At 35.6% G+C, this 86,960-nt stretch carries 90 protein-coding genes, 4 pseudogenes and 1 riboswitch; of the genes and pseudogenes, 39 read left to right on the top strand and 55 right to left on the bottom strand.

Going from position 1 to position 86,960, the window contains the following annotated elements:
• Positions 1-371, bottom strand: a 371-nt coding sequence (locus AC1RNS_RS18270) for an IS110 family transposase (protein WP_492994720.1), incomplete at its 3' end; no start/stop codon positions are given.
• A gap of 213 nt (positions 372-584) precedes the next feature.
• Between AC1RNS_RS18270 and pdxR (AC1RNS_RS18265) the strand changes: the two genes are divergently transcribed.
• Together pdxR (AC1RNS_RS18265) and AC1RNS_RS18260 are read left to right on the top strand one after the other, a co-directional pair.
• Positions 585-1,985, top strand: a complete 1,401-nt coding sequence (gene pdxR, locus AC1RNS_RS18265; protein WP_492994719.1) for a MocR-like pyridoxine biosynthesis transcription factor PdxR — start codon at positions 585-587, stop codon at positions 1,983-1,985.
• A gap of 1,310 nt (positions 1,986-3,295) precedes the next feature.
• Positions 3,296-3,787, top strand: coding sequence for an SRPBCC family protein (locus AC1RNS_RS18260; RefSeq protein ID WP_492994717.1), 492 nt, complete (start codon positions 3,296-3,298; stop codon positions 3,785-3,787).
• Between the two features lie 239 nt (positions 3,788-4,026).
• On the opposite strand, the gene AC1RNS_RS18255 is transcribed toward AC1RNS_RS18260, so the two are convergent.
• The 3 genes from AC1RNS_RS18255 to AC1RNS_RS18245 all read right to left on the bottom strand — a co-directional run bounded on the left by AC1RNS_RS18255 (position 4,027) and on the right by AC1RNS_RS18245 (position 7,242).
• A complete protein-coding gene (locus tag AC1RNS_RS18255; protein ID WP_492994716.1) occupies positions 4,027-4,845 on the bottom strand; it encodes a hypothetical protein in 819 nt (272 codons plus the stop codon).
• Positions 4,846-4,911: 66 nt separating this feature from the next.
• Positions 4,912-6,543 carry a ribosomal protection-like ABC-F family protein gene (gene abc-f, locus AC1RNS_RS18250; RefSeq protein WP_492994715.1) on the bottom strand — a complete coding sequence of 544 codons (1,632 nt, stop codon included), beginning with the start codon at positions 6,541-6,543 and terminating at the stop codon, positions 4,912-4,914.
• A 345-nt stretch (positions 6,544-6,888) separates the two neighbouring features.
• A complete protein-coding gene (locus AC1RNS_RS18245) occupies positions 6,889-7,242 on the bottom strand; it encodes a hypothetical protein (RefSeq protein ID WP_492994714.1) in 354 nt (117 codons plus the stop codon).
• Positions 7,243-7,609: 367 nt separating this feature from the next.
• Here AC1RNS_RS18245 and AC1RNS_RS18240 point away from each other — a divergent pair, with 367 nt between their 5' ends.
• The gene (locus AC1RNS_RS18240) at positions 7,610-7,768 is read left to right on the top strand and encodes a hypothetical protein (protein WP_492994712.1); all 159 of its coding nucleotides are present in this window, start codon (positions 7,610-7,612) and stop codon (positions 7,766-7,768) included.
• A 33-nt stretch (positions 7,769-7,801) separates the two neighbouring features.
• Positions 7,802-8,662, top strand: a complete 861-nt coding sequence (locus AC1RNS_RS18235) for an endo alpha-1,4 polygalactosaminidase (protein ID WP_492994710.1) — start codon at positions 7,802-7,804, stop codon at positions 8,660-8,662.
• A gap of 24 nt (positions 8,663-8,686) precedes the next feature.
• On the opposite strand, the gene AC1RNS_RS18230 is transcribed toward AC1RNS_RS18235, so the two are convergent.
• The gene (locus AC1RNS_RS18230) at positions 8,687-9,202 is read right to left on the bottom strand and encodes a DNA-deoxyinosine glycosylase (RefSeq protein WP_492994709.1); all 516 of its coding nucleotides are present in this window, start codon (positions 9,200-9,202) and stop codon (positions 8,687-8,689) included.
• 18 nt (positions 9,203-9,220) lie between these two features.
• A complete protein-coding gene (locus AC1RNS_RS18225) occupies positions 9,221-10,015 on the bottom strand; it encodes a DUF2268 domain-containing putative Zn-dependent protease (RefSeq protein WP_492994707.1) in 795 nt (264 codons plus the stop codon).
• A gap of 109 nt (positions 10,016-10,124) precedes the next feature.
• On the opposite strand from AC1RNS_RS18225, the gene AC1RNS_RS18220 reads away from it, so the two are divergent.
• Complete coding sequence (locus AC1RNS_RS18220) at positions 10,125-10,385, top strand: hypothetical protein (protein ID WP_492994706.1); 261 nt, start codon at positions 10,125-10,127, stop codon at positions 10,383-10,385.
• A 60-nt stretch (positions 10,386-10,445) separates the two neighbouring features.
• Here AC1RNS_RS18220 and AC1RNS_RS18215 read toward each other — a convergent pair whose 3' ends face one another.
• From AC1RNS_RS18215 to AC1RNS_RS18205, 3 genes are all read right to left on the bottom strand, one after another.
• Positions 10,446-11,183, bottom strand: a complete 738-nt coding sequence (locus AC1RNS_RS18215) for a polysaccharide deacetylase family protein (protein WP_492445840.1) — start codon at positions 11,181-11,183, stop codon at positions 10,446-10,448.
• A gap of 245 nt (positions 11,184-11,428) precedes the next feature.
• The gene (locus tag AC1RNS_RS18210) at positions 11,429-12,301 is read right to left on the bottom strand and encodes an RNA polymerase sigma-70 factor (RefSeq protein WP_492994704.1); all 873 of its coding nucleotides are present in this window, start codon (positions 12,299-12,301) and stop codon (positions 11,429-11,431) included.
• Between the two features lie 14 nt (positions 12,302-12,315).
• Positions 12,316-13,497 (bottom strand): NAD(P)/FAD-dependent oxidoreductase, encoded by a 1,182-nt coding sequence (locus AC1RNS_RS18205; RefSeq protein ID WP_492994702.1) that lies wholly within the window; start codon positions 13,495-13,497, stop codon positions 12,316-12,318.
• 176 nt (positions 13,498-13,673) lie between these two features.
• On the opposite strand from AC1RNS_RS18205, the gene AC1RNS_RS18200 reads away from it, so the two are divergent.
• From AC1RNS_RS18200 to AC1RNS_RS18190, 3 genes are all read left to right on the top strand, one after another.
• The gene (locus AC1RNS_RS18200) at positions 13,674-13,976 is read left to right on the top strand and encodes a YunC family protein (RefSeq protein ID WP_492994701.1); all 303 of its coding nucleotides are present in this window, start codon (positions 13,674-13,676) and stop codon (positions 13,974-13,976) included.
• Between the two features lie 273 nt (positions 13,977-14,249).
• The gene (locus tag AC1RNS_RS18195) at positions 14,250-14,873 is read left to right on the top strand and encodes a DUF2238 domain-containing protein (protein WP_492994699.1); all 624 of its coding nucleotides are present in this window, start codon (positions 14,250-14,252) and stop codon (positions 14,871-14,873) included.
• A gap of 43 nt (positions 14,874-14,916) precedes the next feature.
• Entirely contained in the window at positions 14,917-15,567 is a 651-nt protein-coding gene (locus AC1RNS_RS18190; RefSeq protein ID WP_492994698.1) for an SIMPL domain-containing protein, read from the top strand.
• Between the two features lie 51 nt (positions 15,568-15,618).
• On the opposite strand, the gene AC1RNS_RS18185 is transcribed toward AC1RNS_RS18190, so the two are convergent.
• Together AC1RNS_RS18185 and AC1RNS_RS18180 are read right to left on the bottom strand one after the other, a co-directional pair.
• Complete coding sequence (locus tag AC1RNS_RS18185; RefSeq protein WP_492994696.1) at positions 15,619-16,266, bottom strand: uridine kinase family protein; 648 nt, start codon at positions 16,264-16,266, stop codon at positions 15,619-15,621.
• A complete protein-coding gene (locus AC1RNS_RS18180; protein WP_492994694.1) occupies positions 16,259-16,816 on the bottom strand; it encodes a histidine phosphatase family protein in 558 nt (185 codons plus the stop codon). Before AC1RNS_RS18180 ends, AC1RNS_RS18185 begins: the two co-directional genes overlap by 8 nt.
• A gap of 290 nt (positions 16,817-17,106) precedes the next feature.
• On the opposite strand from AC1RNS_RS18180, the gene AC1RNS_RS18175 reads away from it, so the two are divergent.
• Complete coding sequence (locus AC1RNS_RS18175) at positions 17,107-17,883, top strand: hydralysin-2 (RefSeq protein ID WP_492994693.1); 777 nt, start codon at positions 17,107-17,109, stop codon at positions 17,881-17,883.
• A 79-nt stretch (positions 17,884-17,962) separates the two neighbouring features.
• Here the strand turns inward: AC1RNS_RS18175 and AC1RNS_RS18170 are convergent, their stop codons facing one another.
• Genes AC1RNS_RS18170 through AC1RNS_RS18160 form a run of 3 tightly spaced genes read right to left on the bottom strand, consistent with a single transcriptional unit; the run spans position 17,963 to position 20,466 of the window.
• The gene (locus tag AC1RNS_RS18170) at positions 17,963-18,823 is read right to left on the bottom strand and encodes a DUF4097 family beta strand repeat-containing protein (protein WP_492994692.1); all 861 of its coding nucleotides are present in this window, start codon (positions 18,821-18,823) and stop codon (positions 17,963-17,965) included.
• Between the two features lie 28 nt (positions 18,824-18,851).
• Positions 18,852-19,550 (bottom strand): ABC transporter permease, encoded by a 699-nt coding sequence (locus tag AC1RNS_RS18165; RefSeq protein WP_492994690.1) that lies wholly within the window; start codon positions 19,548-19,550, stop codon positions 18,852-18,854.
• Positions 19,543-20,466 (bottom strand): ABC transporter ATP-binding protein, encoded by a 924-nt coding sequence (locus tag AC1RNS_RS18160; RefSeq protein WP_492994688.1) that lies wholly within the window; start codon positions 20,464-20,466, stop codon positions 19,543-19,545. The genes AC1RNS_RS18165 and AC1RNS_RS18160 overlap by 8 nt, the downstream gene beginning before the upstream one ends.
• 158 nt (positions 20,467-20,624) lie before the next feature.
• Here AC1RNS_RS18160 and AC1RNS_RS18155 point away from each other — a divergent pair, with 158 nt between their 5' ends.
• Together AC1RNS_RS18155 and AC1RNS_RS18150 are read left to right on the top strand one after the other, a co-directional pair.
• Positions 20,625-21,347 carry a response regulator transcription factor gene (locus tag AC1RNS_RS18155; RefSeq protein ID WP_492994687.1) on the top strand — a complete coding sequence of 241 codons (723 nt, stop codon included), beginning with the start codon at positions 20,625-20,627 and terminating at the stop codon, positions 21,345-21,347.
• On the top strand, positions 21,338-22,429 hold the full coding sequence (locus AC1RNS_RS18150) for a sensor histidine kinase (protein WP_492994686.1): 1,092 nt from the start codon (positions 21,338-21,340) through the stop codon (positions 22,427-22,429). The genes AC1RNS_RS18155 and AC1RNS_RS18150 overlap by 10 nt, the downstream gene beginning before the upstream one ends.
• Positions 22,430-22,484: 55 nt before the next feature.
• Here AC1RNS_RS18150 and AC1RNS_RS18145 read toward each other — a convergent pair whose 3' ends face one another.
• The gene (locus tag AC1RNS_RS18145; protein WP_492994684.1) at positions 22,485-23,396 is read right to left on the bottom strand and encodes a DMT family transporter; all 912 of its coding nucleotides are present in this window, start codon (positions 23,394-23,396) and stop codon (positions 22,485-22,487) included.
• 146 nt (positions 23,397-23,542) lie between these two features.
• Here AC1RNS_RS18145 and AC1RNS_RS18140 point away from each other — a divergent pair, with 146 nt between their 5' ends.
• Together AC1RNS_RS18140 and AC1RNS_RS18135 are read left to right on the top strand one after the other, a co-directional pair.
• Positions 23,543-24,880 (top strand): aminotransferase-like domain-containing protein, encoded by a 1,338-nt coding sequence (locus AC1RNS_RS18140; RefSeq protein WP_492994682.1) that lies wholly within the window; start codon positions 23,543-23,545, stop codon positions 24,878-24,880.
• 79 nt (positions 24,881-24,959) lie between these two features.
• Complete coding sequence (locus AC1RNS_RS18135; RefSeq protein ID WP_492994680.1) at positions 24,960-25,202, top strand: group-specific protein; 243 nt, start codon at positions 24,960-24,962, stop codon at positions 25,200-25,202.
• A 63-nt stretch (positions 25,203-25,265) separates the two neighbouring features.
• Here the strand turns inward: AC1RNS_RS18135 and AC1RNS_RS18130 are convergent, their stop codons facing one another.
• From AC1RNS_RS18130 to AC1RNS_RS18095, 8 genes are all read right to left on the bottom strand, one after another.
• Positions 25,266-25,424 carry a DUF1540 domain-containing protein gene (locus AC1RNS_RS18130; protein ID WP_283869956.1) on the bottom strand — a complete coding sequence of 53 codons (159 nt, stop codon included), beginning with the start codon at positions 25,422-25,424 and terminating at the stop codon, positions 25,266-25,268.
• Positions 25,425-25,520: 96 nt separating this feature from the next.
• Entirely contained in the window at positions 25,521-26,786 is a 1,266-nt protein-coding gene (locus tag AC1RNS_RS18125) for an erythromycin esterase family protein (RefSeq protein ID WP_492994679.1), read from the bottom strand.
• A gap of 31 nt (positions 26,787-26,817) precedes the next feature.
• Positions 26,818-27,555: an ABC transporter permease gene (locus AC1RNS_RS18120; protein ID WP_492445862.1), complete on the bottom strand. Its 738-nt coding sequence runs from the start codon at positions 27,553-27,555 to the stop codon at positions 26,818-26,820.
• Entirely contained in the window at positions 27,556-28,266 is a 711-nt protein-coding gene (locus AC1RNS_RS18115) for an ABC transporter permease (protein WP_492994676.1), read from the bottom strand.
• Positions 28,263-29,174 carry an ABC transporter ATP-binding protein gene (locus AC1RNS_RS18110; RefSeq protein WP_492994675.1) on the bottom strand — a complete coding sequence of 304 codons (912 nt, stop codon included), beginning with the start codon at positions 29,172-29,174 and terminating at the stop codon, positions 28,263-28,265. The genes AC1RNS_RS18115 and AC1RNS_RS18110 overlap by 4 nt, the downstream gene beginning before the upstream one ends.
• A gap of 146 nt (positions 29,175-29,320) precedes the next feature.
• Positions 29,321-30,706 carry a sensor histidine kinase gene (locus AC1RNS_RS18105; RefSeq protein ID WP_492994673.1) on the bottom strand — a complete coding sequence of 462 codons (1,386 nt, stop codon included), beginning with the start codon at positions 30,704-30,706 and terminating at the stop codon, positions 29,321-29,323.
• Positions 30,703-31,371, bottom strand: coding sequence for a response regulator transcription factor (locus tag AC1RNS_RS18100; RefSeq protein WP_492994671.1), 669 nt, complete (start codon positions 31,369-31,371; stop codon positions 30,703-30,705). The genes AC1RNS_RS18105 and AC1RNS_RS18100 overlap by 4 nt, the downstream gene beginning before the upstream one ends.
• Before the next feature lie 207 nt (positions 31,372-31,578).
• Entirely contained in the window at positions 31,579-32,019 is a 441-nt protein-coding gene (locus AC1RNS_RS18095) for a VOC family protein (protein WP_492994669.1), read from the bottom strand.
• 404 nt (positions 32,020-32,423) lie between these two features.
• Here AC1RNS_RS18095 and AC1RNS_RS18090 point away from each other — a divergent pair, with 404 nt between their 5' ends.
• Positions 32,424-33,269: an aldo/keto reductase gene (locus tag AC1RNS_RS18090; RefSeq protein ID WP_492994667.1), complete on the top strand. Its 846-nt coding sequence runs from the start codon at positions 32,424-32,426 to the stop codon at positions 33,267-33,269.
• Positions 33,270-33,324: 55 nt separating this feature from the next.
• On the opposite strand, the gene AC1RNS_RS18085 is transcribed toward AC1RNS_RS18090, so the two are convergent.
• Complete coding sequence (locus tag AC1RNS_RS18085) at positions 33,325-33,708, bottom strand: winged helix-turn-helix transcriptional regulator (protein ID WP_492994666.1); 384 nt, start codon at positions 33,706-33,708, stop codon at positions 33,325-33,327.
• A gap of 107 nt (positions 33,709-33,815) precedes the next feature.
• On the opposite strand from AC1RNS_RS18085, the gene AC1RNS_RS18080 reads away from it, so the two are divergent.
• The 4 genes from AC1RNS_RS18080 (at position 33,816) to AC1RNS_RS18065 (ending at position 38,840) form a co-directional block, all read left to right on the top strand.
• Positions 33,816-35,000: an MFS transporter gene (locus tag AC1RNS_RS18080; RefSeq protein WP_492994664.1), complete on the top strand. Its 1,185-nt coding sequence runs from the start codon at positions 33,816-33,818 to the stop codon at positions 34,998-35,000.
• Positions 35,001-35,156: 156 nt separating this feature from the next.
• Positions 35,157-36,122, top strand: coding sequence for an ABC transporter substrate-binding protein (locus AC1RNS_RS18075; RefSeq protein ID WP_492994662.1), 966 nt, complete (start codon positions 35,157-35,159; stop codon positions 36,120-36,122).
• A gap of 70 nt (positions 36,123-36,192) precedes the next feature.
• Complete coding sequence (locus AC1RNS_RS18070; protein WP_492994661.1) at positions 36,193-37,767, top strand: helix-turn-helix domain-containing protein; 1,575 nt, start codon at positions 36,193-36,195, stop codon at positions 37,765-37,767.
• A 662-nt stretch (positions 37,768-38,429) separates the two neighbouring features.
• Positions 38,430-38,840, top strand: coding sequence for a YuzC family spore coat inner layer protein (locus AC1RNS_RS18065; RefSeq protein ID WP_492994659.1), 411 nt, complete (start codon positions 38,430-38,432; stop codon positions 38,838-38,840).
• Positions 38,841-39,360: 520 nt separating this feature from the next.
• Here the strand turns inward: AC1RNS_RS18065 and AC1RNS_RS18060 are convergent.
• Entirely contained in the window at positions 39,361-40,209 is an 849-nt protein-coding gene (locus tag AC1RNS_RS18060; RefSeq protein ID WP_492994657.1) for an NAD-dependent epimerase/dehydratase family protein, read from the bottom strand.
• Between the two features lie 107 nt (positions 40,210-40,316).
• Between AC1RNS_RS18060 and AC1RNS_RS18055 the strand changes: the two genes are divergently transcribed.
• Both AC1RNS_RS18055 and AC1RNS_RS18050 read left to right on the top strand, forming a co-directional pair.
• The gene (locus tag AC1RNS_RS18055) at positions 40,317-41,660 is read left to right on the top strand and encodes an aminotransferase-like domain-containing protein (RefSeq protein WP_492994656.1); all 1,344 of its coding nucleotides are present in this window, start codon (positions 40,317-40,319) and stop codon (positions 41,658-41,660) included.
• Between the two features lie 102 nt (positions 41,661-41,762).
• A riboswitch (SAM riboswitch) is annotated at positions 41,763-41,867 on the top strand.
• Between the two features lie 127 nt (positions 41,868-41,994).
• Positions 41,995-42,732 carry a cyclase family protein gene (locus tag AC1RNS_RS18050; RefSeq protein WP_492994654.1) on the top strand — a complete coding sequence of 246 codons (738 nt, stop codon included), beginning with the start codon at positions 41,995-41,997 and terminating at the stop codon, positions 42,730-42,732.
• 40 nt (positions 42,733-42,772) lie between these two features.
• On the opposite strand, the gene AC1RNS_RS18045 is transcribed toward AC1RNS_RS18050, so the two are convergent.
• Complete coding sequence (locus tag AC1RNS_RS18045; protein WP_492994652.1) at positions 42,773-43,363, bottom strand: DedA family protein; 591 nt, start codon at positions 43,361-43,363, stop codon at positions 42,773-42,775.
• 154 nt (positions 43,364-43,517) lie between these two features.
• Positions 43,518-44,291 (bottom strand): Cof-type HAD-IIB family hydrolase, encoded by a 774-nt coding sequence (locus tag AC1RNS_RS18040; protein WP_492994725.1) that lies wholly within the window; start codon positions 44,289-44,291, stop codon positions 43,518-43,520.
• Between the two features lie 345 nt (positions 44,292-44,636).
• On the opposite strand from AC1RNS_RS18040, the gene AC1RNS_RS18035 reads away from it, so the two are divergent.
• The 3 genes from AC1RNS_RS18035 (at position 44,637) to AC1RNS_RS18025 (ending at position 47,319) form a co-directional block, all read left to right on the top strand.
• Complete coding sequence (locus tag AC1RNS_RS18035; protein WP_492994651.1) at positions 44,637-45,332, top strand: DUF2225 domain-containing protein; 696 nt, start codon at positions 44,637-44,639, stop codon at positions 45,330-45,332.
• 22 nt (positions 45,333-45,354) lie between these two features.
• Positions 45,355-45,708, top strand: coding sequence for a hypothetical protein (locus AC1RNS_RS18030; protein WP_492994649.1), 354 nt, complete (start codon positions 45,355-45,357; stop codon positions 45,706-45,708).
• 186 nt (positions 45,709-45,894) lie between these two features.
• Positions 45,895-47,319 (top strand): erythromycin esterase family protein, encoded by a 1,425-nt coding sequence (locus tag AC1RNS_RS18025; RefSeq protein ID WP_492994647.1) that lies wholly within the window; start codon positions 45,895-45,897, stop codon positions 47,317-47,319.
• A 42-nt stretch (positions 47,320-47,361) separates the two neighbouring features.
• On the opposite strand, the gene AC1RNS_RS18020 is transcribed toward AC1RNS_RS18025, so the two are convergent.
• Positions 47,362-48,036 (bottom strand): DUF4272 domain-containing protein, encoded by a 675-nt coding sequence (locus AC1RNS_RS18020; protein WP_492994645.1) that lies wholly within the window; start codon positions 48,034-48,036, stop codon positions 47,362-47,364.
• Positions 48,037-48,168: 132 nt separating this feature from the next.
• Here AC1RNS_RS18020 and AC1RNS_RS18015 point away from each other — a divergent pair.
• Positions 48,169-48,954: pseudogene (locus tag AC1RNS_RS18015) on the top strand (alpha/beta hydrolase family protein); the annotation flags it as partial.
• Between the two features lie 49 nt (positions 48,955-49,003).
• On the opposite strand, the gene AC1RNS_RS18010 reads toward AC1RNS_RS18015, so the two are convergent.
• Entirely contained in the window at positions 49,004-49,834 is an 831-nt protein-coding gene (locus AC1RNS_RS18010; RefSeq protein ID WP_492994644.1) for a MerR family transcriptional regulator, read from the bottom strand.
• Between the two features lie 85 nt (positions 49,835-49,919).
• Here AC1RNS_RS18010 and AC1RNS_RS18005 point away from each other — a divergent pair, with 85 nt between their 5' ends.
• Positions 49,920-50,387, top strand: coding sequence for a GNAT family N-acetyltransferase (locus AC1RNS_RS18005; protein ID WP_492994642.1), 468 nt, complete (start codon positions 49,920-49,922; stop codon positions 50,385-50,387).
• Positions 50,374-51,729 carry an MATE family efflux transporter gene (locus AC1RNS_RS18000; protein WP_492994640.1) on the top strand — a complete coding sequence of 452 codons (1,356 nt, stop codon included), beginning with the start codon at positions 50,374-50,376 and terminating at the stop codon, positions 51,727-51,729. The genes AC1RNS_RS18005 and AC1RNS_RS18000 overlap by 14 nt, the downstream gene beginning before the upstream one ends.
• A 55-nt stretch (positions 51,730-51,784) precedes the next feature.
• Here the strand turns inward: AC1RNS_RS18000 and AC1RNS_RS17995 are convergent, their stop codons facing one another.
• From AC1RNS_RS17995 to AC1RNS_RS17980, 4 genes are all read right to left on the bottom strand, one after another.
• The gene (locus tag AC1RNS_RS17995; protein ID WP_492994639.1) at positions 51,785-51,985 is read right to left on the bottom strand and encodes an excalibur calcium-binding domain-containing protein; all 201 of its coding nucleotides are present in this window, start codon (positions 51,983-51,985) and stop codon (positions 51,785-51,787) included.
• Positions 51,986-52,103: 118 nt separating this feature from the next.
• Entirely contained in the window at positions 52,104-53,315 is a 1,212-nt protein-coding gene (locus AC1RNS_RS17990) for an MDR family MFS transporter (protein WP_492994637.1), read from the bottom strand.
• A gap of 27 nt (positions 53,316-53,342) precedes the next feature.
• On the bottom strand, positions 53,343-54,011 hold the full coding sequence (locus AC1RNS_RS17985; protein ID WP_492994635.1) for a GntR family transcriptional regulator: 669 nt from the start codon (positions 54,009-54,011) through the stop codon (positions 53,343-53,345).
• A 154-nt stretch (positions 54,012-54,165) separates the two neighbouring features.
• Positions 54,166-55,218 (bottom strand): AI-2E family transporter, encoded by a 1,053-nt coding sequence (locus tag AC1RNS_RS17980; protein ID WP_492994633.1) that lies wholly within the window; start codon positions 55,216-55,218, stop codon positions 54,166-54,168.
• Positions 55,219-55,671: 453 nt separating this feature from the next.
• Between AC1RNS_RS17980 and AC1RNS_RS17975 the strand changes: the two genes are divergently transcribed.
• A complete protein-coding gene (locus AC1RNS_RS17975) occupies positions 55,672-56,061 on the top strand; it encodes a RidA family protein (protein ID WP_492994631.1) in 390 nt (129 codons plus the stop codon).
• Positions 56,062-56,261: 200 nt separating this feature from the next.
• On the opposite strand, the gene AC1RNS_RS17970 is transcribed toward AC1RNS_RS17975, so the two are convergent.
• From AC1RNS_RS17970 to AC1RNS_RS17955, 4 genes are all read right to left on the bottom strand, one after another.
• On the bottom strand, positions 56,262-57,644 hold the full coding sequence (locus tag AC1RNS_RS17970; protein ID WP_492994629.1) for an amino acid permease: 1,383 nt from the start codon (positions 57,642-57,644) through the stop codon (positions 56,262-56,264).
• 275 nt (positions 57,645-57,919) lie between these two features.
• Entirely contained in the window at positions 57,920-59,185 is a 1,266-nt protein-coding gene (locus AC1RNS_RS17965; protein ID WP_492994627.1) for a DUF4179 domain-containing protein, read from the bottom strand.
• On the bottom strand, positions 59,169-59,699 hold the full coding sequence (locus AC1RNS_RS17960) for a sigma-70 family RNA polymerase sigma factor (RefSeq protein ID WP_492994625.1): 531 nt from the start codon (positions 59,697-59,699) through the stop codon (positions 59,169-59,171). Before AC1RNS_RS17960 ends, AC1RNS_RS17965 begins: the two co-directional genes overlap by 17 nt.
• Before the next feature lie 172 nt (positions 59,700-59,871).
• Entirely contained in the window at positions 59,872-60,453 is a 582-nt protein-coding gene (locus tag AC1RNS_RS17955) for a TetR/AcrR family transcriptional regulator (RefSeq protein WP_492994624.1), read from the bottom strand.
• A gap of 237 nt (positions 60,454-60,690) precedes the next feature.
• On the opposite strand from AC1RNS_RS17955, the gene AC1RNS_RS17950 reads away from it, so the two are divergent.
• The 3 genes from AC1RNS_RS17950 to AC1RNS_RS17940 all read left to right on the top strand — a co-directional run bounded on the left by AC1RNS_RS17950 (position 60,691) and on the right by AC1RNS_RS17940 (position 64,328).
• Entirely contained in the window at positions 60,691-61,950 is a 1,260-nt protein-coding gene (locus tag AC1RNS_RS17950; RefSeq protein WP_492994623.1) for an MFS transporter, read from the top strand.
• Positions 61,951-62,050: 100 nt separating this feature from the next.
• Complete coding sequence (locus AC1RNS_RS17945) at positions 62,051-63,118, top strand: LLM class flavin-dependent oxidoreductase (protein ID WP_492994622.1); 1,068 nt, start codon at positions 62,051-62,053, stop codon at positions 63,116-63,118.
• Positions 63,119-63,719: 601 nt separating this feature from the next.
• Complete coding sequence (locus tag AC1RNS_RS17940) at positions 63,720-64,328, top strand: cell surface protein (protein ID WP_492994620.1); 609 nt, start codon at positions 63,720-63,722, stop codon at positions 64,326-64,328.
• Between the two features lie 194 nt (positions 64,329-64,522).
• Here AC1RNS_RS17940 and AC1RNS_RS17935 read toward each other — a convergent pair whose 3' ends face one another.
• The 3 genes from AC1RNS_RS17935 to AC1RNS_RS17925 all read right to left on the bottom strand — a co-directional run bounded on the left by AC1RNS_RS17935 (position 64,523) and on the right by AC1RNS_RS17925 (position 66,756).
• The gene (locus AC1RNS_RS17935) at positions 64,523-65,131 is read right to left on the bottom strand and encodes a flavin reductase family protein (RefSeq protein ID WP_492994619.1); all 609 of its coding nucleotides are present in this window, start codon (positions 65,129-65,131) and stop codon (positions 64,523-64,525) included.
• A 15-nt stretch (positions 65,132-65,146) separates the two neighbouring features.
• Complete coding sequence (locus AC1RNS_RS17930; protein ID WP_492994618.1) at positions 65,147-66,085, bottom strand: ring-cleaving dioxygenase; 939 nt, start codon at positions 66,083-66,085, stop codon at positions 65,147-65,149.
• A 77-nt stretch (positions 66,086-66,162) separates the two neighbouring features.
• The gene (locus tag AC1RNS_RS17925) at positions 66,163-66,756 is read right to left on the bottom strand and encodes an NADPH-dependent FMN reductase (protein WP_492994616.1); all 594 of its coding nucleotides are present in this window, start codon (positions 66,754-66,756) and stop codon (positions 66,163-66,165) included.
• Between the two features lie 547 nt (positions 66,757-67,303).
• Here AC1RNS_RS17925 and AC1RNS_RS17920 point away from each other — a divergent pair.
• Positions 67,304-67,519, top strand: a pseudogene (locus tag AC1RNS_RS17920) (IS1595 family transposase); the annotation flags it as partial.
• Positions 67,520-67,590: 71 nt separating this feature from the next.
• Here the strand turns inward: AC1RNS_RS17920 and AC1RNS_RS17915 are convergent.
• The 4 genes and pseudogenes from AC1RNS_RS17915 to AC1RNS_RS17900 form a co-directional block, all read right to left on the bottom strand.
• The gene (locus AC1RNS_RS17915; RefSeq protein ID WP_162832712.1) at positions 67,591-67,746 is read right to left on the bottom strand and encodes a hypothetical protein; all 156 of its coding nucleotides are present in this window, start codon (positions 67,744-67,746) and stop codon (positions 67,591-67,593) included.
• Between the two features lie 458 nt (positions 67,747-68,204).
• Entirely contained in the window at positions 68,205-68,429 is a 225-nt protein-coding gene (locus tag AC1RNS_RS17910) for a hypothetical protein (protein ID WP_492994614.1), read from the bottom strand.
• A pseudogene (locus AC1RNS_RS17905) lies at positions 68,392-68,565 on the bottom strand (YunG family protein); the annotation flags it as partial. The gene AC1RNS_RS17910 and the pseudogene AC1RNS_RS17905, both read right to left, overlap by 38 nt.
• A gap of 142 nt (positions 68,566-68,707) precedes the next feature.
• On the bottom strand, positions 68,708-69,256 hold the full coding sequence (locus AC1RNS_RS17900) for a cupin domain-containing protein (protein ID WP_492994613.1): 549 nt from the start codon (positions 69,254-69,256) through the stop codon (positions 68,708-68,710).
• Between the two features lie 166 nt (positions 69,257-69,422).
• Between AC1RNS_RS17900 and AC1RNS_RS17895 the strand changes: the two genes are divergently transcribed.
• A complete protein-coding gene (locus AC1RNS_RS17895; protein WP_492994723.1) occupies positions 69,423-69,593 on the top strand; it encodes an SMI1/KNR4 family protein in 171 nt (56 codons plus the stop codon).
• A gap of 370 nt (positions 69,594-69,963) precedes the next feature.
• Here AC1RNS_RS17895 and AC1RNS_RS17890 read toward each other — a convergent pair whose 3' ends face one another.
• The gene (locus AC1RNS_RS17890; protein WP_492994612.1) at positions 69,964-70,101 is read right to left on the bottom strand and encodes a hypothetical protein; all 138 of its coding nucleotides are present in this window, start codon (positions 70,099-70,101) and stop codon (positions 69,964-69,966) included.
• A gap of 375 nt (positions 70,102-70,476) precedes the next feature.
• Complete coding sequence (locus tag AC1RNS_RS17885; protein ID WP_492994610.1) at positions 70,477-70,920, bottom strand: SRPBCC family protein; 444 nt, start codon at positions 70,918-70,920, stop codon at positions 70,477-70,479.
• A gap of 191 nt (positions 70,921-71,111) precedes the next feature.
• Here AC1RNS_RS17885 and AC1RNS_RS17880 point away from each other — a divergent pair, with 191 nt between their 5' ends.
• A complete protein-coding gene (locus AC1RNS_RS17880) occupies positions 71,112-71,951 on the top strand; it encodes a YitT family protein (RefSeq protein WP_492994609.1) in 840 nt (279 codons plus the stop codon).
• Between the two features lie 78 nt (positions 71,952-72,029).
• Here the strand turns inward: AC1RNS_RS17880 and AC1RNS_RS17875 are convergent, their stop codons facing one another.
• The 3 genes from AC1RNS_RS17875 to AC1RNS_RS17865 form a co-directional block, all read right to left on the bottom strand.
• On the bottom strand, positions 72,030-72,932 hold the full coding sequence (locus tag AC1RNS_RS17875; protein ID WP_492994607.1) for a D-alanine--D-alanine ligase: 903 nt from the start codon (positions 72,930-72,932) through the stop codon (positions 72,030-72,032).
• 3 nt (positions 72,933-72,935) lie between these two features.
• Positions 72,936-74,387 carry a MocR-like pyridoxine biosynthesis transcription factor PdxR gene (gene pdxR, locus AC1RNS_RS17870; RefSeq protein WP_492994606.1) on the bottom strand — a complete coding sequence of 484 codons (1,452 nt, stop codon included), beginning with the start codon at positions 74,385-74,387 and terminating at the stop codon, positions 72,936-72,938.
• A gap of 147 nt (positions 74,388-74,534) precedes the next feature.
• Positions 74,535-74,666, bottom strand: coding sequence for a hypothetical protein (locus AC1RNS_RS17865; protein ID WP_492994604.1), 132 nt, complete (start codon positions 74,664-74,666; stop codon positions 74,535-74,537).
• 130 nt (positions 74,667-74,796) lie between these two features.
• Here AC1RNS_RS17865 and AC1RNS_RS17860 point away from each other — a divergent pair, with 130 nt between their 5' ends.
• Complete coding sequence (locus AC1RNS_RS17860) at positions 74,797-75,576, top strand: ABC transporter ATP-binding protein (protein WP_492994602.1); 780 nt, start codon at positions 74,797-74,799, stop codon at positions 75,574-75,576.
• Positions 75,576-77,195 (top strand): hypothetical protein, encoded by a 1,620-nt coding sequence (locus AC1RNS_RS17855; protein ID WP_492994601.1) that lies wholly within the window; start codon positions 75,576-75,578, stop codon positions 77,193-77,195. The genes AC1RNS_RS17860 and AC1RNS_RS17855 overlap by 1 nt, the downstream gene beginning before the upstream one ends.
• Positions 77,196-77,234: 39 nt before the next feature.
• Here the strand turns inward: AC1RNS_RS17855 and AC1RNS_RS17850 are convergent, their stop codons facing one another.
• The 6 genes from AC1RNS_RS17850 to AC1RNS_RS17825 all read right to left on the bottom strand — a co-directional run bounded on the left by AC1RNS_RS17850 (position 77,235) and on the right by AC1RNS_RS17825 (position 82,126).
• On the bottom strand, positions 77,235-77,849 hold the full coding sequence (locus AC1RNS_RS17850) for an ABC-2 transporter permease (protein ID WP_492994599.1): 615 nt from the start codon (positions 77,847-77,849) through the stop codon (positions 77,235-77,237).
• A gap of 104 nt (positions 77,850-77,953) precedes the next feature.
• The gene (locus AC1RNS_RS17845; protein WP_492994597.1) at positions 77,954-78,331 is read right to left on the bottom strand and encodes a GntR family transcriptional regulator; all 378 of its coding nucleotides are present in this window, start codon (positions 78,329-78,331) and stop codon (positions 77,954-77,956) included.
• 269 nt (positions 78,332-78,600) lie between these two features.
• A complete protein-coding gene (locus AC1RNS_RS17840; RefSeq protein WP_492994595.1) occupies positions 78,601-79,215 on the bottom strand; it encodes an ABC-2 transporter permease in 615 nt (204 codons plus the stop codon).
• 4 nt (positions 79,216-79,219) lie between these two features.
• Positions 79,220-80,077 carry an ABC transporter ATP-binding protein gene (locus AC1RNS_RS17835; protein ID WP_492994593.1) on the bottom strand — a complete coding sequence of 286 codons (858 nt, stop codon included), beginning with the start codon at positions 80,075-80,077 and terminating at the stop codon, positions 79,220-79,222.
• Between the two features lie 359 nt (positions 80,078-80,436).
• Positions 80,437-81,402, bottom strand: a complete 966-nt coding sequence (locus AC1RNS_RS17830) for an alpha/beta hydrolase (protein WP_492994591.1) — start codon at positions 81,400-81,402, stop codon at positions 80,437-80,439.
• Between the two features lie 220 nt (positions 81,403-81,622).
• Positions 81,623-82,126: a GNAT family N-acetyltransferase gene (locus AC1RNS_RS17825; protein WP_492994589.1), complete on the bottom strand. Its 504-nt coding sequence runs from the start codon at positions 82,124-82,126 to the stop codon at positions 81,623-81,625.
• A 168-nt stretch (positions 82,127-82,294) separates the two neighbouring features.
• Here AC1RNS_RS17825 and AC1RNS_RS17820 point away from each other — a divergent pair, with 168 nt between their 5' ends.
• From AC1RNS_RS17820 to AC1RNS_RS17805, 4 genes and pseudogenes are all read left to right on the top strand, one after another.
• Entirely contained in the window at positions 82,295-82,645 is a 351-nt protein-coding gene (locus AC1RNS_RS17820) for a hypothetical protein (RefSeq protein ID WP_492994588.1), read from the top strand.
• A 414-nt stretch (positions 82,646-83,059) separates the two neighbouring features.
• On the top strand, positions 83,060-84,724 hold the full coding sequence (locus tag AC1RNS_RS17815; RefSeq protein WP_492994586.1) for a methyl-accepting chemotaxis protein: 1,665 nt from the start codon (positions 83,060-83,062) through the stop codon (positions 84,722-84,724).
• A gap of 374 nt (positions 84,725-85,098) precedes the next feature.
• Positions 85,099-85,995 (top strand): annotated as a pseudogene (locus tag AC1RNS_RS17810) (IS4 family transposase); the annotation flags it as partial.
• On the top strand, positions 85,920-86,381 hold the full coding sequence (locus AC1RNS_RS17805; protein ID WP_492994721.1) for a transposase: 462 nt from the start codon (positions 85,920-85,922) through the stop codon (positions 86,379-86,381). The pseudogene AC1RNS_RS17810 and the gene AC1RNS_RS17805, both read left to right, overlap by 76 nt.
• The last annotated feature ends 579 nt before the right edge of the window (positions 86,382-86,960 follow it).

Raw genomic sequence — 86,960 nt, 5'->3', positions numbered from 1 at the left:
GCATCCTTTTGGTCATTCTTTGTTTGAAGATTGTCATCTAGCTCTTTGGAACGATTGACATGATGAGGATTCACCATGATAAATGGAATTCCATGTGCTTGAAGATAGGCAGCGAGATTCATCCAGTAGTGACCTGTGGGCTCGAAACCGACAAGAATTTCACTTTTTTCATGGGTAGCACGTAAAGCCAGTAATCTTTCATAAAAAGCATCGAAACCTTCTCTTGTTTGCGAGAAAGGGAACGATTTATGGAGCACGCGTCCTCTTTCATCAACCGCGCATGCATAATGTGTACGCTTGGCAATATCGATACCGATGACGAGTGTTTTTTCAGAGACTTGATTAATCTTTTGGTTCCTATTAGAATTCATAAAAGGAGTCCTCCTGTGTGATAGTGGGTCAATGGCTGTTGACACTCATGCATCATACAAGAGGGCTTTTCTGATTTCAAGCCCCTGAAAATCCTTCTAACAGGAATGCTCCTTATTGCTATTTGTCTGTACTTTAACATGGTAAAATTGGTAGTTGTAGAACCACTTTGTAGAAATTTTTAAGGTACCAATTTCAAGAGGAGGCGAAATATATTGTTATGGATACCAATTGACCGTTCTTCAGCTATACCTTTAAATCGGCAAGTCTATCAGCAAATTCGTGAAAACATTTTAAGTGGCGAACTGCAAGCAGGCGTAAGGCTTGCATCAACACGTGAGCTTTCTTCTGAGCTACACGTTTCAAGAAATGTCATATTGGAGGCCTATGATCAACTTTTAGCTGAAGGTTTTTTATTTGCACAGAGAGGTTCGGGTACATTTGTTGCAGAGGGCGCCTCTTTAACAAAAGCAGATACCCCACAAGAAATACAGGAAGTTGATCATAAACATGCAAAGAATGATATCATTAATTTTCGCTCAGGAATCCCAGCACTAGACCTCTTCCCTCGCAAAACCTGGGCAAAGCTCTCACATCAGCTATGGAGTGATAGCGAATCAACGGATTTGGGCTATGATTTACCTGAGGGTCGTCTAGAATTAAGACAAACATTGGCTCACTACTTGAAAAGAACGAGGGGAGTACAATGTCATCCAGAGCAAATTATCATAACATCTGGTGCTACACAAGCAATGACGTTAGTTTCCAGATTACTTTTATCGCCCAATGATATAGCCATAATGGAAGATCCCATTACGAATGATATTCAAACAATCTTTACATCCTCTGGTGCTACGATTTATCCCATTCCTGTTGATGAGGATGGAATGAAAACTACTTTATTGCCAGAAAACATAGAGCCAAAATTTATATTTCTCACACCCTCACACCAATTTCCGTTAGGTGGTGCATTACCAATACAGCGCAGAATTCAACTAGTCCAATATGCAAGAAAATATCATTGTTACTTGATTGAGGATGATTATGATAGTGAATTTCGCTATGAGGGCTTGCCTGTAAGCTCCTTACAAGGATTAGATCCAGAGCATGTACTTTATATTGGTTCCTTTAGTAAGATTCTCTCTCCAGCACTACGCATCGGATATATCGTTTTGCCGACACATCTTATTGAAAAATGCAGGCAGGTGAAATGGTTTACAGATTTACATACGCCCTCTTTAGAACAACTTACTCTGGCACGTTTTATAAGCGAAGGCTACTTGGAACGCCATATTGCAAAGATGAAGAAATTTTATAAAAGGCAACGTAACTTTCTTATACAATGTTTACATACAGCTTTTTCTACTAACATAAAAATACTTGGTTACTCTACAGGTATGCATTTGGTTGCCGAATTTAAGGACATTCATTTTTCTCAAGAGATATTGTTAAAAATCGAACAATTTGGAGTTAAAGTATACCCAGTGGAGGATCATACCATTGTAAAGGGAAACTATTATAATCGAATAATTATTGGCTATGGACATTTGAAGCAGGAAGAAATTGAAGAGGGTGTGGAAAGACTTTTGCGAGCACTGAATTCAACAGTAAAATAAAGCAAACATCTTTTATCAAAAAAACTTTCTAAATTTGATTGGCATCGAATTTAGAAAGTTTCTATATATTTTTACTGAATGTATTAATGACTAACATTCCACATACATTTTCACCAACCTTGCTCTTTATCCGAAAAGGTTATTAGATAAGGTAACACAAAATAATAGAAGGATGTAAAAAACCCAACAGCAAATAATAGAACAAGAAAAAGATGTAGATCAAATAATGTATGGAGCGACATTGAACAAAGAGGAAACAAATAAATGATTATTTTATTTTGGTTATCTCTAGGATTGGCATAAATTAATTTATTGCAGAAATCACATTTTTCTCGAAATGGAATGAAGGACTTTTGAAAAATTTGCTTCCTTGACATATCATTTCTACAATGAGGACACTTACTCCATCGCCTATCTCTCATACTATACGTTTCCCAAAGTATCATACATGTAATAAATAAAATGGTAAAGCAGGTTTGTACAAACCATAACGTATGCCAAAATAAAATTGCACCCATCCATAACGAACCAAGGCCAGCTAACAATAATAATGTTGACATAATCGGCCTGTTCAAAAATATAATCCATTTTCGCAATCGTTCATTTTCCTGCCATCGAGTCACAACGCGTATATTCTGTTTAAAAATATAATAAGTCATGAAGACTAGGATGCTATTCACAATGCTCCATATGATTACTGACAGCGGTAAATGAATTTCGTTCGCAGTTGTATACCTTATACTAAGAATAATCATAAAGATCGATAGTACAATAATAGTTAGTAAAACAATTACGACGTATAAATATGAACCCTTCATCCTTTCCTCTTTTTTATCCAACACTATTTTTTGAGTATCTTGTATATGAATATGCTCTTCTTTCCCCTTAATTTTTGAGATTGCACGTCACCTCCTGATAATTTTTTAAAATATCCTTATTTCTTGATTTTATGACAAAGATTTCCTTCAATTATTCAAGAAATTAATATCCATTACTACCCTGTTTTCATTATGGTGGAATTCGTATTAGTCGCTTTGCTTTCATGTTGGCTCACATTTCAGAACAATATAAAGAGCAGCCTCTTCTATATTTTACATATTTTGATTGGGAATTGTAAGGATGTAGCATTCATTATAATACACGTGTTAGAAAAAGAAATATTGAACTAAATGAAAAATAGCATTTAACAACCTTTTGATCCTTAATTTTGAGTTTATTAAAAATATCCTTTATATTTTATGATAAGTTTTAGTTTCTTTGTTCAAAAAGAAGAACTCAGCGTTAAATTAAAGAAATAAGGAGGTTACCTTATGCTTGTTACAATTCATAAACAACAAAATCATTACATCGTCAAGTTCAGCCGCTCATTACCATATCCAACGGAGACGGTTTGGGCTGTTTTAACGGAAAATGACAAGCTTCAAAAATGGATGAGTAACTTAGAAGTCATCAATCTACAGAAAAATGGTAAAATCCATTTTAATATGAATGATGGCACAGATGTCTTTTTAGAAATCCGTATAACAGACTATGCAGCAAAAGAAGTGCTTGAATTTGATTGGGGCAATGATAAGGTCAGATTTGAGCTATCCCCTACAGACAACGGTTCCGTACTCCTACTAGCAGAATCAATTGAAGAATTAACAGACCATACTCCTAAAGATTTAGCTGGTTGGCATATATGCTTGGATCTGCTGTCAGACTTATTAAATAGAACGATACATGAGAATTTTCCAATGGAAGAATGGCAAAAACAGTTTACAGAATATAAGCAGCTTGTAGCGGAAGTAGAAAAGATTTAAGCGGAGTGTTAACACAGCGGCAGCAACATGATGTTTTTTGTGCGAAAGCGTAGTGTTAACGTAGCGGCAGCAACATGATTTTGGTCACTCAGGCGTTTTCACAGGAAGTGAAGTTCTTAGCCTGAGTTCCGCTATTTCAGCGGGCATTTGTACGCTGAACTATAGAGATGGAAGTATTCTCTGAAGCAAGATAAAATTACCCTCCTAGAGCCCTATTCTCTGCTCTAGGAGGGTTTTAATTAGTGGTAAAATGCTGTTGCTATTTCAAGTGTTTTTAGTGGATCTTTTATGGAATCAAGTGTATAGACAAGGGCTTCATCCTGCCAAACAATTAAATTTCCTGTTTCATAAACATCTAAATGGGCAGAACCGTTTTGCTTTGGCACTGGAAGCATATGCGTTTCTAAAAATTGTACTGCCTGCTTTGCAAGCTTTACACCTGCTTCTGGATTGTCTGTTCGTGTATGAGTCGCTATTGCCCATCTCCCCTCATTCCAGCCAGTCCATAACGATCCAACGCCAGCATCCTGATAGCCTTTAATTTTATAGCCAAGATCGACCTCCTGACCACCACTCTTGCTAAAATTCTCAAAGGAAATCTGCTCATTGGCTTCTTTTGTACTTCCATATTGTTTCACAGTAAGTCGGGCAAGCACTGTCGCAGATTCTGGATTTTTAAGCTTAATATCATTAATAGGTAAATACTGTTCACTTTCATAAAAAATAATTTCAACTTGTTGATTCTCAGCCTTAGTCGTTGCCGTTAGGAAAGCACCTTCTGGAACAGGGAGCTTTGCTGGCAGATAAATAGGAAGCTTTGTTTTTAGCTGTTCCTTTATATTCTTTAAAGCTTCAGTCTGTGTAATGGATGCTACTGTGTTTTCGTTATTGTCATTCGTTTCAGGCTTTTCATTCTGTTTTTCAGGTGCCTGTTGATTTTCATTTTCCTGTGATGGAAGATCTTTTTCCGGTTGCGTGTTATTTTTTTCATCACTGTCAGAGCAGGCGCTGATGATAGTGAAACTAAATAGCATTAGAGCAAAAAGTAGTTTTTTCATGACATTGCCTCCTATTTTAAATGCTTTATTATTGTATTTTTCCCTGCTCGTTATCGGCTTAAACGTTTATTTTAGTTCATTAATTCGCTTCGTTAGCTCATTAAACTTTTGATCTAGCCAAGCATAATCCCTATCCTTGGTTGGTAAAAAACTCAGCTTCCCTAATATCTCTTGTCTTTCTGTTTCAAGCGTTAAACGCAGTGTCTCTTTAGCATTAACTGTTGAGAGAGAATTATCGCTCCATTTTTTCTCGATACGATGATGGTGTATCTCCCACACACTATCCGTCACCTTCTCAAGAAAATATCGATCATGTGATACTACAAGTAATGTACCCTTATATTGGGCAAGCGTTGTCTCCAGCTGTTCACGTGACGGTAAATCAAGATGATTTGTTGGCTCATCCAAAATTAGAACGTTTTTATCTTCTAAAATATACACCATCAGTTTACATTTCACCCGCTCCCCCATACTCATCTTTCCTATTGGAGATGTCCAATGGGCTGATGTAAACCCTAAATGCTTCATGAGATTTCTTACCTTACCGCGCTCTTCAAAGGTATCTTTATAAAAGAATTGCTCTGGTGTCTGCTCAAGTGGCAAATCAAATACCTCTTGTGTTAAATAGCCAATATTTGCTGCAGAAGATATCCAAATCTCCCCCTCAGCCTTCAACTGACCTAAAAGTATTTTTAATAATGTCGTTTTTCCACTGCCATTGGTTCCCGTTATAGCAATTTTATCACCAAATTTAGCAGTCAAATTGACATCCTGAAACAGCAGCCGTTCTTCAAAATGCATCTTTAAACGCTTTATCTCTAGCATTCTCTTGCCTACTCGTTGATTTGTTCCTAAGGTAAAACGTATTTCATCTTCAGGAGCAACTGCTTCAATCTTATTCTTTGCTAACTCCTTCTCTAACCTTTTTTTCTTTGACTTAATCTGTGCATCCATTCGCTTTGCTTTGACACGGTGATACTCCTTAAATCCCTCCTTCTTTGTAGATTGCGCATGTGCCTTTTGAGACCAGGATGTTAAAGCTTGCATTTGGTCTTCTATTCGTTCAATTTGTTTTTGCTGCTTTTCATATGCTCGCTGCTGAGTTAATTTGCGATGCTCTTTAGCCTCCATATAGCTTGAATAATTACCACTATGCTCAATAAGTTTTCCCTCTTCCAATGACCAAATTTTCGTTGCAATCTCATCTAAAAAATACCGATCATGGGAAACTACAATGATTGTGCCAGTATAATTTTTTACTTGCTCTATCAATATAGCCATGCTCTGCGCATCCAAATGATTTGTTGGTTCATCAAGCAAGAGTACCTGGGCGTTTTTGGAAAAGCCTTCTGCAAGCCGCATCTTCAGCTTTTCTCCACCACTTAATGTAGAGAAGGGTACATTGGGAACCAGCCATTTCGCCAGTAAATCAGCCTCATTCGTTGTAACCTCCGTCAAATCAAAATAAGCTAGTTCTTGCTCTACATAGACAACTTTTACAGAATATAGCCAGCGTAGTTGTCCTGTAGAGGGCTCTAATAAACCTGAGATCAATTGTAATAATGTGGATTTACCAGCACCATTTCTTCCGATGATGCCTATTACCTCACCTTGTTTTACGGCACCTGAAACATTGTCAAAAATCATTGTGTCGTTAATTTCATATCGTACATCCTGTAATTGCAGAATTTCCTTCATACGTATCCATTCCTCTCAATTTAGAGGGACAAAAAAATCCCTCCAATTATTTTGGAAGGATTAGTCGCAACAATATCATGCACAAATAAGCTATTAAACAGCTAACTTTGTGTCCATTACTAAAAATGCAAGGTTTCCTGAACATAGGAAAGCACAACGAAGCATCAACATTATTGACACAAACTGTAGTGATGGAAAATGGGCAGACTAATCCTATTTTTGAGTCATTGAAAAAACTTTTTCATGTACAAAAATTAAGATTAGTTATTCATTAGCCCCCCATCGTCCCTTCATTTTTCGTTACAATCATTGTAACATCATTTTTACAAAAGCCAAATATTTATACTACCTAAAACATTCAAAGGAACGTATGCTATTTCTAGTAATGGTACGGAAGCGCCAGCCATAGCGATTGCTCCATCTAAAACCAGCTACAAATTCCCGCCCTACCGCAGTTGGGAAAAACCAAAAGCTTCTTCCATTATTCATCCAAATAAACGTATTTCTAAATAGACAGGATCGGATACCACTTGAGCCTACTTGCCATGCTGGAATAGGTGGTGAAAAGCTTGGTGGTGTGCTCATTGGCATTTGACCTGCTGGCGGTGGTCCAAAATTAGGTGGTCCAAACGACGATTCAAAATTAGGTTCATTCCAACCTGGGCGTCGGAAGTTCTCTCCATATGGATTATAATACAATACAAACTCCCCCCTTTTACTTAAGTCAGTATATGAAAAAGGGCGAATAACTGTTGCACTATTGCCTAGAGGATACATTTTATCTTCATTCAGCAAATGTTTATTGTATCGAAAGCATAGCGGCAGATACAGAAGACTCCCCCCTCTACAGGTGGTGAGATGAATGCGGTTTTGTTTCCTTTTCAGTGGGTGTTCAAACACCTACTGAAATAGCGGAACTCAGTCTAAGAACGCCACGTCCTGTGGCAACGACTGAGTGACCAACATCATGTTGCTGCCGCTACGTTAGCACTACGCTTTCGCACAAAAAAACATCTGTTGGCCCAAAGCCTCCGGCGGATGTCACGGATTTTCATAGGAATGAATTGTGAAGGCACAATTCATTCCGGACGCATTGTTTATCTGTGCGAAAGCGAAGCGACAGCAACAAATGTTTTCTGTAGCGAAAGCAAAGCGGCAGCTACAATTACGCCAAGGCGAAATTGATACTCAATCTCCTAACAACCAACTAACGAATCTTGTATAATAAAAGGTAGTTTTTTCAAGGAAAGGGGAACTTATGCGAAAATTTGCTTTTATTATCACTACGATTCTATTATCCTTGGGCATTTGCATCTACTTTTTTGCGGCTAATCATGCAGCTGAATCTACCAGTATTTCTGAAAGACTAGCAGCAGTGAAGGATTACAAATATTATTTAGATAAAGGTAACAAATCCATTGGTAAAGAAATGGCTAAAGTTGACTTAGTCATAGTGGAGCCTATTGAAATGCAACAACGCTATATTGATCAGGCTAAAAGAAATGGGACATTAGTGTATGGTTATATAAATGCTATGGAAGCAGACAAATGGAATTCAGAGCTATATAATCAATTACTGGAAGAGGATTTTTATAGGGATGACCATGGAGAAAAAATGTATTTCTCAGAGTGGGATTCGTATTTAGTCGATATGACCTCTGAGCATTTTCAAGAGCTCCTGCTAAAGGAAATTAAAAAGCAAATTGTACAAAAAGAACTAGATGGTGTTTTTTTAGATACGGTTGGCAATATCAATTCCTTCTTACCTGAAAAAGAACAGCAAGTACAAAATGAAGCAATGTTATCCTTCATTAAAAAGATAAAGCAACAATATGATGGATTATCCGTTGCGCAAAATTGGGGTTTTCAAACGCTGGCTGATTATACAGCTCCATATGTCGATTTTATTATGTGGGAAGACTTTACATTTGAAGTTGTTGGGAAAGATGAATGGTCATTGGATATGATGAAGCAATTAGTCGAAATCCGAGAAAAGTTCGGCACACAGGTTATGACGATTGGATTTAGTGATGAAAAGAAAAGTCGAGCATTGGCTGAAAAATATGATTTTAAATTCTTTTTTAGTCCAGCAGGCTCTTACTACAATACATGGCAGTAAAATAACCTCCGACAATGGAGGTTATTATATGTTAGGTAAATAGGAGCTCATTACTTGCCAATCCTTGAGCTTATCCTCAAAAGATTTAATATTTTTACCAGGTATAGGGCTAGTTGAGGGCATTTTTTGATACGCACGATCACCTAAAACTACAAAACCAATATGCTTTTTAAAAACATCATAAGCCTTTGTTCCATTAAAAAGTACTAACTCAATATTAGGATAGTGCTCAAAAAGCCTTTGAAAATTATTCGGTTTTTCATTGCGAATGGCTGCATCTAAGCTTCCTTTACGTTCGCATGATGCTATTGTATCCCAAAGACCAATATGATTGCTCTTTAACAATTGTAATCTTTGTTCATAGACATCTGGAATTGCTATCTCTAATACTTCCCCAATAATCGACCAAAAGTGATTGCGTGGGTTACCATAATATTGCTGCTTCTCTAATGATTGTTTACCAGGCATTGAGCCAACAATTAGCACCTTCGTTGACAAGTCAATAACAGGCGGTAATACATTTTTTAGTTCATCTGACACGTCAATCACTCCTTTTTTTTATTGTAACGGAAAATCAGAACCAATAAGAATCTCTTTCGAATCTTTTAAATGAAGTTTGCCTGATGAATGATTTTTTATATATGTCCTTACAATTTCATAGCCAATACAATATCCAATCCATTGAGGTAGCTTTCCACCATACAAAAATTCCGCATGATGTGCTAATCCTTGACTATCCATCTGAGACAAAAAATACTTTTTCCATATTTCCAGCATCTTTTCCATCGAGTAATACTTCAACCATGGGGCTAACCATTCATCTCCATAAATTTCTTCTACTGCACATTCTGCCAAACCTTCTAAAATTAAAGAATCCAACAAGCTCACTTCGTTTAAAGATTTATTTAAATAATACAGACGACAAACATGATTGTATTCATGTGCAAATAATGCACGAAGTTCCTGTTTTTTAAGTTCCCCAACAAATAAAAAAATGGCATTAGGATAGGCTGCGCCATTTTTATTGGTCATTGTTTGTTCCAATGTTATAGGAAATATATAGATGGGTATATTGGGACCATTCCATTTTTCTTTTAAGTAGTTAAATTCTTCTTGCACAACTAGCCAAACATTTTGACCTTCTAACTTTTGAATAGCTATGTTTTCATGCGGCAAATATAGCCCCTGCTGCTGTAATTCAAATTGTATTTCTTCCAGATTTCCATTATTAAAGATCCTTATTAGACGATTACATATGATAGAGCGCTGTAATTCATAAAGATTCCGCTTAGGCATAGTCTTTTGAATCTCTATAATTTCATGTATCCACTCATTTGTTGGTATAACTGACATCCCCTCACACCTCCAACTATAGCTTATGTGTCCAATAGACAATCGGCTAATGATGGGTAAAGGCGACAGCATATATTAGTTTGTAAGGAAGCTGAAAGGAGGGATAATTGTGAATCCAGCTGATACTTATAATCTTTGCTGTCAATATCAAGGTAAACGTGTAAAAATTACAGAATCATGTGGAAAAGTACATTATGGAGAAATAACTAGGGTGGATAGAAGACAGGTATGGATTCTTCCTGATAGACGATTTGGTGGTTATGGTTTAGGTTTCTGGGGTTGGAGTTTTAGAGGAGCAGCAGCCTTCGGTGTTGGCATCGCATTTGGAACAATTGTTGGGATTGCACTTGCACCACTACTATTTTGGTAATTTAATTATATAGAAGAGAAATAAGCCATATCAAACAATTGTTGAAATGGCTTATTTCTATTATTGCACTTGCTCTTTTTGCTGTTTGCTTTCTATCAGCTCGGATATCGTGACAAATGTATAACCCTGCTTTTTCAGCACTGGCAATATTTCCTCCAGCGCTTTAATGGTTTGACTGCGATCGCCGCCTCCATCATGGAATAAAATAACATCACCGGGCTTTGATCCCTTCAGCACCTTTTGTGTAATTTTCTTTACACCTGGCTGCTTCCAATCCTGAGTATCCTGATGCCAAGACCACATAACAACTTTGTATCCATCCTTAACAGCGGCATTAATCATTGAATCATTATAGTTACCACCTACAGGACGGAATAAAGCCGGGGAAAATCCAGTTATGCTATAAATTATTTCCTTTGTCTGACGCAGTTCCTTCTGCAATTCAGCTACAGAAACTTTAAACGGATGTGAAAACGTATGATTGGCTAACTCATGTCCTTCAGAATAAGATCGTAAAACAACCTCTGGATATTTTTCTGCATTTTTTCCAATAATAAAAAAGGTAGCCTTTGCATCATACTTTGCCAATAAATCTAAAATAGCTGCTGTATACTTAGGATGTGGTCCATCGTCAAAGGTGAGGGCAATTATTTTGTCTTCTGTATTGATATCCCACACAACTTCCCCTGTCTCCTCATAGTAGGGACGACCTTTATCCGCATACGTTATGAGCTCTGTAGAACATACCGATATGATAAAAAAACAAATGCTTAAAATCATTACATATTTACGCGTCATAGCATCACCTCCCAAGTCACATTCACATTACTCCGTCAACTTACTATTTACGAATTACAATGAATTATACTTGAGAAGGATTGGCGGTTTTCCCCTTTAATTATTACTATAATCTTCTTTTAATCGCTGTTAGAATTATTATTAATCATCCTAATTTAAGTTTGTTTAACAAAAAAAGTAGACAATACTAATAAACTAATTAATTCAAGTATGAAAAAAGTTGATTCTTTTCTAAATTATTTCCCTTAAATGTATTTTATCTTGTCAGGATTCACCATATAATAGATGGCTTCAATTTGTCCATGTGCTATTTTAAATCCTATAATAGCCTGAATACTGTTATTTAATTTTAAGACTAAGCCAGCTGCTCCATTGATATTCATCATATCGAATTGATAATTACTATCCTCAAATTTACGGGTTAGAGCAAATAATAAACGAGAAACCCTTTCACGACCGTAAATAGGATGTAGTGCAGCTGTAGCTTTTCCTCCCCCATCAGCATAATAAATAACATCCTCCTTTAAAATATGAACAAGCTGCTCCATCTTCCCTTGCTGAAAAGCAGCAACAAAATCCGAAACTGTTTTTTCTATTTCTAACTTGTTTGAAACAACACAGTTTTTATTCGCTAATTCTGGCAGCCTTCTTTTAATTCTACTTAAAATTTTCCTGCAATTTATCTCATTTTTTTGTACAATATCAGCTACTGTCGAATAATCATATTCGAATACTTCACGCAAAATAAAAATAGCTCTTTCAATTGGATTTAACTCCTCAAACAACATCATAATTGCCAATGAAATACTAGTATCTTGTAGAATACTAAACAATGGATCTTCTTCATGCATTGCTAATGGTTCTGGAAGCCAAGTTCCCGTATATAGTTCTCTCTTCTTCCTTGAAGATTTTAATAAATCCAAGCAACGATTAGTCACCATTTTGCAAAGCAAGGCTTTCATATTGTCCGTATTTTTGACTTCCATTTTTCCAAGCTGAGTAAATACATCCTGTACAATGTCTTCAGCATCTGATGCACTACCAGTCATGCGATAGGCAATTGAAAATAACAGTGATTTATGCTCTTTATAAAGTACACTAATTTGCCCATTGTCCATAATTCACCCCGAATTTATTTGTGAAGACTAGCTAAATCCCATGTATAATTTCTTATTCTAGCCCCTAATTTTCCAGTGACCGTGAAATCAAGTCCCCATTTTTGAGTCCACATAAAACCACTATTTGGTCCTAAGCTAATACAGAAAAACTTTACAGGATAGGATTCATGCAATATCACTAATGGTACTCCATTAATGGCAGCCTTTAATATTTTACTTAATCTTGTTGCTTGTGGAATGGCTTCTTTACAGGTCATACCATCAGGCTGATTATTTTTATGGTCTACTATGAGAGCACAATCACCGATGGAATAGATATGAGGTTCATTTTTCACCTGATAGGAATGATTTACAATAATTTTATGTTGTTCAGTTAAAGGTAAATCCAATTTTTGAATTACCGGATTTGCCTCAACTCCAGGATTAAAAATACAAGTTTCTACAGCATAGTTTTGACCATCTGAGGTAAACAATTGACCATCTTTCCAATAGGATACCCTTGTTTTATGTTTGACCGTTACACCATGTTTATTTAGTTGATTGATTAGCTTTTCGCTTACTTTTGCTGGCGCATCTGGCAAAAGACGATCCTTTGTATCAAATAGGAGGACCTCTACTGAACTCGATTGAACTCCTACTTCCTCCAATTTTTCCTTAGACCATACGGCAATTTCAGCGGCAGTTTCAATACCTGCGATTCCACCACCTACAACAGCTATCTTAAATAAACGTTGATCTTGCTCAGATTTCCCTAATGCCTGAAATGATTTCATACCTGCTACTAAATCTTCTTTAATCTTTAAGGCGCTGTGTCCATCTTTCAAGGTAATCCCACCAATTTCTTCAGGAATCGATCGAATAATACTGCCAAATGCTAACACAAGATAATCATATGAGACATTGATAGTTTTTTCATTCTCCACCTTAATTATTAGTTGCTGTTTGTGCTTATTTAATGTTAATGCTTCTCCTCGAATAAATTCTATTCCATCCTGACAATACTCACTAAATGGCACTTTCAAATTAATATCCCTAATCGCAGCACGAACAAGTAAGACCTTTTTAAAATGATAACTATTTTTATCAATTAAAAGAACTCTTACTGATTTTCCGATTTGACCTTGGAATTCTTTTTTTAGCCCCTCTAGCAAATTTATTCCTGCGTAACCTCCACCAATAATAACTATGTTCTTCATCATAACTCCTCCTTTTCCCTTAAAACGATTACATCGCCTCCGTTGTGACATCATTTTCAACATTTCTTATCATTGATGAAATAAAATACACTATGACCTAATCGTATTTTTTATTGAAAATGTCGAACACCTTCTTAGCTCCTGCCATATGTATATAGAGAAAAGGAGTGATTTTGATGGTGACAATAGAGCCTATAATGATTAAGGGGCATTTTTTCACTGCGGTGGTTGTTCAATTACCCAAAACAACACTACTGACGGTTTCAAATAATACGGGCTATATTATGTGCGGGGCATTGGATGTCGGTTTGTTAAATGACCGCCTAGCTGATCGAAAAATTATTGCTGGGCGAGCTGTTGGTGTAAAAACAATCGATGAATTATTGACTGCTCCCCTAGAATCCGTGACCTATGAGGCACAACAGTTGGGCATTACTGAAGGAATGTCTGGTGTTGAAGCTTTATTAAAAATGATCTAAAGCTTTCATTTAAACCCCAGCGTAATTGCGTCCAGATTTTTTTGAACTCGCTTGAAAAGCTCTTCTTTAAAATCCGTAACAGGCGTTTGTATAATCGCCACCAAAAGAAGTGGAAGTATTCTGACGCTGCGCTGTCGCACAGTAAAGATCTTCTGAATCAAAATAAGCAAAGCGTCAGTGCATAGCTCAACTAGACGCTTTTTTTAACTGATGTCATATTTTTGTATAACATAGCCACGCCTTCCCTATACTTTAGGCAAAGGAGTGTGCATGATGAATAAAGATAGGAAAATACATGTCATCTTATTATTTATAGTAATGATTATTTTTCTGTGGTCTGTAATAAAGCCAGCTTCCTATTTGGATTGGCTAGCAGAGGTAAGTCCTGCCGTTGTAGCAATTATCTTTGTTACTGTCATCTATAATAAATTCCGCTTTACAACTTTTTCTTATTGTATTATCGCTTTATTATCCATTTTAACGTTTATTGGTGGTCACTATACCTATTCAGAGGTCCCTCTTTTTAATTGGATTAAAGAAGAATTCCATTTACAGCGAAATAACTATGATCGCTTTGGTCATTTCTTTAAAGGTTTAATGGCGATCGTTATAAGGGAAATATTAATAAGAAAGACACCATTAACAAAAGGGGCTTGGTTATCAGGCATTACATTTAGTATTATGCTTGCTATTGCAGCTACCTATGAAATCATTGAATGGTTAAGTACAAAAATCTCCAAAGGTAGTAAAGGATCGAAGGATTTCGTTGGAATGCAAGGCGATCGCTGGGATGCACAATGGGACATGTTTTTAGCCCTTATTGGAACACTTTTAACATTGCTGCTCTTTACCAAATTACATGATAAATTATTAAAAAACATGAAAAATAAAGAATAGCAGGCAGCATAGTTAGTATGAGCCTTTAGAAAGGTGGTTTTCGATGTATTATTCAACTAGTAGGCAGCATGTTCCTTATGCACAGCGTGTCATCATTGTGAATGGTCATGGAAGAGTAATGGCAAAGGCAAGCTATGCACAGCTTCAAGTTGAAGTAAATACGCGAGGGAAAAATGTACAGGAAGCACAGAAGGAAAATGCGATAATAATGAATCGTGTCATGCAATCTCTGTTAACACTTCAAATCCCAAGAGAACATATTCAAACAACAGGCTACACGATTTCTCCTCTTTATGATTTTGAGAATGGTAAACAAATTTTTAATGGCTACGAAGTAACCAATGCCATAACAGTAAAGGTGACTGACACAAATCAGGTTGGTGCCGTTATTGACACAGCTGTACAAAATGGTGCAAATCGTATTTCCTCCATTCAATTTAACATAGCCGATGCGGATGCCTATTACCAGCAAGCACTTACTTTAGCTCTCCATAATGCCCAACTGAAAGCTAAAACAATTGCAGAAGCGATGCATTTACCTTTACAGCTCCAGCCAATTGAAATTGTTGAGGAACATGAAGGTAGCCCCGTCCTCTATAAATCCATGGCGATGTCCGATTCAACAATAGCTACACCGATTGAACAGGGGCAAATGGCGATTAATGCAACTGTTCGAGTGAAATTTCTATATTAATGACAAGAGCTTTCTGCCTTTTTGAATTGCAGAAAGCTCCTTAAAAACAATTTAAAAATCAAATGTATTTTTCTCTAGGCAAACTATATCATCCGACGTTTTAACGATAATATCAAAATGCTGACTATATGAATGCATAAACACTTCATATTGAATACGTCGTTCCTTATGAGACTTCCTTATATAATCAATATTTGTTCCCCTTTCAAGTACATCTCGACCTGATCTTCTCATTAATTCCGTATCACCATCTGTATAAAAATAAATTTTCAAATCAAATAATTCCGGACTAATAAATGCCACACTCATTCCCTCTACAATCGTTACTTTTGCTTTTGAAGAAATTAGCTCGCTTTTCATATAATGTGTATCTATGGTCAACAAAGCTAGACCTTCTCTAACCATTTGAATATCTCTTTCCAAGGAAGGCAAATGATGCGCCGCTGGATGACAAGCCGTCATTTTAAAGTGACGATGCTCATTTTGATACGTATAGTTGATAATTGTTTGCATACGTATTTCCGAACTAACAATATAATGGTCTGTATTGATATAATTCGTTTCATCTTGATTTAGGAGATGTATAAGCCTATTGGCAAACGTAGTTTTTCCTGCTGCACCATGTCCAGAGATACCGATAACGATTGATTTATCTTCCTTTTTGACCCAAGTAACAATTTCTTGTATTAACCTATCCATTTTTCTCCTCTCGTGTCCATATATGTTCTAGTGTAACTGCATTTTCCTTAACAGTTAGCTGATAGACATCTGGATTACTTAGATTTTTCCAAAATTGAAAATCTACATCCCTTTGATAATGTTTTAATAGTAAGGTAATAATGTTTCCATGACTAACAATAATTGTATGATCAGCCTCATATCGAAAAATCTCCTCGACAACATTAACAATACGTCTCATTGCCTCTTCACTCGATTCTCCACCCTCAAATCTTATAGCCATATCTATAAAGGTTGCTTGTAGCCTTTCATACCAATCTGTTAAATTTCTAGTGCTTAAAATCCGTTCTGAAAGGCGTTCATCGACTTCAATATCGATATTTTTCCTTGCACTAAGCGGCTCTATCGTTTGAATTGCGCGTAAAAAGGGACTTGCAATAATTCGCTTGATTTCTTTGTCAGCGAAAAAATCAGCTAAAACTTCTGCTTGATGAAAACCTTTTTCTGTTAAATGAGCATCTGATGATTGCCCTTGGGCTTCACAATGCCTGATTACATAGATATGTTTCACAATCCAAACCTCCTAGAGAAAATATGGAAAACCTTCATCCATATAACTTATCATAGTTTCCAATTTTCTAGAGGATCTTTGTTACAAATTTTATACACCAAATAATGGTAAGTCTTATTCATAAGCTCCCCAATCATTTTGTCTATTTATGTAAAAATAATACTATTTTTGTAAAACATAAAGACAAATATGGTTAATTAAGGTAATATACTTGTGGGTTATAGAACGCATATATGAATTTAATACACATAAATGTGTTTATATAACAACACAAATTAGGAGGTAACATAATGACAATTCAAGAAAAATTATCATTTACAGATTTACCTGCACTAAATTCAAGCCCTGAGAGTGTAAGACAAGCTTTCACAAATAAGTTTGGTACAAAACCTGATGGCATCTCTGTCAACAGTGAAACTTATTTTAATGCTGTTAAACCTGCGATCACTGAACAATATGGACACCCTTGTTATAAAAGACTAGGTGACTTTAATTATACGAAAGGCGATGGCAAGCCACCTACGTCTGCGATCGTTGGGAGCAATGTAGCAGTAAATTATGGAGATGAAGAAGCTACGATGACCTTAGAGGTTCAAGGAAGCTGGCAAAGTGAGCAATCTTGGTCATCTGAAAGTACGACTGGTCTAACGATATCCTCCAAATTTACAATTGAAGGATTCTTTGAATCAGGAATGGAGTTTTCCGTCAGTACTACTGTTGGGGAATCAAAAACGGAGTCAGAATCAAGGACAGCGACTGCAAGTGTACAAGTGACTGTTCCTCCTAGAAGTAAAAAGAAAGTTACAATGGTTGGAACATTGAAAAAAGAATCGATGGACTTCCGTGCACCTATTTCTGTTGATGGTATGTTTGGGGCAAACTTCCCTAAACGAGTACAAGACCATTATTTCTGGTTCCTTGGTGCAAGCAGTGTATTGAATCAAACAACAGGAGAAATCACTGGTACTATTAAAAATACAGCTGTCTTTGATGTTCATACGGAAATTGGCAAAACAGAGCCATTGAGTGCAGAAGAGCTAAGCAAACTTGCTGTATTAGCTAAGTAACCCTAAATCATAGCTTGTAAAAAACGAATTAAGTTTTTTACAAGCTTTTTTAATGATCCACAACCTCTCAATTGCCAGATTAATTTATAGAAATAACACCTTCCTTGCTAATAGCCCTCACTCGATTTGATGCTTCTCCAATTTTCCACTTTGTTGAATCTCCTTTTACTTTTTTAAAGTCCTTTAAATTAATTGTAATATCGGATGATTCACTTTTAGCTATAAGCTCTAAAGATTGTGGAGCCTTTGAATAGGACAACGTAATATCTCCAGAGCCAGATTCAATAAATAACGCTTTTTCTTCATTCATTTCGTTTAATACTATTTCACCGCTCGTTGAGGTAATGTTCATCTGTGGACTAGAGACATTTGTAATGTAGCTATCGCCATTTGCAGCAGCTATTGTTAATTCCTTAAAAGCACTATCTGTAATCTTTAATTCACCATCCTGTGATGTAATCTTACCTCTTTCAGCTGATAATCCCTTAATGATAATAGTTCCTGAATTATTTAAAATTGAAATCTCTTGGGCCATAATAGTATTTATTCTTATATCTCCATAATTACTATTTAATTCAATTTTACGCAGTGTATTAGTTGGAATTGAAATCTGGATAGTACCCTTTCCTCCAATGTTAATATTTTTTAAAATACCATCATCAGTATCGAATTGATGGATGCTTATTTTATTGCCATCTTTTTTGATGTCCACTGGAGCATTTTGCTTCTTTTGCTGTTTACCATCAACAGCAATCGATAATTTTTTAGATGTAGTACCCACTAATTCTACATTCCAAGACTCATTATTTATTTCTAATACTTCAATTTGCTTTGCATCAAAGGATTGCTGGTTAGTATAGTCTTGTTGTCCACTTACCTTTAAAGCTACTACAAGAGCTATTGGAATGATTACTAATGAGGCGATAATTCCCTTTTTCACTTGGTTCCCTCTTTTCTGATGATAGAGTTTAAGTTAAATCCACTTTATCGACCTTTCGATAAGATAGATAGCCAATTAAAAATCCTAATCCACACAATAGAATTGGCACAGCCATAATTTGATATAGACTAGATGATGTCGTTCCATCAGAAACAGATGCATTAATGACAAATCCAATGAGTACAGCTGAAGTAATGGTAGAAGCGATAGATTTTTTTCGCATACCAAAGTACAAAGGTATTAAACTTACGCCAGCAGTCATAAAAGCACTCATAAAAGTAGATGGTATTGTTGCAATCATATCTTGTATGTCCGCAGGTTGTTGAAGCAAACTCATCGTCGGATTCAGAAAATAAATCAGTAAATTAATCACGAAAGTAGCACTAAGAATACTGGCAAAGCAGAAACCAAAAACGAGAGACAGCTTGGCAAGTATAATTTTTTTTCTTTTCAATGGATACGTAAACAATAATTGAACAGTCTTGTTTTTATATTCATCTATCACCAAGCGGGATAGGATTACACTTGAAAAAATAATAAATACAATTCGTATTAAAATATTTGTTAAGGACATAAATTCCGTATAGTTTAAAAACTCCCCTTCTCCTTCTCCGCCTAGAGCCATCAGAGCAACAGCTACAAAAATGCTGATAATACAAATTAATAAACCCTTTATATAACCAGACATACGATTCTTTTTCCATTCAAGTCTTAGTAATTTAAGCATGTGGATGCCCTCCATTAATTAATTGTAAGAAGTACTCTTCTAAATGGTGTTGTTGCTTGTCAAGACTATTGACAACTATACCGCTGAGAATAAGCTCTTTATTAATGTGAGATTGCGAAATATTTTGCTCAAAAATCCGAATACAATGCTCATTAACCACTTCATACTTTCGAATACCAAGCTTATTCTCAAGAACTTCAATTGCTCCCTTGAAATCATCTATTTGAATTTCAAGATAAGCCATGGTTTCTTTACGAATGTCCTTCATTTTAACTTCCTTTAATAATTTTCCATCATGAAGGATGCCAATAGTATCTGCTATCGTTTCAATTTCTGACACGATATGACTTGAAATTAAAATGGTGATACCGTACTTTTCTTTTAGTTGTATTAAAAGCTCTCGTATATCTTTAATGCCAATAGGATCAAGACCATTGATGGGTTCATCTAAAATAAGAATTTCAGGTTTTGTCACAATGGCTCGAGCAATTCCTAATCTTTGCTTCATTCCCAATGAAAATTCATGTATCTTTTTATTTTCTACACTATTCAGACCCACGATTCTTAGCGCTTCTTTTACAGCCCCCTTGTCATTAACGCCACTATATTCGCAGTGAAGCTCTAAATTTTCCTTTGCTGTCAGTCTTTCATAGAATTCCGGGTACTCAATAATGCTCCCTATTTTCTTCAAGTATTGATAAGAGGTTGTAGAGATTGGTGTATTAAAAATCTTTATTGCACCTGAGGTTGGCTTTACTAGGTTTAAAATCATTTTCATAACCGTTGTTTTCCCAGCACCATTCGGACCTAAAAAACCATAAATCTCTCCTTTTTTAATGTTCATATTGACATTCGAGACAGTTTCCGCTCCCTTATAGCTCTTACATAATTGATGTATTTGAATAACGGTTTCCATATTTCTTTCTCCTTACTGTTTTAGGATTCATTACACTAAGCTTAATAAGTGAAAGTAAAATCAAAGTAAAACCAACGGAAAATAACAGTAATTTTTTTACTAAAGAAAGGATATACAACTTAGAAGCTGTTATGATGAAATTGAAATGAGGGATACAAATGGAAGGTGTAAAAATCTTAACAGTAGATGATGAAATCGGCATTTTAAAACTTTTGGACATTACGTTAAGGAAAGAAAATTTTTCTAATATTGATACAGCCTCCACTGGTAAAGATACATTGCAGCTTATAAAGAACAATCATTACGATATTATTTTGCTCGATATTATGCTACCAGATATCAGTGGCTTTGAGCTTTGTACCGCTATCCGTAATCATACAAATACCCCTATTATTTTTGTTAGTGCTCGCTCCACAGATTTTGATAAATTAACTGGGCTAGGATTAGGCGGTGATGATTATATAACAAAGCCCTTTAATCCTTTAGAAGTGGTCGCTCGAATAAAGGCCATCCTTAGACGTCAAAAAATGTATGAAAATGCACAGCAACAACTAGAGGCAAAATTTGATTTTGGTTATTTTACACTTAACCCAGAGACTGCCACACTAATGGTTAATAATTTGCCTGTAGAATGTACCGCTAAGGAGCTTGAGCTACTACAATTCTTTTGTAAAAATCCTAATCGTATTTTTACGACCTCCCAGCTTTATGAACTTGTCTGGGGCAATGATGTATATGGGGAGGAAAAGACTGTAACCATTCATATTTCAAAGCTGCGGAAAAAGCTCGGAGATGATACGAGAAAACCAAGAATTATTGTGAATTTAAGGGGGATAGGCTATAAGTTTATCCCTCCAAAAGAGGAAGCCCTATGCGAATAAATACACGTTTTACAATACATCTTGCATTGGGTATTATGCTGTGGATGCTAGTAAGTGGGATCTGTATTCTAATAGGCATCGAAGGAATACTACCGCTCTTTAAGGAAAACGCTAGTGAGGAGTATGAAAATTTATGGGTACTATGGATTTTTGGATTTAGTACTGTCTCCTGTATAGCAGTATTTGGATGGTACTTTGGTGGTCCTCTTGGCTTTATCATGACTTGGATTCAGCAATTATTTGAGGAAAAGTATACACAGCCCAATGGACTTACTAAAATCTATAACCGTAAAGGAAAGCTTCATATGCGTTATCTACTCTATCAGGAAGTCCTTCAGCATCTACAATCCTTATCAGGCAAATTAAAAGCTGCAGAGTCAGAGCGAGAAGAAGTGGAAAAAGCAAAGCAAGAATGGATTGCAGGTATTTCACACGATTTAAAAACACCATTAACCTATATTACTGGCTACTCTACGCTATTATTAAACGATCAATACGAATGGTCTAAGGAGGAAGCACGTTCCTTTATTCAAGAAATTGCAGATAAAGGAGCGCATATGGAGGAACTGATCCAAGACTTAAGTCTCTTCATTCAACTTAATCATCCAAATCAATTACCATTACACAAAACAAATCAGGATATTGTGGAATTTACCAGAAGAGTGGTTGCTACTATAAGTAATAATCCACAGGCAAACGACTATATTTTGCATTTTCAAACAGATACACCCGCTATACAGGCTGAAATTGATGCTAAATTCATGCAAAGGATTCTACAAAATGTTCTTATGAATTCTATTATCCACAATCCTCCTAACACAAATATTTATACACATATTTTTGATCACCCTGAATATGTAGATATCCACATTGTGGATAACGGTGTAGGTATGCCTCCACAAATGGTCGAAAATATTTTTCAACAATATTATCGTGGAACGACAACCGAATCTTCCTCTGAAGGCACTGGGCTTGGCATGGCAATCGTTCATAAGCTCGTCCAAGCACATAATGGAACTATTGCTATAGAAAGTCGGCCCTCAGCAGGAACAACCTTTCAAATTACCTTACCTAAAAAATAATAAGTCCACCTCTTGTCTGCGAAAAGCATTGAAGAGGTGGGAGTATATCATCTTGTCAGGGAGCCCCCCTCCTATTCCCAAAATAATTGGTTCCGATAACACCAACAACAATGCTGACTCCACCAATTAAATGGTAAAGATGAAAAGCTTCCTTTAAAAAAATAACGCCAGCAAGTATGGTAATGAATGTCGCTAAATTACTAAAAACGCTCATTTTAGAGGCTTCCAATATTGATAAGGCATAATTTGATAAATAGGATGTCACAAGTGAAGATAAAATACCTAAATAAAAAATGGCAATAACAAAATCACCATGTATAAAAGGCTTGAAAAATTGAGGAAGTGTTTGATTGACTACATGATTTCCTATTGCTACTCCATTGAAAATAACAAACCCACAAAATGTCATCATATAAGTTAGTGTTATTAAAGAGTATTGCCTTGTTAGCTTTCTTGCAAAAACGTTATAAAACGATACTGCCAATGCCGAAAGTAAAATTAATCCACTACCAATTATATTGCCTGCGCTTGCGCCCCCATTGCTCATATAAAGCATAAAGATTACACCAGCCACTGAAAGACCAATAAATAAAAGCTGCAGATGTGAAGACTTTTCCTTTAAAAGCACACTTGCAAGAATTAATGTAAAAACAGGAATTGTTGCTTGAATAATGCCTGCCTCTGAGGAAGATATTTTAACAAGTCCGAGTACTTGAAACGTAAAAAATGCAAGTGGATACAATATTGCTAGTGGTAAAATCCTCATTATATCCTGCTTACCTATTTTGACACGATTTTTTGTAAAGCTCATAAAAATCACAATACTGATAAAAGCGATGGAAAAACGATGCGCTAGTGTATCTATTGGATTTGCTACTGTTAAAGCCACTTTTACAAACATAAATGACAATCCAATAATAAGTGAATAGCTGATAGCCGCTAAATAGGCTTTTCTTTGTGCTGTCATAGTGATTACTCCTTTTTTCATATGTCCGATTAAACAGAGCATTTCTCTCTTAATAATCGTAGTAAAGCTATCGTAATAAAAAGTGCAGGCTTATATGATATAAAAAATACCCATCTGTACCGATACAGATGAGTAGGAGGTAGTTTATGCTTAAATATGAGATTATCTATTCCAAACTATTGAATCAAATACAGTTGGGGGCTCTACAGGTTGGTGCAAAGCTTCCTTCTATTCGTCAGTTATCTCAGGAATTTTCCTGTAGCAAGAGTACTATTTTGACAGCACTAAGAAAACTAGAAAATCAACATTTGATTTATGCTCAACCGAAAAGTGGATATTATGTTGTAGATCATCAACTCCCCTCTACTCCTAATAAGAGCAATGAAATAGATTTTGCCACATCATCGCCTAGCTGGCATGCATTTCCATATAAAGATTTTCAGCATTGCATCAATAAAGCTATTGATACCTACCAGGCAGATTTATTTCGATATGGCACACCAAAGGGATTACCTTCGTTAATTAGAGAAACTCAAAAATTGTTAGAAACTTATCAAGTATTTACAAAGCAAGAGAATATCTTTATTACATCTGGTGTTCAGCAATCTCTTTTCTTGTTAAGTGTTATGCCATTTCCTACTAATCGGACAACCATTCTAGTTGAACAGCCTAGCTACCATTTATATATGGATTATCTAAAAACATATAAACTTCCAGTCATCGGCATTAATAGGACTTCTAAGGGAATAGACCTTCAGGAATTAGAAATTATTTTTAGTAATCAGGATATAAAGTTCTTTTATACAATGCCAAGATTACACAATCCTCTAGGTACCTCCTTTTGTAAGAAGGAAAAGGACGACATTCGTAAGCTCGCCACTAAGTACGGTGTTTATATTGTTGAGGATGATTATTTGGCAGACTTTGACCTCAACACAAAATCTGATCCATTATTCACAGATGATATGGAGGAGCATGTAATTTATTTAAAAAGTTTTTCCAAAATCATGTTTCCAGGCTTACGAATTGGACTTGCTGTTTTACCGAATGCACTTATAGATAGTTTTCAGCGTCATAAAAATACCACTGATATAGATAGTTCTATGATTTCACAGGCTGCTTTAGAGCTATATCTAAAAAGTGGAATGTTTGAACGTTACCAAAAGGCGGTTAGTGAGGCGTATATCCAACGTGCCAATACACTGCAACAATCTATTACAAAATATTTACCTGATTTTCAAGCATCCACAGAAATTTGCATGCATAGTCATATTACATTACCAAGGGAAATCAATATCAATAGGCTTATTCAGCATTTACAGCTAGAAGAAATCTATTTAGACACCATTGATCGCAATTACTTAAATGGATTTTACCGCGATCGTATTTTAAAGCTCAATGTTTCCAATGTAGAGGACTACAAAATTGAAAAGGGGATTCAAGAAATCGCTCATGCCCTCAACCATTCACAAAATCACTTTTAATGAAGTAACGAATCATTCATGAAAATTCAAATCGAGGCATATATATAGACATCATAAACTAGTCTATAAGGAGGATTCCATGCAATCTGAAAAAATACGACTTAGGAAGGTTCAACAACTTGCTTATGAAATCATGGATGAGATGAACAAAGGCAAGGAGCTTACACAGTTGGAGATTTTAATTCCTATTATTGATAATTTATCTCGAGCAATAGGGGATTTAACAGATTTATATGGAAAATATTCATTAGATTATGTAGAAGAAAAGGTGAAAAATGCGCATGCACTTTTATTTCAAAAGGAAAAGGTAGATGCCTATTAAAAAGCAAATCGGATAAGAAGGGCAGAAAAGGGTAACCATATAATATGATTACCCTTTCAACCATTAATGCGTTTCAGGTTCAAATGTCTTACAATCTGTTTCTTCGCTATTTGAAGCTTGTTGTCCCTTCTGGCTGACAACGTAAATTTTTTCTGCTGTACATTTATTCCCAGAATCCCAAAATGTGCAGTTATTGACTTCACATAGAATTTCTTGTGCCATCGTCTCACACCTCCTCTTTGTTATCTTTAACAAATTAGAGATAAACAATACGCTGTTACACAAAGTCACGTTCTATTCGCAGGTTGCTAACATGTTCTAATCAATTATTTTTGTTGGTGTTGCTTCTTGTACAATGATTATGCCATCATATGCATCAACAGGTGTCATTTTTATTGTATAGAGCATTTGAGTAAGCTTGTACCATGGGCGAAAATCATCTCCTATATTCCCCATTCTTTGTGCTTCAGAAAGGATGTTTGAAAGCTCCTTAGATTTATTAGCATGTTCAAAATCTACATAGAAAATGTTGTCTTGGACATCACTAAAAGCATCCACTAAAGCATTATGATGCTCAATTGTGTAATTTTTCCTTTCACCAGACCCAGCATTTTGTGCCTGAAATGTATTTTTTACAAAGTCAGTCCCAATCGCAAAATAATCGTCCTGGTACATTTCGTCTAAATATTGTCCCATTGATTTATATCCTGCTGTATTTGCAGAAGTTTTCTCTATATGCCCATTATGAGCAGACATTAGTATTTTACTATGACCTTGAACCGCTTCAAAATCAACAATCCACTGTAAGTTGTCAGCTAGATATTTATCACGGAGATTCATATAATCACTGTCATTTAAAAATAATTGCGTGCGCTGCTTCATGATTTGTACATATTGTGCAGCAAATATATACGCTTCTTTGGATGATGTTTTTATATAAGTATCTTTGTTACTTTGCAAATCCTTGATGATGGCGTCTATATTTTCATCAAGCTCTTTTAGCTGACTATTTGTTAAATCTCTCATTGTCTTATTTGTCACATCTTCAAGCTGTGCCTTATATTGTACAGCCACTTCACTATTAACTTTTTCATAATAATCCAACAACCCTTTTTTACTATAATCATAGCGCTGCATATCATTACCATAAAAATAGACTTTATCGTTTTCATCGGCTGTCATATTATAATCGTGCATCCACTGCACAAACTCAATCATTTGATCAGTTTTATAAATACCATAATCAAGAGCTTTAACAGCATCCTCAGCAGTACCCGTACCAGTTAAAATAAATTGGTTAATTTGCTGAGCTCCTCCAAAATCTCCTTCTAAAACAAAGACACGAACATTTTCATTTTTAACTAAAGCCTGAAATAAATCTTTCTTTAATGATTGAAATTCAACGTTCCCATGAGTGGCTTCTCCAAAACCAATTACTTTCACATTATCTGGAATATCTATATCTTCTATAGCAGAAGTATATGTGGAAGCATCTTTAATAGGTTCTCCCTTTCCGCAGCCCGATAATGCTAGCAAAAGAAAAAATACTGCAATGAATAAAAAGCTTCTTTTAACAAATATCATATATAAAAATCTCCCTTATTTTATAGAAGGTTTATACAGCCTTTCGTTGAAAATATAAATAACCTCCAAGGAAGAACAGTAAGAACCCTCCGCCTACAACCGTTATTAATTGCTCCCAAGGTACAAAGAATATATCATCTGTACTACCGCCTACATACATCATAGCGAATGGCTGTGCCCAAGGATAATAAGGTCCAATAGTCTTAGAATTAATGGCTAATATAGAAGGTAATGTACAAATAACATTGACTGCAAAGGGTGCAGCAAAGCTCTTAAACATAATGGACATCCATAATTGTAGTGCTACTAATGGAAGCGTTGCTACCCACCCACCAAAAATGCTTTTCCACACAATCTCCATTGGAAAAGGGTCCACATAGCCTTCTATCATACCTACTGCAATCATAGAACATAAATATAATAATTGCATCGCCATCACCAGAAGCATTATTAAAACGTACTTAGCTAAAAATACTTTTCCTCTTGTCACTGGTAATGCTAAAAGCTGTTTCCAACCACCAGATTGATGCTCATACCTACAAATAATGCCCGCAAAAACCCCTGTAATTAACGGCAAAAATAATAATGCATACGTTAAATTCATTGAAAATAAGGGGATATACCAATTATTTATAGGAAGGCCTTCCATATCAGATTCTAAATTCGATGTTAATCCAATAAAAAGTCCAATGATGGGCCCAGCTAAAATAATTGGTACCATTTTTGACTTTCGCAGTTTAAACCATTCAGCGCTCACTATTGACCACATTTACTTAACATCCCTTCTAGCGAAATCTATCATTCCGACAATATATAGCAAAACACCTATGCCTATTCCAAGTATGACATTCATAAGGGGCTTATCCCATTCATTCATTAAAGATGGCCATTTCCAAATCATCCAATCAGGTAATATATATGCGGAATAGGTAAAAATCACGCCAAAGATACCAATTGTGATAGGAATCCCCTGATTATGAAAAACACTTGCAATCCAAAGCTGAAGTGCTAAGATCGGCAATGCAGCAAAATATGGATAAAATCCAAATTTCATAATCTCTGAATATGGGATGCTATCGCCTAGATCTAGAAATAACCCATAGGCTAATGTCAATAACGTTAAAAGTGTGGAAGACAACAGCAATAATATGGCTAGGACAGAGAATTTAGATAAATATACCGTAAATTTAGAGACTGGCAGTGCGATTAATTGTTTCCATGCATTCGTTTCATTTTCAATGCTCGCCATAAATGACGTTAAAATAGCAATGCCTAGCACAATCGCAAGTGGTGTAAATGAATGGATATTTAATAAATAGAAACCCCAGTCATCCTCGCTTTGCGCTAATAAAAAATCCTTCCTCACACCGTAATTCACCATTTGTAAGGCAACAACACCAATTGGCCCTAAAGCTGTTAAAAACCATAATCCCTTGCGTTTAATTTTCAAAAAATCAGCAGTTAATAGTTTCCCTATCATATCAATTGCTCTCCTGTTGTCATTTGTAGGAATATATCCTCTAATGAACGCTTTTCTTCCTCTACCCGATAAACCAAAATGCCTTCTTGTACAAGAATTTGTACAATATGTGCTACTTTTTCATCTGAGCATTCATCTAATGAAATGAGCCCTTCCTTATGTTCTGCCTTTATGCCATGAGCTACTAATGAACGCCAGCCCTTTTCAGCGTCACTCACCTTAATAAATACCTTTGGCTGAGCAGATTTACGCATTGCTTCAATGGAATCTTGAAAGATCATTTTTCCCTTTGAGACGATGCCTACTTGTGTAGCCATTTGATCGATTTCTGATAATAAATGACTTGAAATAATAATCGTCATTCCATATTCAGAAGGTAGTCGCTTTATTAGGTTTCGGATTTCGATAATACCAGATGGATCAAGACCATTCGTTGGCTCATCTAAAATTAATAATTCAGGATTATGTAGTAGTGAAGCAGCAATACCAAGCCGTTGCTTCATACCTAGTGAAAAGCCCTTTACCTTTTTATTGGCGGCATCCTTTAATCGAACGATTTCTAATACTTCATCAATACGTGATTTCGGTACACCTAAAATCTTTCTTAAAGCCTCTAAATTTTCATAGGCTGTTAAATGGGGATAATAGGAGGGGTTCTCTACTAATGAACCGACCTTTGCCAAGATATTCATTCGATCCCTCGTTACATCCTTTTGAAAGATTTTAATTGTCCCTGAAGATGGCTTCATCAGCCCAAGAAGCATACGTATAGTCGTTGTTTTACCGGCTCCATTCGGACCTAAAAATCCGTATATTTCTCCTTTACGAATTTTTAAATTTATATTAGATACAGCCTGCTCTTTTCCAAAATTTTTTGATAAATTTTCTGTTTGTACGATATATTCCATTGTTCTCACCTCTTTAATTATCATAAATTTTGAAGTTTAAAAGCAGGTATGGACCAAGTTTAAATTTTGTTTAAAAAAGTCAAAAAAAATCTGCGGACTATTAAGCTGAAGTCTCGCAGATTTATTTCTAATTTTTAGTTGCTACTCTATTTCACTTTATAGCGCTTTATCTTGATTTCTGTACCAGATTCACTTGAGCGTATATCCCAATCTAAGGCCATGCCTTTTACCATAATATCAACGATAGATAGACCAATACCAGCACCTTTGGCATTAGATTCATTTTTCATGCCATTTCCGCAATCCCTAATGATAAATGCATCATAGTGCTCTGTTGACTCTGTTTTAACGCCAATATATTTTCCGCTGTTAGCATGGCGTAAAACATTTTGAAATAAATTATCGAAAATACGTCCAAGCCAAATTGGATCAATCTGCCATTCATTATTCTCAAACGAATGCAGCTCAATATCAATGTCAAAGCCTTCCTTTTCAAATACAGGATACCACGTAGACATTTGCTCACGAACAAATCGTAAGACATTGATTTCCTTCACTTCATATTTATATTTACTTGCCATCAGCAATGTATAAGACATTAGATTTTCTATTAAAGCATCGATGCTTATGATTGATGTGTCCATTGCCTTAATTGCCTGCCGTCCTTCTTCTGTGAGTTCTTCTTTACTAAGCGAATAGGATTGCGCTCTAATTTTTGTTAAAGGGGTACGCAGATCATGTGAAAGATTAGCAATCAGTTCTCGTCGTAGCTGCTCCTCCTTCAGCTCACGATTTTTGCTGTCCCTAAGTTCACAGACCATTTTGTTAAAGCTTTGCTGGAGCTGGCCGATCTCATCCATCTTTTTTGCATCTATCTCAACAGGTAGCCCATCAACATCACGAATCTCCATTGCTTCCTGTAGATGTAATAGGCGCTTTCGAATACCTTTGAAAAATAAAAAGGAGACTACAATGAAAAATAAAATAATCGCAATGACTCCGACAAATAAAAAAGTTCCATATGTTTCATAAACATGTTTAAGTGGTGGAGTGAATACATCTCTAGGAATCTCAAAAACAATAAATCCATTTGATTCATCCTCACCTAAAAAGGCAATAACGGTAAATGGATCTCCTCCATAGCGTTCTTTAATGAACTTTGTAGTAAAAGCAGGTGTCCATTTTGATGGTAGTTGTTCCATTACATTTAATGTGGAGAGCAATGTACCATCCTCACCTACCCAAAACATCGATGCTTCAGGATATCGCTCCTGCCATTTTTCAAAGTGTTGAGAAACTACCTCATCTGTAAAGTTTTTTATACTTTTAGCTTCAGTATGCCATTTTTCCTCCACTTCGCTTGTAATTTCAGCTTTCGTTACTATATCCCCATGTTCTTTTTTAGCAATCTCTAACACAAATACAGCTAAGATGAAATAAGCTATTTGAACAATAGAAATGGCTAGTAAAATAATCAGCATATACTTAGCTAATAGGGATCGTAGAAATTTAAACGGACGAAAAATTTTCATTGCTTCACCCTATAGCCAATGCCTCGAATCGTTTCAATAATTGTTGGCTTCGCTGGATTTATTTCTATTTTTTCTCTTAAGTAGCGGATATGCACCATTAATGTTTTATCGCCCTCTATATAGCTTTCACCCCACACACCTTCATAGAGCTGCTCCTTTGTTAGGATTTGATTTAAATGGCGAATAAAATATTGAAATAAATAGAATTGCTTGCCTGTTAATTGAATTTCCTCATCTGTCTCTGAATGAATGATTCGCATTTCTTTTGTAAAAATTTTAAGATGTTGAAGCTCCAGTACATCGTCATTCTTTTGATATCTTCTTAACAATACTTCCACACGTGCAACAAGCTCATCAGGATGAAATGGCTTTGTTAAATAATCGTCAGCAAAGTTCAGCCCCTCTATTTTATCCTCTACGGCAGTACGTGCTGAAAGCATTAAAATGGGAATTTCCTTATTTTCTCGCTTAATTCTTTTACCAATTGAAAAGCCATCTAACCCTGGTAGCATAACATCTAATATCGCGATATCCTTAAACGCTATATGCTTGTCGACCTCTTCACCTGATTCCAGCCACGTTACCTCATAGCCTCTCTCCATTAAATCCTTCGTGACCCATTGACCAATCTCTTTTTCATCTTCTATGTACAGTATATGAAACAAGGTTCATCCTCCCTATCTATCGGAAAAGTTATTGTAAAGAACCATATTTTGCATTATACATTTATCCTTAAATTAAAGACACTATAATTAACAAAAATCGGAATTAGCCCAAATAGTAGTCTCTAAAAATCTTTAAGGACTTACCAGAAAACATAACAAAAAGATAGCAGACTAGATATTCTAGCTTGCTACCTCTGTATCAGAACATTATTGAATGATCAGCATATCATTTTCGTCAAACTGCCACATATCACCAAAGGCCACTTCCCAATAGTAGCCGTTTGGATCTTGGAAGTAGCCACTATAGCCACCCCAAAATACGGTTTCTGGTTCTTTTACAATCTTTGCCCCAGCCCTTTTAGCCAATTCAAATATTTGATCAACCTCTTCTTTTGATTTGCCATTATAAGCAAGAGTAATGCCTCCAAAGCCATGGCTGATTTCTGGTGGATTGGCTTCATTGATATCTTTGACCAAACGTTCAATTGGAAATAGCGATATTTTTGTTCCTCCATTATTAAAGAACATAACATCGGGATTCGTGTCCTCCCCATATACTACAACTTCAAAACCAAGCCCCTCTCGGTAAAAGTTTAGTGACTCTACCATATCCTTAACACCCAATGTGATTAAATTTAAACGATTCATCTTCCAATCCCCTTTATAAAGTATTACTACTTAAATTCTCCTTCCAGCAAGAAAGTTCCTTTTATTACTGAAAGAAAGTAAATAGTTTACTTTAGCCCAAATGCTATTTGAGTAGCACTTAGCGCTCCATATTATTCTAACCAAGCTTCATTCATTCGTTAACGGATAAAAGCTTTCTAAATGCCCTTTGTTATTGTCATGACTTTTTGAAGTTCCCTTCTAACCTGTTAATTTTGATCTGGAATTGTATATATCAAAAATTATATTTTTCACCCCAACCATTGTCAGCTCACAAAAGTTACCTTAACGTTTCTATGAAACAAAAATGTGCGTACTTTTTTTTACCTTGATGGCGCACCATAATAAAGAAGCAATAAGCAATCAAAACACTTGGAGGAATCACAATGATTAATCATTTACAAGATACAATCACATTAAATAACGGTTTACAAATGCCTGGTATGGGTTTAGGTGTTTTTCAAGTAGCCGATGAGGCTACTGCTGAGATGGTTAAAAACGCTATTGAAGTTGGCTATCGCAGCATCGATACTGCCGCTATTTACGGCAATGAAGCAGGCGTAGGGGAAGGTATTAAACAAGCGTTAGCATCCACTGGTTTACGTCGTGAAGATCTGTTTATTACATCAAAAGTATGGAATGACGGATTAAGCTATGATGAAACTATTGCAGCTTATAAAGAGAGCCTACAAAAATTAGGATTAGATTATTTAGATCTTTACCTTATTCATTGGCCAGGTAAAGATAAGTTTGCTGAATCTTGGAAAGCTCTTGAAGACCTATACGAACAAGGCAAGATCAAAGCAATTGGCGTATGTAACTTCACTGTGGCACACTTAGAAAACTTATTATCATTTGCTCGTATTAAACCTGTTGTGAATCAAGTGGAGTTCCACCCACGTTTACAACAAGTGGAGCTTCGTACATTCTGTGACAAGCATCAAATTCAACTTGAAGCATGGGCACCTTTAATGCAAGGCGGACTTCTTCAAGATGAAACTATTTCAAAAATTGCAACAAAATATGGAAAATCGAATTCTCAAGTTATTTTACGCTGGGATGTACAAAATGGCGTGATCACTATTCCAAAATCTGTGCGTAGAGAACGCATGATGCAAAACGCCGATATCTTTGACTTTAATTTAACAGATGAAGAAATGGCTATCATCAATGCGATGAATCTTGAACAACGTGTTGGACCAAATCCAGATGAATATGACTTTGCTCTATAAGCATTAAAAAGGAAAAAGAGACTGTCTTGTGTTTGACAGTCTCTTTCTCCCCTCATTAAGATGTTTGCTGCATCGCTATATCGTCATCACGTTGTTTTAAAATGACATCTTCACCTTTATCCTGTAATACTTCAACATGTTTTTCACCCCAAGTGCAAAGCATGTTCAGAATAGGTTCCATTCCCTGTCCATAGGGTGTTAATGAATATTCAACCTTTGGTGGCACTTGATTAAAGACCTTGCGATTGATTAATCCAGCTTGCTCTAACTCTCTTAATTGACTTGTAAGCATTTTTTGTGAAATCCCTGGAATCAATCGTCGAAACTCATTTGTTCGAATTTTACCGTGGTGGTTTAAATGACAAAGAATAACTGGTTTCCATTTACCACCAATGACTTCAAGTGTAGCTTCAACACCAATATTATAAATTTTTTGCATTGTAACCTCCCGTAATATTCAAAAGTAACTAAAAGTACTCTACACAACTTTTAGGTGTATGAATATTACTACACATGATAAAAAAAATCAAAGGAGATATTAGTAAAATGTCACAATCAAAAAAACCAAATGCAAAATTGACATTGCTAGCACTTGCAATCAGTGCATTTGGTATAGGGTCCACAGAATTTATCAGCGTTGGACTTTTACCATTAATTACAGATGATTTTGGTATATCTTTAAGCACAGCCGGTTTAACCGTTTCTATATACGCACTCGGTGTAACTGTTGGGGCTCCATTATTAACAGCCTTAACATCTCGTCTCAGTCGAAAAACAGTTTTATTGCTTGTTATGACCATTTTTATAGTTGGTAACTTAACTGCAGCTATAGCACCTAACTTCTCTATCTTGATAATAGGTCGTATTATTTCAGCATTAGCACATGGTGTATTTATATCCATCGCTTCTGTTATAGCAGCCGATGTAGTTGAACCAAATAAACGAGCAAGTGCTATTGCCTTTATGTTTACAGGCTTAACATTAGCTACTGTGACAGGTGTCCCTCTTGGTACGTTTATTGGACAAGTAACAGACTGGCGTATGTCGTTCATCTTCATCGTCATTATTGGGATTATCGGTTTAATTAGTAATGCATTGTTAGTACCTAGCCAATTATCAAATGGGAATCCAATCTCTTTACGTGATATCGGCAAAGTATTAGGCAATATTCGCATGTTATTAATCCTTTTCATTACAGCAATTGGATATGGTGGTGCCTTTGTTGTTTACACATATGTTTCTCCTATTTTAGAGCAATATATGGGTTACTCGCCACATGCAGTCGTTATTATTCTAGTTATCTATGGTATCGCTGTAGCTATTGGTAATACACTAGGCGGCCATTTCGCTAATCAAAATCCGCTTCGTTCCATCTTTATTATTTTTGTGGGACTTGCCTTAGCTTTACTTGGCATTGGTTTTACTCTTGAATCACCAATTATGGGATTAATCATGGTACTGACAATGGGACTATTTATGTTCATGAATGTCCCAGGATTACAGCTTTATGCGGTTCTGCTTTCTGAAAAATATGTGCCATCAGCTATTTCAATGGCCTCAGCATTGAATATTTCTGCTTTTAATATCGGTATATTTTTAGGCTCATATATTGGAGGCTTTATTATTCGACATCAATCGTTAGCGCATACGCCCTTGTATGGATTCCTAATGGTTATGCTTGCAGCGGTTGTTACACTTTTATGGCTACTTTTAGATAACAAAAAGCAATAATCCCTGTACTTCATTTTGTATAAGAAAGAAGTAGAGAATATGTATTGTTTGTTGAAAAGATGTGTCCTATAATTTAGTAGAATTAATCGAGAATGATTATCATTATAAATTACGATTAAATCTACACCTTTATTAAAATTATAGGAGTGAATAGCAATGCATAAGGTTCGACACTTTTCGTTAGCATTATTTGGTTTAATTATGCTGACGTTTGTATTAGGAGCTTGTAATTCGAAGGAGGAGCCAAAGGAGAAAGCTGATGTTGCTAAAGAGGATCAATCAACAGTGGAAACACGGACTGTAGAAGATGAATTTGGGGAGGTAGAGATTCCTGCAAAGCCCCAGCGAGTAGCTGCCATTTACTTGGAGGATTATCTAACAGCCTTAGAGGTAAAGCCCGTTGTCCAATGGTATCACCCAGCTTGGGGGAAACAGGATTATCTAAAACTGGATGCACCAGAATTTGATATTACAGGAAGCATGGAGGCTTTATTGCAAGCCAAGCCAGATTTAATCATAGTAGACGGCGCGGCTGATAAAGCAAAATACGAGGAGTATTCTAAAATTGCGCCTACCTATCGCTTAAAAGAGGAAATCCTTGCAGATCCACAAGCAATTGTTAAAGCTATTGCTGATGTCTTGAACATTCCTGATAAGGCAGATGAGATTGTTAATAATTATCAGCAACGTATTACAACTTTAAAGGCAGAGTTGGATAAGTCAGTTGGGGATGAAACAGTTGCTGTTGTCCGTTTAAATATAGCCGATAAAACACTAGCATTATTTGGCGTTAAAAATCGATACTCTGGCTATATATACACTGAGGCAGGACTTACTCCTCACCCACTAGCTCGTGATATGACGGAATTTCATGAGGTACTTTCAGAAGAAGCTATACCAAAATTAGATGCTGATCATATTATTCTTTTCCCTTCTAATGGAACATGGGAATCTGAAGAAAACCAGGATGCAATTAAATGGTTAGATAGTACGCTCTGGAAAACAGTCCCTGCAGTAAAAAATGGCAACGTGTATATTGCTGACCGAACATATTGGCAATCTGGAGCTATTACTGCCAACCTGTTAAAATACGATGATCTTGAAAAATGGTTCGTAAAATAATTTTAAAGAAAGCTCTTTTAGGGCTTTCTTTGCGTTGTTTAAAAACATTCTTAAGGAAAGGTAGAAAGATATGAGCAGTTTATCGCAAATATTTCAATTACAAGAAATTTCATATTCTATTCCACCAGCAATGTGGCAATTACATCATAGTAATCATTATATGCTTGTTGTGGTTATTAGCGGCTCTGGAAAGCTGAGTTGTAATCAGGAAACCATCCATCTTACTGAAGAAAAGTGTGTGCTCATTCCTCCTAATCAAAAAATAGATGTTCACAATAACACTGAGAATCTGTGCTTTTATCAATTAACATTTAAAATCATCCAATTGCAAGAAAGTCAGACGGGTTGCTTTCCTATTTTTACACGCTTTCAAGAACTGCACTGCCATCCTTTTTCTCAGTGTAATAATCTGTTAGAAAACATTTATCGATACCGTCTAGCAATGGATGAGCTATCATTATTTGAGCAGCATATACGCTTCCAAGAATTTATGCTATTCATTTTGTATCAAAATGTACCTAATCAACAGCAGAAAAATGACCGTCAGTCTGTTGAGCAATCCATTAAACATTTACAAAAGCATTATGAATGTGATTGGACTGTGGAGCGTTTGGCAGAATTAGCGGCTGTCCCACGCTGGAATTATTCTCGTATATTTAAGGATATTACTGGTCAAATCCCACTAAACTTTTTAAACAATGTACGTATTGAGAAAGCCAAGCAATTACTAGTAACAACGAATGACCGTATTTTTGAGATCAGCCAAACGGTTGGATTCAACAATGAGTATTATTTTAACCGCCGCTTTAAAGAGCGTGTTGGCATCTCTCCTGGACAATATCGTCGTAGCCAAAATAATAACCCTCGTATATTCGCACCGTTTTTAGAGGACTTTTTAGTGGCATTAGGGATTACACCTATTGCCCAATTTAGCCATTCAAAATGGGGCAAGCAGGATTATCTAGGGCTACAAGAAATACCTGATATTGATATTGAAAACGGACAGATGGATCAGCTTTTTTATTATAAACCAACTTTAATTATGCTAGATGAGGGGATAGAGCGCTGGGAAGCTTGTCATCAATTAAATCAATTGGCCCCCACTTATCAACTATCTCACCCAGGTGAGGATTGGCGTACTACATTGTTCCAAATAGCTGATTTAACAGGTAGAACGGCTATTATGAAAGATGTCATTAAGCAGTATGAGGAAAAAGTGCAGATGGCAAAAAAAATGCTTCAAAAATCAGTATATGGACATAGCGTAGCCTTTCTTCGTATCTCTGCAATCGGCATTAGCCTTTATGCAGGACCCGAATGCGGCTATACGGGACCCATTCTATATCGTGATCTCGGCTTAACACCCCATCAGTCTGTATGGAATATTCCACCTCATACACGAAAAAAACATCTAACATTTGATCAGCTTATTCACTTAGATGCCGATCATTTATTCATTACCTTCGACAAGCAACATTCAATTTTTGAAGGAGAGGAACGAGTATTGTTAAAATCCACTACCTGGAACAATCTCTCAGCAGTAAAAAACAACTGTGTCTATGAAGTTGATTTCTTAACATGGATGAACTACGGCATTCTCTCCCATAACAAAAAAATAGATGATGTTTTACGTGTTCTCGGATAAAAATTTGTGAAAGGAAGGCTTATCGTGCGAAGCCTTCTTTTTTGATCAGCTAGGGGGTTCCACTTTGATCAGGTTTCATTCCTTTCTGATCGGCTTGGACTCCTTTTTGATCAGGTCTCCTCCATTTTTGATCGGCTTGGACTTCTCTTTGATCAGGTCTCCTCCGTTTTTGATCGGCTTGGACTCCTCTTTGATCAGGTTTCCTCCGCTTTTGATCGGCTTGGATTCTTTTTTGATCAGGTCTCCTCCGCTTTTGATCGGCTTGGACTCTTTTTTGATCAGGTCTCCTCCGCTTTTGATCGGCTTGGACTCTTTTTTGATCAGGTCTCCTCCGCTTTTGATCAGCTTGGACTCTTTTTTGATCAGGTCTCCTCCGCTTTTGATCAGCTAGGACCCTTTTCCGATCAGGTCTCCTCCGCTTTTGATCGGCTTGGACCCTTTTCCGATCAGGTTTCTTCACTTTTGATCAGCTTGGACTTCTCTTTGATCGAGTTCCATTATTTTCAGTTGACTTAGTTACCTCTTCGCTCACCCAATGTCTTGTTCTGCTCCATTTGATAATGCCCTAGATATGACATTCCTTGATATTTAGTAGCAGTGAACACCTAAAGTCTTTGCTACACATAAGATATGGTATCAGCTAGTGGATAGGAGGAATTAAGTTGTATTACAACCCTTATCCGTATTTTGTCTATCCTACCTATTATCCAACATTGACAATAGTAAATCATCCTGCTCATCACCAAACATCTAGATATTTAGCTATGCCAACGAACCCGACAAATACCAATCCCTTTCCCGCTGTCAATACAAATAAGTTAAAGATTTCCGCCAAGCGAGTAAAGGGAATTATGCAGCAAGTTCAGCTACTTACAGATAAAATTGATGAATCAGAACAATTTGCACATAATCTTATGGATGCCGCACAGAAATCAAATAAATCGGAAGTGGAAAGGTTAATCACATCGACTGGTATTACCACGAAATTTGAAACAAACTATACACCAGATAATATTCGGATAGTGTTTACAGATAGTGAATGTTGTAAGCTTACGTTAGTTTTAAGCTGGTGACACTTTTCTACAAGTGGGCTCTTTTCATAAGAACCCTCTTACTATATTTATCTTGCACCTAAAACATCTAATGAGCATGGTTCTTTTTCTAACAAACGCCTAACTGTATCACTAGATTTTTCTGGTACCACTACAGACATTGTTTGAATTTCGCTAACCAAATCTGACCTGAGTAAGCTTATTTAATTTTACCTTAATGTATAGAGGTCTATATCAATAGAGTAAATAGAAAAGATTAAAAAGAATTGTTAATTTTTCAGCCAGTTATGAATAGCTGTATGTGTCTATATTGTCCTCCTAATTTAAATATAATCTACTTACATGCTTAGGGATGTAATATTGTAGCCCAGAATTCATTAATGTTTGTTCTATTCCTTGATGTCATGTCATCTCAGCTATGGCTACTGGATATCTATATTAGAGAGGACAAGGATTTTTAGAAGGTTATCCTATATAAATAAGTTGTGCACTATTTGAAATTGCTTTTTATTCTATTCGCTGAAGTTGTTCTTGTAAGCACTCATTTTTCACTAATGAAACCCTGTCTCCATGATGGAAATTTTAAATGAAATCCACGCTTTTTGGCTTTTTCATTGGATGCTCCTCTTTCCCATGGTATTTTTCCACTAAGATATTTGGGAGGCAATGCTCTTAGCTGTTCCGCATAAAATCTACCCCATATACTATTTTTAGCAGGTTTATCATCTACTATATTGTATACTCCTTTTTCCCATGCAATAGCCTTTATGGTTGCTGCTACTGCATCTTCAATATGGATAAAAGAGGTGATTCCATCATTTACAGTTATTTCATTGTTAAGATATTGTTGTGCAATTAAGCCTTGAGAAGCATACCATGTACCTGGTCCATAAAGAGCTCCATACCTTAAAATCACTGAGTTTTGAATTTCCTGGATAGCATTCTCTAAAGCCACTATTCCGTCTACCGTTGTTTTTCGTTTACCTGCTGCATTAGTATCCAAAGGTGTCTCTTCAAATGCAATCATGTCACCTGGTTCATATGCCCAAGCAATACTTTGAGCAATTATTCTTTTCACATTATTTTTTTTAGCAGCATCTACTAAATATCGAGTTCCAATTGTTCTTACTTTTGCATTATCCTCAACACTTCCATGCTGAAGTGCCGTAACCTGATGGATAATCATATCTGGTTGAAAATCTTGTAGGATTGTCTCAACATCCTCCCTTTCAAGTATATTTCCAACATAAGCTGTGGCACCTAACGTCTGTAATATATCTACTTTTGCAGTACTGGTTGTCATTCCTCCAACTTTATAGCCATCTTCAACTAAAGCTTTAATAAGTTTTTTTCCAATTACACCAGTTGCACCCGTTACCAAAATTCTCATATTTTGCCCATCCTTTTCATGTTGCTTTCAACAATATCATTGTATGGTTGTTACTTACTCTATACAATAACTATAAAATGAATCTGTACCGGTAAAGGGGTATGTAAATGTTGAAATATCAACAAATTATTACAGATATACTTAACGAAATTGAGCAAGGTATTTTAACACAAGGAGCAAAACTACCTTCTATCCGCGAACTAAAAAACCGATATTTCTGCAGTTCAGAAACCGTGTTAAAAGCATTAAATGAATTAAAATATCAGCATAGAATTTTTTCCATCCCAAAGAGTGGTTTCTATGTACTGTCTACAGCAAATTACGAAAGTGCTGTGAATACAGATTTAATTGATTTTGCTACGGCAATACCCGAAAAAACAATGTTTCCTTATACGGAATTTCAACATTGTTTGAACCAGGCCATTGAAGTTCATCATGATGGCCTTTTCTCTTACGGAATGACTTTTCATGGATTAGACTCCTTAATCTTAGAGATAAAAAAATTACTAGAGCAATATCAGGTGTTTACTAAAAAAGAAGATATTGTGATTACAACTGGCACTCAGCAGGCTCTATACATATTGACAGTAATGCCTTTCCCAAACGAAGGGGATACTATTGTAGTCGAGCAACCTACCTACCACCTGTTTAATCGTTTACTGGAAACAACTGGTATTAAATATATTGGCATTAAGCGTGATGCAAACGGGATAAATCTACAGCAATTAGAAAAAATTTTTTCTGAACATCGTGTAAAATTTTTCTATACTATGCCACGGTTCCATAATCCTTTAGGAACTTCTTTTAGTAAAAAAGACAAATTAAATATATTAGCTCTAGCAAATAAATATAATGTCTATATTGTTGAGGATGATTATGTAGCTGATTTTGATTTAAATACCAAAGCAGATCCTATGTTTGCCTATGATATATGTAATCGTGTTATTTATCTAAAAAGCTTTTCAAAGATTATCTTCCCTGGATTGCGCGTTGGGGCTACCGTACTTCCTAGTCTAATTTCTAAACATTTCCTAGCTTTAAAAAGAGTGGTTGATTATGATACTAGCCTTATAACACAGGGAGCATTGGACCTTTATTTAAAAAGTGGAATGTTTCATTCCCATAGTAGGATGCTGGCCAAAAAGTATGCAGAGAAATCAACTATTTTACATGAGGAGGTACAATATCTAGCCAACTCTTCAATTATTGACTATACACGACCACACTCGCTCGATACTAAGCTCCACATTGTTTTACCACCCAGAATAAATATAGATACTTTAATTCAACATTTACGCATTAAAGATGTGCATATTAAAGCTATTGACGAAAATTACTTAACTAATTTTCACAAGGAAAATATACTCAAAATCGATGCAAGAAATACAAATCTATTCTTGATTGCACAAGGTGTTCAAAAAATATTTACGGCTGTAACAGAGATAATATAGTAGTATTAAATCTTAACCATGTATCCCTATCAAACTTGTAAACTATAAATAAATATGCTAATGTATTTGTAATCGTTATTTCCGAAAATTTTTATATTGCATTTCTTATCAAGAGAGACGGAGGGATTGGCCCTATGAAGTCTCAGCAACCAGCCTATAGGTATGGTGCTAACTCCAATTGGCAAAATATTGCCTTGAAGATGAGAAGACTAACATCAGTTGCTTTGCACAAGAGTCCTCTTCTCCAAGGAGGGCTCTTTTTTATGGTTGTGATCTTAACAAGAAGGACAAGCAGGGAATAACTCATACTATTAATAGAAAGCAGGTAAATACGATGACGAATGAACTTTTACATGCAGTGCAGCTATTGAAATCAAAAAAATGGGTGGATTTAACACATACATTTGGACCAAATTCACCACACTTCTTTATGTTTGAGGACGCAAAGTTTGAAACATTATTTTCTCATGATGATGGCTTTTTTGCGCAGCAATTCTCTTTTCCAGGACAATATGGAACACATATCGATCCACCTATCCACTTTGTAAGGGACACTCGTTTTTTAGAAGAATTGGATTTAAAAGAATTAGTACTACCATTAATCGTGATTGATAAATCGAAGGAAGCCGAACAAAATAATGATTTTACATTAACTGTTCAGGATATTCTTGACTTTGAGGCTGAGCATGGGGAAATTGAAGCAGGTACATTTGTTGCTCTACGTACTGATTGGAGTAAGCGCTGGCCAAATAAGGATGCATTCAATAATAAGGATGCTGAGGGTCATAATCATATACCAGGCTGGGGATTAGAGGCATTACAATTTTTATTCAAAGAACGAAAGGTTAGTGCTATTGGTCACGAGACTTTCGACACTGACTCAGCAGCAGATTTTCGCAAGAATGGTAAGTTAGACGGTGAATATTTTGTACTTGAGCAAGATACTTATCAAATTGAGCTATTAACAAATTTAGATCAGCTACCACCAAAAGGGGCTGTCATTTTCAATATAGTACCGAAACCAGAAAAAGCATCTGGATTCCCTGTTCGTTCATTTGCCATCTTACCTTAAAAATAAATAAGGGTCTCATTCATTTAGAAGAATCAGACCCTTATTTATTTCTTTTTTTGAAAAAATAATAAATGACCAACATTATTATGATGAATACTGCGATAAGATAAATACTGTAGTGAGATAAATAAAATCCTACATAGCGCCATTTCTCACCCAGTACTTTTCCTAATGTAATAAAAGTAAATGTCCAAATAAACGCTCCTGCATAAGCAAAAATGGCAAATTTTCTATATGGATAGTTATTAATTGCTGCAATATATGCGGTAAGATGGCGTACACCTGGAATAAAATAACCTATCAGTAATAAGACAGGCCCTATTTTCGTAAACAATTTTTTAGTAAAATCAATTTTTTGTTTAGTAATATGAATCTTTGGTCCATATTTATGCAATAAAGGTAGCCCGAATCGATACCCTATATAATAACTTAAGGTAATGCCACCAATTGCGCCTATGGTTGCGCTAAGTAATGCTGGAACATGTGCTAGTGTTTCTCGATATACGCTATATCCTACATATGTTAAAAATATTTCATCAGGAATAGGCAACCCAACAATCCCTCCAACTAGGATAAGAATAATGCCAAAATACCCGTAATGTTCAATAAGAGATTGCACATGATGCGCCATAAATTCATCCCACCTATAGCATTATAATCATTTTTTATCGTTAGCTTTATCATACTCAATGTAGTTAACTTTATGAGCACTGTAGCCTCAATCATTTTTTCCTTTGACACCCCTCTAAATTTACTAAAAATATTAGCTTTCAAAAATGACTTACTTAAATTATTTTTAGCTCCTGTAAAGCATGATATATGCCGCCTTCAATGGATTTTTTCGTTATATAATCAGCACTACTTTTCAAAGCCTCACTTCCATTCCCCATTGCAACCCCAAGACCAACCTGTTCTAGCATATCTATATCATTATCGCCATCGCCAAACGCAAGTGCTTCCTCAGGGCTAAAATTAAAATAATCAAGTACAGCCTGTACGGCAATCGATTTGGAAACATCATATTGCAATACATTTGTAATATACGGATGCCATCTTTTAAATTTTAAATGAGGAAATTGTGCTGTATATATTTGCTCAATATCTTTATTAGCATATAAACACATTAGATAAATTTCCTGCTCTACAATATTCTCATGAAATTCAGGAAATTTAGATAAAGATAGTGTTTCTTGCAGAGCTTTTAGTGTCCTTGGCTTGTGTACGTTATTCATAAATAAATGTTCTGTAAAAAATGAAAGACTCTGTTTATTCTCTTCAGCAAAAACTTGAACTGCTTGGACAATATTTTTGTCAATTGATATTTTATGTATTACCTGATTTTGATGCTTAACATACGCTCCGTTAGCGGTTATAAATGTCTCTATTCCTATGCTTCTTAAATTTTGACACATTGATAATGGTCTTCCTGTAGCAGCAACAATGCTAATTCCCCTCTGTTTTAGCTGATGTATTGCCCTCCTAGTGCTTTCTTCAATACAACCATCTTCATAGTTAATAAGTGTTCCATCTACGTCAAAAAAAACAATTTTACAATCCATCATACACCCCTCACCTTAAATAGTTATAAATACCCACTAATGTTATTTAAGTTCTTAAAATGATTCGCAATTAGCATAAACATTTGTACGTAATTTGACAAATTTAAATAAATCATATAACTTCTGTTCACTATACCGATAAACACTATTGCAAATACATATAGAAACGGTCACAAACAAAAAAAGTAATAATATTTTTATTTTAATAATCCTAAAGGAGTATACCAAAGAACACAGAATTGTTAAAATGGAAGATAATCAATTAAATACATTGAACGATAATACTCATCGTATAAATAGAACAAAAGAAACAACAATTAATTAAGAGTAAAGGAGTTGATTCTTATGGCATTTAACATTTACTACTATGAAAGTAGTGTGGATTGTAAGTTTTGCAAAAAGCACTTTACCACATATAAGGTACGCCCTAATCGTTATAAAATTGTTGAGGAGCAAACGGATTTCATGCCAGTCTATGAGGGCTTAAATCCATTGTTATATGAAGTTGCTGTTTGTCCACATTGTGGCTATGCCTACCATAAATCCATGACAAGAACCTATGGGCCTTTCATGCTCCTTATCGATGAGCTATACATTAAAGAGCTTCAAAGACCTATGAATATCTGTCAAGAGCGTACAGTTGATGATGCCATTATAAGTTTTAAGCTTGCTTATTTAGTGTCCAGAGCCTCTATGGAAGAATCACTTCTTATGGCAAATTTCGCTTTAAAAATAGCCTGGTTATATCGCTTAAAAGAGGATCAGGAATCGGAAATGCGCTACCTCTTTGCAGCAAGAGATTTTTACAGTAAATCATTTGCATCCAATCAAGAAGGCAGTGAAAGAATTCAATTTTTACACGCAGAATTAAGCCTACGACTTGGTGACATGACTGAAGCAAAAAAAGGATTCTCTCGATTAATTGCAGATCGAAATGTTTCCAATAAATATCGTAAATTGGCTCGCAATCGCTGGGAAAATTATAAGTATGATGAACAGCCAGTCATCTTAAACGAGGATATTGGAAAAATCATCAATTAAAAGGATAAGGAGAGGAGTTATTATGCACCGATTTGCAAAAAAAATTGATGTGCGAGAGGAGGATATATTTTCTGAATTACATCACTTTTTACTTAGAAAAAATAATCGCTTTTTAACAAATGACGAGGTCGTTGCATTAACGGGGGTTTCCTCTGAGCTGCTTTATAAATGGGTGAAGGCAGGAAAGTTAAAAAATTCAATTTTCCCTAATCTAGGTGCCCCTTGTGAACGATGTGGCCAGATTACACAGGCAAAAATTTGTATTAGTTGCTCATCAACAATCGTTAGTACATTAAAGCAGGAAGAAAAGGATCGTGCATGGTTTAATCAAATACAACGCAACAATCACAGGGCTAGCACATATCACTATAAATGAGTTAAATACAGCACCTCCACAGTGTATCCTTTCTTTTAGGTATCTCACTTTTGGAGGTTTTTTTACTCTATTTTCCTGATTCAAGACGTAAATCCAAATTTAAACAAAATTTAAACAGAAATCTCCTTAACTTTAAACTTACCTGCGTATAATTTGATTCAATCTATTGCGAGGGATTGATGGACAATGACAAAAGGAAAAAGAAATAAAATGCTATTATCTTTAAGTATTGCATTGACAAGTTTTATAGCATTTAATGGGAATGCAAATGCGGCAGTGGCTGCTCCAAGGATAGCAGAGCAGACAAGTTTAGAGCAGGGATCAGAAGTAAAGCAAGCTCGTACATCCAATGAAGCACTACAAGACTGGAAGAATTGGGTGAATGACCATGCATATAGTTTAAATTCCATTCAGCCTGAATCCTTTGAATCAACAAAAATTGCATCCAGTAAATTTGAAGATTTAGAGATGCTAAAGCCCTTATTACACGATAAGCGTATTGTTTTTTTAGGAGAAAGCTCGCATGGTGTAGCAGAGTTTAGCCTAGCAAAAACACGTATCATTCAGTTTTTACACCAAGAAATGGGCTACAACGTCCTTGCCTTTGAAAGTGGCATGGGGAACGTTATGAATGCTCAGGGACAAATTGACAAGCAATCGGCTCAGCAGACAATGAAGGATGGAATTTTTGGTGTATGGTGGTCTAAAGAGACCCTACCGTTATTTGAGTATACTAAGAAAACTCAAGCTACAGAGCAGCCTTTAATGTTAACTGGCTTTGATATTCAACAACAAGGTGCCTTTACAGATGGGGGCTGGCTAGAAAATAATCAGCTTGCTAAACAGTTCAGTGAAGTAGAGAATCAGCTTGTAGATTGGACCTACAGCAAAGATTTAAAAGGATATCAAAAGGCCAAACCAAGCATTATCGATGTGTATAAACAAGTAAAATCACAAGTACAGCTTAAAGAGAAAGAGTTAAAAGCAGCTTATCCGAGCGAACCTCATATTACAAAGCTTATGGAACGTACATTAGCTGACCGTATACGCTTAGCAGAAGAGTATGTAGAACTATCTATTCAATCAAATATCGATATTGAGCAAAATAAATATGATTCATTCTTTAAAACTATGGAATGGCGGGATCAAGGCATGTTGGAAAATTTACTTTGGCTAGCAGATGAGATTTATCCAACTGAAAAGTTTATTGTTTGGGCACATAATGATCATATTCGCAAGGCCCAATCTGAAGTAATGGGGTCCCCTTATGCGCTAAACTTAATGGGTGAACGTCTACCAGACATCTATAAAAAATATAGCTATGTACTTGGTCTATATATGGCAAGTGGAGAAAATGCAAGCAATGCACGTGAAACTTGGTCTGTATTACCTCCAGTCAAAGGATCTACTGAGGATATCCTTTCCTCAACGAAGAAGCCATACACATTTATTGATTTACGAAATCGTCAAAATGAAAGAGGTAATTCATGGATGTTTGAGCCACGTATATCCTATAGTTGGGGAGTTATACAAGAGAGCTTTGTTCCTCGTGATCAATTTGATGGCATCCTTTTAATCGATAAAGTAAGTATTCCAAATTACATCGAATAAATTTTTAGCATTTAGCAAACTAGTTTTTCTAGTTTGCTATTTTTAAGTATCCATCGAAATCGTATCCCAGTCTTCATTTTGATGACTGATCATCCAGAATAAGCCTCTGCGTCTTTCCATAACAATACTTTCATCCATACCAGAAGGAGCCGTTTGTTCTTGTATACGACTCTCTACACAAGCCCAGTGTAATCTGTATATCTTATCGGCTTCATCCAATATTTCTACCTGACTACGCATCGTAGTTTGAAGATAAAATTGCTCAAACGTTTCGTAGTTAGAAACAACTTGAATAGCATACTCACAATCACATACTTCATCAGGAAAATCAAGCTTGTCAACAAATCCAAGTACCCAAATTAGTGTCCAATAAGCCTCATATTGCCATGAAATATTAATGGCTTCCTGTGCATTTGGTTGTTGACTATATAAAAAGGCTCTTTCATTGTCAGTTAGAATGTCTTCTACTTCATATTTACGCAACATACTGATAAAAAAGTCTCTTGATTCCACTACATTTTCTCCTTGTGCCACATCACAAGCAAATTGAATAACAATTAGTAAAGCTGCAGCTCTCCTAGCAATATCCTCTTTAGTTTTAAACTGACAAGCCCCAATTGGTGGAAGTTGCGGGAGTGACTCTGTATATGGAATACCCTTTTCTATTAAATAGGCTATTGTTTTATTCTTTCTTTGATGGCCTTCTTCCGATGTCACCTCTTGTCCCCTCACCTTTTGTGTACAGGCACGAGGTCTAAAGTTGGATGGTCCTGATTGCCCATCAGGATAAACAATAACTACCCCTTCCTTGTCTAGTAAGGTACCATTTGGAAAAAAGCCAATACCCCCCCACTACTATTGTTTGCACATGGCATGAGTTTATATAGTCGCCAAAATACTTTCCAACTTGAAGAATTAGTAAGTCATGGCTATATTGTTGTTGCTCTTAATTTTACAGGTGATGCGACAACAACCATATTCCCTGATGGCGATCGTGTTGATTTTACACCAATTGAAAACACAATTACGTTCTTGAATAATCGAATCAAACTTTGGGAGCAGGATACATCATTTGTTTTAGATGAAGTCATCAAAGGGAATTTTGATAAGAAATTCCATGCAATAGCCTCACTAATTGACTATGACAATATTGGTATGTTAGGTCACTCTTTTGGTGGTGCTACTTCTGCTCAAATGCTTGTAAAGGACAGTCGCATTAAAGCAGCAATTGATATGGATGGTGGATTGTATGGTGATTCAATGCCATCAAATGGTCCTGAAAAACCATTGATGCTGATGAATGCTGAGGCATCTATTAACTTTATGAAGGAGGCATATAGCAAGCAACCAGGTAATCGTGATGAATTGTTTGTAGAGTCTTATCTAAGAAATAAAACAATTGAAAAGCCTGGTGTCTACACAGCTATTATTCCAAAAACAAATCACGGAAGTTTTACAGATTTAGCAGCCGTTTCGCCGATTATTAATGAATCTGGTGCAGATGTAAATGCAATTTATAAATTAATCAATGAACTATCACTTGGCTTTTTTGATAAAAATTTAAAAGGAATCCATGACAATAAGTTAAACGAAATACAGGAAGCACATCCGGAAATAAACTTAACTTTGCACTAAAGCTTAGTAGAAGCTTGTATAATTTGGGGTGTTGATAGTCAAAAATGCTTCAACACCCTTTTTTTATTTCCACCATAATTTTTGTTACATATTCCTCTTCACGATTTTTAATAACTGCATCATAAATATATTCCTCATAAACGTATTGCCCAAGTTCGTAGCCCTTTTCACTCATGATCTTAAATAACCGCTTGTAGGATTCGCCAAGTGTCGTGGATGTTCCTACATGGTATCCCACAATAAAATCTCCTTCAATCGCCCTGAAATAAGGATGACCCTCCTGTGGATGCGGCTGCTCAATATACAAGTAACTATAATTATCATAGTTACCTGCTAACACCTGCTCCCTCCTTGTAATTCCCCCAATTGGATAACCTGTGTCTAATTGGGAGCGATCCAACTCATCAATAAAATCAGAGACAGCCTTAACAAATTGCTCCTCCGTCGAATCCTCTATATTTCGACTTAAGTATAATGTTGCCTCTGGTAAATGCTCAATTGTAATGCTATCAAAATCAAGATGCAGGGCCTCCTTTGTTAAATCAATTTTGACATCGATAATGCCTTCAATCATCTCCAGCTCTCTTCGTTTTTTGGCGACAATCTCCTTTTGCTGATGCATTAAGTCTAGAAAATTTTCAGGTGATTTTTCAGCCATATATTTTTGAATTTCCTTCAAAGACATACCTACCGCCTTTAACAGCTCAATGACACTAAAAAATTCATATTGAGCAATGGAATAATAGCGATAGTCCTTATTATCCTTCATGATGGGCGATAATAAGCCAATTTGATCGTAATAAATAAGTGTTTGTTTATTAACCTTACAGATTTTCGCAAATTCACCAGATGTAAAATATTTTACATTTTTGTTAAACATTTTTAAGTTTCTCTCCTTGACTATATAGTAACTATATACATTAAATTGTAGCTATTCACAATAAAAATAGAAAGGTTTTGACATTATGTTCACGGAGATACGTGACATCACAGCTTTAAACAAAGAGGAAATTTTAACATTACGCATCGCAGATAATCAGCAAAATTTTATTGAAAGTACGGACCAATGCTTAGCAGAAGCTGAAATCGATAAACGCTTTATACCTGTTGGCTTGTACAGAGGGGATACAGCAGTAGGCTTTGCTATGTATGGTATGTTCCCTCATGTGGACAATTCAGCACGTGTTTGGTTAGATCGCTATTTTATTGATGAGCGATATCAGCACAAAGGGTTAGGGAAATACTATTTACAGCAGCTTATTGATCATCTGGTAGCTACATATGGCTGCCAAAACATTTATTTAAGCGTTTATGACGACAATCTTGCAGCCATTCAGCTATATAAAAATTTTGGATTTGTTTTTAACGGGGAGTTGGATGACAAGGGTGAAAAAGTAATGGTTAAGGTGGTGCATAACCATGACAACCATTAATCCAATCGAAACAAGGCCTCTAAAGCCTTTGTTTTTATCATACCTATTCCCCGCTATGGTCGGTATGTTACTAATGTCAGTAAATATTTTAGTTGATGGCATTTTTGTGAGCCATGGTGTTGGACCTACAGCTTTAGCAGGTGTAAATATCGCTGTTCCCATTTTTTCTATTCTTCTTTCCATTTCTCTTTGGATTGGCATGGGCGGAGCTACATTATATTCGATTTCTCTTGGTGAAGGTAATAAAAAGCGAGCACATCAAATCTTTACACTAGCATTCACAGTAATGATTGTTGTCGTTCTGACACTGATTCTATGCCTTTTATTAAATCTTAAAGAAGTCTCCTATATATTTGGAGCAAGTGATACTACCTACCCTTATGTTCAAGAGTACCTACACGTTATTTTAATCTTTGGTGTGTTTTATACAATTGAAAACTTACTAAGCATTTTTATTCGTAATGACGGCAATCCAAAGCTGGCAATGATGGGTTTAATCACTACATCTGTTTTAAATATTATCTTAAACTACATCTTTATTTTCATATTCAATTACGGCGTAACTGGCTGTGCATTAGCTACAGCAATCTCCACAATTATTGGTATGTCAGTACTCTTCCTACATTTCTTCAGAAAGCAATCCGAATTAAGATTTGTACGTCATTTTTTCAGCATCTCTGATTTAAAGAAAATATTTTCAATCGGGCTACCAAGCTTTATTGTTGAAGCATCAGTAGCAGTAATCGTCATTCTTTATAACGTGACATTCTTACACTATTTAGGTTCAGACGGAGTTACTGCCTACGCAATGGTGAACTATATTCATACAGTACTGCTAACCGTTTTTCTTGGTATTGGTATGGCGCTTCAGCCCCTAGTTAGCTATCATCATGGTGCAAGATTAGTAGCAAGATTAACGGCACTCTTGAAAATCGGCACTGCCACAGCACTTATTTTTGGCTTAACAACTGCTATTATCGCCATGTTATTCCCATCACAGTTAATGGCACTGTTCGGAGATAGTACATTTGAAATTCGTAATATGGCTGCACAGGGCTTCGTTCATTTTGCTATTGGTTATGTATTTCTAGGCATGAATATGGTGTATGCAGAATTCTTCCAATCTATTGAAAAAATTCGACTTGCCACAACTATTATGTTATTAAGAAGTATTGTATTATTCATACCTACACTTGTGCTGTTGCCTAAGATTCTTGGTCCTCAAGCTATTTGGTGGACCTTCCCTGTTGCTGAGGGAATTACCGCACTGCTAATTTTTATATTTATGAAAAGAAAATCACATACAATTTTCAGACCGGTAGTTAAAAAAACAGTGCTATAATGGAGAAAACCCCTTTCGTAATATTGCAACGAAAGGGGTTTATATTGGTTACTTTTTATTTTTCACAAGCCCAACCATCATTATCTCTATCAAGCTTTGCTGAATACGCTGAATGTCCCTTTTTTACACCTTTAGGGTATTTTTTGTTTAGTTCTTTGCAGTTTTTAAATGTCTCTTTCGCTTCTACTTCAGCATTTAATGATGTGAACGAAAATACTAATGTTGCCGTTAATAAAGTTAAAAATACTTTTTTCACTATAAGACCCCCTAGTGGATAATTTTACATAATTTAGAGTAATAATACTATAGTTATAGATGAAATATAAAAGGAGCCCCTAAAAAGAAGCTCCATTTTCTTAACTATCCATTTTGTATCATAATTTTCCATTAACAATTAAATTTTTAGTATAATTCCTTTTCCCTAAATAAAAGAAATAGCTACCTAAAAGGGATATGAAAGCCATGAATAAAAACATCGTTGTTCCTCCATATACTGACAGCAAGATGCCTCCAAACCAAGGACCTACAAAATTTCCAAACTCCCCTAAGCTTTGAGCACCATAGTAAGTTCCACGTAAATGGGATGGTGTAATTTCATCTACTTGAGCATACTCAGCAGGAATAACAAGTATTTCACCTAAAGTAAAAATAAACATCGAGATAATGAATGGTGTCCAATTGATTGAAAAGGCAAACCCAGCTTCTCCAATCGCAAATAAAATACATCCAAATAAGATTCTTTGTGTAAATGTAAATCGCTCTGACCATCTCGTTACTGGTATTTGAAGTATTAATACAGTGAAACCATTAATGCTCATCAGCGCTGCAAATAATTTTATGCCATCCACGATATTTGCCTGTAGGTGTTGAGAAAGTGTCACAGACATTTGACCATGCACAGTCGTTAATAATATTCCTCCAATAATAAATAATAATAATGGCGTGTCCTTACGCATTGTATTCCATAATAATGCTATATTAATGCTCTCCTCAGATACTGATTCATTATCATCAATAGCTCTAAGTATAAGAAATAAAACAACTGCATAGATGATATACACAACAGAAGTTAATACAAATGCTATCGTACTGCCTCCTATACCTAATAATGCTCCTAGCATAGGACCAACTGAATAACCAATATTCGATGCTAAATAACGATTAGCGAACATTTTATATCTTTTATGATCTGGTGTTAAATCAGCCATTAGTGCCTTAGAAACAGTACCAAAAAAAGCCTGAGCTACTCCTCTAAGAATGCTAAAAAAAAGTAAGCCCATAATATTAGCCGTAGTGATAAAACCTACAAACGCTATACTTAACCCTATTAAAGAAAGAAGCATTAATTTCTTTCTTCCAATAAAATCTGAAAGAACTCCCCCAATTAACCCACAAAAGGTTCCAGCTAAGGGACCTACACCAATAATAAATCCAATGGTCGCAAAATCTAAGCCTACAGATTGGCTTAAAAAAATAGCTAAAAAGGGCATACTCATAGAGCTTGTTAGGGTTATTAAAACAGTACCGAAAACTAATACATGTACAACTGGATGATATTCCTTGATATAACTTTGTATTTTACTCATTGCAAACCCCTTTGTTCGTTCTATGAATTAACCAATTAGGTGATTTTGGATTCTAGCAAAACTTAATGTCCAGTTTTGTTCAATTTCATTAAGTACTACTGATAAATTTTTTTGCCTAATAGCTTCGATAATACGTAAGTGTTCCTCATAGGAAAATTGAACATCCTCTACTAAATTAAAATAATATAATTCAACACGTCTAAGTTTTTGTCTGACACCCGCAAGTATTCGTTTCAATTCCTTATTTTGAGATATCTCAATAAAAACTTCATGAAACTCGTTATCGTGTTCTACTGCTTCTAATTGTTTTCCTTCAGTTATTGCTTTTTTAAGTTTAAGATTAATTGTTTCCATTATTTTTAGATGATCATCTGCTATATGTTCAAATATCTGTTTCATCGCTAATTGTTCAAGCGTACAGCCAATAGAATAGAGATGGTATACTTCAGTAGCATCAATAGGGGATACAGTCGTTGAACGATTAGGCTTTGTTTGTACAAACCCTTCATCTTCTAAGCGCAATAATGCTTCTCGAATTGGTGTTCGGCTAACTCCTAATTGTTCAGCTAATTCCTTGTCTCTCAATTGTTGATTGGGCTTTAAAGTTCCATCAACAATCCAATCTCTTATAATCGTATATGCCTCCTCACGTACAAACGTCCGTTTAAGCTTTTTCTTAGAATCGAATTGTTCCATCATCAATGCCTCCAAATATTTTATCTACTGATATGTAATATATCACATATCGGTGTCGCTTTCTTTATTTTTATCTCTTTAAGCATTGATAATGCTAATTTATAAAATCAAAAAGGAATCATTTAATCTTTTGATTCCTTTTTGAAAGATACTGCTATTCGATTTGTTTATTTTCATGCACAGTCGTAGCCTTTTGTAGTTCATCCTCCGAGGACGTAACTCCCAGAATATCAAGTAGAAACATGAATAATGGAATACCTATAATCAATCCCCATACACCAAGGAAATGCTCCGAGAAGAGTATGACGATGAATGTATAGAAAATAGGAAGGTCCGTCTTTGCAGACATTAGCTTTGGATTTAAGAAGTATGCCTCTATAGCATGTAGCACCATCACTATTACTAAGATATAGACAATGTACATTAAACCACCAATGCTATATGCAATAATACTCAGTGGAATTAAGGAAATAATAACCCCTGCGACAGGTACTAATCCTAATACAAAGAGCATGATTCCCAAGGCAATTAAATGTGGGAAGCCCATAATAGATAGAGCTATAACCGATAAAATACAGTTCACTGCTGCTATAATAAATTGTGCTTCAATCACTTTACCAAAAGAACGAATGAAAATTCTTGAAAAATAATTTAATTCATCATAAAGAGGACCAATCTTACTTTCTTTAAACTTTGCTGTAAATTCAATAATTCTCTTTTTCTCAAGCAAAATAAACAAGCTCAAAATCAGCGAAATAAAGATGTGTAAAATGATTTTACCAATATTCGTAATATTTTTAAGAGTCAGGTCCACGCCCTGCTCTAAATATTTACCAAGTTCAATCTTTTCAAAGGTAGGTGCCAAATATCTGGCAATCTCATTATCATCTGGATCCAAATTAAAGCTAGAAATAAGATCAAAAAGCTGTGTAATCTGTTGGGTAACTACTGGCAAATACTTATAGATTACCGCAACAATTCCTGCCACTAACAACAAATAAAGGGTAACAGTTACTGCTTTTTCATTCATCGGTACGTACTTTCGAACTTTTGCTGTTGTCTTCGTAGTTAATTGATTCATTAAATAGGTAAGAATAAAGGTAAGAAGAATAAGATTAATCATACTGCGCATTAAGTAGAGTGCAGCAGCGATTCCGACTAGAATAATAAAGCGTTTAAATCCATTGCTACGAAAGAAATTACTCATGTATTCACTCCTTCTACAAAACGGCTTCGCTGTTTTTACTGCTCCAGTTTCGCTATCAAATGAACATAAGCAATTAATAAATTGATGTAAAACATTACGTATCATTCTTATGTAAATACTCCCCCTTCTTTGGATTATTATTTCCATCATCTCTTGAAATAAGACTTACTTATATTTGCCTTACAAGTGTCTTAAGGGATGAATGTTAAACCCAAGGAGCGGAAAAGAATTGCATGCCTTATCAAATTTAAAATGGAGAACAATACTTTTGTACTTTATTGAAAGCTATATCAGCGTTACAAGCCTTAATTCTATTTATCTATTATAACCTTTTGAATGAGCATATCCAATTTATGTTCCTTTATAATAGTATTAAATATAATTTTTAATCATTAGTATCAGTATGTTATTTTTAACATAATTTTAAACTTAAAAATAGATAGGATGATTTTTATGAAGATTACAAGAAACCCTAAGGAAATTCATCAACCAGTCGCTCCTTATGTACATCAAATTGAAGTAACAGGACCTCAGAGATGGTTAACATTATCTGGACAAATCGGAATGGAGAAGGACGGAACGATACCTGAAGAGTCAACAGCTCAATTGAAGATTGCGCTAGAAAATATCCGAAAGAATCTTGAAAGTGCCAATATGGAAGTTCAGGATTTAACGAAGCTTGCTTTTTATTTGGTTGGGGAGATGAACGCAGAGCAACGAAAGCAAATAATAAGTGATTTTCTTGGACAGCATCTTCCATGTACGACCTTAATGTATGTGGTAGCCCTTGCTGCACCTTCCATAAAGGTGGAGATTGATGCCTGGGCATGTAAGGAAATGTAACCTTATCATATGTAGATGTTCGTAGAAATGTGCGCTTTGGTTTGCATTTTTATCTGTAAATTAGGAGCTGTCTCATAAGTCCCTTTTTGAGTAAAATAACATGAAATTGAAAAGGCAGAAACATTGTATTAACAACGTTTCTGCCTTTCACATGTTATTCATTTTGGTTAAAAAGCCCTTTTTGAGACAAGCTCTATGCACTATTTTACTTTAGCATGTTTGTATCCATAGGCTATATATATAACCAAGCCTATTGCTAGCCAAATTAAAAAGCGCAGTATTGTAAATATTGGCAGACTGAAAATTAATGCAAGTGATCCACCAACACCTACTATCCCAACAAGCCATATTGCTGGCACTTTAAATGCGCGAGGTTGATCTGGTCGCGTGTAACGAAGAACAATTACACTAATTGTTGTTAATGCAAACGCAGTCAAACCTCCGATGTTAGCAAATTCCGCTAATTCACCAATCGATAAAAATCCAGATAATAGAATACCTGTCAATACAACGATGAAAATAGATAGAACAGGCACGCCGGTCTTTTTATTCGTTTGTGCAATACGCTCTGGGAGAAGTCCATCACGGCTCATCGCAAATAGAACACGTGTAGCACTAGTAGTATTTGCAATCATTGTAGCAAGCAATCCAAAGATAACTGCTACCGCGACGATAGCGCCTCCCCATTGAATACCTACAGATTGTAACGCAAATACTGTTGGGTTTGGAACATCTAAATCAGGGAATGGTACAATCCCTGTCAATATCGCTGCAACAAGAGCATAAATAAGCGTTAATACACTTAGCCCACCAATTAAAGCTTTTGGTATTGTTTTTTGTGGATTTTTGACTTCTTCAAGTACTGTTGTTACACCATCAAAACCTGTAAAAGCAAAGAATACTAACGCTGCTCCAGCCATGACACCTGACCAACCAAATGGTGTAAATGGCGTCCAGTTTACAGGATTAATGTGGAATGCACCGATGGCAAGGAACAAAATAATTGCTGCAACCTTTGCAATTGTAAATAATGTATTTGAACGACCCACATTCTTAATCCCGCTCAATGCAATCCAAGCCACGATAAGCCATCCTATTACTGCTGGTAGATTGACAATCCCGCCATGTGCAATGTCTTTTGTAAGAACTTCGGGTATATGTATACCTACAGATTGTAAAAATGAATCTACGTACCCACTCCAGCCAACTGCGACGGTACTAGCAATAACCGTAAATTCTAAAAGCAAATCCCACCCAATCATCCATGCGATAATTTCTCCTAACGCAATATAGGAATAGGTGTAAGCGCTTCCGGCGACAGGTGCCATTGCTGCGAATTCTACATACGCTAGTCCAACTGCAATTGTTACAATCCCACCGATGAGGAATGAAACGATAACTCCAGGTCCAGCATGTAGAGCTGCAGTAGTTCCAGGTAAAACAAATATCCCTGCTCCGATTGTGGCTCCTAAAACATATAGCATTAATTGCCATGACCCAAGTTCACGTTTAAGTTTAAAGCGTTCAACTTCGGTTATTTTATTGGCTTGCTCGATTGACTTCGTTCGTAAAAACTTCGCCATAATAACCACCCCTTATTAATAACTAATAAATATAAAATTTTCTAATAATTAGTATATTATATACTTTTTAGAATTGAGTCAACAATTAGATTATTGGAAAAATTAATTTTTCATTAGATTATAGTAAATTTTATTGCTTAATATAGATAAATAAAATAAATAACTGAATATTTATCTTTTTTACTTATAAACTAGTACCGTTAGAGATTCTAAGTACATATAAAAATCTATGAGCTCCTCAATTAACTGAGAATTCTCATAGATATCTTTTACAACTATTTTACTGGGATCGTGACTATAGCAGATGGCTCTAGTTCCATATATGGCGTCGTTACAGTATGAACAATTGGTTTCCCTACATTTGCTTGATAAGATACCTCATACTTATTTGGTCCAACTGCATGAACATAATTAGTGATAAGACTTTCTCCTGAATCTGACACAATCTCAAAAAAGGAAGGTGTAAGTGTATCATCAAAAGGAAATTCACTATCGATATAAAAAGAAAGTGTAGCCTCATGTTCCTTTTTTGTTACTCCAGTTATGACATAATCACCCATCTTTTCCTGTGATATTCGCTGTGGGAATGAGTCTGCTAGTGGTACAATTAAATCCTTACGATTTAAGTTAAACGGGAAGAAATAGTAAGCTATTCTTACCTCAGTAATATCTTGACGTAAGGGCTCTATTAAGTACGTGTAAGTTGTACTTTTGTCATCGCCACTTCCTGGTTGGTCCAATATTTTAAGTGGCGTGCCATGCTGATCCATTATTGTCGCATTTAGAACACCGGACTCTTCAGAAAATAATTTGTCCATAGTCGCATCAAATTTCACTTTGATCTTTGTCGTTGTTGTTGAGCTGTCCATGCTTTCTACAACAAAGGCGTTACCTTTTACCTTCCCTGTTTGACCAGCAATTACTTTATTGCTATGATTATTTACCTTTTTAATAGGTGTAGAAAATAGCCATTCTCCTTTTGTAGAACCCACCTGTAGAAACTTTATGGTTAAATCAAATTTATCAGGTAATTCTTCAGCGATCGGAAATTCTAATAACCCGCGAAATATATTTTTATCTTCTAAAATTTTTAAACTTTCAGGAACATTTAGTTCTCTTTCGTTAACAGTTATAATGGCTTGTGAAAGTTCCTTATACTCCGGCATTGAAAAAATCACATTTAACCGTGCTCCATCAAACACAATTTCCTCTATTGTAAGAGCTGTACCGTTACTAGTAACTGTCTTATTTAGGACTGCCTTATTGTCATCAGAAAGCGCTGTTTCCAATCCTTTATCATGTTCTTTTATATTAAACATAAAACCAATAAGTGGCACGTCTGCTAACACACTTGCCATTTTAGGAGAAATAAAACCGGAACCCACAATTAAAGCTATACTTGCCACACTTGAAAGGATGACTCTTTTCCATATTTTCTTGTCTTTTTTCTTTTGTATGCCCATCCCCTTTTCAATAGCAAAATCTAGCTTTTCCATTGGGACATCGATGCTCTCTATTACTTTCTTAATATTGTTCTCCATAATTCTCTCCCTCCCTATTAAAATATTTTTTTAGCTGCTGTATGCCTCTATGCACATTTGTCTTAACTGTGCCCTCTGGACAATCTAATAAATCAGCAATATCCTTTGTAGATAAATCACGATAATACTTCAATAGAATGACAGTTTTATATTTCTCTTCAAGCTGCTCAATAGCTTGTAGTAAATCTAGTCTCTCATCATAGCTTAAAACTTGGATTTGCTCTGATTGTTGTTCCAAGATAGGTACTATTTTTTGATTTTTTCGAAGCGTCTCGATGGCTGTATTGATTAGAATCCTCATCAGCCATGTGGTAAAATAGCGCTCCTCTTTGACTGTATGGATTTTGCTATAGGCTCTTGCTACCGTCTCCTGTACAACATCTAAAGCATCATTTTCATTTTTCATATAAATATAGGCCATTTTATATAGCTTTATTTTTTCATTCTGCAACAGCTCCACAAAAGCTTTGTTATTACCCTTTTTCGCCTTTAGTAATAGTGACTTTTCCTGCAACTTTTCCATCCTCCTTTCTTGTTTCTATATGTTAGATGATACAGATTTGTAAATCGTTTCAATAAAGTGAGAATTTATAGCATAAAAAATCTCCTTTAGAAAATTTGCTCTAAAGGAGGAGATAGGTTTGTAACTATTTAAATTTCGTTTTCTTGATTTATACTCAATCGAATTACTTTAATAAGGTGAGTGTTGCTGCGACTGCATTGTCAACAAAGGAGCGTTGTGGTCGAGATTTCATCATAACTGTTATACCAATTAACGATACAATCAATGCCTGTGCTAAAGACTTTGCATCTGTGTTGGCATCCAGCTCACCAGTTTGGATTCCTCGTTCAATTGTCTCCTGAAAAATAACGGCTAAGTACATTTGATGTTCTCTAGTCAGGACTTCAAATTTCTCATCATGAGGAGCAAGCTCTACCATTGTATTGATACAAAAACAACCTTTACTGAAATCTTCCTCGTATTCCTCTGTAATAATATCTGCAAAAAAGATTGAAAATGCCTCTTTTACAGACGAGTATTGTTGAAGTCTAGATCGTATATCAGATGCACGAGACGTTGTATATCTTCGAAGCGCGGCTTCAAACAATTCTTTCTTGTCTCCAAAAGTCGAATAAATACTAGGGCGTTGAATACCCATTCTAGAGGTGAGGTCACTTAACGAAGTTGCCTCATATCCTTTCTCCCAAAATAGCTGCATTGCTGCTTCTAAAACTTGACCTTCATCGAATTCACGGGTTCTTGCCATAAGAACACACCTCTATACTCTAATTATAAGGATTATTTTTATTGACACTAAATTCATACCAAATAGTATGTAATTATTATATATACGAGTAGTATTCATGTCAAATAAACACTCAGTATTTTTTGATTTATAAATAATTAGTTGACATTCAAGAGAACGTTAAGATATATTTACCAATAATTATATTGTACCGAACGGTATGTTATAATTACAATTTACTGTGAATGGAGGGAAAGCATGTGTAAACTACAGACAAATTTAGAACATCCGCCTCTTTACAACGAAATAACAGATTCTTCATCATCCACAGCCTTATCTAACATGAAAGAACAGTCATCTATATCACGAGCTGTTACATTGTTGTTTGCTGCTGTCTGTGGAATATCTGTCGCTAATATTTACTTTGCACAGCCCTTGCTTGATCAATTGTCTGAGGCATTTGGTATTAATCATTCCATTATTGGTATCGTTATTACCATCACACAGATTTTTTACGGATTAGGCTTACTATTGCTGGTACCTCTTGGAGATTTACTGAACCAACGTCGATTAATAATTGGTCAAATGTTGTTATCTACAATGGCTCTAGCTATCGTTGGTACTGCCTTCTCAAGCATCGTACTTTTTGCAGGTATGGCTTTGGTGGGGCTACTCGCAGTTGTGACACAGACACTTGTGGCATTCGCAGCGACAATGGCTTCCTCTGCCGAAAGGGGCAAGGTTGTTGGGATTGTAACAAGCGGCATTGTTATTGGTATACTTCTCGCTCGAACATTCGCTGGTGTAGTAACCGATCTTGCAGGCTGGCGCTCTGTATATCTGGTATCTGCTGTCATTATGCTTTTGATGGTTTGTATGTTTGCCAAGGTGTTACCTCATGCTGAACGTGAGGTAACATCATTGTCCTATATTCGGTTAATTAGGTCAGTGCTTGATTTGTTTATTCAGGAAAGAACATTACGAATCCGCTCCGTTCTAGCCATGCTGATTTTTGCTGACTTTAGCATTTTGTGGACTTCACTAGTACTGCCGCTTAGTACACCTCCGTTCGCTCTATCTCACAGCGCGATTGGAGCATTTGGCCTTGTAGGAGTAGCTGGAGCATTGGCAGCAGCGCGAGCAGGGAAATTGGCCGATCAAGGTTATGGACAGCGAACGACAGGTATTTCTTTAGCTCTACTACTGCTTTCATGGTTGTTCATCCGTTATCTTGAACATTCTTTAATTGCGCTAGTCATCGGCATAATTCTTCTTGATTTGGCGGTGCAAGCCGTTCATGTTACAAATCAAGCTATGATTCTTCCACTGCGATCTGAAGCACGAAGTCGACTTACAGCTGGCTATATGGTGTTCTATTCTATTGGCGGTGCAAGCGGATCCATTGCTTCAACACAAATGTACTCATACTTTGGCTGGGGAGGGGTTTGCTTGCTAGGGGCCTCTGTTAGTGCCTTCGCCCTTCTTTTTTGGGCAATGACTAGCCGAGTAAGGATTTAATGAAATAACAAGGTGCTAATTAACATGGCGTTAAACTGATCACTCTATTTCTACAAGAATCATGATGGATAAAAACTAATCAGACAAGGAGAAATCATAAATGGAAATAGGTATTACTTCTTTTGTAGAAACGAAACCAGATGTTCACACTGGGGCCGTGATAAGTCACGCACAACGATTGCGTGAAGTTGTTGAGGAAATAATTTTAGCTGATCAAGTAGGACTAGATGTTTTTGGCGTCGGCGAGCACCATAGGGTAGATTACGCTGCTTCGTCCCCAGCAATGGTTCTATCAGCGGCGGCACCTCAAACGAAAAAAATAAGACTAACTAGTGCAGTGACAGTGCTCTCTTCTGCAGATCCTGTAAGAGTTTTCCAGGATTTCTCTACACTCGATGGTATTTCAAATGGTCGCGCGGAGATTATGGCAGGACGAGGTTCTTTTATCGAATCCTTCCCCTTATTTGGCTATAACTTGAAGGATTTTGATGAGCTGTTTGAAGAGCATTTAGCATTGTTGCTCAAAATACGTGAATCTGAAAAAGTCACATGGGAGGGTGGACATCGACCAGCGATTAATGATTTAGGAGTTTATCCTAGACCTGTTCAAAACCCTTTGCCAGTATGGATTGGCAGCGGTGGCAATCAAGAATCCGCCGTCCGAGCTGGTCTTCTGGGATTACCTCTTATGCTCGCTATTATTGGAGGTAGTCCAATGCAATTTGCTCCCATTGTACAGCTGTATAAAAAAGCCGCTGCTCATGCAGGTCATGATCTATCAAAACTTCAGGTAGGTTCCCATTCAATAGGTTTTGTTGGAGAAAACACAGAATGGGCAGCAGATACATTTTTCCCATCGACTCAAGCAGGCATGAACAAATTAGGGAAAGAACGAGGCTGGGCTTATTATGATCGCTCTAGCTTTGACGCTGCACGAAGTTTTGAAGGAGCCTTGTATGTTGGTAATCCAAATACAGTGGCTAATAAAATCATTCATCTTCGTAAGCATGTTGGGATTACACGTTTTATGTTGTATGTGCCTTTAAGCACGATGCCACATGAACAGGTGATGCGTGCCATAGAGTTACTTGGAACAGAAGTTGCTCCTCGTGTACGTGAGGAAGTTGCCAAATGGGAAGCAGAACAGGAGTCACATTCATTCCTTTAGGAAAGTTAAAAGTATTACAATTTGGAATCTAGTAGAGGTCTCCTGTCAAAACTACTTTTAAAGAAATCACCTATCGAATAATTCCAAATGCTGCAGGCAAAATCGTGATAAACTTCCATCCATGTTATGGATATATGGTGGAGGGCACCACAATATAGATGATGTTTTGTTCGAGTGCTTTGTACAGACAGCAAAAGGTGTTGTGGTGTCTATAGATAAAATTGATATTTTGGATATATTTACATATAATTAAATTGGGAATAAATAGAATTATTCAAGTGAGAAAATAGTGAACGAAGAATTTTAAAAAGCTTAGCTACTCTGTCGTGATAGTTTTATTACTAATTTCAACATTTACGATATCTAATTTTTCTAAGAGTGTAAATGCAGAGACTGTTATAGTCAAAACATTAAGATGGATGAACACAACTCGACTAAAGAAAAATGTACCTATACATGAGTTAGATAATGCGTTGGGGTTGGCTCATAATTTATCTGATGATGTAATGCATGTAAACGTTTGACTACCTTTACTTTGTCTGTAAATGATAAAGCATCTTATTATCCGGCATATACTAGTTATTAAATATGAGGTGAAAAAATGAAGTTATTTAATCGTAGGATTTCTTCAGCATGTGTATCCATATTATCCATGGTTACACTTTTAGTTTATAGTGAAAGTGTAACTACTAACTCGGAGATTGAAGTATCTCTTTTAAGTGCATCCTTTGGCATCGATGTTAATAATGTTAATGCAGTTGTAGGTGATGCGGATAATGTGTTTGTTGGTTATGTTGAAAAATTAGAGGGAACAGAGTATAAACATCCTGTAACAATCGAGACTGAGGTTGGAACAAAAGAAGTATCAAGTCCATATACTAATTATTCAATAACAGTAATAGACAATATTAAAGGGAAACTGAAGAAAAATATATCTGTACAAAAATCAGGTGGTATAAGTCAAGATCAAGATGTATATTTACTTTATGAAGGTGATTCGTTGCCTGTAGAGGGGCGATATTACATTTTTAATACTTATAATCAACCAGATGGATCTATTCTGATTTCTGGACCGAATTCAAATATCGAATTAAATATAAATAGTAAGAGTGAGATTCTAAGTTCAGAAGAGTATAAAAAATATGTTGAAGCAGTTAAAAATGAAGTGAAGAGTGATCGTAAAAGATTTGAATCAGACTACACTGAATAATTTTTTGGCTGATTGCAGTTGTTTCCATTGCTTTGAAGTCATTGTGCCTGCAGCCGAGGTAAATCATCGTGCAAGTCAGATCTATTTAGATGCAATGGCTCTTGCAATACATCTGTGATTTCAACTCTTTATCAATAAAAAAGCGAAAATGTTGTTAATTCAACATTTTCGCTTTTAATTGCTTAGAAAGCAATTTATTGTGGACGCTCTATCGCAAAAACATCACCAATTTTTGCATAGTTAGCGCCGGCTAGCCTACTAACTGCCCTTAATTTTCTTGGATCAATGCGTCCCCCATGATAAATAGCCTCATCTATGTGAAACTGGACAACCTCTCCTAAAAACAAATCGCCTGTCTGCTCCTTACCATTCATCAATGGAATTGCCTGCACTAAACGACACTCCATACGAACCTTTGCCTCTTGAATTCCTGGAACTGCAATTTGTTGACTCTCTATTAGTGTAAAATGCGCTCTATCAATTTCGCTTTCTGTAGCAGGTAAGGAAGCCGCTGTTTCATTCACCTGCTCAACATTATCCTCATCGACAATATGCACAACAAATTGCTGCTGATAATGAATATGTCTGGCTGTATCTTTTAAACGTCCATTTGGTCTTTGAATCGCTAAAGAAATCATTGGTGGATTTGATGACACGATATTAAAATAACTAAATGGTGCGCCATTGATGACACCTTGCTCTGATTTCGTTGTCACAAAAGCAATTGGTCTTGGGATGATACTACCTATCAAAAGCTTATAGTTTTCACGCTCAGAATTCTTCTTAGGATCAATCGAAATCAACCGACTCACCCTTTCTTAATCAAGCACACGTACCTTGATTGGGATTAAAGTTTTTTCTAATTGTTCTCGATGCTGCTCGTACTGAGATGGTAACATTAATTGGCTTCCCATTGTCTCAGGTGTTTCATCATGAGCGAATCCAGGTGGATCAGTCGCAATTTCAAATAAAATTTCACCAGGTTCACGGAAATAAATCGCATTAAAATAATTACGATCCTTCACTTCAGTAACATGTTGACCATGATTCATAACATACTCTTGCCATTCTAAATGATCTGCATTATCTTGAGCTCTCCACGCAATATGGTGAACCGTTCCTACACCCATCTGTCCATGTTGACCTGCAACCGTTTTTAAATCCACTGTATTGCCAATCTCTGCACTAGATTTAAAACGAGTATAGTCCCCCTCTGTTGCTACTTTTTCAAGACCCATTACTTCTGTTAAAACCTTTGCAGTTTCTTCAGGATGGCTTGAGTATAGAGTAGCTCCACCAAACCCTTTAATGGCAACTTCAGGCGTTACTTCGCCAAATGTCCATTCATTTAATTCGCCTTCTGTACGTGCAACGAGTTCAACATGCAGACCATGCGGATCATCGATTTGAATGACTTGCTCACCAAAACGATCAGCTTTTTGGAAAGGAATCGAGAATTTCGCTAAGCGATTAACCCAAAATGGTAGTGCCCCTTCCGGTACAACATACGTGGTTACGCCGACTTGACCATCCCCAATACGCCCTTGATACGCATTTACCCACGGAAAGAATGTAATAATAGTACCCGGTTTACCACCTTTGTTACCAAAGTAAAGATGATAAGTGCCTGGATCATCGAAGTTTACCGTTTGTTTTACTAGACGTAAGCCTAATACACCAGCATAAAAATCAATATTCTCTTGTGGATGCCCTACGATCGCTGTTATATGGTGAATACCTGCTGTATGTTTTTTCATAATTAACAAGCCCTTTCATGACTAATTCTTCTTACCTGTACTGTGCCCAATTACGACCTACCTCAAACTATACAAACTTAGCGAATTGTATATAACGCTTTAGACCATGGGATTAACTGATCTAACATTTGGTTCACTGAATCTGTTTGTACTTCTTTTGGTTTAAAGTCTGTACCATTTTCAAAATCTGTGAATAGTGATAATGCTGGGTGAACACGTACATCTGCGATTAAAAGCTCGCCCATAATGCCACGTAAATGCTCTGCTGCACGAGCACCACCAACAGAACCATAAGATACGATTCCAGCTGCTTTGTTATTCCACTCTACACGTAAATAATCTAGTGCATTTTTTAATGCCCCCGTAATAGAGTGATTGTATTCTTGCACGATGAATACAAAACCATCTTGTTTAGCAATAATTTCTGACCAACCTTGTGCTCCTGAAGCATCTTGTCCTGGTTCGCCTAATAAAGGTAATTTATAATCTGCAATATCAATTACTGTATAATTTGCGTCACCGCGTTGATCTGCGATTTCCTTTACCCATTGTGCTACTTGAGGACTTACTCGACCCTCACGAGTTGACCCAATAATAATACCGATATTTAATTCTGCCATTGTTTGTTCCTCCTCTTTTTTCGAACTAAAGAATTTATTCAAAAAACCCATAATTGTACCTCCTTGCGAGAACTAAAGGTTCGAATTCATTTATCTTCAAATTATTTATCTTGAATTCGAGATAATAATAACACGACAATTTAATAAACGTCAACACCTTTGTTTTTAAGAATTTAAAAGGCAGAGAAATTTAGTTTTATTAAAAGTCAAGACATTACTTCTAATACATGGTATTAATATATTTGTATTTGATATCAGACATTATATTTAATAAAAAATGCCCTTCATGTAGCTTTGTAATAAAGTTTGATCAAAAACATATCACAAACCAGCCTTTTTCTATAAATAAAAAGACTCCATTTTGAAAAAAGATTGATCAAAATGGAGTCTTATATTGTAAACTATGATTGATTTTTATAAAAAAGATTGATTATTTTCTTCCTATGTTGTTCCATAATCGCGCCCGATGTTGAATAACTATTTTTTATTATTAATAGCGTTTTCTCATATATTTCTATATCTATTTTAGGTAGTATATATACTAACAATTTTCTCGTTTAATAAAATCTCTTTTTCTTTTTTTAAACCATTTTTTATTGTGAACGGACTACATTCACGTTTAAAACATTGGATAAATCGTTTTAAAGGCGTTGATTCTAAATACCTCGATAATTACTTAGCGTGGTTTTTGTTTGTAGATAGTCATAGCAATGAAAGCGCAAAACATAATATTAAAGAATTTTTATTAACTTCATTTACTTTTGACATGACAGAAATATATCGTAGTTTACGTCTGTCGAAGTTTATTATTTAGTAGTTCAATGACTATTGAAGTTACTTTTAATAAAAATTAGAGCCACAGTTTAGTGACTCTAATTTTTATGTCTATTCTTTACAAAAATCTACAAATTTTTTTGCCTGTATTAAGGACATATCTGTTTGTTCTCTCACAAACTTCACCGCTTTAATTTCACCGACGGACTTTATTTTCTCTTTTACTAAGGCAATCAGTTCCTCATTATAGATTTTAGTATAATCCATTTTTCCGACCTCCTCTAATCTATAATACCTTATACGACTACTTTAACCTTTTAGTTTCAAATATATATTAATACAACAAAAATAAGGAAAAATCGATTGTGAGGGTTCATATTTACTAGATAAAAACAACATTTAAATTTAACAGAGCCTTATGTTTAAATATATTCTAAGTATTTAAATTATCCAGTATGTCATGCCAATAGCTGTTAGAACAGCTATTCCAAAATACCCCAGTACTAACCAGCGTGGAACATTATTAGTCTTCTTTATTGTCACATATTCTATCGCTCGAACTACTACGTAAATAAAAGGAGCCGGTATAATAAGTGTATCAAAAGTAATAGGGTCATTAAATACACTCATTAAAGCAATAAATAGCATCCCATAAACTAATAGGACATGAATCCAAGACTAATTGAATCAAAAATTCCACTTTGCGAGGTCCTAGGGTTCTTCATTTAAACACCTCTCTTATTAAAAGCATTATGTTTGAACCCAATTGCTAACCAATCGCTAGCTTTTGATGCCCCAGCTAATAATTGAACAGTAGCTTTAACTCCGCCTAATGCTTTAATTGCTTTATAGGCAGCTGCTCCTGGAACAAATACTGCTGTAATTGCAGCTGTACATTTAGCAACATCCCAAGCCTTCATCAAGCCATGTTTTAAGAATTTCTCCTCCAAGAAAATCATGCACTACTAATGCGGTGACTCCACATTGTCCTCTTGCTGGATTATCATTACTCCATTTTGAGCTTGATTGATGTGACCATGATTTTTTATAGCTATTAATAATTCTTTTTTTGTATACATTTCTCAACAACCTTTTCTATCTTCTCATTAGCACTACCTAAATTGTTTACGTGATATTCATTATTTTTCCGCACAAAAAAATCGTTTCAATACTTGAATAAAAAGCATATCTTGATGGAGATTTATCAAAACATGCTAGCCCTTACCTATTATCCACCATGTCCATAGCCTTTTTCTGAGCTCATTGCATCGGCTTTTGTTACATGTACAGTACCAAACGGATGATTTGGAGGTGCATAAATTGTGAAAAGCTTTAACGGCTTATTCCCTGTATTTGTAACATTATGCCATGTTCCCGCTGGAACCATTATGGCAGAGTCTTCACTTACATTTCGTCGGTAGTTTAAATTATCCTTAGTTGGACCCATTTGGGTTATGCCTTGCCCTTCTTCGATACAGATAAATTGATCCACGTGAGGATGTACCTCTAAGCCAATGTCATCTCCGACATTGATGCTCATAACGGTTACTTGTAAATGCTTCCCTGTCCACAGTGCTGTACGATAGTTTTTATTTTGCTTTGTAGCCTCTTCTATATCAACAACAAAGGGTTTTTGTCCAAAATCATTCCGAACATTTTTCCAGTAATCGGAATACTCACTTCGATTCCCTTGTTCTATCTGATTGGGATAGGTCCAATAAGCAGGTTGATAATTATAATGATACATCTGGTAATTTCCATAATAAGGATGATACATTTGCCTCAATCCCCTTTCACATTATAAAATTATCCTATGCAAGTGGGTAAAGGAAGGTACATTCATGTCGTGCTTATAAAAATTATAAAGGTGGAATTGTATGTATAATCGTTTAATAGAAAAATTAGAGCAAACTACAGCTAAAAAATAGTTTCCAGAGCGAGGGATTGAAGAGAATTGGATTATAGAGGCAGAGGAGGAGCTTGGATTTACCTTACCGCCCTCCTATTGCTGGTGGCTGAGAAACTATGGTAATGCATTTCTTGATGGCAGCTATATTCTAACATTAACTTCACCAGAATATCGGGATATTTCAGATAATGATCAATGTGGCTGATGCGAATTGGTGTAAACAGCACCCTATAGGCTAGAGTTATTTATCCCTGACTTGGATGAACTGTACTATTTTGATATATCATCAAAAGATTCAGATGGTGAATTTAAATTATGTGCTACGACCTAATAAATGGAATTATTTACGAATATGCCCCTACTTATACAGATTTTCTTAAAAAATTAATCGATGAACGCATCTGAGAATGACAGCATTAAAAGTCGCTTCGATTCGTATAGCTATCGGGGCTACTTCTAGTTATTATTGGGACAATTCCTTTTGTAAATGTAATCGGAATCTCTCATCTGTTAAAAACTTCAATTGAAAGCTATTCATGTTTTTAGATAGCTTTGTCTGTTCTATCCTATTGATATTATTGGCAAAAAAGGCGATTTCCCTCTTTATCCGTAGTATATGCTGCTAATGTCAATACAAAGGCAGTAGAACCACCCTTTTGACCTCCATGTAAAAGCCATTTTTGATTTTTAGGGTTTTGCATTAATTGTTCCATTATGGGAAAAGGGGCTTCTTTGTATTAATCTCTACCCATTTTTATTGATTGTAATGAATCGCTAAGGATACATGTTCATTATCTTTATTTTCCTTTATGAATTGCAGGACGTATTCGGGATTATCCTCATTGAAGTCTTTCTGAAATTTCCAAAACACTATGCCTATTACTATTACAATACAAGCAAATAGACCTCCAATAATCCAAAAGATTGTTTTCAATATTACTACATCCGAAACTCTACTTCTATTACCTTGTAATGATTAATCATATTATATCCACAATTATCATAATTATGGTAATTTTACTATATTCTAAACGTATACAAAGGAAGGCTGGTCCATCTTTAACCAGCCTTTACTAATCAATACTGTCTTAATGAATCAAGGAAGCTCTTAAATTATTGATTCCGTTTTCGACATAAGCCTTTAAGCAAGTTAATGTATACACCCAACCTTCTTTTTGCTGCATCATTATTGCCACCACATCTGGATCTTCTTCGTTTAATCCTGATTCACTGACTTCAATAACGGTTCCTGATTCATGCTCTGTGAGTGTAATGGTAACGACTGTTTCCTCGCCATGCTCCTCACCCCATGAAAATACTATTTTCCGATTGTTTTCAATTTCAAGCACAGTCATAATGCCCTTTGCATTATATTCATCATATCTTAATGTAATTCTTTTGCCCTTTTCCCATCTTTCTGAGCTGCTAGAGAACCAAAAGTTTCCGATTTTATCTGGAGATACAATAGCTTCAAATACCTCGTTGGCAGGCTTATTAATGATTAATTTAGTCTTCACAAGCGTATTTAGCATCCTTCATCATCCTTTTTCCTTTAGTATGTCTTCACTTCGCCAAATTTTTTCCATTTCCTTCTTTAGTATGCTCAATAGGTTAGATTTCAATAAAAATTAGTCTTCCGATTATTAAATATTATTGATAAACATTCCGAAAACGATATAAACTTGATATAGAAAAAAATCAAAACATTTTGGTGGTGTGTGTAATGAAAAAATACTTTATGGATATTTTCATAATTGCGGTTGGATCACTGCTTTTTGCACTGGCAGTTAATCTATTTGTTATTCCTAATGATTTAGGTGAAGGTGGCGTTACAGGTTTGACGATAATTGCGTATTATCTGTTTGGATGGTCGCCAAGTATTGTAAGCTTTGTGCTAAATGCAGTTTTATTAGTGGTTGGCTATAAATTTTTAAATAGGCAAACAACGATTTATACGATTATTGCAGTTACTCTCCATTCACTTTTCTTACATTTGACAGAATCATGGTCCATTGCGTCAGATGAAATTATTGTGAATACTATTTTTGGTGGGGTATTTGCTGGGGTTGGCATCGGTTTAATTATTAGAGTTGGCGGAACAACAGCAGGTTCTACAATCTTAGCTAGAATTACCAACAAATACCTTGGTTGGAGTATTAGCTATGGCCTTTTATTCTTTGATTTAATTGTCGCTTTTTCATCGTATTTTATTATTGGGGCAGAGGCGTTAATGCTGACTATTATTATGCTCTATGTCGGAACAAAGGTGATGGAGTTTGTTATTGAAGGTGTCAATCCTAAAAAAGCAGTTACCATTATTTCAAAAAAGCCAGAAGACATTGCGAGTCATGTAAATGGCTTTATGAATCGAGGCGTCACAGTATTATCAGGACACGGCTATTATACGAAGGAACAAAAAGAAATTCTTTATATTGTCATTAGTAAACAAGAGGTCGTAAAACTTAAGAAAATAGTTAAAGAAATCGATAAGGATGCCTTTATTGCCATTCATGATGTCAGAGATGTCTTTGGACATGGATTTATAGAATTATCTAAATCTTAATTAAAGCGCCTAAACACCTTTTGCTAAAACCGACATTCAACAAAAGGTGTTTTTTATACCAAACAACCTATCACTGATTTATCGTCTTACCTGTAAGGATGTTTTTATTATTTTATCTAATAGGTTTGCATAGCCTATTCCCGCCCCAAGTGCGCTTTTTGGGAGTAGGCTGTTTTTTGTCATACCTGGTAATGTATTGACTTCCATAACATACGGAATACCATCCTTGATTAACATATCAATTCTGGCATAAACACTGCATTTTAAAGCGTTATAGCTGGCTATTGCAGCCTCCGCAACACGTTCATGTATGGCAGTCGGGAGTTCTATAACCTCTTCAATTGTAGAGGTAGCATTATATTTCGCCTCATAGTCAAAGAACTCTGCAGTATGTTGAATTGACAATATTGGTAATAGCTCACCATCCATTATAGAGCAGGTTATTTCCTCCCCTTTAATAAACTTCTCGATAATAATTTCAGTATCCCATTTGAATACTTCCAAAGCCGCAGATATTAAGGCATCTTTATCATTTACTATTTTCACCCCAACGCTGGAGCCACCCGAATTTGGTTTTACTACTATTGGATACCCCATTTTATCCACTTCATCTAGCCGCAGCTCTTCCACCGTAGAAAGATGAAGCCAATCTGGTGTTTCAATGCCCTCATAACGTAGAATTTTTTTTGATATATTTTTATCCATACAAATACTGCTTGATAGTATACCACTGCCAGTATACGGTACATCTAAGGTCTCAAGCACACCTTGTATTGTGCCATCTTCTCCAAACTTGCCATGAAGCGCCAGCAGGGCAATATCGATGTTTCTTACTTTTTCTATAAGCTCTGTTTTGTCATGTATTTCAATTGCGACAACTTCATATTTACTTTTATCTAAATGGGCAATCATTTCTTCCCCTGTCATGATAGAGACCTGTTTTTCCGAGGAAATTCCTCCCATAATAACGCCAACTCTCATATATTAACTCCCCATTTCATTTTTCAAGGTGTCACCAATAATCTTAATTCCATGGACAATATCCTCTTCTTTTAACCGAGAAAACCCTAATCGAAAAGTATTACTACCTTTGCCATTGCTATAGAAAACATCCCCTGGATAAAAGACAACTCCTCTTTGATAGCATTTTTCCAATAGTGTACGAGCGTTTATTCCTTCCTCTAACTCAATAAAAAGATGAAGGCCACCATCTCCAGTTAATCTTTTAAAAGGAATATATTGATTGCAAGCTTGACGAGCTAATTCATATTTTTTCTTATAGACTGACTTAGCCTTTTTTAAGTATTTTTCGAAATAGCCATCCTGTAAATATTGATAGAGTACAGCTTGATCTAGTGTTGATGTATGAATAGTTCGTGCCCTTTTTACACTTTCCAAGCTATGGATAAGCTCCCTATCTGCCAATATCCAGCCAACTCGTAAGCCTGGAAAAAGGATTTTTGAAAAGCTGCTGATATAAATAACATTGTTACCTGCACCGATAAAGGTTATTAAAGGTGCAAGATGTGAGCCTGAATAACGTAATTCCTCGTTAAAGCCGTCTTCTACAATCGGAATCTGATATTTAGAAAAAAGGTTAATGATTACAGCTCTTTTTTCAGAGGAGGTTACAATCCCTGTTGGATTATGATAGGACGGAATCAGATAGGCGAAATCAAAATCCTTTGCTGCCAAGCTTTTTTCAACCTGATCTATATCGATACCGTCATCCTTCATGTCAATTCCGTGGATGTCAAAGCCATGCAAGCGAAAAAGCTTTAATGCGGCGTGATGAGTAGGGTTTTCACAAATCACACGCCCAGATTTTTTAGCAAAGGATGATAATAAAATGTCCAATCCCTCAGTAAAGCCATTCGTAATTAAAATGTCCTTATTAGAAATATCGACGCCCTTCCTCTCCATATAATGAAGAAGGTACTCGATTAGTGGTTTATAGCCCTTGGCGTATCCGTAATTCAATACGATATCCCCTTCAAGTGACATCCTAGTTAAAAAGGCTCTTTTAAAATTTTCAACATCAAAAAGCTTTTCTTCTGGAGCAACACTATTGAAGGAAATCATGCCTTTTTCCCAGTGAATATCCTCTTGTTTCATCAAATCTAATTCATCAGCTAGCAAAGTAACTTTATTAAGCCTCTCCCTCCAATGGAGCTCAACAGAGGGTATTTTCACTGTTATGACCTTTCCTACAAAATTCCCTTTTCCTTTCACTGCATAGATGATGCCATCTTGCTCTAAATCTGCATATGCATTCAATACAGTATTTCTACTGACCGATAATAATTTACTAAGTTCACGGGTAGATGGAAGCTTCTGATGCTCCAGTAGGTGTCCTTTGACAATCATTTCTTTTAAATAATCCTTTAATTGAATATAGACTGGACGATCATCCACAAACTTAAAATCATTAAACACTTCCTAACCCCCTTGCTTTATTTTTGCATAATTGTATTTCACTCAAAAGGTCCACTGCATATGGAATTTTCTCTTGAAGTGGTTGCTACTTTTCCTAATTTTAATCTAAAAAACCTTCTGTCGCTGTCATTGACAAAAGTAAGGAAGCTATTCGTAGTATTTTTTGATATCCTCTGTTTTCTGTAATTCTTTTACATATGTATAAACCAACCGCTTTAAATAATCACCATGCTGCTCCATCGTCTCATACAGCAATCGCTCTTTGTCATCACTAGTCAAAGCATAACCTCCCCTCTTATAAAGTTAGACAAATCCGGTAATGAACTGGTTTCATTTTATCAAAAGGAAACTTTTTATATGGTATAGTATGTTTATGGTTAATTTTTCTAAAATTGAAAGGGGCTGCGAAATGGAAGAGATTTTAACGATTACGAATCTAACGAAAAGTTATGGGAACAAGGAAATATTAAAGGGGATTGACCTCCATGCATCTAGAGGAGAAATCATAGGCTATATTGGCCCAAATGGTGCTGGTAAAAGCACAACGGTGAAAATTATTTTAGGGCTAGAGGGTGACTATGGTGGAGATATTCAGCTCTTTGGGGAGAGCATTAGAGAAAATCAATTAGACTATAAACGAAGAATTGGTTATGTGCCAGAAATCGCCGACGTTTATGATAATTTAACAGGCTACGAGTATTTAACCTTTATTGGACAGTTATACGGACTTGATTTAGAAGTAGCTGCTGACAAATCAAAGTCCCTAATGGAATTGTTCGGTGTTGGAGAAGCCTACCACGCTAGAATTTCCTCCTATTCTAAGGGAATGCGACAAAAACTATTAATTATTGCCAGTCTATTACATAATCCAGACATCCTATTTTTAGATGAACCTATCAATGGCTTAGATGCAAATAGTGTCATGATTTTTAAGGAAATCTTAACACAGTTAGCTGCCCAAGGAAAAACGATATTCTATTCATCCCATATTATGGATGTAGTAGAGAAAATCAGTAGCCGAATTATCCTGCTGTACGATGGGAAAATTGCTGCTGATGGCACATTTGCAGAGTTGCAAGCAGAGAATACGGAGGGAACATTGGAAAGAATTTTCAATCAATTGACAGGCTTCCATGAACATCAGGAAATTGGTGAGAAATTTGTTTCCATTGTACAAGAGGTACGATGATGACAGATTTTAAAACCCTACAGTTACTTGATAAATTCCGCATTATTTTCATCAAATTGGGCATTGATTATGACATGATGAGAAAAATCCTCCATATAAAATTAACAATGGATGAGCGTAAAGTACCGACAATATTTAACCAGAACAAGAAGAAGGATGATCAAAAATACGGCTATATTAAGTCTTTATGGATTTATGTTTTATTTGGGCTTATACTCGTTCCACTGATGAGCTTTGGCCAAAATTTTCTTTTCCAGATGAGTATTGCATATGCCATGATTATTTTTTTAATTATGACATCCTTGATTTCAGATTTTTCATCAGTCCTTCTGGATGTGCGCGACAGAAGCATCCTTTCGACTAAACCGATCTCTACGAAAACGATTAATGCCGCAAAGTTTATGCATATTTTCATCTATTTAACTTATTTAACAGTCGCATTAACAGCCATTCCACTTGTCGTTAGCCTCATCAAACAAGGCCTTGCATTCTTTATGTTAACAGTGTTTGAAATTTTTCTAATCAACCTATTTATTGTAGCGCTTACCGCCATTCTCTATATGATGATTCTACGATTTTTTGATGGAGAAAAGCTGAAGGATATGATCAATTATGTTCAAATTGGACTATCCTTAATGCTGATGATTGGCTATCAAGTTTTGATTAGATCCTTTGAATTTGTCAATTTAGATATGGCAGTAGTGTTTCATTGGTGGAGTATTTTTCTTATACCTATGTGGTTCGCCGCTCCTTACGAGCTGCTGCTAAATGGTAATCACTCCTTAATGACCATAGTTTTTTGTATACTAGCAATCATCATACCTATTATTTCAATATGGCTTTATATTAAACTAGTGCCAACCTTTGAACGTAATCTGCAAAAACTATTAAATACAAGCAAATCAAAAAAAGAAAGGAACAATCGACTAAAGGCATTTTTGTTAAAAATCATTTGCCGAACTAATGAAGAAAGAGCTTTCTACCGTTTTGCCTCCCTTATGATGAAACAAGAGCGAGAGTTTAAACTGAAAGTATATCCGTCTTTAGGCTTTTCCTTTGTCATTCCATTCATTTTTATGTTTACTTTTTCAAGATCAGAAGAAGTTGATTATTCGGTTAGCATGAGCTATTTAAATATCTATTTCAGCATGCTAATTATTCCGTCAGCTGTGCTTATGCTTAGTTACTCAGCGAAATATAAAGCAGCTTGGATCTATAAGGTCTTTCCACTCAAAGATTATACAGACCTAAAAAAAGGTAGCTTAAAAGCATTTTTGATTAAATTGTATATTCCACTATATATTGTACTAAGCATCGTTTTCTGCTTTATTTATGGTCTGAGAATCATCCCAGATTTGCTGATTGTTTTAGTGACAAGCTGCTTGTACACCGTCATTTGTTATATCACTATAGGAGGTAACATTCCTTTCACAAAGCCCTTTAATGATATTGGCGATGCCCAGAGCTGGAAATCTCTTATATTACTTCCCCCTTTAGGTGTTCTAGCGGGACTGCATTACTTCTTGGCAGCTCATATTTCTTATGGAGTACTAATTTATTTAATCTTGCTTGTCATCACGAATTTCGTTCTATGGAAACTTGTATTTAAGCGCACATAAAACGGCTTGAGCCTAAATTACTGGGCTCAAGCGTTTATTTTAAAAAGCTTTCTTCTCATATATACGAATTGATAATAGCCATGATCCAATATATAAAATAACAGTTGTAAGAATAGCTAAGAAATACATTTGCGCTTCTTGTAAAGTCAAGAACTTTCGTGCTAGTTCTCTTAATATATCATTTATAGGAACTAGTAAACTAATTGTTAACATATAGATACCCAATAAAACACCTAAAGCAATCAATAAATAATGCGTTTTAAATTTATAGGAGATTGGAAACATGAATGATATAGCGACCATAACTAGACCAATAATAAACAACATTTCTTTCCATATAAAAAGACCCCCTTTTCCATTTATGAGGAAATCCCCCACATAAATCATGAAAACAAATATTGTTGTAAATATCAGTGAACCTATATATTTTGAACTGACAATTTCCTTTCTCGTATATGGTAGAGAATTGAGCAGAATATTAGCGTTGTCTTTTTCATCATAAGCGAAAGCATTTAGTATAAATATTACACTATAAAGAAATCCCAAAGGTATTAGGGAGGGTACACCTGCCAATAAGTAGATTATTATAGTAGCAATGTAAATTAAAATTATTTTCTTTTGTATTAAAACATCCTTAAGTATAAGGTTAATCATCCAATTACCATCCTTTTTTTCGTATATTGCATATGAGGGTACGCTTTTTCACAATAACCGTATCTCCAAATATATTCACCACACGAATTTAACAGCTGTCTCCATCACTCATTCTCTGTATACAATAGTGTGAGCATTTCTTTGAGCTCTGCTAAATCAATGTTCATTTCTTTAGCATTTTGAATGGCAATCAACAGATTTTCTTCAATTACCTTTATTTTCCTTTCTCTCATCATTTCCTTATTTTGTTCAGAGATGAACGAACCTTTTCCCACAATAGAATAAATAAACCCGGTTTTCTCTAGCTCTTCATAAGCACGTTTTGTTGTAATAACGCTAATTTCTAAATCCTTTGCAAGCTGGCGCATAGAGGGCAATGACTGCCCTTCTTGTAGTTCACCTGTTAAAATAAGCTTTTTGATTTGAGCATAAATCTGCTCATAAATGGGCTCTTTTGAACTGTTTGAAATAATAATTTGCATACAAATACCTCTTCTTTATTTTTATGTGATTGGCACATGAAGACATCAGTTATTTCGTTAGCATGAACCATTAGAATTTTTATTTCAACACGCTAATTATTTCGTCCGCTTTACAATGGAATTTATAATGTCTTTCACATAAAGATTACATTGTATATTGTTTAGAGTATAATTTTCTGCCTCACGGAAATTATCCGTTTATTGATAGTGGACCTTGTTTAAGCACGTAAACAGCTTGAGCCTACATCGCTGGACTCAAGCTGTTTCTTTTAAAAAACTTTTCTCGCATATATACGAATAGATAGTAGCCACGATCCAACATATAAAATAATGATTGTAAGGATAGCTACGAAATACATTTGCGTTTCTTGTAAAGTCATGAACTTTTGTATCAATTCTCTTAATGTACCATTAAGACTAGGGGATAAAAATTTAATGATTAAAATATATATTCCAAATAAAGCACCTACAGCAATCATTAAAGATTGCGTTTTAAATTTATAAAAGATTGGCAGTATAAATGACAAAGTGACCATAACAAGACCGATAATTAGCAATATATCTTTCCATAAAAACAATACCTCTTTTCCATTTAAGAAGAAATCACCTATAGAAGTAATGAATATAATTAGTGATGTATATACCAATGAACCTATATATTTCGAACTAACGATTTCCTTTCTCGTATATGGCAGCGAATTAAGCAAAATATTAGCGTTATCTTTTTCATCATAAGCAAAGGTCTGAGTAATAAAAGCCATACTATATAAGAATCCTATCTTTACTAGGGACACATCTATAAATAAATAAAGTATAATTGTAGCAATGTATATTAAAATTAATTTCTTTTGAATTAAAACATCCTTAAGTATTAGATTAACCATCCCATTACCATCCTTTTTTCGTATAGTACATAATATCTTCAAGCGTCGGTTTTTCCATAATGACAGAATCCCCAAATATATTCGCCACACGATTTTTATCCGCAGTTAATGCCTCAAAGCCTGTGTTCGATTTTCGGATGGCAACAAACTCTCGTTCCGTTTCCTGATCCAATAAATTCAATGTCCCTTTGACAATGGCATATTCCTCTTCAATCTTGTAAAATTCCTTCGTGAATATATGTTCACCATTATGAACAAAGGTAATATAATCTGCAATTCTATCCAGATCTGTTGTTATATGGGTCGAGAAGAAAATCGTTTTATCTTCATCTTGCATTAATTCATGTAGTATATTTAGTAGCTCTCTACGAAATATCGGATCGAGCCCAGCAGTTGGCTCATCCATAATAATTAATTCTGCATGATGAGCTAGGGCTATGGCTAATGAAGCTTTCATCTTCATACCCTTCGAAAAGGTCTTCATATTTTTATTCAATGGTAGTTCGAACTGATTGACATAACGTTGAAAGGCGTTATCATCCCAGTTTTTATAGGCTGGTTTAATAATCCTTTTCATATCCTTTAATGTTACATTTTCATAAAAGACATTTTCGTCATAGACAAAGCCAATACGTTCCTTTATTTCTTTTTCATGCTTCTTGTAATTCATGCCAAACACTGAAACAGTGCCACTATCTTGCTTTAGTAAGTTCATAATCAATTTGATTGTTGTAGATTTCCCTGCACCATTTCCGCCGATAAATCCAGTTACAAAGCCCTTTTTCACGTTGATAGAGAAATCCTTTATCTGAAATCCCTTAAAAGATTTATGAACATGCTGTAATTCAATGACATTTTCCATCATCCATCCTCCGTATACAATAATGTAAGTATTTCCCTTGAGCTCCTTAAAACAAATGTTCCTCGCCTAAACAATGTATATATACTTTATATACAATATACACACCGTAAACTTATTTTGCAAGTTTTAATTTTTTAATGTTCAATATAAAATTTTCATTACATAGTAAATCACTATGAAACCGTAACATATGTCTTTCTTTTTGAAGTATAAAGGCATACAGTCAAATTAAATGACTGTATGCCTAACGTTAATTTAGATGACTTTGTAGATTATATTAATAATCCTTTCTTCCTCGATGGCAATTTAAATCAACGCACAAATAGCCTGGAGATTATTACATTTTAAAGAGATTCTGCTTAAAAGTTAGAACTTTCTATAAATTTTTCTGACTCGTCAGCAATTCGCTTAAATTCAAAATCATGAATATAGTGAGCGCAATCTAATATTATTAATTCACCATCTTTATATTCGCTAATAAAATCCTTTTGAAAGTCAAGCCATGTATCCTTATCCCGGCCTGTTCCTTGCCCATTCGATGAAAATAAAAGTATAGGGACATTTGGCATTTCTAAGGTCTCAATCTTTTTTGCATTAGCCTTTATGTTTTTTACTTCATTAATCATATTTTTAGTTACCGTTCTGCGATAAAAAATTACTTTATACAGTTCCTTCTCTTGCTCTGTCAGATTTCCATACTTCATCGCATCACTCTCAGAAAGACCCGGAATCCATCTCGTAATACCTATCTTTGCAGCAAAGGCGCTTAAATGGACCATCGGCATATTTATAACATAATCCTCATATGCAGCAGGAACAGCCATATCCAATCCAACGATTGCTTTTACTTCGTTTGGATAAATCTGAGCCCAATACAGAGCTTCAATCCCAGACATAGAATGTGGAAATAAAATATAGGGCCCCTCAACACCTGATTTTGATAAGGCTTCCCTTGTTTCCTGTAAAATCGTCTCTATATCTCGATTAGCATCTGTAATGTCACTAAATCCATAGCCCGCCTTTTCAACGACTGCAATTCTATATTTATCACTTAGCAAGGAATACAATGATTTAAAATCTAAGATAGGTGCACTCGTGCCACCTCCAGACATAAATACTAGCGTTTCTTCACCTTTTCCTTCTATGTATACATGCATTTTATGATCATTAACCTCTACCATCTTCCCAAAGGGTGTAAATCGTTTTTCTTCTTTGGATAATTGTATTTGGTGATTCATATAACTGGTAGTAATAGTTAATAGAAACAATGCCATTATTATGATTAACACTTGTACAATTCTTTTGAACACTAGCTTGTTATTCATTCCTCTCCTATGCTACTAGATTTATTTAAATTTTTTAAAGTCACCTCTATCTAAATATATTAAAAATAAAAAGCCTACAAAACTGATTGCTAAAAGAATTGCTGCCCATGTTGTTCTAAAGTTTACAATGAAACTAAACAATGTAAAGATAGCTAATAAAATATATCTATAGGGTTTTTTCAAATATTTCACTGTTTTAAATGTCACCTCCCTTTAATTCCTATCGTTCTAATATATAGTAGACAAAACTTAACTCCTGACCATTCAATTCAAATTTCTCGTCACTGATACTTACTTGTTTAAATCCATTTCTTTCAAGGACTCGTTGAGAAGCAATATTATGAGTTGTTGTTTTTGCCTTCAACTTCTTGATAGTGCCCTCTGTTTCTAATAATAGCTTTAAAGCTTTAGCTCCTACTCCATTTCCCCCGTATTCTTCACCCACTCTATAGCCGATTTCTGCAGAATTATTAGTTGCATCAATATCCACTAAATTTATTCTTCCTACAATATTGCCCATGTTGTCTCTGATTAAATAAAATATTGATTTTTGTTCCTGTTGCTCTGCTAAAAGCTCTTTATGTCTCTCTTGAAATGTTTCAAATTTATAATAATCTTCCCCACGGCTTGGTACCATTTGCTCAAAAAATAATCGATTATTCTTTTCAAAAATAAATAATTCTTGCGCATCATTTTCCCGTAATTTATAAATTGATATATCCAAACTTACACGACCCCCCTTGTCATTATTTAAAGATGTTTTCTGCTGTATAATTTGTTATAAAATAACAGGTTTGTTTTATAATTATCTTATCGAAGAGTTTAGGTTTTATCAAACTTTTGAAGAACGCCTGTGTATTGATAGAATTTATAATAGAGGAGAAATAATTTTATGAAACGCACTGTAGCATGTATTGTGGCGCTTGCTTGGCTGATTGGTGCAGGTGTCTATTATTATGTAAATGTAGATAAGCATTATGTGTTCTTACATGAATTCAATGATTTCCCTATCCCAATGAAGGCAACGTTAGAGAGTGAAAGTGCGAAAGGAAATGGATTTATATGGGGAAAATCCACAGGTACAGAGGTTCCTCTTGGCTATCGTATAATGATTAAAAAGAGTGGATGGAAGCAGGTTAAAATGGATGGCCATAATGTCATTTATAAAAAAGATGACAAAGTAATAAATCTCTCATTAGCAAATAAATATATCGGCATCCTAAAAATAGAGGAAACATATTAACTTCTATAATTTAGTAAAAAGCTGATTCAAATGATGAATCAGCTTGCTGAGCAACATAATTTATATCAATTTACTTTCTTACAGTAAATCATATATGATGGTATCTTTTGTTATAACCTACAAAAGCAACCGACGAAATAATAGTCAGTTGCTGCCTTCTAATATAACTTTTAAACGAGTATTCATGTACTTTAAAAAAATTACTGCTTATCTCAGAAAATAGGTATTTTCGATGTAATTAAAGCTTCATAAAATTGTTGGAAAATAAAAGGACTTTCAGACCCCAATTCGCCACATTATAAGTAATAAGTCTATTATTTTTTATTGACATACACGTTTTATTGCATAATACTATACTTAAAATTTGAGTTTTTATAGGTATAAAGTTCCAAAAAAACTCGAAGGGGGAAACAAATGAAAAGTAAAAGTATTAAGCGACGATTATTGTTTTTTACATTAGGTTTGCTGTTATTGTCATCTGTCATCAATTCTGTATTAGGCGTGTGGATTGTTAGGAAAAATAGTAAAGAAGTTTTAATTGAGAAAGCCAATGAACAGGTCTATGAAATCGCAAAGCAAGCAGAAACTATATTAAATTCCAAGAGTGATCCCATCCAATCTTTACAAGACTTTGTGGAGTTAAAAGCACAACAAGATAATGTGACATATGCCATTGTTATTGATACCAATGTAAAAGCTGTGGCACACAGTGATAAAGGAAAATTAGGAAAAACATATGATGATACATACACAATCAATGGTGCTAAACACGGAAAAAAGCAATTTACAAGATGGTATGCTGAAGTTCAAGGAATATGGACATATGATATCATGGAGCCTATATATAAAGATGGCGAGCTGTATGGAGTAATTGATATAGGAGTGCCTGAAAGTGGTATTCAATCTATTACAAACTCTGTACTTAACTATCAGATTATTACAGGCATAGTAAGTTTTATCATTATAGGTACTTTAATGTGGTGGATTATTGGTCGCATTGTTGCTGCCATTAAGAATCTCAAAAAGGTTATTCATCAAACTGCTGGCTTAGACTTTACTGAAAATCCTGAGTTAGAGAAGCTATTAAATCATCCAGATGAGATTGGTCTCATGGCAAAAGGCATCTCTAGCATGCGCTCTGCATTAAAGAATGTTACCAACAACATACATAATACTAGTTCTGAGTTATCAGATTCCTCTAAGATTCTTATTCAAATAGCAGAAGATACAGTACGTACGACTGACGAAATTAGTTCAGCCATTAATGAAATAGCAAAAGCTACAGAAGAGCAGGCATATGATACAGAAAAAAGTGCTGAACAATTAAATCAACTATCCGGAAATATTGATCGTGTTATTGAGCATACAGAGAAGATTGCTTCCATGACAGAGGATATTGATCATTTAAGTAATCAGGGTGTAGAAACTGTCAGCCAACTCTCTATTTGGTCAGAGAAGAATCGCGAATCTTCACAACAGGTAAGTAACATTGTTCAAGAAGTAGATAAAACTTCATCTGATATATCAAGTATTGTTAATACAATCACAGATATCGCAACTCAAACTAATTTATTGGCTCTAAACGCTTCTATTGAGTCAGCTCGCGTCGGTGAAGCCGGTAAAGGTTTCGCAGTTGTCGCTGATGAAATTCGAAAATTATCGGAACAAACATCTAATGCTACTGAGGATATTAAGAATAAAATCTCTGCAATTCAGGATATTTCTAAAAGTGCTGTGCAGGAAATTAGTACAAGCCTTAGCATTGTCGAACAAAATGCAAAAGCTACAAAGGATACTAGTGAGATTTTTAATACAATAAAGACAGCTCTAGATCAAACGAGTGAAGTGGCACAAGAGGTGAAACATTTATCTCATGAGATGGATGAACGCAAGGAGCAAATCATTAGTGCCGTACAAAACATATCTGCTTCTGCCATAGAAACTTCTGCAGGTACAGAACAAGTTTCCGCCTCCGCAAATGAACAACTTAAAAGCATCGAGACTGTCTCTGAAAAAGCTAAAGACTTAAATGCTATTGCTGATGCTTTAAGAGACGAAATGAAAAAATTCACTATTTAATGTAAAAAGCTGATTCAATTATGAATCAGCTTTTTTACATGTTGTTGAAATACTATTATGTCCATGAAATCAAGGTGACAAATTAAAAAGTAGAGCCCTTTTTCAAAACGAGGGGTTGATCTCCGTTCCGACTGAGTGCTTTCCTGGGGGCGTCCGATGAGCCGCTTCACTCGCGTTGCTCGCTCCAGGGTCTCATCTGTGACGCTGAATCCCCGAGGAGTCACTCAGTCCATATGCGTCAAGTTAAGGATAATCAGATTACATGTCTTCGTTTGGTGGTAAAGAAAAGCACAACCACTAACATGAGGAGGAATATAGGATGAAACCGACACATGCACCCTATTCTTTAAAGCAGTTGTTCTCGATATTGTCGCCCAAAAGAACTTCATCAGATTGCTAAAACAACTAACTTTATACAAAGAACAAGAAAATTAACTCTTTCTGCCTTCATGAAGCTTCTCTTTGAACAAACAAAAGGCTTATCACAACCTTCTCTCACGACCCTTTGCACGCATTTGAGTAAGCAGCAGGTCTACATGACGAAAGAAGGGCTAAATCAACGATTCAATGAAAAGACTGTGTGCTTTCTTCGAACCATTTTTCAATGCTTGTTTGCTCAACAATCAACGCTGTCATTGGCCAAGATGCCAATTAAGACCCACTATCCTTTGACACGGATACGCATTCTTGATGGCACGTCGATTAAATTGCCAGCTACTTGTATCTCTACCTACCCTAGTACAGTTGGAGCAGGCGTTAAATTTCAAATGGAGTTTGATTACCTCACAGGAAGTTTCCCATATATCGAACTACAAGCTGGTAAGGCAGGCGATTGCCCCTCTGGTATGAAACGTTTAGAGACAGTTGAGAAAGGCGATTTACTGTTACAAGATCTTGGTTACTTTCAATATAAACTGTTTCAAAAAATTGATGAAAAAGGAGCGTTTTATATTTCGCGTGCACGTGTGGATACTACGTACTTTGTGGATCATCCCCATCCTCCTCAACATCCCGATGGACGTATTCGAAAGATGTATGCTTATGAACGGCTAGATTTAGAAAATGAGTGGCCAACACTGAAACGTGGGGAAATGCGCGAATTTCCACGTGTGTATTTGGGGAAAGAGGAAAAATTACCAACGCGCTTGATTCTCTATCGTTTCACTAAAAAGAACAACAACGACAAGAATATCGAATTAAACGTCGTGCCCAAACTAAGCCCGGTCAAATTAAGCAAAAATCCAAAGCATTATCGGGCATTTCTACCTTAATTACGAATCTACCTCAAGAAATTACAGCTAAAGAAGTTGTACAACTGTATCGATACCGTTGGCAAATTGAATTATTATTCAAAACCTGGAAAAGTGATTTCAAGGCGTCCTACTTTCGAAAAATGAAACAGGCAAGATGGGAATGCCACCTCTATGCAGAACTAATTATTCTCTTAATTAGCACTTTATTTTCCTATCAATTTCGAATTTACTTTTGGCAGGAAAAACAAATTATTCTGAGTGAACGACTAACCATGCGGGCAATCCAACCAAAAATAGGGATACTTTGGCGCGCTCGTGATCAACCGAGTTGGCAAAGTACCCTACAAGAAATTGAATGCATCCTGTTTGCGATTGGACGAAAGCGCACCACCCGCAAACCCTAAGCGGTTGGAAAGAGGAGATTTCAACAAATACGCATTTTTCCAAAAGGGGAAATGTGTATTTCGTGATGGTCTTTCGTTCAGGATACTTTTTATTTTCCCTGTTTATCAAAAAATGAAACCCCTTTTAAGAATAGGGGCACCACTAATGGCGGTTGATAGATGGGAGTAGAAAAGTAATCTTGCTTAACTTGACGCATATGGTCACTCAGTCTACACTCCAATCAACATCGCTCATAGTATTTTCATGGCATTTCACATAAATGTATAGTGATGAATTGAAGTCTTAACCATTACTATTTTGCACAAAGAAATGGAGCTTTGATAACATTTTTCTATGCGAAAGCAGAGCGACAGCAATAAGTGGCTTTATGAAAAGTGACAAATTGGTGCTATCCATAAAATGCAGGACAACAACTATAGAATTGTGTCACTATTCTATCCATTTAATGATGGTGAGTAGCATGCTTTTACTTTACTTTTTGAGGGAAGAAAATATTTAAAGTTCTACACTATTGCTGATTGGAGTGCAAGGCTACTCGACTCCCGTGGGATAGCGAGACAGACGAGAAACTGAGGCCA

Source organism: Lysinibacillus sp. GW821-FHT14F06 (assembly GCF_058803665.1).
Note: the sequence above shows the minus strand (reverse complement) of the source record. Positions and strands in the feature narration are given on the sequence as shown.

Bases quoted from the DNA above. Each gene is read 5' to 3' on its own strand.
- AC1RNS_RS18030 (WP_492994649.1), top strand. From the start codon at position 45,355: ATGCACCGATTTGCAAAAAAAATTGATGTGCGAGAGGAGGATATATTT.
- AC1RNS_RS18120 (WP_492445862.1), bottom strand. From the start codon at position 27,555: ATGTGGTCAATAGTGAGCGCTGAATGGTTTAAACTGCGAAAGTCAAAA.
- AC1RNS_RS17940 (WP_492994620.1), top strand. From the start codon at position 63,720: ATGAAGTTATTTAATCGTAGGATTTCTTCAGCATGTGTATCCATATTA.
- AC1RNS_RS18085 (WP_492994666.1), bottom strand. From the start codon at position 33,708: ATGCAAAAAATTTATAATATTGGTGTTGAAGCTACACTTGAAGTCATT.
- AC1RNS_RS18225 (WP_492994707.1), bottom strand. From the start codon at position 10,015: ATGTCAGTTATACCAACAAATGAGTGGATACATGAAATTATAGAGATT.
- AC1RNS_RS17845 (WP_492994597.1), bottom strand. From the start codon at position 78,331: ATGCAAATTATTATTTCAAACAGTTCAAAAGAGCCCATTTATGAGCAG.
- AC1RNS_RS18255 (WP_492994716.1), bottom strand. From the start codon at position 4,845: ATGAAAAAACTACTTTTTGCTCTAATGCTATTTAGTTTCACTATCATC.
- AC1RNS_RS18205 (WP_492994702.1), bottom strand. From the start codon at position 13,497: ATGAAGAACATAGTTATTATTGGTGGAGGTTACGCAGGAATAAATTTG.
- AC1RNS_RS17975 (WP_492994631.1), top strand. From the start codon at position 55,672: ATGAAGATTACAAGAAACCCTAAGGAAATTCATCAACCAGTCGCTCCT.
- AC1RNS_RS17980 (WP_492994633.1), bottom strand. From the start codon at position 55,218: ATGAGTAATTTCTTTCGTAGCAATGGATTTAAACGCTTTATTATTCTA.
- AC1RNS_RS17945 (WP_492994622.1), top strand. From the start codon at position 62,051: ATGGAAATAGGTATTACTTCTTTTGTAGAAACGAAACCAGATGTTCAC.
- AC1RNS_RS18165 (WP_492994690.1), bottom strand. From the start codon at position 19,550: ATGCTTAAATTACTAAGACTTGAATGGAAAAAGAATCGTATGTCTGGT.
- AC1RNS_RS18050 (WP_492994654.1), top strand. From the start codon at position 41,995: ATGACGAATGAACTTTTACATGCAGTGCAGCTATTGAAATCAAAAAAA.
- AC1RNS_RS18200 (WP_492994701.1), top strand. From the start codon at position 13,674: ATGGTGACAATAGAGCCTATAATGATTAAGGGGCATTTTTTCACTGCG.
- AC1RNS_RS18190 (WP_492994698.1), top strand. From the start codon at position 14,917: ATGTATTATTCAACTAGTAGGCAGCATGTTCCTTATGCACAGCGTGTC.
- AC1RNS_RS18125 (WP_492994679.1), bottom strand. From the start codon at position 26,786: ATGATATTTGTTAAAAGAAGCTTTTTATTCATTGCAGTATTTTTTCTT.
- AC1RNS_RS17915 (WP_162832712.1), bottom strand. From the start codon at position 67,746: ATGGATTATACTAAAATCTATAATGAGGAACTGATTGCCTTAGTAAAA.
- AC1RNS_RS18260 (WP_492994717.1), top strand. From the start codon at position 3,296: ATGCTTGTTACAATTCATAAACAACAAAATCATTACATCGTCAAGTTC.
- AC1RNS_RS18025 (WP_492994647.1), top strand. From the start codon at position 45,895: ATGACAAAAGGAAAAAGAAATAAAATGCTATTATCTTTAAGTATTGCA.
- AC1RNS_RS18195 (WP_492994699.1), top strand. From the start codon at position 14,250: ATGAATAAAGATAGGAAAATACATGTCATCTTATTATTTATAGTAATG.
- AC1RNS_RS18090 (WP_492994667.1), top strand. From the start codon at position 32,424: ATGATTAATCATTTACAAGATACAATCACATTAAATAACGGTTTACAA.
- AC1RNS_RS18175 (WP_492994693.1), top strand. From the start codon at position 17,107: ATGACAATTCAAGAAAAATTATCATTTACAGATTTACCTGCACTAAAT.
- AC1RNS_RS18210 (WP_492994704.1), bottom strand. From the start codon at position 12,301: ATGGACAATGGGCAAATTAGTGTACTTTATAAAGAGCATAAATCACTG.
- AC1RNS_RS18070 (WP_492994661.1), top strand. From the start codon at position 36,193: ATGAGCAGTTTATCGCAAATATTTCAATTACAAGAAATTTCATATTCT.
- AC1RNS_RS17860 (WP_492994602.1), top strand. From the start codon at position 74,797: ATGGAAGAGATTTTAACGATTACGAATCTAACGAAAAGTTATGGGAAC.
- AC1RNS_RS18010 (WP_492994644.1), bottom strand. From the start codon at position 49,834: ATGTTTAACAAAAATGTAAAATATTTTACATCTGGTGAATTTGCGAAA.
- AC1RNS_RS17855 (WP_492994601.1), top strand. From the start codon at position 75,576: ATGACAGATTTTAAAACCCTACAGTTACTTGATAAATTCCGCATTATT.
- AC1RNS_RS17990 (WP_492994637.1), bottom strand. From the start codon at position 53,315: ATGAGTAAAATACAAAGTTATATCAAGGAATATCATCCAGTTGTACAT.
- AC1RNS_RS18140 (WP_492994682.1), top strand. From the start codon at position 23,543: ATGCTTAAATATGAGATTATCTATTCCAAACTATTGAATCAAATACAG.
- AC1RNS_RS18060 (WP_492994657.1), bottom strand. From the start codon at position 40,209: ATGAGAATTTTGGTAACGGGTGCAACTGGTGTAATTGGAAAAAAACTT.
- AC1RNS_RS17840 (WP_492994595.1), bottom strand. From the start codon at position 79,215: ATGGTTAATCTAATACTTAAGGATGTTTTAATTCAAAAGAAATTAATT.
- AC1RNS_RS17925 (WP_492994616.1), bottom strand. From the start codon at position 66,756: ATGGGTTTTTTGAATAAATTCTTTAGTTCGAAAAAAGAGGAGGAACAA.
- AC1RNS_RS18145 (WP_492994684.1), bottom strand. From the start codon at position 23,396: ATGACAGCACAAAGAAAAGCCTATTTAGCGGCTATCAGCTATTCACTT.
- AC1RNS_RS18080 (WP_492994664.1), top strand. From the start codon at position 33,816: ATGTCACAATCAAAAAAACCAAATGCAAAATTGACATTGCTAGCACTT.
- AC1RNS_RS17880 (WP_492994609.1), top strand. From the start codon at position 71,112: ATGAAAAAATACTTTATGGATATTTTCATAATTGCGGTTGGATCACTG.
- AC1RNS_RS18000 (WP_492994640.1), top strand. From the start codon at position 50,374: ATGACAACCATTAATCCAATCGAAACAAGGCCTCTAAAGCCTTTGTTT.
- AC1RNS_RS18005 (WP_492994642.1), top strand. From the start codon at position 49,920: ATGTTCACGGAGATACGTGACATCACAGCTTTAAACAAAGAGGAAATT.
- AC1RNS_RS17885 (WP_492994610.1), bottom strand. From the start codon at position 70,920: ATGCTAAATACGCTTGTGAAGACTAAATTAATCATTAATAAGCCTGCC.
- AC1RNS_RS17930 (WP_492994618.1), bottom strand. From the start codon at position 66,085: ATGAAAAAACATACAGCAGGTATTCACCATATAACAGCGATCGTAGGG.
- AC1RNS_RS18095 (WP_492994669.1), bottom strand. From the start codon at position 32,019: ATGAATCGTTTAAATTTAATCACATTGGGTGTTAAGGATATGGTAGAG.
- AC1RNS_RS17900 (WP_492994613.1), bottom strand. From the start codon at position 69,256: ATGTATCATCCTTATTATGGAAATTACCAGATGTATCATTATAATTAT.
- AC1RNS_RS18160 (WP_492994688.1), bottom strand. From the start codon at position 20,466: ATGGAAACCGTTATTCAAATACATCAATTATGTAAGAGCTATAAGGGA.
- AC1RNS_RS18045 (WP_492994652.1), bottom strand. From the start codon at position 43,363: ATGGCGCATCATGTGCAATCTCTTATTGAACATTACGGGTATTTTGGC.
- AC1RNS_RS17955 (WP_492994624.1), bottom strand. From the start codon at position 60,453: ATGGCAAGAACCCGTGAATTCGATGAAGGTCAAGTTTTAGAAGCAGCA.
- AC1RNS_RS17965 (WP_492994627.1), bottom strand. From the start codon at position 59,185: ATGGAGAACAATATTAAGAAAGTAATAGAGAGCATCGATGTCCCAATG.
- AC1RNS_RS17950 (WP_492994623.1), top strand. From the start codon at position 60,691: ATGTGTAAACTACAGACAAATTTAGAACATCCGCCTCTTTACAACGAA.
- AC1RNS_RS18215 (WP_492445840.1), bottom strand. From the start codon at position 11,183: ATGACGCGTAAATATGTAATGATTTTAAGCATTTGTTTTTTTATCATA.
- AC1RNS_RS17830 (WP_492994591.1), bottom strand. From the start codon at position 81,402: ATGAATAACAAGCTAGTGTTCAAAAGAATTGTACAAGTGTTAATCATA.
- AC1RNS_RS17890 (WP_492994612.1), bottom strand. From the start codon at position 70,101: ATGGAACAATTAATGCAAAACCCTAAAAATCAAAAATGGCTTTTACAT.
- AC1RNS_RS18130 (WP_283869956.1), bottom strand. From the start codon at position 25,424: ATGGCACAAGAAATTCTATGTGAAGTCAATAACTGCACATTTTGGGAT.
- AC1RNS_RS18235 (WP_492994710.1), top strand. From the start codon at position 7,802: ATGCGAAAATTTGCTTTTATTATCACTACGATTCTATTATCCTTGGGC.
- AC1RNS_RS18115 (WP_492994676.1), bottom strand. From the start codon at position 28,266: ATGATAGGGAAACTATTAACTGCTGATTTTTTGAAAATTAAACGCAAG.
- AC1RNS_RS17815 (WP_492994586.1), top strand. From the start codon at position 83,060: ATGAAAAGTAAAAGTATTAAGCGACGATTATTGTTTTTTACATTAGGT.
- AC1RNS_RS17820 (WP_492994588.1), top strand. From the start codon at position 82,295: ATGAAACGCACTGTAGCATGTATTGTGGCGCTTGCTTGGCTGATTGGT.
- AC1RNS_RS17985 (WP_492994635.1), bottom strand. From the start codon at position 54,011: ATGGAACAATTCGATTCTAAGAAAAAGCTTAAACGGACGTTTGTACGT.
- AC1RNS_RS17850 (WP_492994599.1), bottom strand. From the start codon at position 77,849: ATGATTAACCTTATACTTAAGGATGTTTTAATACAAAAGAAAATAATT.
- AC1RNS_RS18040 (WP_492994725.1), bottom strand. From the start codon at position 44,291: ATGGATTGTAAAATTGTTTTTTTTGACGTAGATGGAACACTTATTAAC.
- AC1RNS_RS18055 (WP_492994656.1), top strand. From the start codon at position 40,317: ATGTTGAAATATCAACAAATTATTACAGATATACTTAACGAAATTGAG.
- AC1RNS_RS18135 (WP_492994680.1), top strand. From the start codon at position 24,960: ATGCAATCTGAAAAAATACGACTTAGGAAGGTTCAACAACTTGCTTAT.
- abc-f (WP_492994715.1), bottom strand. From the start codon at position 6,543: ATGAAGGAAATTCTGCAATTACAGGATGTACGATATGAAATTAACGAC.
- AC1RNS_RS18185 (WP_492994696.1), bottom strand. From the start codon at position 16,266: ATGGATAGGTTAATACAAGAAATTGTTACTTGGGTCAAAAAGGAAGAT.
- AC1RNS_RS17875 (WP_492994607.1), bottom strand. From the start codon at position 72,932: ATGAGAGTTGGCGTTATTATGGGAGGAATTTCCTCGGAAAAACAGGTC.
- AC1RNS_RS17835 (WP_492994593.1), bottom strand. From the start codon at position 80,077: ATGGAAAATGTCATTGAATTACAGCATGTTCATAAATCTTTTAAGGGA.
- AC1RNS_RS18035 (WP_492994651.1), top strand. From the start codon at position 44,637: ATGGCATTTAACATTTACTACTATGAAAGTAGTGTGGATTGTAAGTTT.
- AC1RNS_RS18105 (WP_492994673.1), bottom strand. From the start codon at position 30,706: ATGAAAATTTTTCGTCCGTTTAAATTTCTACGATCCCTATTAGCTAAG.
- AC1RNS_RS18150 (WP_492994686.1), top strand. From the start codon at position 21,338: ATGCGAATAAATACACGTTTTACAATACATCTTGCATTGGGTATTATG.
- AC1RNS_RS18110 (WP_492994675.1), bottom strand. From the start codon at position 29,174: ATGGAATATATCGTACAAACAGAAAATTTATCAAAAAATTTTGGAAAA.
- AC1RNS_RS18155 (WP_492994687.1), top strand. From the start codon at position 20,625: ATGGAAGGTGTAAAAATCTTAACAGTAGATGATGAAATCGGCATTTTA.
- AC1RNS_RS17970 (WP_492994629.1), bottom strand. From the start codon at position 57,644: ATGGCGAAGTTTTTACGAACGAAGTCAATCGAGCAAGCCAATAAAATA.
- AC1RNS_RS18075 (WP_492994662.1), top strand. From the start codon at position 35,157: ATGCATAAGGTTCGACACTTTTCGTTAGCATTATTTGGTTTAATTATG.